Below are 114,414 nucleotides of genomic sequence, written 5' to 3' on the forward strand. Positions count from 1 at the left end.
GGAGGAGATCAACGCAGGCAGTAACGGCGGTAGGTACACGTCACGAATTTGCTGCCACCGAGAGGCACCAAAGCTTTCGGCCATCACCAGTTGGCGGCGGTCAAGCCCTTGAACCACAGGCAGCATCAGTAACACCACGCGGGGTACCAAGAAGTAGGCATACACCAACACCAATCCCTGTGGGGTATACACAAAGCGGCCAAACCATGCCGGGTCTACGCCCAGCGATGCCAGGGACAGTGTGATAAAGCCTGCCCGCCCCAACAAGAGGATAAAACCATATGCCACAATCAAGCCGCTGAAAATCAGCGGGAGAGAGATCAGCCAAAGAAGAAAAAAGCGTCGCCGTTCCGGTTGATGATAGAGAAACTCAGCAATCACGACACCAACGATGACCGACAAAAGCGCAGTGCTAATGGATAAAGCAACGCTGGTTATTAAGCTTTTAAACACCAGCCCTTCGTCGAGAAGACGAGCACCCGTGATCAAAGGTGACTCAAGCGCTGCAATAATCAGCAGTGTCAGCGGCACCATAAAAAACAGCGTGTAAATAATGCCGCTGGGTAGAACCAGCGGCAAAACGCTAAAAAAGCGCAGGCGAGGCATGGCGTGGCCTTATTGATTAAGGACGTGCTGAGTCCACTGGTGGCTGAGGTCAGCGCTAATGCTCGACGCTTTTTGCACATCCAGCGGGCGAATCTGCGGCGCCTCTACCAGCGTGTCGGGCAGCTCGATATCTCCGTTGACAGGGCGAACAAATCCTTCCGCAAAGGTACGTTGACCCTCGTCCGACATGACATAGTTGAGCCATAGGCGTCCGGCATTCGGGTTTGGCCCGTTCTTGACCAGTGAAATAGCGTACGGCGCTGCGACCGACGCCTCTTCGGGGATCACCACCGCAGCGTTGTCGCCCATGCCATCGGTAATGCTGGCTTTTAGACCGTCGTTTTCATAGCCGATCCAGATAGGAATTTCACCGCGCACGAACTGCGCATAGGGCGTGGTGCCAACCACACGGGCAACATTACCGATGCGGCTCAACTCCGCAAGATAATCGATGCCCGGCGTTAAATTATCGAGATCGCCCCCCATCGCATAATTGGCCGCCAGGGTGAGGACTTGGCCTTGCCCGGTCGAGCGCGGGTCAAGGTAGACGATACTGTTTCGGTACTGCTCATCGAGCAGGTCTTCCCAGCTTTGCGGCACTTCATCGACTAACTGCGTATTAACGATAAAAGCCACATTCAAGGAGTGGATTGTGAACCACTCACCCGCGTCTGCTTTGAAGACATCGGGAATGCTATCGAAATTGATGGGGGTAAAGGGGCTTAACAGCTCTTTCTCATGCGCATTAATGGCGGAAGAAGCGTAGTAGTAGGCGGTATCGGCCTGGGGACGGTTGCGGGCCTGCTCCAAAGCGACCACGGTGGCACCCGAGCCTAGGTCGTTAAAAACAATTTGAACACCCGGGTAGCGTTCCGTGAAACGGTTGAACTGGCTTTGCCAATTGGCCCAGGTGGGGCCGGTATCAAATGATACAACCAGCCCTTCTTCCTGGGCGGCATCGTAGAGGGCTTGCTCGCCGTCGTAGAGCTCAGCGTCAAGCGTGTTAGCCGCATACGCTGATAAAGGCAGCAGGCTAAGGGCGGAGAGTAGGCAGTAAGCAAAAGAGCGTTGCATGATAGTACCTCAGCGATTGAACAGGTGGATATGAGTGGGAGGAAGCGCCACGTGAGTGATGTGATCCGGCATTGAAGCCGACTCAAGCGACAACGTGGTAGTGCCGCAGAGAAGATACTGACGTTGCTGGGCGCCCAGAAACTGCCTCTCTATCACCGTGGCAGGTGCCTGGTTAGCGATATCGCTAGCTGGGTTGGCAATAATTGCTTCGGGACGAATCATGGCGCGCACGGTTTGCCCCACAGTAAAGGCGTGTGGTGTCACTTCCAGGATGCCCAGGTCGGCGGTTTGAATGCGCTGCGAATCAAGTACCTGAGCGTCGATAAAGTTGGTGCGACCAATGAAACGTGCCACGGCTTCACTCACAGGCTGCGTATAAAGTTGGTGGGGCGCGCTGTGTTGAAGGAGTTCGCCCTGTTCAAGCACGGCAACGTGATCGCCCAGCATCAGCGCCTCTTCTTGATCATGGGTGATCATCAGCGTGGTGACGCCGAATTGACGCTGTATATGCTTGAGCTCCTGGCGCATCGACTCCCGCCGGGAAGCGTCGAGCGCCGAAAACGGTTCGTCGAGCAGAAGGGCACGGGGCTCGAATACCAGCGCGCGTGCAATGGCCACTCGCTGCTGCTGGCCACCGGAAAGCTGGGATGGATAGCAATGTTCCAACGCCTCAAGGCCTACATCATGGAGGATCTTGCGGGCGCGTCGGTGGCGCTCTCCCAGGCGAACACCTTTAACCTTAAGCGGGTAGGCGACGTTGCCAAGCACTGTCATATGGTTGAAAAGCACATAATCCTGCAGCACGATTCCCAGCCCGCGCTCGCCGCAAGTAAGCTGAGTTACATCTTGATGATCAAGCAGAACGCGCCCTTGAAGCGGGGTGAGAAAGCCCGCGATAAGCTGTAAAAGCGTACTTTTTCCCGAGCCGCTGGCACCCACCACCACAAGAAATTCGCCCGTTTCTACCTGTAGGTTGATGTCGTGAACACCCACGCTGCTATGGGGGTAGTGGAACTGGATGTTTTCAAGCGCAATCATTGCGGTAACTCCTGGGAGGAGGGTCGGCCCAGCCGCCACTGCACCAGGGTGGAAAACAGCGAAAACAGCAGAGCGAGTGAGAGCAGAAACAGCGTTGCGGCGCAGGCGAAGCCTGTGGTGCGGTAAAACGCTTGGATCAACACCACTGGGTAGGGCTGGGTCATAAAACCTGAAATCAGGTTGCTCAGCTCAAACTCGCCAATGGACAGCGCCGCAACCGTTAAGCTGCCGGTAAATACCGAGCGGTATACCAACGGCAAATAGAGATGTACAAAACGTTGCCACTCGGCTGCCCCAAGGGACTGGGCCATGCGTTCATACGCCTTGAGTGGAGAGGCTTCGATATCGGCATATACGGTGTAGAAAAGGTAGGGAAACGTCACCACCACATGCCCTGCCACTAGCAGCCAGGGGCTGCCTAGCCAGGGCAGCATGGCCGTGCTAAAAGCCAGAATGAAAGCAAAGCCTATGACCAACTGGGGAACGGCTACCGGCAGCATGACCAGAAGACGCGTGATGCTCTGAGCCACAGCAGGGAATTTAAGCGTTACGCCATATACCAGCGGTACGACTAATAATATATTGATCAGACAGGTGGTTAAGGCCAGTTTGAGCGTCGTCAACATGGCGTTTCGATAGGTGGTTTCTTCCCATACGCTGATAAACCAACGCCAGGTTAACCCCTCAGGTAGCAGCGTATTGCTCCACTGGTCGCCGAAAGCGCCTACGAGCAGTAGGACGATAGGGGCCAACAGGTAAACCAAGTAGCAATAAGTGATCAGTCGCATATCTGGCCCCTAACTGTTAATAGAGATAAATGACCATAATGTAAGAATTTGATCGTTTGTTGATATATTCATGATGGTTGTGTGATTCCCCATAGGTGTGCGGCCGTTAGCGCTAAGGCTTCTTCCACGCTGCAGATAGGCGTAGTGCCTTCGGCATTAGGGGCATCAGGGAAGGTGAGTACAGGCTTATTAAAGTGACGGCCAAAGGCTACCTCGGTGTGCGTGCCCAAACTGCCGCCTACGGCGATCAGCACCACACTGGCTCGGGCGATAAGCACGTTGCGTGCCTCGCCCAAGCCGCTGGCAATAGGTAGGGTAACCCAAGGATTGGCAGCCTCTGCGTGGGTATCGGGAAGCAGGCCGATGACCTCGCCTCCTTGAAGTGCGGCTCCCTTGCTGGCCGCTTCCATAACGCCGCCCCGGCCACCGCATAACAGCGGAATGCTCAGCTCGGCCAGCCCCGAGCCTAAGGCATAGGCTATTTCAAGCTGGCGCTGGGTGGCCTCGCGAGGCCCAATCACGCCCACCGGAGGCCGCTGCATCGGCGTATTGCTGTGCTTCAGCGCAATCAGCGCTTCGCGGGGCTGGCAGGGGGATTGCAGTACAGCTGGCCAACTGGCCTCGCCAAGCGGACGCATTTTGGGCGACAGAGGCTCATCTGCGTGCGTCATGATACGCTGGCATTCATCAAGATAAATTTGTAATGTCTGAGTCATGTTTTGATCAAAATGTAAGAATTTGATCGTTATGGTCGCGCCCCGCTGTGTCAATTTGATGACGGACGGTCGCAAGGCCGGATTTTTTTATCAGGGGATTGTTTGTTACCGATGACTGACCTAGCGCATTTGAACCCACGCCATCGCGAGTTAATTGCTTTGGTTGAATTGCATGGGCATGCCTCGATCGAATTTCTTGCCCAGCGGCTCAACTGTTCCGCTCAAACCGTGCGGCGCGACATTCGTAAACTGTGTGACGCCAACGTACTCCAGCGTTTTCGGGGCGGGGCTCGGATCGAAAAACCCCAGGTGAGGCTTGGCTACGCCACCAAACAGGATTCGCAGCAGGTAGAGAAGGGGCGTATGGCGACCCTGGCGGTATCGCAGTTGCAGGAAGGCGAGGCGCTGTTTCTGGATACGGGCACAACCTGCGATCATGTTGCACGCGAGTTGTTGAACTACCGTAAAAGGCTGCACGTGGTCACTCATAACCTAACGGCCGCGCTGACGCTCGCTGCCCAGCATCAGTTGTTCGATATTCATGTGGTGGGCGGAAAGGTGGCGGGACGGGATGGGGCGCTGACTGGGTCGCGCACCATCAAAGAGCTGACCAGCTATCGGCTGGATGTGGCGATGGTTGCTGTTTCGGGCATAGATGAAGAGGGTTACCTGCTCGACTTCGATAGTGAAAAAATAGAAGTAAAACAAACCATGATGCGCCACGCTGGCCGTAAAGTTCTGCTGATGGGGTCAGCGAAATTATGTCAGCGCGGTATCCAGCGTGTTGCTCATCTTGATGAGTTTGATCAAGTGATTTGTGATGTACCTGCACCCGAAGAAATCCAAACGCTCATGACCTACCCTGAGCGTTGGCAAGAAGCTTTATAGGCTCGCTGACGAAACAGCGCACAGCGAATCTGCGCCCGGTCATCCTCCAACGTGAAATAGACATGCTCCGACGCCGGGCGGGAAACATTAGAGAGCTCGCCCTCCACCCACACCTCGCCCACATCGCGCTCAAGAGTCTGCTTGGCGCGCTGGTTGAGTTGGCTGACGGTGAGTGCAGTGGGCGTTGGTGCGTTCATTGCTGTCCCTTGCTTTAGGGAATCCGGGAATCTTTACGGCTAGTGGCGTAAAATGGCGTCGTTGTTACGAAATATCATTGTATTACCCAGGAGATGACGAGGAAATGCTATGGGCCACCACCCAACACCGTTGATCGCTTTTTACCGTGGCGAGGCACCGGATCATAAAGGGCGCTATATCAATGCCATTTGGGCCTTGTCGCACTTCTGGCTGGAGCACACCCATGATTATATTCAGTGGCTTTTTCCCATTCCCGAGGCTGGCCGTTTTAACGGTTTTGCCCCGCGACTGACTGATGTCGAGCGTGACATATTTCAAGACGATAGTGCGTTACGTGAGCAGCAGCGCGTGTCGCTGGATGTGTTGTTAAGTTTTTTGGGTTTAGTGCGGGATGGGCTCACCATTACTGCCCAGCCGAGCCTCAATATCCGCGAGCATATCTGGCTCAAAGCAGGTGGGCATAATCACCTGCGTATCTCGAGGATGATTCGTTCTTTGGCACTTTGTCACCAGTACGATCTGGCGCTGGGTTTACAGGAAGCGGTGATACGTATTGGTACCGAGCAGGGCATCGTTTCGGATGCCTCGATCCAGTATTGGAGCGAGGCGCATAAGGAGTAGCCTGAATTACTCAGTTGTTGCTATTGGCATGCCGCAATAATAGAAAAGCCGTAAAGCCTTACATCTGGCGTTCCTTCAACGAGGCAGCCTCTTCGGCGTGATGTGGTTACCGGGTCTGTGAGTGTCTGGAAGTAGCTGAAGTGGTAGCTCGCGGGGTCATCGTTATTCACGTCGGTATCTAACTGAGATACGATCCTTTCGTGTGTTGCAGCGCTGAGTGCTTCCCATTGATCCGTATTGCCCTTCTGTCTGTTATCCACATGCAGGTAGAGGGCGATAGGGAGCTTGATAACCTTCTTCTTTAGTGCTTTTCCCAGGCTTGTTTCATCAAGCTCGATGAGCTGATTGACGGCTTTCTGCCACGGGCGAACGAGTCGCTGTGTCGTTGTTGCGTATTCTTCACCAGGTTGACGACCGTTCACAGAAGCACGAATGACTTTCAGTTCGACGAGAAAACTGGTACTGCGATAGTCGAAAATGATATCCACTCGGCCTTTGCCGCTGGCTTCATCTGTCTGACGAGATACCTGTACTTCAGTGGCAATGTGGCCAATCTGGCTATTAAAGCCATCACTTAGCAGCGCCTTGATAAAGGTACCGTAGAGTTCCCGCTCATTGGGAATACGTGTATTGCGAATGAAATGACGCGTATCTGGATCGTCAAGCGCTTCCCCCAAAGCACTGCATAACGTCACCATCATATCGCGCGAAACACGTGCCCCCGTGATGTTATCCGGATTGCTGTAGTAGAGCTGCCTAGGTTGGTCTGCCATCCTTGTTCCCTTTTATTAATAATAAACAGCATGATACACCTCTTGGCCATACTATTCGCTTAAGGGGTTGCTTGGCGCGCTGGTTGAGTTGGCTGACGGCTACCTCTTATTTGAGCGTGTCTGAAAAGGCTTCGTCCAACCACTTAATGAAGTTCCGCTTGGCTTTAAATTCGCTACGTAGCTGCGTCAGTATTTGCGCGAAAGCAGTGTACTGAGCTGGCGTTTCCAGGCTCTTTTTCAGCTCTTTAAGCAACGCGATGCCCTGTCGATAGCCTTGGTTGTTAGTCTGTTTTACATACAGCCTTACCAAACGCAGGTACAGTGGTATACGTGCATCGGGAGAGGGCAGGGCTTTGGCTAATTGATACAGCAAGTGCGCTGATACTTTATGCTCAGCGCATAATGCTTGGGCATCGTCCAAACGTCCCTCGTACAAATAAACTTCCAATAAGGTGTCTTTTGCCCGCTGTGCTTGGTAGAAGGGCACCTTCTCCGACGGTTGGGTGATGCATTTTAATAGCCAGTCACAGGCCAACTGGCGATAATCGATGGCTAAATTATGCGCCTCCATCAGCGCCACTAGCTGCCGGTAATCCTCCAACTGTTGGGTGTGCTGATAGATCCCCCACTGTTGCTCCGCCGCCGCGTCTGTTTCACCGCGATGCAGTTTTAGGCGTATCTCAAGCCGGTTGCGTTCAAGGCGCCAGTGATAGTCGTTTTGTTTCTCGCACTTAGCGGCATAGTTTAGCCACGCTTCTACCTTATCCCAGGCTTCATACTCCATACACAGCTCAGCGGCCTCTAGGCAGTCCTTCTCGTCGCTGATGGTTTTCTGATACAACGCCAAGATAGCGGCTAGGTCACCGGCGGCTTGTGCGCGCTTAAGCAAAGGATCGCGCAGGCGAATCAATCGGTAGCGATCCTCCCATTCCATGGTGGCTGCTTGGTTCGGCAGTGCATCCAGGGCTTGTTGCAGGCGCTCATGGTAGGCGTCTTGGCTCGCTTGGCTCAGCACGTCTAAATATGCATCAGGAATGGGTGGGTATCGATCCTCTTCCCCGCCAAAAGATTTTTCATACAGATAGCCTGCTAGCTTGTCGGCAGGCCAGTCGAGCCGCTTTACGGTCTGAATGTGCAAAGTGTGTAAGAGGTGTTCGCAGTGGAAACGAAAGCCGCCGGAGTCATCAATGGTTTCCAGTGCTTTATCCATGCGCGCGAGTGCGTAGTCCACCAGTGCCAAGCTTTTTTCTGGGGGGAGTTGCGGCACCTGTTCCACCAGTTGTTCAATAACGGCTTCTGCTTTGCTGAAATAGTGGCTCACTTGCGAATAGCGGAACAACCCGCGATTAATGGGAAACGCGGCAGTGATACGTTTTTTCAGCGCCTTGTGATCCAGCACGCCCAGTGCCGCATCTGCTTTCAACGACCACTGCTGGTGCAGCACCGGGTCATTTTCAATAAGCGTTAGCAGCGTTTTGACCAGCGAGGGTTTGTCTAACGTCTCTAAGTAAGCGTGAATGCGATCTGAAGTGTCGCCCTCTGCCAGCTGTGCTTGTTTGGCATGCTCGGCGCGGTACGCTAGGGCAACGGCTACGCAGTGCTTGCAGAAATCAATGCCTTCGGAAGCGGGGCAATTACAACCGCCGCTCAAACCTTGCTTGGTTAACTTCAATGCCACATGGTAAAGCTCGCTGCCATCGACGTCAGCGTTAATGGTGGCACCGCTTTTATCCCAGTTGATCACCATGCCCTGTTGGTAATATTGAACCCCGCGGGCAAAAGCCGCATCACCCGCCAACATAACCAGCTGTGAGTCTGAAATTAACGTCTCATCCATTGTCGCCGCCTGACACTTCTGTAGAGCTAAATGACGTATAGGCTAACATTAACCGCAGGGTGCTGACTGTCACGGGGTATGCGCTAGCAGCGCGCCAAGCAGAAGCAGTAGCGAGAGTAGGGGTAGTGGCATTGCTGGGATGGCCCTCAAAACGCTATAATAGGCGATTAACCTTTCACGCCCCACTTCCTCTCAATCAGGGTGTTGCCGCTATGCTACGTATGGCCCAAGAAGCACTAACGTTCGATGACGTTCTCCTCGTTCCCGGCTTCTCCGATGTCCTACCCAAGGATGTCAGCCTCAAAACCCGCCTGACCCGCAATCTTTCGCTCAATATTCCGCTCCTCTCTGCCGCGATGGACACCGTTACCGAAGCGCGTCTAGCGATTGCGATGGCCCAGGAAGGCGGCATCGGCATCATCCATAAGAGCATGGCCATGACCCAGCAAGCCGCTGAGGTGCGCAAGGTCAAAAAGCACGAAAGCGTGATTGTGAAAGACCCGGTCACCGTTAGCCCTAAAGCCAAGCTCGAAGACCTGCTCGCCATGGCCCGTGAATACGGCTTCTCCGGTTTCCCCGTGGTAGAAGGCGAAACCCTGGTGGGTATCGTGACCGAACGCGACATGCGCTTCCAGCCCAACCATGGCGACAGCGTTGAAGCGATCATGACGCCGCGCGACCGGCTGGTTACCGTCAAAGAAGGTACCGACCTCGAAACCAGCAAAGCCAAAATGCGCGAACACCGCATCGAAAAAATGCTGATCGTTGATGACGAGTTCCACCTGCGTGGCCTAGTCACCTTCCAGGATATCGAAAAAGCCCGCACCTACCCAATGGCTGCCAAAGACAGCGACGGCCGTTTGTTAGTTGGCGCAGCGGTAGGCACCGGCCCGGAAACCCCGGATCGCGTGGCGGCACTGGCTGAAGCAGGCGTGGACGTGATCATTGTCGATACCGCCCATGGCCACTCCCAAGGCGTTCTCGACCGCGTTCGCTGGATCAAAGAGCACTTCCCGCAGATTCAAGTGATTGGCGGCAACATCGCCACTGCCGGTGCTGCACGGGCGCTGGCCGAGGCGGGTGCGGATGCCGTTAAAGTAGGCATCGGCCCTGGCTCGATCTGCACCACGCGCATTGTTGCCGGCGTTGGCGTACCGCAAATTACCGCGGTTTCCAACGTGGCCGAAGCGCTCAAAGAGTACGACATTCCGCTGATTGCCGATGGCGGCGTGCGCTACTCCGGTGATTTGGCCAAGGCGATTGCCGCTGGCGCCAGCGCCGTGATGGTCGGCGGCCTGCTGGCCGGTACCGAAGAAGCACCGGGCGAAGTCGAGCTCTACCAGGGCCGTACCTACAAAGCCTACCGTGGCATGGGCTCCATGGGTGCCATGTCGCAGAGCCAGGGCAGCGCCGACCGCTACTTCCAGGATAAGAGCGAAGGTGCCGAGAAACTGGTGCCGGAAGGCATTGAAGGCCGCGTTCCCTATAAAGGCATGATGAGCGCCATCGTTCACCAACTGATGGGTGGGCTGCGCGCTTCCATGGGCTACACCGGCTGCCGCGATATTCAGGAAATGCGCACCAAGCCGGAGTTTGTACAAATTACCGGTGCTGGCTTTAACGAATCCCACGTCCACAACGTGCAGATCACCAAAGAAGCCCCCAACTACCGGGTGAGCTAACCAGCGTAGTTAGTTAAAACGGCGGCGGGCACAACAGCTCGCCGCTTGCTTTTTGGCCTTACCAGCGGCACCCACACCGCTTAACCGAGACCCCGCCATGAGTGACATTCACGCCCATAAGATTTTGATTCTCGACTTCGGCTCGCAGTACACCCAACTGATCGCCCGTCGCGTACGCGAGATCGGCGTCTATTCCGAAGTCCGCGCGTTTGATATCACCGAAGAAGAGATCCGCGAGTACAACCCCAACGGCATTATCATGGCCGGTGGCCCGGAATCCGTGACGGAACTGGACTCCCCGCGTGCGCCCCAGTGCGTGTTTGAAATGGGCCTGCCGGTGTTTGGTATCTGCTATGGCATGCAGACCATGGCCGAGCAGTTGGGCGGTAAGGTAGAAGGCTCGAACCAGCGCGAATTCGGCTACGCGCAGATTCAGATCGACGAAGACAACGCGCTGTTTAAAGACATCAAAGACCACGTAGACGCTAAAAGCGGCAAAACCCTGCTGGACGTATGGATGAGCCACGGCGACAAGGTCGCCGAAGCGCCCGCCGAGTTCACCGTGACCGCCTCCACGCCGAGCTGCCCGATTGCCGCCATGGCCTGGGAAGAGAAGCAGTTTTACGGCGTACAGTTCCACCCGGAAGTGACCCACACCCTGCAGGGCCAGCGCATTCTTGAGCACTTCGTGCTGGATATCTGTAAAGCCGAAAAACTCTGGACGCCTGCGCAAATTATCGAAGACCAGGTACAGCGCGTGCGCGAGCAAGTGGGCGACCGCCATGTACTGCTTGGCCTCTCCGGCGGGGTGGACTCTTCCGTAGTTGCCGCGCTGCTGCACAAAGCCATTGGCACCCAGCTGACCTGCGTATTCGTCGACAACGGCCTGCTGCGTAAAGCGGAAGGCGATCAGGTCATGGAAACCTTCGCCAAGCACATGGGCGTGAAGGTGATCCGCGTAGACGCCGAAGAGCTGTTCCTCGGCAAGCTGAAAGGCGAGAAAGACCCGGAAGCCAAGCGCAAAATCATCGGCAACACCTTTATCGACGTGTTCGATGAAGAAGCCAGCAAGATCGACGGCGTCGACTTCCTGGCCCAGGGCACCATCTACCCGGACGTGATCGAATCCGCTGCCTCCAAGACCGGCAAAGCCCACGTGATCAAATCCCACCACAACGTAGGTGGCCTGCCGGAAACCATGAAGCTCAAGCTGGTCGAGCCGCTGCGCGAACTGTTTAAAGACGAAGTGCGCAAACTCGGCCTGGAACTCGGCTTGCCCTACGACATGGTCTACCGCCACCCATTCCCTGGCCCCGGCCTGGGCGTGCGTATTCTGGGCGAAGTGAAGAAAGAGTACGCCGACATCCTCCGCGATGCCGACGCCATCTTCATCGAAGAGCTGCGCGTTTCCGGCTGGTACGAAAAAACCAGCCAAGCGTTTGCCGTGTTCCTGCCAGTGAAATCCGTAGGCGTAGTCGGCGACGGCCGCCGCTACGAGTGGGTCATCGCGCTACGCGCAGTAGAAACCATCGACTTCATGACCGCCCGCTGGGCGCACCTGCCTTATGAGCTGCTGGAGAAGGTTTCCAACCGGATTATCAATGAGTTGGAAGGGGTTTCGCGAGTTACTTATGATGTCTCCAGTAAGCCGCCTGCTACTATTGAGTGGGAATGATTACACGTTAGGCACTAGCGGGTACTGACTGGTATCAAGTTTATATTAAGCTCATGTTTTCATGGGCTTTTTTGTTTTTCACTGTCTAGCAACTTTTGGCAACGGGAAGCACCGCTTGAGCGTGGTATCCAAGGTGGTGCTATTGAGTCGTGATGCCATGAGTGATAGCCGATACCATGCTGTTTGATCCTATATGTCTATGGTATCAATGTTTGGTAAATATTTGTTTTTATTGTATTTTTACCTTTTTTGGGGTGATATTGCAGCATGGTATCGAATTTGAAGAAGGATAAGGATCTTGCTGACTGATACCAAGCTGCGCAACCTCAAGCCGAGGGATAAGCTCTACAAGGTGAATGACCGAGATGGCCTATATGTGGCTGTCACTCCAGCCGATTGTATTTCGTACCGCTACAACTATTCGGTTAGTGGTAGGCAGGAGACCATCAACTTTGGCCACTACGGCGTCGGTGGCATCACCCTGGCCGAAGCCCAAGAATAAGTCACCGGCCAAGGAGAAGGTACGCGACAAGGCACGAGTGAAAGATGCAGAGACGTTTGGTGCCTATATGAAGAAGTAGTTGCGCGGGAACCACATGGCCGACTCCATCCGCAACATGAGTTGCTCAGTCTATACACGTGAGTTGAAGCCGAAGTTTACCAATCAGAAGCTGGCCGAAATTACCCATGGGGACTTGCGGGCACTGACCGATACCATCGTTAGCGTGGCGCACCGGCCACCGCCGTTCATGGGCGCGAAATCGTATTAAACGTGTATCGCTGGGCAATCGAACGCGATCAGAAGGTTGAGAATCCGGCAATATTGGTGCGTGCAGCATCCATCGTCCGGTTCGAGTCGCGTGATCGTGCGTTGACGCCAGAAGAAATCGGGCTGATTATCGGTACATGGAAAGGGTGGGTACAAGTCCAACAAATCGTGGGGAGAAGCGAAGGCATGATCTATGATTCTGAATACGCGCTGGAACTGCTCCGGATCGGCTCCGGACACGATGATGCCACTTTCCGCGAGGGCCAAGAGGATGCCATTCGTCATATCGTTGAAGGAAAAGGCCGTTTGCTGGTCGTGCAGAAGACCGGGTGGGGCAAGAGTTTTGTTTACTTCATCGCGACTAGGTTGCTGCGGGAAGCTGGGGCCGGTCCTGCGTTATTGATCTCGCCGCTGCTGGCGCTGATGCGAAACCAGGTTGCGGCGGCAGAGCGGATGGGGGTTCACGCCGCCACAATCAACTCCGACAACATGGACGACTGGAAGGTAGTTGAGGGCAAGCTGGCCAAGGGGGAGATCGACATTCTCTTGATCTCGCCGGAGCGCCTAGCGAACGAGCGCTTCCGGACACAGGTTCTGGCCAGCATCGCTGCACAGATTTCGATGCTGGTCATCGACGAGGCACATTGCATTTCCGATTGGGGGCATGACTTCCGCCCTCACTATCGCCTGTTGGAGCGAATTGTTCAAACGCTGCCGCCCAACCTACGATTGCTCGCCACAACGGCCACAGCGAACAATCGCGTGATGGAGGATCTCGCTGCCGTGCTTGGTCCGAAGCTGGACGTCTCGCGTGGCGACCTGAATCGAACCTCGCTTTCTTTGCAAACGATCCGCCTGCCCAGCCAAGCCTTGCGCCTTGCCTGGCTGGCAGAGCAACTGACCACGCTGCAGGGCCACGGCATCATCTACACGCTGACGGTTCGTGATGCCAATCAAGTGGCGCTATGGCTGAAGATCCAAGGCTTTAACGTGGAAGCCTACACCGGTGAAACTGGCGATCGTCGAGAGCAGCTCGAGCAGGCGCTGCTCAACAACCAAGTCAAAGCGCTGGTTGCCACAACAGCTCTAGGGATGGGTTACGACAAGCCGGATCTGGCATTTGTCATCCACTACCAAATGCCAGGATCCGTCGTCGCCTATTACCAGCAGGTTGGTCGCGCGGGACGTGCACTGGAGTCCGCGTATGGGGTACTCCTCAGCGGTCAGGAAGAAACTGACATCACTGACTGGTTTATCCGGAGTGCCTTCCCTACCCGAGAGGAAGTTGCTGATGTCTTGGGAGCACTTGAAGAGGAGCCCAATGGGCTGTCTGTCCCCGAGCTGTTGAGCCGAGTTAATCTAAGCAAAGGACGTGTTGAAAAGACGATTGCGTTACTTTCTCTCGAGGCGCCCGCTCCTATTGCTAAGCAGGGCTCCAAATGGCAACTTACGGCAGCAACACTGAGTGATACGTTCTGGGAGAGAGCGGAGCGCCTCACTACGCTTCGGCAGGATGAGCACCAACAAATGCAGGAGTACGTTAGCCTTCCGTATGGTGATCATATGGAGTTCCTTATTAGCGCCCTTGATGGTGATCCCATCGCTGTCAATAAACCTAGGTTGCCCCCGCTGTCTAATATGGTAGATGCTGAACTGGTCAAGGTGGCCGTAGAGTTTCTTCGTCGCACTAGCTTGCCCATTAAACCGCGTAAGAAGTGGCCAGATGGCGGGATGCCGCAGTATGGCGTTAGGGGGGGAATTGCGCGTGCATATCAAGCTAATTCAGGCAGGGCTCTCTGCGTGTGGGGGGATGCTGGCTGGGGTAGTATTGTGCGGGCTGATCGATACCAACATGGCCATTTTTCTGATCAATTAGTGCAAGCATGTGTTGATATGATTACAGAATGGCAACCAAATCCGGTTCCTGAATGGGTCACAGCTATCCCTTCGTTGAAGAATCCCAGGATTGTTCCGGATTTTGCTAAAAGGCTGGCTGACTCCTTAGGACTGCCTTTCTATCCGGTGCTCGTGAAAACGGAAGACAGACCTGAGCAGAAGACCAGGGCCAACTCCTCTCAACAAGCTCGTAACCTTGATGGCTCTCTCGATATAGCTGGTGAGCCTATTCCTAGTGGGCCTGTTTTACTGGTCGATGATATTGTGAATTCGAGATGGACTTTAACAGTTGCAGCATGGCTTCTGCGTAGGGCGGGAAGCGGTGAGGTTTGGCCAGTAGCTCTTTCACAAACTGGACACGATGATTGATGCAAGTTCTTTCACCTAATACTCAGGCGATTCTGTTGCTAACTGCGCCACTCATCGCGGGGCGCGGTACCCCTACAGCCGATTTGTTAAGTCCTGGCGAGTACAAGCGTCTCGCCCGCCATTTACTCAAGCTCCAACGTCAACCCGCAGACCTCATTTCTCCAGAAGCTACTGACGTGTTGCACGCATGCCATCCGGTGATTGATGAGGTTCGTCTGCAGCGGTTGTTGGGGCGTGGATTCCTATTAAGTCAGGTGGTTGAGCGCTGGCAAACGCGGGCAATTTGGGTTGTGAGCCGTGCTGATCCTGGGTATCCACGTCGTCTTAAAGCTCGATTACGAGAGGACGCTCCAGCGGTACTTTATGGCAGTGGTGACATCAGTTTGCTGGAAGCGGGCGGACTGGCTGTTGTCGGATCGCGAAAAGTTAGTGATGACTTGGTTGACTACTCCATGTCAATTGGTCGGTTAGCCGCTCGTGCTGGACGGACCATTATTTCGGGCGGAGCAAGAGGTGTCGATCAGGCTGCAATGCGAGGTGCATCGGAATCAGGCGGAAAGGTTATTGGTGTTCTTGCTGAGCATCTTGAAAAGACCGTTATGAGCCGTGCGGAGAGGAATCAACTACGTAACGGTAACCTGACTCTTGTTTCCGCGTACGACCCGAGCGCTGGCTTCAACATTGGTCATGCTATGCAGCGCAACAAGCTGATTTATGCCTTGGCGGATAGCTCGTTAGTGGTAAATTCTGACCTAAACAAAGGCGGTACTTGGGCTGGTGCTATTGAACAGCTCGAAAAACTCAATTTTGTTCCAGTGTTTATCCGGTCAACGGGGGAGCCCTCCGCAGGATTGGATGGTTTGCAAAAGAAAGGCGCACTGCCCTGGCCGAATCCACAGGACGTGGATTCCTTCGAGGACTTGTTCAACGTGGTGACGCCCACGTCGGCGGCTCTCTCACAGGTTGATTCAATGCTGTTTTCGAATGAAGAACTATGGTCGGCAGACGACAAACGAACGGCACCAGAGGACGGAAGCAAGCCATCTGCGCCGGGCAACGTTATTTCCGATGCACAGCCGCCCGCTCCGGTATTGGAAGAGCTGCCTCCAGCCAAGTCAGAGGCCGTACCACCATTAGATGGGGGCGCGGAAGCTCCGCAGCCAGAATCGACCCCGGCCGAAGTGCTCTTCTCTGCCGTGCGCGCAGCGATTCAGCAGCTATTGAGTGTGCCGATGAAAGACGTGGAGGTGGCTGCAGCGCTGGATGTATCAAACACGCAGGCCAAGGCTTGGTTGCAGCGGCTGGTTGAGGAGGGTGTGTTGGAAAAGGAAAAGAAGCCTGTACGCTATGTAAACAAAGCACAATGCTTATTTGATTAATTACTTGTCTGAGCCTGCTAGCAGTGTTGTTTTTTTATATGGTATATTTCATGGTCTATTTGCATTGTCGTGGTATAGGTTGTTGATTTTTAAGGTTATTATTTTCTTATTTATAATAGAGTGGGAGTAAGCGTAGGCTTATTTATATAGTTGCGTGGGCGCAAGTGATGTAGCCTAACCTTAAACTGTTCGGTATCAGGTCTATATTTAGTATTGAGAACATGCAACGGTAAAATTGTTCGCTTCGAGCGGCGGTAAGGATACTGCCGTTTTTGCTAAATGTAGGGTAGGGGCCAACTCACGCACCCTGATTTGTTCGAAATGGACGGCTGAGGTAGGAGCATGAAAACTTATAGTACATCGCAACTGTCCGCCCTGACTCGCCTCTTCTCTGCCGCTGTCTTCCGAGAATTGGCGAAAAAAGGCCAATCTGGCTTATTCTGTCGGCTACTCGGACAAACAAATTTGCTTGATAATGCCGGTTCAGATGCGACTGTTGGAGATGTTTTCGACCAAGCATTCGAAATTTTGAAGGTCGCTGGACAGCGCGATGAATATATTTATCGAGCGGCTATCAGCCAGAAGATACTGATGGGAACGCACACTCTACGCACAGCCTCAATGCTCAATGAGTTTCGTGCTGGTAGTAGTAAGGCTGATCTCGTTATCTTGAATGGCACTGCTACCGTTTATGAGATCAAATCAGAGCGGGATTCTCTTGCGCGACTCGCCACCCAAGTCGAGAATTACAAGCGCGTTTTCGCCAAGGTAAATGTAATCGCGAGTGAAGGTCATATAGACGGGATAATAGAAACGGTTCCGAAAGATGTAGGGGTAATGTGTCTTTCAAAGCGCTTCCGGATAACAACAGTGCGTGAAGCAGCGGAGTGTCCTGCGCGAATCTGCCCGGTAACTGTTTTTGAGTCATTGCGTATGGCTGAAAGCAGCACAATCTTGCAGACAATGGGCGTGGTGGTGCCTGAGGTACCTAACACTCAACGGCATGCCGTTATGCGTGACCTGTTCGCTAGGCTAGACCCGGTCGAGTTACATGTAGAGATGGTTCGCACTCTCAAGCGGACGCGTGACCTTGCACCGCTTGGTGACTTTGTCAATCGTTTGCCCAAATCTTTGCAAGCTGCGGCGCTTTCTATATCGGTGCGCCGCTCTGATCACCCGAAGCTGCTTGGCGCCATTGAGACTCCGTTGCAAACAGCCATGACTTGGAGCTGAACGTCGTATGTATTATCCCTATTTTCGCGGAAAACAATACGAGCTTATTACCATCCGAGAGATGGCGGTAGTGCTTGCCGAAAAGAATTTCGTACCTGTGATTGAGCCAGTGAGGGAATCACTTGGCGGCCTTAAAAAGGCCTTAAGTACAGTATCCGAAGCCGGGGGACGTGCAATTGTTATCGTGAATCCTTATTACGGTGATCATAAGGAAGACGGGGCGAGTATTACTGGCCTACTCCAAGAAAGTTTTAACAACATTGACAATATCTCTGCCGGCATTTTGTTGCGTAAGGACATGGACGTTAACGAAGTAATGGCTTGCTATAATCAACATGTCAATCATCACCCTGTTCTAGTCCACGCAGGCTTCACTGCTCCTAAGGAGCTGGCAGTTGCGCTGGAGAATAACATGGCTGGCCTCACCAACATCTTTATCGAAGATCATGCAAAGTTGCTCTACCGGAAGCACTTTGGACAGGGGCGACGCATCCTCGTGCGTGATGGTTTTAAGCGGCAGCGTAATGCTGATTATAAGCCAATTGAAGAATTCTCTGATCTTCATGTCACCTATGATGAACTTGGCATGATGGGATTTGGAGATTTTTTGATCGCGGGCGACGTCTATAGTGAGAGTGGAGGCCCGGCTTATGCCGTTGCGATCCACTTGACCTTCATCGATCCGGACAAGGACGATGTCATGTACATCTATCACTTCGTCTCGAATACAAATGACACTCCAACCGATCCTGCCGGAAAGTTCGCCCAAGCACTGGAAAAACTGATCGCGAAACTGGACAGTGAAAATTCTCATATTCTTGAAACTGATGCGGTACAAGAGTTTCGCTCACTGCATGCAAAGGGCCACTTTCCCGGGCTCGGGTACGTCAAGAAGCTTTCGATGAAGCATCATATCGAGACTCTTGCCGCCTATTGTGGCTGAGCTCTATGCCAAAGCGATTTTGTTGTCCAGAGTGTTTCGATGATCGTACCCTGCGTGATCAACTCTTCCCTTCTCTCAATCCTGGTCACGGAGCATGTGATTTCTGTGGAACCGCCAACACCCAGCTCGTTGAGCCATATAAGCTGGCCAATTATTTCGAGCTCCTAGTCAATGCCTATGAGCCAAGTGAGGGCGGTAAGCTGCTGGTAGAGTGGATGAAGGATGACTGGCAGCTTTTTAGCCACCCGCGGATGGATACTGCTCACGCTAAGGAATTGCTCGGTGAGATTCTGGATGATGGGGAAATCGTCAGAAAAGGCTTTTTACCCTCTTCAAGCTATGTCAGTGAGGGCATTGCGCGATGGGACGAACTGCGTGACGAAATGATGTATGCCAATCGTTGGTTTCTTGAAGTTGAAATCGACCAAGTACGTCTCCGTGAACTTCTTGGAATGCTATTAGCTCGACAGTTACCCCGGCAATGGTATCGCGCACGCATCTCGACCGAAGATGAGGCCTTCCTAATTGAGAATATGGGCGCCCCCCCGAAAAGACGCTCATCACATGGTCGAGCCAATCCGGCGGGAATTCCCTATCTTTATTTGGGATCGCTTCCAGAAACCGCTGTGGCCGAGATCAGACCCCATACCGGTGAGCTTGCTTGCGTTGCCAATTTTACTATCCCAGAAATTAAAGCTGTGGACTTGCGTAATCCGCGTAAGATCGTTTCTCCATTCATCTTTTCCGAGTCTAGCGCGATTGCTCAGCTGCGTGCCGATTTACCATTCCTTGAACGTCTGGGTGAAGAATTGACTCGACCAGTTCAGCCTATGGGCGCGGCAATTGACTACATTCCGAGCCAGTATCTTTGTGAGTTTATTAAGAAGAAAGGGTTCGACGGGGTTGTCTATCGTAGCTCAGTCAGCGATGGCAACAATCTCGCACTGTTTGATCCCGAAAAGGCTGTCGGCGGGGAAGTGGAACTCTACAGCGTGTCCAAAGTTTTGGTCGAAGTAGCTGCTGTCTGAAATAAACGCACATTGGTATAGATACGGTGCAGGTGAGCGTCAGCTTCAAGAAGTGGGATCATCGGGGTCGATATAGTCGGCGGCAGCCGTTGCTGTTCCAAAATGCTTCGATCTGCTCGTTAGTCAAGAAATGAGGTGTAAAGCTTAGCACGGAAGCTGTACTGATGAATCCACATCGGTGGACTTATTATGACGGCTACGGCAGCCTAAACGCTGCGTTTTTTAAGCTGATGTTGTTGGCTTAGAACATCAGAGATACGCAAGAATCTGAGTTTTCCAACCCTTAGCCAAGTACTGCTGATGTAAGTGCCTTGTTCAAAGCGGACAATCATTACCTAGCTAAGCTGCAATACCTTCATAACTTGAAGGTGAGCGCGACGTGCGGGATAGTATTTAATACCAACCTATAACTTTAGCCAACCAACAAGCTAATAAAAATTGCGTTGTATTTAGGGGCAAGCATGAAAGAAGAAGCTGAGAGCAATATTGATGTTCCAAAATGGAAAGAAGCTACTAATCTTCTTCTTGAGCGGCTTGCTGATTTAAACGCAGCTGGAAATGACGGCTTTGAGGGGCTGATGCGCGACATGCTGGTTGAGCTTACCGGTATGCCGTTTAGTCTTGCAAAATCAGGCCACCAAGGAGGCTCAGATGTTAGATCCGAGCCCGCGAACTTTTTTAAGATCGGACTAGAAGCAAAAAGGTATCAAAAAGGTACTAGCCTTCCAGTCGACCAATTAAAGGCAAAGATTTTGGAAGCGGCTCGCTCAGACTATCCAATCGACCTATGGATACTTGCTGCATCACGCTCGATCTCAGTTACAGACAAAGAAGCACTCAGTGCCTTGGCAGATCAAGAAGGTATCAAAGTCGTTGTACTTGACTGGGATGATAAAGGAGCCACTGCACCCATCTTTCCTTTGGCGCTAGCCTCAGCAACAAGCTCTGTTAAAGCCCACTTGGGAGAAGATGCAGCATTGGCGGGTGCTATATCTAAACTAAGAACACTATTTGAGTTTGGCACAAAAGTATCTCGGTTGATGGACGAACTTTCTGCAGCAGACGCTGGCTATGCTTCGGCCACGCGAGCGGTTAAACGTTGGCTCGAAAATTCTCAGCAAACCAAAAGTAGAGCCTTGGCTCGTTTGAAAGGTCATCACGATTTATTGAGTTCCTCCACTAAGCTAGTGGAGCGTTTAGAGCTTCATGCTTCAATTAACGACTGGTGGGCCGGGGAGGATCTGTCTCTTGTCTTACTGGGTAATGAGGGAACAGGGAAAAGTTGGGCTGCTCTGTCTTGGTGGTACAAGCTTGCCGAAAGTGAGAATGAACCACTCACTATTTTTCTACCTGCCAAAGACATTCAGGGAAATAACCCTATAGAAAATATTGCGGCTTACTTAGCCGAAGTTACCGAATTAAGGGGGCGTGAGTTTTGGAAACGTCGCCTTTCACTATGGGATAAAGCACCGGAACCATTATCAGTTTTAATCATTTTGGATGGGCTAAACCAGAATTGGAGTAAGCGAGATTGGTCTGATTTTTTGCAGCCAGTACTAGATGATACCTATCGCGGCCGGTTTAGAGTGCTGATGACCTGTTGGCCTGGCTGGTGGTCTTCCATCGGTGAGTTAAAAAACCTGGAGCCGAAAACGAAATCTTTGGAAGTCACCAATTTCACTGATTTGGAATTGAATGGTCTTCTCAGGAAACACGGCATCACAAGAGCTGAATTCAGTAGAGAGCTTATAAATCTAATACGAGTTCCGCGTTTGTTTACTTTAGCGCTAAAACATAGAGAGGAGCTTTCTGAAAGCGGTGATATTACCGCTGAACGACTTGCATATGTGGACTGGAAGCATCGTTTGAGTCGTGGTTCGGCTAGGATGGACTGGTCTGACCACGAGTTTCAGCACTTTATAGCGAATCTGGGGAGCGAGCTAGGGGCTAATTTCGAGACAGCCACTCTGACGACTAAGGAGCTGGTTGAACGGCTTGGGCGTGATAGCGGGGCTGAGGCCGCCGACCTCAGGGTTACTATACAAGATTTAGTAGCCGGTCGTTGGCTTGAGCCGTCAGGCGACCCTAACCGTTATCGTGTAAACAAAAAAATGGCGCCTTTTGTTCTCGGGATTGCTTTGGCTTCACAGCTCAGGGCAGTGGACGGGATAGAAAATGCTAACGCCCAACTGGCAGACTTTGTTGATCCATATCGAGGGCAAAGTTTGGGTGTTGCAATCTTAAGAGCAGCAGCAACTGCAGCCTTGCTTGACCCTAGAGTTGGTAATGACGCGCGAAAAGGACTTCTTCTTCGCTGGCTTTGCGAGCAAAACTTTGGAGCTGTCGACTTTGATGCTTGGTGGCGACTAGTTGGAGCAGACACCGGTCTGTTCTGTTCCTTGATCGAAGAGCAATGGCTTTATCCTGATAGGCGAAGCAGTGTTTCTGAAGATGAAGTCTTCATTAAAGGGCTTGCGAATGCATACGAATTCGATGCAGTAGCACCGAAAATTCGTTGTGTTCTTACCAAGTGGATGGGATGGGTTTGGCCTGACCCAGACGAGGGGCAGTTCATCGGTGGCTATGATTCCAACTCGGCTCGATCCCAAGAAAACCGAGCTGAAGTTCTGAAGAACGTTACGAGCTGGAAGCGTCAGAGCGATAATTCAGATTGGCCTAAAATCCAATACTTGGCGGATGGAAATGTGAGCTGGTTGAGTCATCGCGCCTTAGGTGTTCTGTCTTTCATTCCAAGGGCCCCTCTCTCCAGTGCATTCGAGGCATGGGCTATCAGTCGATTCATTCTTGGAAGGGCTCGCCATATTGATGAACTAGCTTGGGTTTTGCGTCTAAACCTGCTCGATGACCTTGAAGCACGAGAGATGCTCCTGGGAATCGTCGAGCGGCTTTTGGCTCGGAATGATAAGGGCACGGATCGTGCCGCCGCTTGGTTGCTGAATTCCTTAGGGGATCGAGAGAGCCTTGAGCGCGCTACAAAAATTGAAGCTGGCTTTGAAGTTGATGAGCGTAAAAAGAATCTATTTCCGCCAAGATGCGACCACCGTTCACCACTGGATCCTGCGTATAACGCGGTGTCAATATCTGAAAATATTCCCAAAGGTAGTGAACTCTGGCACTTCCCTCGCTCATCAGGAGAGATAGACGTAAAGTTCGAATGTGTAGAGCAATCATTGTGCCGGGCAGTTCCCGACCGGATTCGCTCAATTTTCGTTGAAGCTGCTGCAAGCGCTGTTGATCGGACAGATGATCAACTGAGAGGTTTAGCAGCACACGTGGGCAAGATCGTCATTCTTCTCAACAAAAAAGAAAGGCTTCAGCTTGCTAGCGTGTTCCGAAAAAGGGCAGACAAAGTAGATGAGGGATCAGATGTTTCAACAGACTGGAGGCGTGCAGCAGGAGTGCTTGAGCTGTGGGGACAGTCCGCATTGGAGCAATTCAAGCAATTGAACTTGTCTGGGCTCGAAGCGGAAACACTGGAGGGAATGCTTGGCGCACTTACGCCGATGCATGCTGACGAGATTTCGGAATTAAAAGGCCTTTTGCCGAAAACGATGGATGAAGATAAGGCTAATGTGGTCTTGTTTTACTTGATTGAAGCCAATGCACAGGAGGCGGCAAGGGATTGGATAGCGTTACAAGAACTGCTGCTGAACGAAAATGAGAGAATTCGAAATCGGGCGCTTAGGGTAGCTGCTGTAGGAAAATCAGTACTAGCATTACGCTGTTTCGCTGATAGTGGTTGGAATGCATCAAGCGAACAGTCACTTGAGGAGCGTGCCTATGGCTCGTTTGCACTCAGTTGTGCCGCAGATGTGTTAAATGAGCCATCTTTATTAGATCGTGTTGATCCAGAAGTATGGGGATTGAAGTTGCAACGCGAAGGGGAGAAAAGCCAAAATATCGATAAATTCCATAAGTATTTGTACGATCAAGTGATTGACCTGGATAGAAGTGGAACTCGAACTTATCCAAACCATGCATGGGAACAGAAGAAAGCCATTGCTCACTTAGTAGAGTTTCGTGAAGAGGCGCTGTTAACTTGGCTTGTTACTTGGCTTAATGACCACGAAAAACTTCCTTTTGCTTCTACGTTAGACTCATTTCCAGTGATTGATTTGGCTTGGGTTCTAATTGGAAAAGGCTTGTCGGAAGGCTTCCGCCTTTGGGAAAAACTTGTAGAGGCGGAGCGTGAGGGTATTCACAAACACAACGATTTGGTTTTTATGCCGCTCTATTCTCCTAAGCATGAGCATATCGAAACCTATAAAGACACAATATTGCGTATGCTTATTTCAGACGCGAAAATTCGAGATTTTTCTTGGCATGCAATTAAGGCTAAGCGTTCGGAGTGGCTTGCAGAAACGATTCGAGACGATGTGAAATCAGAGTCCGGATTCAGACAAGCTCGAGGTTGGAAAATTCTTGGGTACACTGATGATAGACCTATTTTCTCGAATCTTTGGATAGAGTTGGATGAATATCGTCCTCAGCTTGGCTGGCTTAGGATTGTCGCAAATGCTGCAGAAGAAGAGTTTAAGCGCAATTGTTGGGCAAAGTACTGGTATGAAAATTATATCACTTCTAGTGATGTGGTTAGTCTGTATGCAAATTTTCAACTTATGTGTCTCTGCATAGATGGTCGCGCTCGATTTTGGATAGAGTGGCCAAAGATAGAAGCTGCACCATTAAAAAATTTAGCGTCGTCATACTGGAAGCTTAATAGTGAATACTTAAATCAAGAGCATAAACGAAGGAACAAGAAAGAGAAGGATAGTCTGTTCGGTCTGGATATTATGAAACAAACTCAAGCGCCTTGGTTTTAAGGCTACATACCTAACTCTGGCCCATCATAGTTACGTTGGTTGCGCTGGCGTTTGCTGAACGTTTTCTGGCGTTCCTTATCCGGCATGCTGTGGTAGTGCTCACGGAGCCTTTTCTTTAATTCAAGTACATAGGGTTCTTCTCAATGGCGACCACATAAACATATGGGGGGGAATAACCGGTTGAGCCACCCAGAATGCTCAATGCTTCATCGAACGTATCGAATGTCTCTCCTATGTCAGACTGCGCGTTGCATAAGCCAAAACTCACAAAACTAGCCCAATCCTAGCCGCACGTCCGAACATCAAGCCGAAGGTAGTGGGCTTCAGGTGATTTTTGTATATCAAGTACACGCTGCTGCAGAAGCTCCGCTGAAATAACGGTTGGTACTGGACAAAACGGTGTAGTCGGAGACTCATGATAGAACAGGTAGTGGCCAGCGCGCGGAAGTTTGGAAAGCTTAGGAAGCTGGCCCTTAGTGCTACCTTCATTGGCGTTGACACCCGCGGTACGTCCATATGCAAGCACGATCCACTCCGCTGACTTGAAGCACCCGGTTCAGGTGAGGCCTCATGCCGGTAAGAGTCATCGGTATGCATAGAGGGGCAACGAAAGTCATGTGCGACTACACTTGGCAGTCTTGCTAGCGACGCCTGCTTCGCCCAGGCCATGGCAGTTCACCTGTAAGTTCCGGTAAACCACCATCGTCCTCGACTCGTTCGCCGAAACGGCTCACCTCAATTTCTGGCATGTCATCGCTGTCAAACCATAGCAGCGATATAGTGGTGTCAGTGAGAGCGTAGTGCCTTGAAAGTTCGCAAAGATCAAGACCCTTTTCCCAATTTTCGAACCAAACGTCCTGTGGAATTTCTCCCATATCAGTTTGATTTTTCCCGAAGGATCTTATTCGATGAGCCACCGAGCCAGCCGGGATCCCCGACCGAGGAGAGATCCAAGCCCCGGCTTGCCTCAAAGGCGTAGAGCGTGCTGCATACCGTATTGCGCCGAGCTCCATAGTAACGAAAGCGCATGGTAAATCGCTGAGGCTAGCAAACCTCGACGCAGTAGCTGGGAACGAAGTGCCAAATAAATCAGCCATGTGCTGAATAAGCTCTAGAGAAGGCTCTGTCTTGGGAACGGCAGAAAGCCACTGTCGATAGGGCATCAGGAGTTCAGCGGCGAACGTGTCACAGGCAATTTCGTTAGGGTGTCGTTTAGCATATGACCAGGACGGGATTTCCTCGTGGCTCGACTCCAGACCGAGCACGATATGAGCAATTTCATGACAGATGGTGAATCGCTGGCGCTCATCAGTTTCCAGGGAGTTCACCGTGATTATGTGCTTCCCGTTTGGCTTCGTAATGGTGTAGCCGGATTCCCCTTCACCAAGCTCATCTTTCTTGATCTTGGCATTAGCTGCGGTCACGTAGGAGGAAAGATCCTTTCGAATGTTGGAAATATCGACTTTCGCAACAAACGAGCGAGCTCTCTGCCTGACATCTGCCTCGTCCATACTCAATCGTCCTCGTCGTCATCCTCGAAGGCCCTTTTAATTCGGGCAATCAATGTTGCGGGATCAGGCCTGGCATTACCCCGATGCCTAACTCCAGCTGCAGCTGTAAATACGTCGATACTGACAGAAGAATCTTGTAGCACAAATTTAACCAGGTTCGGGTCAGTGTCTGCATGGCCAACCAACCAAGTTACCAGTTCAGCGTCCCTTTCCGGCGGCTTGAGAACTTTCAATAGCTTTTCAACTAAGTCTAAGGAGGGATTCGTTTTTTCACCCGTTTCGAGTCGGTGGACATATGCATGATCCACTGATGACAGTTGGGCAATTTCACGTAGTGAAAGTGTTCTGCGTTCACGTAGCGTCTTGATGGCGACGCCCAAGCCTGTTTGCGGCATGAGTTTTGATCCTAGCGGTTGCGTGAAAAGGCAATAGCTCTCTGTTGCACTCACCCCACATCCAGCCGAGTCCAAAGGCGATATTGCGGGGGGAGTTGCACCGACGCATCTGTCCTGATACATTGTTGTCTAGCCAGACAACAGAGCTAGGCTTAATGCTTACCTACGGTTGAATTGGTTTGGCTTGCCTGTTGTCTGTATGGGCAACGTATTGTGCTACAGCGGGCAGCCATTGACAACCTAGCTAGTGGCTGGGATTACATTGTAGGAGAATTATCATGGCCGGGAAAAATCAGCACATTGTTCCTCATCAAAATGGCTGGGCAGTCAAGGGTGCTGGCAACCAGCGGGCGACCTCTGTGCACGTCACACAGCAGCAAGCAATAGACTCAGGGCGAGATATTGCACGCAGCCAGAAGTCTGAACTTGTCATCCATCGTCCGGATGGTCGTATTCGTGACAAGGATAGCCACGGAAACGATTCCTTTCCGCCAAGGGGGTGAAGACACCATGACTGACATCCCCACCTACCATGTGCTCGCCTTATCAGGAGGCGGTTATCGAGGCCTTTACACGGCTACGGTTCTTTCTGAACTCGAGTCCACGCTGGGCCGTCCTATCGCTTCGCACTTTGATCTAATTTGCGGCACATCGGCGGGAGGGATGCTGGCTTTGGGCTTAGCTGCGGAAATTCCGGCCTATGAACTCAAAGCACTATTTGAAAACGAAGGCAGTCGAATCTTTGGTTGCCGTAGCCTTCCACGGCGCCTTCTGGGATTTTGGCTGACTGCCAAGCATAGCTCAGCGGGGTTGCGGGAAGTTCTGACTGAGCGCTTTAAAGAGACCACTATCGGCGACCTGAAGCATCGAGTTCTCGTACCAGCAGTTAACTACTCAACAGGTGCTGGGCAGTTCTTCAAGACGCCTCACCATCCGTCTTTTGAGTTGGATTATCGCATGAGAGTCGTTGATGTGGCGGTGGCGACAGCCGCCGCGCCCGTCTACTTTCCGCTGGCGCGCAACGATCGTGGTGTCTTCGCAGATGGGGGGCTGGTAGGCAATGCTCCGGGCCTATTTGGGTTACACGAAGTCAAGACTTTCTTGGCGCCGAATCAAAATGCGCTGATTCGAGTTCTTGCCATCGGCACGATGACCATTGGTGCGACCGTTCGTGGTGGAGCCAGCCTCGACCGCGGATTCGGCAAGTGGCGAGGTGGGCTCTTCGATTTGGTAATTTCCGCTCAGGAATCATCCGTGGACTACATGCTACGGCAGGCGTTGGGCAACAACTACTTTCAGATCGACGACAAGGCGACGCCAGATCAAAGCAAGGACGTCAAGGCGCTGGATCGGGTTTCCATTGGCGCCACGAATACGCTCAAGGATCGCGGCAACCATGCGGCGCAGCGTGCGCTCGGCGATCCTCTTTTCCAACCGTTTCGTGCGCACAAGGCCGGCGCTCCCATTTTCTATCACGGCCCCAACAAGAATGCTCCGGAGGCCACATGCTGAACCTAAGCCCGCTCTTCTTCACCACCCTTGATGACGAAACCTGCATGCACGACGAGTTGGATCTGACTCCTGAGCAACGCGCGCAGATCGCCTGTGCACGCAATGATGTCAGGAGCTGTCTACGTACCGGCGTTCCTCGCGTACTGAGGGCTAGCGGCTACACTGATGATGTTCCCCAGCCGCGCTTTTTCACCCAGGGGTCGTGGGCATACAAGACGCTGAACTCTCCGGCACAACGCCCTCAGCAAGCGGATGTAGATGATGGCTGCTATCTGCCAATGAGCTTCGTTTCACAGACGAAGCGTCCCAGTACTGCTGCGACGGTATTCTTTGCCGCTGTGGAAGAAGCACTAAAGCCGTTGGTCGAGGAAAAGCGGTGGTCGCTTGTCACCGATAAGCCGACGTGCATCCGCATTATTATCGCTGAGTATGCCCATATTGATATTCCTCTGTATGCCATCCCAGACGAAGAGTTTGCGGTTCTAAAGGCGTCGATGGAACAGCGTGGCTTCGATTCGATATCAGAAGCTGTAAACATGGCGGAGCAGGACATCTGGACAGCGCTTCCCGCTGACAAGGTGTTGCTTGCTCATCGTGAATGCGACTGGATGTCTTCCGACCCTAGGCCAGTGAAGGAGTGGTTCTTGGCAGAAGTGGCTGCAAAGGGTGAGCAGTTTCGGCGTGTGGTTCGCTACCTGAAAGCTTTCCGAGATTGGAGGTGGCCCAGCGGAGGCCCTGCCTCAATCCTGCTGATGGCAGCCGCAGCCCCACTCTTTGAGAAACGCGATAGGCGTGAAGACCTAGCTCTATTGGATGTTGTGTCGGCTCTGCCAGCCCGATTGCGTGGGGGAGTGAATAATCCTGTGGAAGAGTCCGAATCTCTCACTGAGCGACTTGGACAAGCGGGTGTTGAAGATGCGGCTAAGGCATTCGAAGAATTTGAGAAGGTGCTTCGAGGTGCCACCGACGCTGGCAGCCCTTCACAGGCCTGCATCTGGATGCGTGGTGAATTCGGCCCGCGCTTTCCGAATGAGCCGAATCGGGTCAAGGTGGTATCCGTTGCTGCAACTATTGCCGCAGCTCCCGCCTCCGCCGGGCCGAGCGAACTTGTTGGACGAACAAAAGCAGGATGAACAATACCGTAACGGTCGCAGACGTAATTGAGGCCTTCAAGCAACGAAGCTTCGAGTTCGTTGGCAAAACGGCTGACGGTTGGTTCAGGTTGCACGGGAATTTGGCTCTAACCCAAATCGATAAGGGCTATCGGTGTGAAGTTCAGCTCGATCCCACGTTTATCGATTTGCCTCGCATCCGACTTCTGGAAATTCCCCCAGAGCTTCCCGCAACTGTTCCTCATCTTGGCCCAGGTGGTGAGCTTTGTTATCTCGACAAGGGCACTGTCATCCTAAACATCCACGACCCTGTCGGGCAGTCACTGGCATGCCTGCAGCGAGCATCCGTCGTGTTTAGGCAAATCTTGAAGGGAGAAATGATCGAAGATCTCACTGAAGAGTTCTTTGCGTATTGGGGTGGCTGGCCTTGTCTTGTGGACATTCAGGGAGAAAACCTAGGGCAACAGCATTGTATAGTAGCGCAAGCCAATGAGACTTCTTTGTGGTTCATCACCGACAACGAAAATCGCACAACTGAGAAGATAAAGTCGCTCGGTTATCAAATTACTGATGACTCGGTTCTGACGTATCGGATAAGAACTGATGCTCAACCTCGCCCTCTGACCAGTCATTGGCCTCCTGAAACAGTTGGGGATATCCTGGCCTGGCAAAGTACCCTTGACTCTAGATGTCGGCGCAAGATTCACAAGCGTATCAAAGAGGGGAAAAGGAAGAAGGCTGGCGGCGCTCTGATCGTTATCGAGTCACCATTGATGACGTATGGTTTTGTGGTTCTCTATGACCGCCAACGTCCTGACCAAAAGAGCAAGCTCTCGGGTGGCCGGGATTCGAGCTATGGGTTGAAGGTGATGCCCATCTCAGTTGTCAGAATTGACGATCGATATCTTGCCCAACGGAACATACCGAATTCAAAGACCCTTGCAGGGAAGAACGTCGTCATCATTGGATGCGGCACGATCGGCGGCTATCTGTCAGACATGCTGGTAAAGGCCGGTGCGGGGACATGCGGCGGCAAACTTACGTTGGTGGATTTCGATTACCTTCTCCCGCAAAACATTGGGCGTCATCGCCTGGGGTTTCCGGACTTACTGTTGAACAAAGCTGAGGCCATGGCGAAAGAACTCAAGCGTTTGGCCCCAGGTGCCGAGATTCGTGCTCTGCCTGTGGATGTCAGGCAGGCTCAATTGGGAGAGCTGGACCTGCTTATAGATGCCACCGGGGAGGAAGCCCTCGGACATTGGCTGTGCGGCCGCTATCCGTCACCGACGCCCATGCTTTCGGTCTGGATCGAGGGGCCGGGAACCGCTGTTCGTGCGCTCCTAAGAATGAACGCCTCCGGCGCGTGCTACCGATGTCTATGGCATAGTAATGGAAGGGAGGAACTACGTTCCACCGTTGATCCTCTTCCTTCCATTCTGGAGGGGCATGGATGCGAGGGCTTGTATGTGCCATTCCCCGCATCGGTGTCGGTGCATGCGGCAAGTCTGGGCGCTGAAATGGCACTGGACTGGGTCAACGGAGTCTATTCTCCCGCGTTACGGACTAGGTTGATCGATAGCTCCCAGCAGCTTGCCACACCCGATTGCGATCCACTGCGGGATTGGGAGTGCCCCCTATGCAGTTCATGAGTTCTTGGAGAGCTGATGATAAGAGGATACTGCTGCATTTTTCGGAGCCTACGCTAGATATATTCTGTCAGCATGTTCAGGTCTGTGATACCGACTGCGAAGCAGGAGGGATTCTGCTTGGCTCGGTTCATGGAGCCCATATGCTCATTGAGCAAGCAACGGCGCCCACTGCATGGGACAGACGGTTTCGCTGCCTGTTCGAACGAATGCCATTTGGTCACGAAGCTATCGCCTTGTCTCAATGGACTGCTAGTCAGGGAACTGTACGCTACTTAGGCGAATGGCACACCCATCCGCAAGACCACCCTTATCCTTCTTGTCTGGACAGATCGGAATGGAACCGCTTATCAGTGAAGCGTCGGGACAAGCGACCAATGCTTGCTGTCATCGTTGGGCGAAAGTCTCTATATATTGAATTAGTGTCGAGTTCAGAATGCGGCTCGGTGTTTACTCCTTTGGAGTAGCGACCAATCAGGCTAATGCTATTCCGGCGTTCTGCCGTCGGGCCGTTGGTCTGCACCCCGCTCGTACCGAATCACGGCCATCTGGCTTTGATCTCTGACGCCTCCGGCCCATGAGGGCCTGTTTGCCGAGCGTGGCAGCGTCTGAGTCAGTGGGGGCGGCCCCTTTTTTACTGCATTATACGATAATTAGTGTTTGGCAAGGCTTACGTTGGAAACTTCTCCTGGTAAAGTTTTTGCACTGCACCAAAAGTGTCTATGCCGTGGCACGCCCTTTGAACTAAGACGAGATCTGCGAATCCTTGTGTGGGAGAGTTGGTCAGATAGTGTCCGAACAGTCGCTCCCCATCCTCAATCAACTTTAGCTCTGCCGCGCCGGTAGTCAGTTTGCGCTCGTCGGGCTTCCTGATATAGAACTCATAAATGTATCGCAGATGGATCGTATTATGTCGATCATCAACAGACAACGATTCTATCAAAGTCTGACTGTCCTGATGCTCTGTGTACGAGAGGAGGGAGTATCCTAGGTAAGTTTGTTTGATTACGAATGCAATGGGAATGGCTTTTGAGTCTCTGTCATTATTTGCACCATAGTTGGTACGAAGATGGCCGAACCAGACCCCGTGGATGATGGGGCGGCCGGTCCAACGCGCGAGCCACTTCGTTGTCCATGGACGTCGAAAGGCCCAGATAGAAACCGCAATAGCCCAGCTAACACCAGACCCAAGTCCTAGCATTAGAGCATGAATTCCATTGTCCCCAAACCCGACGTGACGCACTGATCCAACAAGACCAACAATAGCGATGGTCGTGAGGGACACGAAGAGTAGTGCCTTCTTGAACTCCTCGGTAGACAAGGCGACGTTTGCCATCTCTTAATTCTCTCCTGCGATATCTACGCCATCACAAAATAAGTGGACTTGGCCTCCCTGCGACACAAGGCCGACAAATGTAATACCGGGAAGAAGCGAGGCCAGAATAGCGGCCATTAATCTAGCGCCGGTGCCATGAAATCGTAGCGCAGCGTCGTGTGGAATAGGTGGGGAGATGAATTGTGATACGTGAGTCATCTGCCATGAGCACATATCAATGAAGTGAAAGCCATCATGGAAAGGACTGCACATTGTCGAGACTGAAGTCAGCGCAGATGCAATGTCATGGTCACCGAGCTGAGTTACGTTCGGTTCATAACACCCTGTGGTCAGCTGCAAGTGGGGCAGTTTCGACAGGTCGCTGTAAAAAACTACGCCTGTACCAGAAAAATCGCTGCAGCGATTGCTGGCGATCGACCTGAGCAGGCCCATTGCTTGATCAGTCCATTTGGTAGAGTTCGTATAGTTACTCAGGTTAATCTCCAGTAATCTCTTTTAATTCCTGGCGCACCTGCGCTAGCAACTCTTCGACCTGCTTCTCATTGCCATCACTGTAAGCCAGCGTCAGCAACGTGAGCGGATGCACCTCCATCACCTTGCACAACTCGGCCAACTTACTGAGAGTCGGGCTTTTTAGGTCACGTTCCAGGGTGCTCAGATAGGTACGGCTGGACACGTCGGAGAAGTCTTCCTGGCTTAAGCCGCGCGCCTTTCTGACTGTCTTCAATGCCTTCGCCAATGAGTACTTTTCTGCCACCAATGGTCTTCCCTCCAAAACTAAGATGACAGTCGATTGTGCACTATAGGGCTACAAACTATAGTATTCGTTTAGCGTTGCTCTGTGCGTTTGTACTAGATCGTAGCGCTATATTGGATTTGTACGATGTCAGCGCGTCTACTCAGCTATTACGCTTATGCAGACAAGAGGTTGACAACACTGAGTCCAAAGCGCGTGACAGCGTCACTGCGCCGTTGCAACTCGGTAGTGGTAAGCGAATTCTGGCGCCCGGTGTACAGACGTTTGCACCCGATTTATCAGATCACGGTACCGAGGGACTTAGATGAGCACTTGGGATAAACGCTACACTAATAATTGCTCAAAGTCTTGCTGAGGTCTGCAAGCAGTCCCATTAAGTGATCTCCATTCTTGGAGCATTCCCCTTATATCAGCCCCATCGATGTGGCCTTAAACAATGCGTGCTTAACGGTATAGACATTCATCTTTTCAACTATATTATTGGTATGGAATCTAACTGTTCGCTCAGATAAGTCCAGTATGATGCTGATTTCGTTGTATGTTTTTCCAAACTTAAGAAGGTTGGCGACTTCTAGTTCTCGTAGAGTCAGCTCTTTATAGTCAGGTGTCTCTTGGTTCTTCTCAAAAATACTTAAAAGGTTGTATAAATGCAGCTTCGCCATATCATCAAAATTTTTATTTAATTGAGATTCGGAGTTGTTAGTATAGATAGTTAAAATAGTCTTGGAGTTCCAGGTGTTTATAGAGAAAGAGATTCCGAGAGATATGTTATATGTTTTTGTAAGATAGGTAATGTCTGAGTCGTAGTACTCTTCTGGTGACCACTTGAAAGGCGTTATGTGATGCTTCGCTTCTTTAACTATGTCGCTTTTAATATACATTTTCCTATTTAGAAATTCAGTCTTCCACTCTTCTGGAAGGCTGGTTTCTAAATCAATTTCCATCCCGTTTCGGATAGTTAATAGCGAGTATCGATCCTCACCAAAATTCATTAAATACGACTTGAGCATGAGGCCTAGCCTGCTGCAACTATCTACCATGAGGTTTCACCATAGATATCTTAGCTGATTTAATGGTACCGACCATATCTTTTAATATAAGCCTAACATAAATTAATATACCGGTAACCTAGGTGTTTTTCAAGGAAGCCTAGCTACATTCTAAATTCAAGAGCGCGAGGTGAGTGATATTGCGTTCATCGAGTGCCTAAATCGTCATATCTTCGGTAATACGGGCATCAAGCCGCACGCCGACACGGCAGATGCTGGAAGCGGTAGGCCATCGAGTGTGCTTAACTCTACTGTTTGTTCCTTCAGGTAGATCTATCGGGGTTGCTCGACAGAACCGTTGAATAGCTTTGTAGAAGCACGGGTGCTTTCACCCATAGTGGATGGCTGCTTGAAATTATTTTTTTGCAGAAATGTATCGATGATAAAAGAGGTTACCATCCACCTTTTAAGCCTACCTTATAAGTCAGTTGGGTTTAATATTCGGCATGCTTTTTCCTTTCAATAATTGCCATCAGTAGAAATAGCCCTAAGCACATTGTCAAAACGCCATTCCAACTGCTAGTTGTGTATACAATCGACGAGGTGAATCCACCTACGGCACCGCCCAACATGAAAAAGGTCATATAGTTACTAGCTGCTTGTGCCTCCTTTCCATTGCTTCTAGAATATAATTTCTTTTGGTTTGATACATGAATGAGCTGTATTAATGCATCAAACAGTGCAGTGAATCCTCCTAGCCAAATTAAATTGTTTGGCAGTGCTATCGCGCATGCCAATAGTGCAATTCCAGTCATGAAAAGTCGGAGGCTTGTCTTGAATATCGATCCAGTTATAACAGGCGCGTAAATGGCAACAAGTGCTCCTAATACCCCCAGAAGAGAGAATAAGGCGATTTCTGTTGTAGAGAAGTCGAGTGACTGGTCAAGGTAAGTCGCAATATTAGTCCAGAAGGCTGTAAATGAAAACATCGTTGCAAAGCCATAGAAACAATATAGTCGGACGCTTCTATCTTCTAAAGTTGCCATAATATTTCTGCGTATGACATTCAAGTAACCAATATTCTTTTCTTTATTCTCACTATTAGGATTCATGTTTTTAAGAACAAAGCTTGCCCCCAAAAGCATAAGAAAAAAAGAAATTATATAAATGCCACGCCAACCTAAGAAATTTGATAAAATTCCCGATGCGAATCTAGATCCAATAATACCAAGAAGAACACCTCCCATAATATATCCAATGATATTCTCATGTTTTTTCTCTTTGTTATAAAAAGCAATTATCAAAGGAACAGAAGATGCGCCCACTCCTATGAGCGCATATCCTCCAAGGAGTATGTTGAAATTAGTCGAGAAATAGACCAAAAACAAGCCTGTACAGAGACATATATAGAGGGCAGCAATGATTTTTCTTCTATCTATTACATCAGCAACAGGAATAAATAAGATTAATGATAGAACATTTCCTATCAGTTGTGCTGTGAATAGATTGGTGCTTTGTACATAGGTAATTCCTAGAGATTCAGATATCATTAAAAATAAAGGCTGGATGTAATACATATTTGCGGCCGTGAGGCCACAAATAATGGGAATTGCAATAATGGTTAACTTGTCTTTTGTCATGACCAAAGCGTACCTCCAGTTAACATCTTATCGATGGAAAAGATGTGATTTTTATCTATATTTGACTACGTGCTTGACGCCAGTGCGTTGCATCCCGCAAGTTGAAAATTATGATTCATGGATGCAGGTGCGCCGATAAATCCAGAACTAATAGACTTGCAAGTCTCTGTAACACGATTAATGTCGTCAATAAAAATAACCTAACTTGGGTTGAAACAAAGAATCTCATCGATAACTTGCAACATGTCAGGTCGTTTAGCACTGATATCAATTCCCATACTACCTTCCGATCCGAAACTGGTTTTATCTGTATAGCTGAGAGCTTTTTTTGAGAATAATTTATTGACCTCTATATGTAACCTGTCAGAAGTGACAGTCAAAACTTAGCAATACTAAGCCTTAAGCGCGTAACGGGATTGCTACGCCATTGCAACAGCATAAAGGCCAAGCGGCTGTTTCTTGCCCTGGCAGATCGTTACCAGCATGCGTGGTTGCGCCGCTTATCGTTGGGTGAGGTAGAGCTCGGCAGTGGTAAACGCGTTCTGGTGCCCGGTGGACGTTTGCATTCGATTTATCAGATTACGTTACCAAGGGGTACACCTTCCTGGTTTACCTGACGTGTAGTCCAAAACCCGCCTGGGAAATTCCTGAACCGCAGATACCTAAGAACTTTGAAGGCATTTTTCAGGCGCATTTTAAGGGCGTGACGGCGGAGCCGTCACTGCGCATAAGCTACTGGAATATCGGGATTGGCTACTGATGTTTATTGCTAGATGGAGGCTGCCAACTGGCTACCAGAGCAAGTAGTCCCGGAAAGCGCGCTTCGAGGTCTTCGCTGCGTAGCCGGCTGCGTCGCTCCAGCCCATACTGCCGTTGGCGGATCACCCCCGCTTCGCGCAGTGCCTTGAAGTGGTGGGTCAGCGATGATTTGGGGCGGTCGAACCCGAACCAGCCGCATGGATGATCGTATTCCTGCGCTTCCAGCATCAGCTTGCGCACGATGGTCAGGCGCAGGGGATCGGACAGTGCGCCAAAGATGGCCTCAAGGCGCAGGTCTGCAATAGCCGGCTCCGGCAATGGGGCGGGCAGGTCGGCGGGTTCGCCGCCAACCGCAATCGATTCGGTTTTTCTGACAGTGCTCATGGATTGATTGTAGCAATTATACGAGATTTATCGAATAGGTTTGTCCCACATTCGTGCCCAGAGTCTTGATAGTGCGCTTCGGTATCGGAGGCATGGGCGTGAAGCTGTATCGGTTCACGGTCAGTCAATGGCGACCGGATTGTCGATCAGCATCAGTGGCAGCGTATCGAGGTTCGGCAGTGTTCCCACCAACGCTCTGGCCAGCAGTGCTGCCCATTGATGACGGGCAGGTATGGCAAGCGTCGCGACGGTGCTTCCGAGAGCGAACTGGGTCAGTGGGTCAATATCAGTACTAAGCTTTGTTGCTGTACGTATTTTATCGTACTATGATTTAGTTCGATAAATATCGTACAGGAGAGTGTTATGTCCATCGATGCCGTGGGCGATATCGACGACCAGCAATTGGCCGCCAGTGCCTTGAAGTATCGCGCTTATGTGCGGAAAGGTGAGAGGGCTTCCCAATGAAAGCTACACCTGCACCAACTGGCCTCTGGGCCGCCGCCTGGGTGGTGACGGCTGTATTCATGCTGTCCAATTCGCCAACGCCGCTATATGTACATTGGCAGCAGCAGCTTGGGTTTTCGTCAGGCGTGCTGACGGTCATCTTTGCGCTCTACATCGCGGGTTTGCTGGGGACGCTGCTGATCGCTGGTCAGCTATCCGATCGCTACGGGCGCAAGATCATCCTTATCCCAGGGCTGTTGGCGGCCTTGGTGGCGTGTTTGCTGTTCGCTTCAGCCACCTCGATCATGATGCTGGCGATCGGCAGGTTCTTGGCCGGGATCGCCGTGGGCGTGATCGTATCGGCGGGCATGGCTGCGGTGGTTGATGTGGGCGGCTCCGAACACAAGCGACTGGCGGCGCTCTTGGCTTCGGTTGCGATGGTGCTGGGCGCTGGGCTTGGGCCTTTGCTGTCTGGGGGGCTTGCACAAAGTCTGGCGCAGCCGGTGCTCCCGATTTTCAGCATCGAAGCACTGGTACTGCTCAGTGCATTGGGCATCGTGTGGTGGTTGCCGTTACGCCGTCCGATCACGTCTGGCCCCGCACGGCTGCGGCTGCCCACGGTGCCGCAGGCCAACCGTCGCCAGGTCGCTTGCGGCATTGTCACCTTCGGTCCCGGCATCACCGCCACGTCTTTCGTATTGGCGCTGGGGCCTTCGCTGCTGTCACATCTGCTGGACGTGCGCAGTCCACTGCTGGCCGGTGGAATGGCATGCGCGATGTTCCTGACCGCCACCGGCGTGCAGTTCGCAGTAAAGCATTGGCCGATACGCCGCACCTTCGCCGCGAGTGCAGCGGCGACGTTGCTGTCGATGGTTGGGTTGGTGTTGGCCATCCATGCCTCGCTGGTACCGGCGTTGGTCGCGTCCGCACTGCTCGCAGGCGCCGGTCAAGGGCTGGGGCAACTGGGCGGCTTGACACTAATCGGCCTGCATGTACCGGACAGCCATCGCGCGCAAGCCAACGCAGTTCTCAACATAGGTGGCTACATCCCGGCTGGCTTGCTGCCGGTAGCGACGGGCTATCTGATGGATGCGGTGGGATTGGCATCGGGGGCCACACTGTTCGCACTAGTGCTTACGGTCACTGCGCTTGTCGGCGGCATCTGGGCCACTCGGCAAGCAAGCGACTGAACCATCGGAGGAGGAAAGGCATAGGCCGGATCGCCACTGAAACAAGTATCGAGTTAACTACTTCTGCTGTTTGTACCGATTTAAGCTTGTAAGCGCAGCCAACGTAATCGGGCGTTGTGCCGAGAATCGCCGGCATAGCGGGCACAATAGGCAGATCAATGTCCATGCCGAGAGACGCGAGAATATTGAAGGGGGCCAGCAGAACCAGCGCTACCGGCAGGCTGTAAGTCCACAGCCGAGTGTTTTGAGTAGGCACGATAAAATCTCCGCGCAAATAAGGTGATTTGGCGGCGGCCTACATGTAAGGAGTTGGTTTAAGCAGGCTGCCGCAACAACGGGAAAGTAATGTTGCTGCGGCTTAGTGGTCTGACTTTTTTGAATCCATGGGTCTGCGCTTCAGTAATGTGCCTGACCCCATTAGCGTATCAGACACAAAGAGCATAAGGCCATTCGGGAGCATTTTATGGGCGGCGGAGGTTTATAAAAAATGTATTTTAGTCACTGTGAGTGATCAAAATGAGAGTAAATTAAACCTTCTGCTGATACTGGCTAGCGTAATGATTCCCATGCCTTGACGATAAAAAAACTGGCGAGGCATTGTTAGCGCTGCTCTTGGGGCAAAAGAGGCGACCCTCCCAAGCAGCAGTATGCTTTACTATCTGCATCTGTTATTCACGGAGGAAGCATCCATGGCCATAGGCGGTTTGATAGGATTACTGGATGACATTGCCGCATTGGCGAAGTTGTCCGCAGCATCATTGGACGATGTGAGTGCCGCCGCTGGGCGTGCGACGGCGAAGGCGGCCGGGGTGGTGGTTGATGATACGGCAGTGACGCCGCAATATTTGCAGGGGGTGACAGCGGAGCGTGAACTGTCGCTTGTGAAGCAGATTGCGCTGGGGTCGATCCGCAACAAGCTGATTTTTATCCTGCCGGTGGCGCTGCTACTGAACCACTTTTTGCCCGCGCTATTGCCGATCATCCTGATGGTGGGCGGCACCTACCTGGCCTTTGAGGGCGCGGAGAAGGTCTGGCACAAGCTTTCCGGTAAGCATGACGACGACAAACCAGCGGTAGAAAAGGGGCCGGAAGCCGAGAAAAAGATCGTGAGTGGTGCCATTCGCACCGACCTGATTCTGTCTGCCGAAATCATGGTGATCGCGCTGGCCACGGTCTCCCATCAAGGGTTCTTGTCACAGCTGGTGAGCCTGGTGGTGGTCGCATTTGTCATCACACTTCTGGTGTATGGCGTAGTGGCGCTGTTGATCAGGATGGATGATATCGGCCTGAGACTCGCCCAGCGGGATAGTTCGGGAATGCAGACCCTGGGCCGTGGGCTGGTGACTGCCATGCCCAAGGTACTAGCGACCATCTCTTTGGTGGGAACCGTCGCCATGCTCTGGGTGGGTGGGCATATCCTGATGGTCAATCTGGGGGCCGATGGCACGGGTTGGTTCAACGCACCCTATGAGTGGGTACACCATATTGAGCTAGGCATTAGCGAGGCAACCGGTGCCTTGGGTGGCATGCTGGGCTGGAGCTTCAATACGCTGTGCTCAGCGGTGATTGGCTTTGTGGTGGGGTCGATGGTGGTGGGTGTGCTGCACCTTATACCCATCAATAAGGCGCATGCTGAATAGGTGCGGGCATCGAAGTAGTAAGCAGAAATCACACAGGGTTTTCGTTTTCGTCCCCTTCAACAGCGGCGAGTGTAGTGGTAGGTGGTAGCGCCAATGGGCGGCTCGCCTGAAAAGATGCCAGCAGCAAATCTTTGAAAGCTATTCAGGGTGCACGCTTGGCGAGTGTTAAACACAGCGCTCTACCCTGAATGGGCCTAGCCGAGTTATCTAGACTTCATCTGCTCAACAATCCGCGCAGCATCTTTCGCCGGGGGCTGGCCGAAAGCGCGAGCGTATTCCCTTCCAAACTGCGTGGAGCTTTCGTATCCCACTGCGTGAGCTGCCTCCGTGACACTGTAACCGGTGGAAATCAGTAGTGTTCGAGCCTTAAGTAGCCGCACCTGCTTCTGATACTGCAAGGGACTGAGCGCCGTTACGGCTTTGAAATGGCGGTGGAACGCAGAGACGCTCATGGCTGCTTCCTTGGCCAGTGCCTCCATCCGTAAGGGCCGTGCATAGTCGTTACGAAGTCGCTGAATGACCTGGTGCACCCGTGCCAGGGCGGTGTCTGGTGTGGCGATGTCGCGCAGCATCCAGCCCATTGGCCCCTGAAGCACCCGGTAAAGAATCTCGCGCTCGTAGGCGGGTGCAAGCGCCGCAATGTCGGCTGGCTGCTCCATCAGGCGCAACATGCGCACCCAGGCATCGAGCAGTTCCGGCGTCACTGCTGCTACGGAAAACCCCGTTGCATGCCCGGCGCTGCTGCCAGCATTAGGCAGTTCCGAGAGCAGGCCAGCCAATAGGGTGGCGTCCAGCGTCAGGCTTACCGCAAGGTAGGGTTCTCCCGAGTTGCTACTACGTACAACCCCCGCTGCAGGCAGATCAACTGACATCACAAAATAGGTCGCGGGGTCGTAGTGCAGGGTGCGCCCGCCCACGGTCATGGATTTGCTGCCCTGCAGGATCAGGTTGACCATGGGGTCGTACACGGCGGCAAGCTCGTGTTCCGGAATGGTACCTTGCACCATCGCCACCCGGGGAATACCGGTTTCGGTACGTCGGTTATGCGCATGGGCAGCCAGTTGGCGGAGTTCGTTGAGTTGTTCTTTCATGGCGCTATTGAATGCCAGACTAGGAGCAGGGGCAAGCGAAAAGCAGGAATAGGCAGGATTGCGGTAGGAACAGGCGGGGCGTTAGGTGAGCAGGTGCCTATGATGGGGAGACTAAATCTCACTGGAGCGTCACATGAGCACTATCGTCATTACCGGAGGTAGCCGGGGTATCGGCGCAAGCACGGCACTGCGCTTGCCGGTGGCTACGCCATCTAAAGGAGTGTCTCATGCTTGATCATGTTTTCCTCACCGTGAGCGATACCGAGCGCTCCATCGTTTTTTACCAGCGGGTGCTACCCCTCCTGGGAATTACCAACCGCCACGACTTTGACGGCCATGATGGCCCGCCTGGCCACCCCGATCTGAAGGGGTTCGGTGCCAAGGGGCGTGTGTTTTTCTGGCTAAGGCAGGGAGAGGCGGCGCCCGATGCGGTGCATGTGGGCTTCGTGGCAGCGTCCGAGGCGGAGGTCAATGCCGCTTATGCCGAAGCCATGGCTGCGGGCGCCACCGAGATCCATCCACCTGGGCCTCAGCTCCACTATGACCCCCGCTATTATGCCGCGCAGGTGAGGGATCTTGACGGCTATAGCCTAGAGTTTGTCTACAAAAGCTGGCAGCACTGACCATGAAAACATTGATGATCTATGGCGCCGCCGGTTACACCGGTGGCATGGCGGCAGAGCACGCTGCATCCGCAGGTATTCACCTGGTTGTCGCAGGGCGTGCGAAGGATCGTGAGTCGCTGGACATATTGGCAGGGCGTTTAGGCGCTGATATTCGGCTCTTTTCGCTCGATGATCCGGAGGCAATCGCAAGGGGACTTGAAGGCATCTCTGTTCTGCTCAACGCCGCCGGGCCTTTTATGGACACGGCCAAGTCGCTGATGTCGGCCGCCCTTCGTGCTGGCGTGCACTACCTTGATTTCTCGGCGGAACTCGATACCTACCGGCAGGCGTTGGCGCTCGACGGGCAGGCGCGTGCTGCGGGTGTCATGCTGCTGCCGGGAAGTGGTGGTAGCGTCGCGATGCTGGGAAGCTTGGCGGGGCATGCCGTGGCGCGGGTCACCCATCCCCGCACGATCAGTATCGCCTTGCAGGTGGCGGGGGGGATGTCGAGAGGGTCGGTGACCAGCGCGAGCCAGAACATCACGACGGAGACGCTTCATCTGGTTGGCGGCGAACTCGTTGCACGCAGCCCAGAGGAGGTGCGTGATTTCGATTTTGGCGAGGGCCCGCTATCGTCGTTCCCTGTCACGCTGCCCGATCTCGTGACACTTCACCAGGCGACAGGCGTGCGTGATATCGAAACCTTCGTGCACGTGGCGGCGGGTGCGTTCCCCGATGGAGATGCCAACGAACTCCCAGCGGGGCCCAGTTCCGATGAGCGGGCGGCGAACCGCTACCATGCGGTTGTCGAAGTGACCGATGTGGACGGTTCGGTGGCGCGCTCGGTGCTTGATACGGTGAACGGTTACACCTTCACGGCCATGGCGGCGGCAGAGGCAGCCCGGCGAGTACTTGCAGGTGAGGTGCAGCCTGGCTTCCAGAGCCCTGCGGGCCTGTTCGGCAACGGCTTTGCCGAGAGCATCGCCGATACGCTAATCACTGATATTCCCATCAGTTGACCTGCTGACAGACCACTTCCACGTTGACGCCATCGGGATCCAGGACATAGGCGGCGTAGTAGTTGTCGTGATAGTGGGTGCGAATGCCTGGTGCGCCGTTATCCCCCCCACCCGCTGCCAGCGCGGCGCGATAAAACTCATCGACAATGGCTCGTTTTGCTGCGGCGAAGGCGATATGAACGCCTTCGCCCGGCTGCTCGTTGTCGTGTATCCATAGCCGTGGGTAGCCCTCCATCCCAAAGCCATGCCGTGTGCCGCCGCTGCGTGTGCGGTCTGGCCCTACGGTGATAATTCGGCTGAAGCCCAGCGGGGCTAGCGCCTGTTCGTAGAAGCATTGCGATATTTCCGCATCGCGTACGGCGAACTCGACATGGTCAAGAATACTCATGTGTCTTTGCTCTCATCGGGTGTATGAAGAAAGGTTGCGAAGGCCTGGCCAGCCAGTTCGGCTACGGCAAGCAGGCGAGCCCTTGAGCGGCCAGCGCGCGCGCCTGCTGAAAGACCTTGCAGTGTCGTCACGACGTAATCGGCAAGTTTTCGTGCTTGTTGCGGCTGACTTCTCTTGATGTAGCCCTCGATAAAGTCCGCCGCTGCGTCGCCATAGGCGTTGGCCAGTTGCCGGGCTTGAGGATCATCGGCGCGCATGCCTTCAGCCACCATGCAGCCACGCTTGGCTTTTGACTTGGTGTAGAGCCGCACGGCTTGCCGCAGTAAATCATTGATCGCTTCCGACAGAGGCCGGTCGGGCGTCAGGATCTTGTCTGCTGGCAGGTTGGCTTCTGCCACATAGATTTCTAGGCAGCGTTCGTATAGGCCCGCCTTGTTGCCATAGGCGGCGTAGAGGCTAGGCGGGTTGATGCCCAGTGCCCGGGTGAGCTCGGCAACCCCTACCGCGTCGTAGCCGCGTTCGTGAAATAGATCTTTTGCAACGGCAACGCCCGCCTCTCTGTCGAAGGGGCGTCGTGGTGAGCGTTCTGCCACACGTTCGCCAGTACCTGTATTGGATGGTTTGCTTTTCATGTTGACGATACCGATTGACTCTTTGGTTTGTAGTAGTCACTATAGCACTGCTTTAGTGACTACTACAAACTGAAAGGTGATACTGTGAAACAAGATATGAACCGTAACGTTGCTGTTGTGACCGGTGGCAGTAGTGGTATCGGGTTTGCCATCGCCAAGCGCTTGATCGATGACGGAGCCGATGTCGTGATAACGGGGAGGCGGCAGACGGTATTGGATGAAGCTGTGCAACGGTTGGGCAGCAGCGCTACGGGGATAGTGGCTGATGTCGCCAGTGCTGCGAGCTTGGCATCTTTCTATGAGTCCGTGAAAAACCGCTTTGGGCGTATCGATATTCTGGTGGCCAATGCCGGTGGCGGCAGCCACGCACCGCTTGGGCAGATCACCGAGGAACAGATCGACCAGCAGCTCTCGACCAACGTTAAAGGCGTGGTGCTGACCGTTCAGGGGGCGCTGGGATTGATGGGCTCTGGTGCCAGCATTGTGATCGTTGGTTCCTCGTCCTCAATAGACCCAGGGCCGACCATGAGCATCTATGGTGGCACCAAGGCGGCCGTGCGCAACATGGTGCGCAGTTGGGTGGCGGAGCTGAAGGGAACGGGTATTCGCATCAATATCCTGAGCCCTGGGCCCACCAACACAGCTTCATTGCGCGAGGCATTCGGCGAGCACGCCGAGGAAGGCATGGCGTTCCTGACAGCCAAAAGTCCGCTAGGGCGCATCGGTGAACCGGAGGAGATTGCCTCCGTTGCTGCCTTCCTGGCCAGCGATGCCGCCAGCTATGTTAACGGGGTGGAATTGTTTGCTGATGGTGGTGCTTCGCAGACATAGTGAGGAACCGACACCGTTGGATAGAGCTATACAGTTCCTTGCTATTCTTATCTGCCATTGACTGACCTATGAGCCGAATATAAACCATAATCGGCTCAAGATATGATCTGAATAACTGAGGTGGTAAAGGAATTTGGTGATGCTGGTTAAGCAACTACCGAAGGCTTTTCGGTAGTTCATCAAGAAATAGGCGTCAGCCCCGCCGTTGCCGTAACACCATCACTCCCGCCATTAAGATCATGCCCATACCCAGCCAGGTCATGGCATCGGGTACTTCGCTGAATAGCAGGTAGCCCCAAAGGCTGGCAAAGATGAGGTAGGCGTAATCAAAGGTGCCGATCAACGCCGAAGGGGCAATTTGATAGGCCCTTGCCACCCCGGTATTCACAATGATCAGTAGTAGGGCGTAGGCGCCCACGATCAATAACGCTGTGGCGTCTAGCGGTTGCCAACCGGCGAACAGGAAAGGCGCGCGTTCGGCGAGTGTTGCTGTGCTGTTGATTGCCACCAGCACACTGAAGAGACTGCCTGCTGCCAGGAAGGCTAGATTTAATCCCAGGGTGAGAAGTAAGGGGTGCTCTCTTTGGCAGTGGTGGCGAGTGACCAGCATGGCTAGCGCATAAAAGAGGGCGGCAAGCACGGGTAGCAGTGTCGCAGGTGTGAAGGTTTCGCCGCCAGGGCGCAACACCACCACCACGCCCAGGAAACCGCAGAAGATGCCTAGCCACGCCTGGCGTGAAAGATGCTCTCCTGCCCCAAAAGCAGCCAGCACGGCAATAAACAGCGGCGTGGTGTAGATGGCGACCGCCGCCACCGAGAGCGGAATCAGCGGCAGTGCTGCGTAGTAGGCTATCCACATCAACAGCAGAAGCAGGCTTCTTATCGCCACCCAGCGGTGTGATTTTACCTTGGGTCGGGGGCCAGAATGGCCAATGATCAATCCAAAAAGTATCGGCAGCGATAGTGTTGAGGCGATGACATAGAGTTGCCATAGCGACATACTGGCACTTAGATACTTAACCAGGGCGTCAGTCAACGCCAGCAGAAAGACAGCCCCCACGATAAGGCTTATGCCCTGTAGGATATTATCTTGTGGTTCAGCGGTGGCCTTCATTGCAGCATTCCAGAGATGAATTTCGCTCTAGAATGCCGCTGCCTCTAGCAGTGCTTCAAACGACTTCTGCGTCACAATGCATGAGCTCAGATTATGGATAACTTCATCAAGTCTCTTCCGCCGCTGGCGACGCTGCGCCCCTTTGAGGCAGCCGCCAGGCTGGAAAGCTTTTCGCGCGCGGCCGATGAACTCCACCTGACCCAGGCGGCTATCAGTCGACAGATCCGTGCTCTGGAGGAAGACCTTGGCGTGATGCTTTTCGAGCGCCGTAATCGCAGTGTGTTTCTTACCCGCGAAGGGCGTGAATTTGGCCGTACGGTCTCCCAGGCGCTGGAAAGTGTCGCCACGGGGGCTCAGGAGCTGCGCGGCGACCCAAATGATAAGCGCGTCGTGTTGTTCTGCCAGTTATGCGAAGCGTTCTATTGGCTGATGCCACAGCTGGCTGACTTCAATCGTCGCTATCCTGAGATTGAGATTCAACTGGCGACCTCGACAAGGCCGATTGCCGAATTTAGTGGCAGCTTCGACATTGCGCTGCAAACCAACGGTAGGCCTAGCGGGAGCCATCGATTGGTGTTTACCGCCGAGGACGAGATATTTCCGGTCTGCAGCCCTGCTTACCTGAAAGGTGCAACTACGCCGTTGAATCTCAATGCGTTGCTGAACCAGCGGCTACTGCACCACCACGCTGAACCGCCGGATTGGCTGGAGTGGGATGACTGGTTTCGTGCCATGGGGCACTTTGAACTCTCATCAGCGGAGAGTGCTGTGTTCGACAGTTATCCACTGCTACTGCAAGCGGCTGTCGCGGGGCACGGTATCGCCTTGGGATGGCGGCGCACGACGCAACGATTAATTGAAAATGGCGAACTGATCCGCCCGGTGGCCGAGAGCTTGCCCCAGCACGATGCTATCGCCCTATACACACGCCAGGGCGCGCCCCAGCGCGCAGGCAGCGAAGCGTTATTGGGCTGGTTGCGTGAGGTGTTGGTTGATGAGGTTTGTACGAACTCACAAAGCGCGTATTGAAGGTAAGCGCTGATCGATTACCTTCTGACCTAAGCGGCAGTCCTTGAACCTGCTCAATCTTGCCGATCTCGTTCGTATTGCTCCACGTTTGGAAATTGTGGCAACCAATGTTCGCGGCGAATGTTCCAAAGCTCATACGTCGCTTTCAGTTGATTGGGTGAATCAAGGGGGCCAAGGTGTATTGCGATTTCTTCCTCGCTTACCGAAAAAAACGACGAACCGCATGCTGAACAGAAGTAGCGCCCCTGATAACTGTGCGGTTCGCCTGCGATAATGACAGCTTGCTTGGGATAATCAGCAGCCGCATAGAAAAGCGCTCCGTGAGGAGGGCAATGGGGTTTAAGCACATTCACGTTACTGCTTAAAAGATCGTGAACAGGTTCTAAGGGGTCATTCAGAGACGCCCTCGCAGTTGTCGTGATACAGCGAGGCATCGGTGCCCAACACTAGGCGCTTGGTGGCGTGATTGTAGTAGAAGCGACCGGACTCGGTGCGTGCAAGCTCATAGTCGCCGCACACTCCATAGCCCTTGTTGACTTGCGTCAAGTGGGAGATTTCGGCCGGTGCCTGGCTGTCGAGGCGTTCAGATATAGTCGCGGCGATGTGGGCATCACGCTGGGCCTCAGAATAGGCCTGGCTACCGAATACCAGGCCAGCAACGACGAAAATGGCGACGACGGGAATCCATAGATTATGCATAGAGTGTCCAGTTAGAGGATATAAAGGTGCATGAATTCGGTAGAAAGATTATTTAGCTGGATAATAACTTTTTGCCCATCCAATTTCATTGGTTGGCGAGTAGTTGGTTTACACAAGGATCCGCGCCAACCTTACGACACTAAACTGCTCTACAAGAATGAAGGTCTTACGGAGGATCTGTTCAGCACCTTTCTAACCTACGTCACCAGCTCGCCGTGTCCTGCGCATGAGCTGTTAAATCCAAACTCGACCGGCCCTACAAAAAAGAGTTTTAGAGCATGGCCCGGGCTGCCGTCTGTAGTGATTCACTGATTCCGGACACCAATCGCCCCAGCACGATTCTATCGCCCTATACACACGCCAAGGCGCACCTCAACGCCCAGTCAGCGAGGCGTTATTGGGTTGGCTGCGTGAGGTGCTTAGTGATGAGCAGGTTGCTGAAGCGATAGGCTTGGCGCTAGGTGCAGTGGCTGAGCTGCGTGTTGAAGGTAAGCGCTGATCTGGCTTTTATTACGTATCTGGTTTCGTGCATAGCGCATCGAAAGAAAGGGCAGTCCAATTGGCTGCCCTTTCTGTATTTGGTTGCTGAGGATGGCAGACATTCCCCATGCCATGAAAGACCCCAGCGTCAGGTTAAGTGTTGCACCTACTGATATTCTTTCTTAAATTTTTATTAGGGAGTTAAAAGAGACACTTGGGTCTATCTATTTAGATGAACGTCGGCAAGCATATGAATTGCTGCTTCAATGGTTGTCAATTGACAACCATTGAAGGGGGCTTCATACTCAGAGGCAAATAATGACTCGTCCATCACATCCGAAAAAAGAGATCGAAACTGCCCTCAAACATGCGGAAGCGGAGGGCTGGCGAGTTGAAGTCGGCGGTAGTCACGCCTGGGGCAAGATTTACTGTCCCTATAATGATGATGAATGCCGCTGCGGTGAGTTTTGTATCGCGAGCGTGTGGAGTACACCGAAAAATCCCGGCAGCCACGCCCGGGCAATTCGGAGAGTGGTGGACAAGTGCTCGACCCACAAGCGTCGAGACGAAGCGGAGCCGGAGGATTGAAGAATGGAATATATTTTTACGCTGAAATACCAACTGGCTGACTGCGACAGCGACCTAGATGCACTGGTGGAGCGTTTGGGCGCCGCCGGTTGTGATGATGCTCTGGTGGGCGTAGGGCAGCCGGGCCGCTTGGCGCTGGAATTCTCTCGTGAAGCGGGCAGCGCCGAGGAAGCGGTTCGCACTGCCCTGGTTGACGTAAAAAAAGCGATCCCTTCCGCGCGGCTGATCGAGGCCTCGCCGGATCTTGTTGGCCTGACGGATGTAGCAGACGTTGTGGGCGTTTCGCGACAGGCAATGCGAAAGCTGATGCTCACCCACCGAGCGACGTTTCCTGTACCGGTTCACGAAGGCAGTGCCTCAATCTGGCACCTGGCGGAGGTGCTTGACTGGTTGATGACCCGAGGGGGTTACCAAATTGATGTTGGCGTGCTGGATATTGCGAAAGTAGCATTAGAAGTGAATATAGCCAAAGAGGCGATCCGCCATCCGGTTAGTAGCCGCGAGGAAATGGAGTTGCTGACCGCGTAGCCAACAGTTCAATAGTTTGTTGGAGAATAAAGACATGTTGGCAGAAAATTTGGAAAACTGGGCTCAGCAAGAGCGCCAGGAAGGCGAAAAGCTGGGCATTGAGAAAGGTGAGAAGCTGGGTGTTGAGAAAACAGCTCGTAATCTGCTTAAGCTGGGAGTGCTTAGCGATGAGCAGATTGCTGAAGCGACAGGCTTGGCGCTAGATGATGTGGCTGAGCTGCGTGTTGAAGGTAAGCGCTGATCTGGCTTTTATTACGTATCTGGTTTTCGTGCATAGCGCATCGAAAGAAAGGGCAGTCCAATTGGCTGCCCTTTCTGAAGCATCGCATTTCGCTATCTAAACCGTTTATTAAGGCATCCGTCGAAAAAACGTCTGCGAATACACCGGCTCTAGTTTCTACGGCATCTTGGGTTAGGCCCCACCGTAGTGCCTCCAGTTTGCTTTTGTGTTCTTGGAACACATCATGACTAGCCCTTGAGCCGAATAGGCACCGTGATAGGCGCATTTTCTGCTCTGCAGGCATGGAGCACGCTTGTCGATAAATTCTTCATGTCGGCTGCCAGCGTGACGGCCTTGCGCTCCTTCAATCCATCAAACGCCTCGCGGATAGCCCTGGCTCAAATGTGACATCAACGTATTCTGGCACGTCTGCGTACTTCACGTGGATTAAGGGAAAGCGCTGGGGATCACCTTCAAGCCTTAATTGCATAACCCAAGACAAAGGATCCGTTATGCCATACAAAAGGCTCTTTTCGGTCAGTGACAGCGGTGAATCGTATAGTCGGGAGGTAGAGAACGCATTGATGTCTTTATAACCCGCACTGCGATCAATCATGAGTTGATCCTGTTGATTTTCAAGCACCAAGCGCCATTGGCTGGGCTCACTTTCGAGCGGAATTGTTTTTGCTGTTGCCTCGCCCCTGGTTATCTCTTGGGGCGTATCGGCTAGTTCGATAAAAAGCTGCTCTTCCACCGTATAAGTACGGTAAGCAAGCGTTGCCGATACGCCGTGGATAGCACCCCAGTCGACTTCATTCCACCCCAATGGCTTCAGTCTTATCTCGATGGTCACGCCGTCGGTATTTCTTACTCCTTGGAGGACATCGGTGGTCAACAGAGGGAACTCGATTTTCTCTCCTTGAGCATCCGTCAGCGTTAGCTCGCTTAAGCTTGCGTAGCCTGGCGTTTGATGATCTTCGATATTAAAAGGCACTCTGAGTATCAGCACATTGTCTCCTTCATCGATTCTATAGATCGCTTGGTCGCGATCAGGAAAGAGTGTTTCGATATCATCAGTCGGCTGGGTATTATTTAGGGGCGCTTTAGTCTCGACCTGAGGCAGCGTGTACTCGAACTCGTAAGTTGTGGGATCGTCCTTGAGACTAGTAGGCAGTCCGGAAGAACTGAAGCGCAAAAGGTCGAGGAAGTTCTCGCCGGTAGCGGTATCGTCGGGTAGGGCCGTTACATATAGGAGTAAATGTCTTGGCACCGTCCGCTCGCTATGATGAACGGCTTGCTCAATAAAAAGCGCCAGCGACTCGAGCCAGCCGGTATCGCGGTTAATGCGTATGCGGCCATGTGTTTCGACAAGGTTGGCCGTTACTTCACTTTCATCGGCTCCAACGGGTAAAACCACCGGTTGCGTATGCTCCGACGCGCTGATATCGGCAGTGATCCATTCGTCAGTTATCTCAGTTACCGTCAGTGTCATTTCAGGAAGCGACGGCAAACCATTTAAAGCGGCCGTTGCCCCCGCCTCCAACGGTAGTGAAGTTATTAGGCCAGGAATGCTGAGTGCCTGTCCCACTTGCTCAGAAGTGAATGCGTCTTGCCGCGAATTTATTGTCTTCCAGAACGCGCTGTTTTCTGTATTGGGTGTGGCGTTACCATCGCTGGTTACTTCAAGACCAAAATCAGTTTCCATTGTACTTGCGCTGCTAAGCTCGCGCTCTTTAGACCGGTTACTTTCATACAGCACGTCACTGACACCCGAGGTGATTCGTAGAAAACGTGGCTCAATGTTTAGGGTAAGCGCATGGTTGTTTCGTGTCCTGAGGCCGTAGCGAGCGATATTTTCGATAGCTAGCTTATCGGTGATAGTATCCGAGGCCCCTGTGCCAGAGCGCATACCAATATAGTACTGGCGCTGTGAACCATCTTCCGGCTCTAAACTGGTCGCATAACTTGGTTTGCCCGCCACTAGTAGTATCACTGTGAAAGCCGCTGAAAATAACCTCGCCGTATATCTTATATGTTCTTTGTTCATAAAATTTCTTAAATTAGTGTTGGGGTTAAGGGATCACATTATTAGAGTGACGTAATATATTAGATAAATTATAATTTAGCATCTCGTGTTGACGGTGAAGAGAAGCTCATCAATCTGAAAAAGCTGAAAAACGAAAACACCACCGAACATGCTGAACAACGTCATGAGCTGGAAATGATGCTAGGGCAGGTGGGGGACTGGGGGTAATACGTGTTGGTTGGTGGAACCGCGAATGGTCGGCTCGTCTGGAAAATACGAATGGCAAACACACAGGTAGAGTATTACCCCGTAGTTAAGAGCTCGGCCTATTGGCTGTGGAGTTTAAACATTTTTAAATGCGCTCACTCATAGTGTGCTATATCGCTTTTTGATAAACCTTATGTCCACCCAACTTTTTTCTCGAAGCTAATGCCATGCAAATTGACCTGTACCAAGTAGATGCTTTTGCCTCCCAGCCCTTTGGAGGTAATCCCGCGGCCGTTTGTCCCCTGAAAGTATGGCTGGATGATGCGCTGCTGCAAGCCATTGCGTCGGAGAATAACCTTTCCGAGACCGCGTATTTTGTACCTACGGAGGCAGGCTACCATCTGCGCTGGTTTACCCCTGTGGTGGAAGTTGATTTGTGTGGCCATGCCACTTTGGCGGCGGCGTGGGTAATTTTTAATGCACTAGGTGATAGCTCAGAAACTCTGCAATTTCAGACCCGCAGTGGGCAGTTATTGGTAAAGCGTGAGGGTGACGAGCTGGCGATGGATTTTCCCGCGAAAACGCTAGAACCCTTGGCAATGCACGCTGAGGTAGCGGCGGCGTTCGGCGGTATCGACATTGAGGAACTGCTGATCTCTGACGATATCGTGGTGGTGGTTAATGATGCGCGATTGATTGAGTCGTTAGCGCCGGATATGCAGCAGCTTAAACAGCTGCCGGGGCGGGGGATGGCGGTCACCGCTAAAGGCCATGATGTGGACTTTGTTTCCCGTTGGTTTGGCCCCAAGGTGGGCGTTGAAGAAGACCCGGTGACAGGCTCGGCCCATACGTCGCTTGCACCTTACTGGTCTAAGCGGTTAGGCAAGCAAACGCTAACCGCACGCCAGGGCGGCGCCCGAAAAGGCGCGCTTAGCTGCATCGTGGAAGGCGAGCGCGTGATTATCAAAGGCCGCGTGGCCCCTTATCTACAAGGGGTTATCACCTTGCCGAAGAGTAACTGAAAAAGCTAGGTATGTTGAGGCAGTTACTCCTTTTGGCGGCGAGCCGCTTGGACGAAAGCCGTTGGAGATTGGCCGAGCACCTTGCGAAACATGCTGGAGAAAGCGGCCGGGCTATCGTAGCCGAGTTCCAGTGAGGTGCGGGTAACGGAACTGCCAGACAGCAGCCTGGGAATTGCCGCCATCAGGCAGGCCTGTTGGCGCCATCGCCCAAAGGAGAGTCCGGTCTGCTGACGGAACAGGCGATTGAAGGTGCGCTGACTGCAATGTAACTGCCGCGCCCACTCCTCCGGAAAAGTGTGAATGCTCGGCTGGCCGAGAAACTCTCTGCACAGGCGGGCGAGCGGAAGGTCATGGGGCAAAGGCGCAAATAGTGGCAGGGCCTGAGCCTGTTCCAGTTCGTATAGGAGTAATTGAGCCAGGGCACCGTCGCGGCCGTTTTCATCATAGAGCGCGGGGATGTGGGCGGAAGCCAGCAGCAGGTGATGCAGGAGAGGCGTCACGACCAGCACCTCGCAGTTGTGCGATGTGCGTGGCGCAACGTGGGGCTCGATATACAGGCTTCGGGTGCTCACCCCGTTCATGCGCACTTGGTGGCGTTTGCCCGCAGGCAGCCAGACGCCGCTGTAGGGCGGCACCATCCAGGTACCGTCATCCGTATTAACTTCCATCACGCCGGTCATGCCATAGAGAAACTGGGCACGGCGATGGGTATGAAAATCGAGGAGGGTACCGGGGCGGTAGTCAGTGCCGATGGCCACCATGGGACGTGCAACATGATCCACATCTGAAAGAGGCGTATTGAGCATTAGCGTTAACCTGGCTGAAATGCGTTGATGGTCTTTACCGCTTCCCTGTCCACATGGCGCCACCACCTACTGCAGACCGTGCAATGGCACGCGGGCGCATTCTTGATCGCATTCATACTAGGGCGTACCTGTTACTGCTGACGGTAGTGCTGGTGGTGATAGTTGTCATGCGCGATTTCAAGTAATCTCAGCTCACATGTGTACAAGAACCTTGCCTATAACGTTGGACGATTCCAATGCCTCGTGAGCTTCGACTATGTTCCGAAGAGGCATGTTTAAACCGATTTTTGGCGAGTAGTATCCGGCCTCAAGGCACGAGTTGATATCCGCTATAGCAATTTGTTTCAACTCATCGGGTACATTGTAGATATACACGAAACGGAAGACGCAACCATGCATCATGGCCTTCAATAATGGAATGGAAAGCTCATCCGTCGCATTGGCGGTTGCGTAGGCGCTTATAACCCCACCTTGGGACAAACAGGCCAAGTTGATGTCAAGATTGGGCTTCAAAGCGACATCGACAATATGGTCAACGCCGAGTCCTTCTGTTGCTTCCAAAACAATACTCGCAACATCTTCCGACTTTCGGTCGATCACTAGATCAGCGCCATTTTTTTCGGCTACGGTGGCTTGTTCAGAGCTCATCACCGTTGTTGAAACCCATGCGCCGGCCCACTTTGCCAATAGAATTGCTGCTGTTCCGACCACTCCGGCTCCGCCATGAATCAGCACTCGCCGACCTTTTAGGCTGCCATCAGAAAACAGGCAGCGGTGAGCTGTTAGCGCCGGAATCCCAAGCGAAGCACCTACTTCAAATGAGGTCGTATCCGGCAAGTGAACCGCCTGACGTGCAGGAACCACAACGAACTCTGCTGCCGTGCCTGTCGCTCGACCGTATTGCGCTTCGTATACCCAAACCCGCTCGCCAAGCCTATCCGGTGGCACGTTCGCGCCAACGGCATCAATAACCCCTGCGCCATCTTGATGGGGAATGATGCGCGGATAAGGCATTTCTGCAGAGAAACCAGTTCGCGCCTTGACATCGGTTGGGTTGAGTCCGGAAACATGGATGCGGACGCGCACCTCGTCTGACCCTGGTTCTGGTGTCGGTAATTCACCGACTTTCAGCACATCTCGAGCGCTGCCTTGGGCTTCATAGTAAGCTGCTTTCATCAGGGTGCTCCATCAAGATTTTCAGGTAAAAGAGCGCAGCACAGGACTAGCTGCTGCGGGAGAGATATTCTAGATACTAGGGGTTGAATTGAAAAGTAGGCACTGATTTGATATATAGGGATATATTTTATACTAATGGCGGGTGTATAACGGATGAAGAAGCAAGAAGCTCATGAGTATCGGTGCACTGTTGAAGCGACCGTTGCTGTTGCTGGCGGAAAATGGAAACCGCTGATCATTTACTATCTACTCAGCGGAACCAAACGATTTGGAGAGCTTCGCAAGCTTATCGGTGGCGTCACGCAACGGTCGTTGACATTGCAACTTCGAGAGCTTGAATCGCACGGTATTATCTCTCGAGAAGTGTTTGCCGAAGTTCCCCCACGTGTCGAATATTCGCTTACCGAGCTTGGGCTGACTCTGGCCCCCGTGCTCAACGCCATGAAAGAGTGGGGAGATAGCTATCTATCTTGGCAAGACACCAACGGCAATAATGCTCATATTAACTAACAGCCTCTTTTAAGCTTGGTAATTGATATGGCCAATCTGCGCTCCTTAATCAGTGCCGATGGCCACCACGGGCCTTGCTACATGATCCACATCTGAAAGAGGTGTATTGAGCATTAGCGTTAACCTGGCTGAAATGCGTTGATGGTTGTCCGAATGACGAATGTCGACCAACTCTCGCCAGCATATAGTGCCTGCTGTTTCGTTTCATCAGGAGAGTGCCGGTGTATAGCGTATTGCTTCTTTGTGGCGGGTTGGCGGGAGTGACCACCGTATTGTTCGGTTTCGGTGGTGGGTTTGTGGTGGTTCCCTTGCTGTATACCCTGCTGATTTCCGTCCATGGGCCGGATAGTGGTATCGGTCAGGCGGCCATGCATATCGCGGTAGCCACCTCGACGGCGTTGATGGTCTTTGCTGCTTCCCTATCCACATGGCGCCACCATCTAAGGCAAACCGTGCAATGGCACTTGGTGCGTCCGCTGGTGGGCTATATCGCCGTGGGCGCCGTGCTGGGCGCAGCGGCTGCCGTATCGTTGAGCGGGGAATGGGTGCGCTGGGCGTTTATCGGCTATCTGGGTATTACGATTGCGGATGCTATTCTGCGGCCTGGTTTTCTGCATCAGTCAGGGAGTGATGTGCGTCCTATGGGTCGTGGGGTAACGGCGATGACGGGGACAGTGATTGGTGCGGTGGCCGCCTTGCTGGGCGTTGGCGGCAGCGTGATGACCGTACCGCTCATGCGCCGTAGAGGCGTGAGTATGACGGCAGCCACTGCCATGGCCAATCCGTTGTCGTTGCCCATGGCGGTGAGTGGCACCGCGACGTATGTGTTGCTGTCGGCAAATCACCCAGCGTTGGGGGACTGGTATGCCGGTTATGTGGATCTGCGCGCCTTGTTGGTATTGGCAGTGGGCTCATGGCTCGGTATCCGCTTGGCGTCGACCTGGATCGGACGCTTTCCTGACCGTCTTCATGCCAGGGTGTACTTGCTATTGTTGACCATGGTGCTGGTGGTGATGGTTTTTGTTCATTGAGTGTTGCTTGCGTGGGAGATGCCTGTTTGGGAGATGTGTGGCGCTTGATATTCAGGGCGTCGCGCAGTCGAGAGAGCTTCATTTATTTTGTCAGTAGTTTCTTATGAGATCTTGTTGACATGGTTGCCAAAAGCAATTAATTATGTGCTTAAGGCAACTAATTGGAGGCCTCTTCCATGGCCGCAGAACAACGCTTGCATGAGCGAGCTGGAACGGTGCGAAGCTTTAACCGTTTCTACACGCGTCAGATCGGTGTGCTGCACGAGCATTTGCTGGAAAGCCCATTCTCGCTAACGGAGGTTCGCATTCTTTATGAGCTGGCGCATCGGCCGATGCTTACCAGCTCGGATATTTGCCGGGAGCTGGGGCTCAATGCCGGTTACGTGAGCCGGGTGCTGAAAGGCTTCGAGAAGAAGGGGCTCATCACCAGGATCCCCTTGCCCTCCGATCGCCGGGCGGCGCAACTGCAATTGACTGATCATGGGCGGGAAACTTACCTGCCGTTGAGTGATGCGTCGCAGCGCGAAGTTGTTGCCATGCTCAAGCGGCTTTCGGAGCCTGAGCAACACCAGTTGATCGAGGCTATGCATCAAATTGAGAGCCTGCTTGGCGATACCGATTCGAACTACCTGCTGCGCGACCCGCAGCCGGGCGATATGGGATGGATCGTCCATCGGCAGGCAGTTCTGTATGCCCAGGAGTACGGCTGGAACAGTGAATATGAAGCACTGACAGCAGACATCGTCGCCAAGTATCTGCGTGATTATGACCCGCAATGGGAACGGTGCTGGGTCGTCGAGAAGCAAGGAAGTGTCGTTGGTTCCGTGTTCGTCGTTAGGGAGGACGAAGCGACCGCAAAGCTGCGGTTACTCTATGTCGATCCCTGCGCCCGAGGTCTTGGAATAGGTGGCCGTCTTGTCGATGAATGCCTAAGATTCGCCCGCCAAGCTGGCTATAAAAAAATCATCTTGTGGACCAACAGCGTTCTTATTGGTGCGCGAAAAATCTATGAAAGGGCGGGTTTCGAACTGGTTGAGGAAACGCCCCATCACAGCTTCGGCAAGGATCTTGTCGGTCAGGTGTGGAGCCGTGAGCTGTAGTACCCACGTTGCGAAGCATCGCTCTGCCTAGGCAACAGTCGTGTGCCGGACAGCAGGGGGGCGAGCGCAAACCTTTAAATGATGTTGCTAATTTGCCACCGTGGCTCGGCAAGTTGTATGCGTTCAATGACCCAATCCACGAATGCCCGCACGTCAGCATATGTAAAATCTGCACGTAAAGAACGTAAATCATCTTATGCGATACGCCGATTTCCTGGACTGGCCTGGAAGGCCCCTGAATAACCAGGATTACCTCCAGAATGGACAGCACCAGTGGGAGCCAGCCGAGAAGATAAATCGTGTAGTAACGGCCTTCAGTACCATCAAAATCATAGGCAATAACAAACGGGGTGAGTCTTTTGGCTATCTAATTGCCTCTTTAATGTTGGTTTTAACGCTACGCATGACCGTCAGCCATAGCTGCATCAAGCTTTTTCTGCTACTGATTCTATTCTACCAAATTCCAATTAGTATCTGGCTATATTATGAGCCGAATATAAACCATAATCGGCTCATCCTGTGAGCTGAATGGGCGAGGTGGTAGGTCTATGTATTTCTGCTCATCTTTCCTCAAAACTAGTGCCGCTTGCTCTGCACTAGCTCGTAATCTGCTAGGCTTAGTTCCATCTAATACTAAAAAACCATAGGCTTGCACAAAAGCTAGCCAGTCTTTGCACGCCGATTTTTCATGTAAAGCGTGATGCAGTGCCATGGTCGACATTTCCCGCGTGTTCGAGAAAGGAAGGCAATCATGATCGCTCCCCAAGATGGGCGTTTGCGGCTGGATCGCCAGCGCTTGAAGCAGCACCGCAAACGGCTGGGCTTTAGTCAGGAGGCGCTGGCCGAGTACTGCTTCGACCAGCGCCTATGCGTTTCTATTGCTTCGATTAAACGGGCCGAGAGTGGGCGGGCGGTGCTTTATCGCACCGCTCGCCACTTGGCTGAGATCTACGGCGTCGAGGTTGAGGCGCTGTCAGCGAATGCGGAAGAGGCCGCCGCTGTGCCTGCCGCTGATAGCGAGGAGATGGAAAGCGCGCGTGTCTTGATCCAATTGCATGCTGTGGTGGCTGACCAGCCAACCCTGGCGACCTGGGTTCAGCATTTCGGCGGCAGCCTGGCGGAAGAAGGGACGGCCCTGTTTGGGCTGCCCCGGGCTTACCGTAGCGATGCTCAGCGGGGCCTGTTGTGCGCCGCGACCCTGGTGGAACAGGGAGTGGCGAAGGTCGTATATCTCCAGGCTGGCCAATGGCCGTCCGCTACGCCCCCTTCGATAGCGGAGGAGCGGAGTGGTGTTTGGGTTGAGCGCGGGGTGGCGGTGCAGTTGGCGGAACGCTTTATCTTCGATGATGAAGGCGGAGATTGGCTGCGCTACCGCCATCCCCGAGACGAATCTCAGGAGGCCCGCTTCGAACTGGTGGGGCGCCGGGTGCAGTTGGGGCAGCTGCAGGCCATTTTAGAGAGTACCTGTGACTATCAGGCTGGCCATCTGATCTATATTCGCGGCGTGGCGGGCATCGGCAAGACGCGTCTCAGCGCCGAGTTTGCCGAGATGGCGGCGGCGCATGCCGATCATCATCAGGCCGAGGTGTTGGACTTCGGCACGCGTGCCGATGAAGGCCCGTTGATGCAGCTGACTCGTTCGCTGCTTCAAACGTCCGATGAGACGAAAGGTGAAACGATAGACGAAGCGAGCCTACTCGCTCGCCTTTCGGCGCTGCGTTTGCCCGTGGATCATGCCATGCTGCTGCGCCCCTTGCTGGGGCTGGCTCAGCCAGAGGATGCGCAGCGTCTCTATGCGGCCATGACCCCGGAGACCCGCAGCCAGCGTTTGGTTCTGGCACTGCGCGACACTCTCCTGGCGCGGTCTATTCATCGCCCCCAATTGCTGGTGGTGGAAGACCTTCACTGGGCCGATGAGGCGCTGCTGGGAACCCTGACTGGGCTACTCCAGGAGACCCTGGAAGCGCCGGTGATCTGGCTGTTTACCTCACGCTTAGAGCAGGACCCACTAGAGACCCGTCTAAGGCCACAGTTGCCTGAGTCGCCGCTAACCTTGATCGAACTTCCTCCATTGCGCCCCCAAGAGGCCGAGGCCCTGGTAGCCAGCTTCGGAGCGGTTCCCACCGAGCATGCCTCCCGCCTTGTCACTCAGGCCCAGGGCAATCCGCTGTTTCTGACTCAACTGTTGCTGTTTCATCCCCACTGCAGCTTGCCAGCCAGCCTAGCTAATCTGGTACAGACCAAGCTGGATCAGCTCACCGACCTGGATCGTCGGGCCATGTGCGTCGCCGCCGTTATGGGGCAGCGCTTCTCGCTAGCGTTGCTGCAGGAAGTGGTGGGGCAGGCCGATTATCGACCTGAACTCCCCCAGCGCTACAGTTTGGTACGCCCGCTGGAAGAGGGGAGCTATCGCTTTGTGCATGACCTGATTCTGCAGGGCATCTACGAAGGGATTCCAAAAATACAACGCGACCGCCTGCATCTCCGGCTGGCCGAGCTCTATGGTGAAACGGAACTGGGGCTACGTGCGCGCCATCTTCACCGTGCACGTTCCCTGGAAGCACCGAATGCGTTCCTGGAGGCGGTGGCAGCGGAAATGCTGCGTTATCGGCATGAGGAAGCCATGGCGCTGCTGAGACAATGCCGAGCCATCGATTATGCGCCGAAGGATGAGTACCGGTTAGTGCTGCTGCAAGGCCAGGTGGCGATGGCGACCGGGCGCATCCAGGCGGCTCGCGAGCACTTCGAGACGGCGCGCACGTTCGCCCGAGAGGAGTGTCAGCGCATTACCGCGGATCTTTGGCTAGCCCGGGTGCTGAACATGCTCGATGCCCTAGAGGCAGAAGAAGCGATACTCGATGGGCTGTTGCCCCTGGCCGAGATGCTGAAGGACCCTTTGCCCCTAGCTGAAGTGCTTTATCTAAAAGGTAATCTCTATTTCCCCCGGGGCGATTTTGCCACCAGCCGGGCCTACCACACTCGGGCACTGGAGCAGGCCCGATTGGGTGGCGATGTGCATACCGAAATCCAGGCCCTGAGTGGGCTGGGCGATGCGCATTATGCCGAGGGGCAGATGCGCAGCACCTACGAGCTTTTCGACCACTGTGTGGCACTCTGCCGAACTCACGGCCACGCTGACCTAGAGGCCTCTAATTTGTTCATGCTGGGTACGGCTCGTCTTTATGCTAACGAGACCGAGGCGGCGTTGGCCGACTGTTTCGATGCTGCTGAGCTGGGCAAGCGTGTTGGCAATCGGCGTGCTGAAGTGGTGGCTCGGCTAACGGCGTCCTGGGTTCTGATTTCCCAGGGCAATCCCGATGCGGCCGACGAGCAGGTCACACAGGCGCTGGCAGTGGCTCGCGGCCTGGGGTCAGGGCGCTTCGAGGCCTTTCTGTTGGAGAGCCGTGCCCGTATCGAGCTGATCACCGGACGACAGGCTGAGGCGCGAGCCAGTATCGAGCGTGCCTGGCAGTTGGTGGAACAGCACCGTCTGACGGCCTTTATTGGCCCTTGGGTGCTCGGCACTCGGGCGCTGTTGGAAGAGGATCCAGAGGCTCGCTTGGAGACGCTGCAACAGGGTGAAGCGTTGCTGGATGCTGGCTGCGTGGGGCACAACGGCTACCGTTTTTTGGTCACGGCGGCGGAGGTTAGCTTGCTTGACCATCGCCCTTCCGCAGCCCGCCACTATGCTCAGCGCTTGACCCAGCTGATGGCGGCGGAGCCCTGTGCCTGGGGCGAGCATCACCGAGCGCTGATTGAGGCTCACGCTGTTTGGTTGGAGAGCTGCGAAGAGAACGGCGAGTCTAGCGCTCTGGAAGCTTTACGGGATTGCTGGCGCCAGGGCGAAGCGGCTGGTCTGCTGATGACGATGCCTTGTCTGGCTGCCAGCCGTTACTAGTCGTCGCGCGTTATCTTTACGTTGATCCGGTATCCCCCAGCAGCAGGGCGATGAGATGCTCTGACTGTTCCAGGCACTGCTCCTGAAGGCCCGCGCCGCGCGCCCAACCGCCAGCGAACAGCAGCGGGCATACGTTCTGGTTTCCCTCGTAGCGTCCTTGGGCGGTGGTTCGGTTATAGCGCTCGATTTCCGCTTGAGCTTCCAGGCAGTTGGCATCCAGTACATTGTGCTTGAACAGGGTCCAGGCTTTGGCTTCCAGAGCGCTGCCCAGTGGCGGCAAGCGGTCTCGGTAGCCAGCTTCGTTTGGATCGGTGGCTATGGAGTCGTTCAGGGGCGAAGGGCGCCGCTCGAGCATCTCGCGGTGGGGAATCTTGTTGAGATCATCCACCAGAGAGACGAAGTACTGCGGTAGGCCTGCCTGATTGTAATCACTGTTCTCTGCATCGTTCTGGTGGCGGTTGGCTACATAGTCGATACGGTAGGGGAAGAAGGTGTCTTCAGGGTTCCGTACTTCGATATTGTAGGTACGCCATAGGTTGCGATTGGGTGGCAGGCGGGCTGCAGCGGTGTGACAGACGCTGAAGCTGCGGGTGTAGCGCACCTTGCCAAGAATATGCTGAAGGCCTTGCTGGATCTCAGTCAGGCCGTCGCCAAAGGTCAGTATCGGCAGGGCATCTTCAGCATGGGTGGCCATGATTAGAATATCTGCCTGCCAGCGGCGTTCACCTGAAGCGGTACGCTCGGCTAGCGTTGCGCCTTGGGGCGAGAGCCTTGCCTCTACGTCGATGCCGCGCAGGATTTTGACTCTTGGGCCCTGAGTCTCGGGGTTGGCGATATAAGCGGCCAAGGCCTCAAGCCAGTGCTGGGAGCCATGCTCGAAGTAGCGGCGGTCCGGGGGCGAGCCACCTTCCTGAATGCGGTAATACTCGAAGGGAGCTTGGAGTGGCATACCGCCCGGGCCGCGATCGTCGGCGAAGTACATGGCCGATATGCGTGGATAGTAGATGGTGTGGCGGATGCGTTCCAGCCGAGCTGGCAGCGCCGGGTCCTGCCAGTCGATGGTGATTTTCAAATGATCCGCTGCGGCTGCCAGCATCTCGACGGGCGTGGCGACACAGCTGTCGAAGAAGTCATCTACCGTATAGCGGGGCGTAATGCGTCCACTCTCCACTAGGTCGATGGCGCTTTGATGCACCACGGTGATCAACGGCGCTAGCTTGCCCCCTTCGGCCTGATTTAGCTCGTGGGCGGGGTCGCTGACACCGCGGGCCAGGTCGCTATCATCGGTCAGGGCTATCGCTCCGTCACGGCTGAAGTAGCTCTCGGTATTCTCTAGCGGCTTCATGCGCTCTAGCTCGCCGATCTCGCTAAGCACCGTGCGCAGGCGATGATAGGTGGCCAAGTTGACATCATTGACCCCCAGGTCGGCCCAGCGCCGATAGGGCGACTCGGGCTCGCCTGGTTGCCGCCGATTGCCGAGGTCGACCCACACCGTTTCGGCGTTGCCGCCAAGCGTGGCTTTGCGCTCGAATAGGGTGATTTCTATCTGCTGGGCTGCTTTACCACCGAGCTTCTGAAGGTAGTAGGCCAGTGACAGGCCAGAGACGCCGCCGCCGATAATGGCAACCCGAAGCGTTGAAGTGTCCATCGTTATTCTCCTTATGCAGTCGTTTGCTCCAGGATCTTCCAAGAGTTCGTTGCTGCCAAGGGCGCAAGAGAAGCTGATACCGAAGTGATCCGTTGTACTTCGTGTGGCTATTGTTAGCAATATTGGTGATGCCGAGCTGATGCTGTGACTGCGCAGTATCTAAGCTGAAATGCTTAGGGCAGGTAAGCCGCGGTCGATGACCGGCCGCCGATTTCACAACATCCGCATGAGGTATCTAACCATGAATGCTCCTCAAAGCAATGTTCCTCAAAACAATGCTCCTCAAACCATTGATAAAAAACTGATCGCCCACGACTTTCGTGTTGCCATGCATGAAAAACTCGAGCCTGAGCAGATCGATGACGTTGCCGACGCTTTGATGGCTTCCGAGAAGGCCTATCCTGCTACCGGCAGCGTAGCCAGCCTGATCTTCTATCTTAGGTTTCAGGTTAACATCACCGATGGCAAGTCCTTCGATGGCAATGCTGGCGGCATCTCCTCAGCGGGCGGCGGCGCTCTCTTTGGGGATGTCTATACCAAAGATCTCGAACGGCTCTATCGTGATACGGTAAGTTTCGAATTTCAGGGTACGCCAGTCTATCTGAGCATCCTGTTCTTCGATGGCGACAGTAATCTATTGGGCCACTTCCAGTCGGGTGCCGTCTCCACCGTTACCGGCGCTGGCGGTGGCACAGGCAGCTGGAGTTGAGTCTTAGCCGTATGCTGATTCTAAACCTGGGGGCGCCCTCGGCGTTCCCAGGTAATCGCGAGCAAGAACGTCAGCATGCTCTCAATCCATTCTTCACAATCCACTCTTCTCCCCCTGATTTCCCTCCACCTATACTTCTCCATCCCAGTTAGCTTTCTGACTAACCTATGAGCCGAATATGAACTCTATTCGGCTCGTGTATCTCTGGGAGCAGCGCCAATTGCGCGAGCAGGCAACCACTAAGGATTTTTTCTTAGTAGTTCGCCAAGAGGGTAAACGCGCTATGTCATCACCCCCTATGTGATTGAGAAGGCCAGCGCAACTCAAAACAAGAGCCACCCTCATCAGAGGGGTAGCATCTGGCCTCGCCATGATGGGCTCTGGCAATAGCCGCCACTACCGCCAATCCGAGCCCACTTCCTCGCTTGTCTCCTGGCATACCACTGTCAGCGTCCCGCGCATGCCGGAATGCCGTGAAAATCTGAGAAGCATATTCCTGAGGAATACCTGGGCCGGTATCTATAACACGCAAAACACACCAGCCGTCGTCCTGGCGCGTTTGGATGATGAGTGACCCTGGTGATGCATGCTGGCGAGCGTTTTCCAGCAACGCAAGCAATGCCTGGCGAATACGGACAGGGTCGCAATACGCGGCGCCAGATTGCAGATCAAGGGTTGGATAATGATTTGATGCATTTAGGGCATGTCTACAAAATTCAACAACTGATTCAATTTCAGCAGAAAGATCACATTTCTTGATCTCAAGGTTCAGATGGCCGCTTTCGGCCAAGCTTACGGCGCGAAGGTCTTCAATCAGTTGTGCCATGCCGTCGATTTGGGTAAGGAGGCTTTGAAACTGGGGTTTTTCGGGGGGGAATACGCCTTCTGCCAAGCCTTGCAGGCGTCCGCGTAAAATAGTAACGGGCGTACGCAGCTCATGGGCAATCGCCGCATTCCAGAACGTCATTTCCTTGGACATACGCTGTAATTGGTCTGCCAGGGCATTGAAGTCGTTTGCCAAAACGGCAGCCTCGCCTAACGAGCGATCACCTGTCGTGGCGCGTGCGTCCAGGTCGCCTTGTGCGACGCGACGCATGCTTTCTGTTACGGAATTTAGCGGTACCAGAATGCGACGTGCCAAGTGAATGCCCACTATCACGGCGAACGCCAGCCCAACCAACGTAGTGCTAACGAGCCAAGCCCACTCTAGCCCCGACGGGAACATGTTTGGTTCGCTAATCGCCCCCTGCCAAAAATGGAAGGTAATGAAATAGAACACATAAGAGGTCACCACGACTAGCAGTGTTATCCCAAACGCCATCGCTGCCATTGTTAACGCGATTGTCCGGCTCAATCCAATGAGTTTCATTCTGTTCCCCATAGCCGATACCCAACGCCGCGTATGCCAACGGGTATGCCTCTCACATCGACGTCTTCCAGTTTTTTACGCAGCTTGCTGATATGGCTGTCGACAGTGCGCTCAAGCGCCTCACCTTCGGGCAGGCAGGCGGCCAATAACTCTGCGCGGGTGCAAACTTTTTTGGGCGCGCGTGCAAGGTGCGTCAACAATCTGAATTCGGTGAGCGTTAACGCAAGGCTGTGCGAGTCTCCTCCCACCTGAACAAAGGCTTCGTGTTGTTCCAAGTCGATCTCAAAAGGCGGAACCCTGAGCACAAGAGGTTGATGGCTAGCATCAGCCATGGTGCGTCTTAACACTGCCTGAGTGCGTGCGACAACCTCGGCAGGATTAAACGGCTTAACCACATAATCGTCGGCACCAAAACGCAACCCCATGAGTTTATCGATGTCCTGATCCATCGCGGTCAACATGATGACGGGCGTCTCACCACGATGGCGAACCTCTGACAGCACCTGCCAGCCATCCATTTTAGGCATCTTTACATCAAGTAAGACGAGATCGGGTTTCATCGACAAATGCATGTCCAATGCTTTGCGTCCATCTTCTGCGTAGATGGTTCGGAGGCCCGCACGTTTCAGGTAAGCCTGCAGAATATCAGCGATCTCAGGCTCGTCTTCGGCGATGAGAATCAGTGCTTGCTGACCAGAATAAGAACTTGGCGACTGTTGAGTCGTGGACATGAAAGCGCCTAATGAAACATTAATTGTGTTCTCCATCATATCTACACATACCGTCGACGTTAATACCACGCTACAGCGATATAGTCCCCTTCAATTCTATGAGTAGGCAAATGTTTGCCTATATCTGAAGGGGCGATGCATGACGATCCGACATATTTACCGTAATGGTGGCTTCTGTGCCTTGCTGATAACCGTGCTAACCGCCTGCGATCCAGTTGAGCAAGAAGTAGCGCCGCCTCCTGCCCGAGTGTCTGTTGTTACCTTGGAACCCGTTAAATTGGAGCTGACCGAAGACTTGCCGGCTCGGGTCGTTCCTTTTCAAGTGGCGGAAATTCGTCCGCAGGTCAGCGGGATTGTCCAACGTCGCCTTTTCGGACAGGGAACCGACGTGAGTGCGGGGCAGCCATTATTCGAAATCAACCCAGCGCCGTTTCGAGCTGAAGTGGAAACGGCAGAAGCTGCTTTGCAGAAAGCCGAAGCCGAGCTTGCTCATGCCCGTGCACAGTCGGCTCGTTTGGAGTCGCTGGTCAGAGGGCAGTCGGTGAGCCGCCAAGCGTATGACGATGCTGTCTCCAGCAGCCAGCAAGCTGCCGCTGAGGTAGCCCAAGCGCGTGCCACGCTGTCGCGCCGCCACCTTGACTTGGAGTTCTCCACGGTGGTGTCCCCCATTGCAGGCCGAATTGATCAGGAGTTGGTAACGGAGGGGGCGCTTGTCGGCAGCAGCGATAGCACGCCCATGGCCCGTGTTCAGCAGATCGATAAGGTCTATGTCGATGTTCGGCGTTCTGCTTCCTCGCTCGAATCGCTTCAAGATGCGATGGCGGCGCAACCTTCGCTCGACAATGGCTTACCGGTCACCATTCTCGGCAGCAACGGTACACCCTACGATGTCACCGGACGCATTCTTTTTTCGGGCATCAATGTGGATGCCAGCACGGGTGACCTTTTACTGCGTGTACTCGTGGACAATCCCAATCGGCGCCTGCTGCCCGGTATGTTTGTGCGCGCTCGCGTGCCCTATGCACGCTATGACAACGCGTTGACGGTGCCGCAACAGTCCGTGGTGCGCATCGGCGGTAAGCCCTACGTTTGGTTGATTGGTGACAGCGACAAGGCGGTGATGGTTTCAGTGGAGCTTGGTGAATTGGCGAACGGTAATTATCGGATTCAAACGGGGGTGACAGAGGGGCAGAAGGTTGTCGTCGAGGGTATAGAGCGACTTTCTGATGGTGTCGAAGTCAGCGCGACTGATTGGCATATGTCATCGCCTCTTGAGGCTTCAGTGGCATCTTCTTATTAAGCTTCCGGAGTCTCCGCAATGCCCCAGTTCTTCATCCATCGCCCAGTCTTCGCGTGGGTGGTCGCGCTGTTTATCATCCTGCTGGGCGTGATCGCCATTCCGCAGTTGCCGGTCGCTCACTACCCCTCGGTAGCGCCCCCTTCGGTGACCATCACTGCGACCTACCCCGGCGCCACACCGCAGACCATGAACGACGCCGTGCTCAGTCTCATCGAACGAGAACTGTCCAGCGTCAAGAATCTGCTGTACTTCGAATCGTCGGCGGACTCTTCAGGGTCGGCCTCTGTCACCGCCACATTCAAGCCAGGGACAAATCCGGAACTGGCCCAAGTGGATGTACAGAATAGACTCAAGGCAGTCGAACCCCGGTTACCACAGGCGGTTCGTCAGGATGGGCTGAGCGTGGAGTCAGCGTCATCCAGTTTTCTGATGATCGTAGGTCTGAATTCCGATGATGGGCGCTTTGATGAGATCGCACTGAACGATTATATGGCGCGCAATATCGTCGAGGAACTGCGCCGCATTGACGGTGTTGGTCGTGTGCAGCTGTTCGGTGCTGAGCAGGCGATGCGCATCTGGATAGAGCCGGAGAAGCTGATTGCTTTCGGCTTGTCGGTGAATGATCTATCGACCGCGATCACGGAGCAGAACGCACCGATTGTGCCGGGCAGCATCGGAGCATCTCCGGCCTTACCCGGCCAAAAGGTGTCTTCACTGTTGACCGCACAGGGGCAATTGAGCACGCCGGAAGAGTTCGCCGCTATCGTACTTCGCGCTAATGTCGACGGCTCCAAAGTGGTGTTGGGCGATGTGGCGCGAGTCGAGTTGGGCGCCCAATCCTACGGCTTCTCCAATCGTGAGAATGGCCAGCCAGCGACGGCGGCAGCCATACAGTTGGCACCCGGCGCCAATGCTGTCCGCACGTCGGAAAGTGTGCAAGCGCGTTTGGCTGAGTTAAACCAGGCGCTACCTGCGGGCATGAGCTCATCGGTTCCCTTTAATACGGCCCCGTTCGTTAAGGTTTCTATCGAGAAGGTCATCCATACCCTCATCGAGGCGATGGTACTGGTCTTCCTGGTGATGCTGCTGTTTCTACAGAACATCCGTTACACGCTGATTCCCGCACTGGTCGCGCCGATTGCGTTGTTGGGAACCTTCACGGTGATGCTGCTGGCAGGCTTCTCAATCAACGTGCTGACGATGTTTGGCATGGTGTTGGCGATTGGCATCATCGTCGATGACGCTATCGTGGTGGTCGAGAACGTTGAGCGCATCATGGCCAAAGAGGGGTTGTCGCCAAAGGACGCCACCATCAAGGCGATGAAGGAAATTACGGGCGCGGTGGTGGGCATCACCCTGGTATTGACGGTGGTGTTTATCCCGATGGCCTTCTCGAGTGGCTCGGTCGGAGTGATCTACCAGCAATTCGCGCTGGCGATGGTGGTCTCGATTCTGTTCTCGGCGTTTCTGGCGTTGACGCTGACACCGGCGCTATGCGCAACCCTTCTCAAGCCCATTAAACCGGGGCACCACGACAAAGGCGGTTTCTTCGGCATGTTCAACCGGGCGCTTAAACGTATGACCGCCCGTTACGAATCGCGTGTGGGGAGGCTGGTCGCCCGCAGTGGTCGGGTCATGCTGGTGTTTGTGGTCATCGCAGGCGTGCTGGTGTTCGCCTTCCGCCAGTTGCCTTCGGCTTTTCTGCCGGAAGAGGATCAAGGCTATTTCATGACCAGTATCCAGTTACCCGCTAATGCGACAACCGAGCGTACCTTGGATGTCGTCAAGGCGTATGAGGAGTACGTCATGGCGCGCCCTGCAGTGGACGGCAGTATGTCTATTTTGGGCTTCGGGTTCTCTGGGTCTGGCGCGAATACAGCGCTGACGTTCACCACGCTAAAGGATTGGGGGAAGCGTGACGGTGCCACGGCGGCGAGTGAAGCGGAAGGAGCTCAGGCAGCCATGAGTCAATTGAACGAAGGGACGGTGATGAGTATGTTGCCGCCGGCCATTGATGAATTGGGCACCAAGTCCGGCTTTACGATGTTCTTGCAGGATCGACGCAACCAGGGGCCGGCCGCCCTTAAGGCTGCCGAGACAACGCTGCTGGAACTGGCGGCGCAGAGCAAGGTAGTTAGTGACGTCTATTCCGACGGCCTTCCGGAAGGGGCGAGCATTCGTCTTGACATCGATCGCCAGAAAGCCGAAGCGCTCGGGGTGTCGTTCGCCAACATTAGCGAAATCCTGTCTACTGCGATGGGGTCGTCCTACATCAACGATTTCCCGAATGAAGGCCGGATGCAGCAGGTGATTATGCAAGCGGATGCGTCGGCACGCATGCAGGTCGACGACGTGCTCAAGCTGCACGTGCGTAATAGCAGGGGGGGCATGGTGTCCTTGTCAGAGGTGGTCACGCCGGTGTGGGACGAAACACCGCTACAAATGGTGCGTTACCTGGGCTATCCCGCCACTAGTATTTCTGGCGGTGCGGCGCAGGGGGCTTCCACTGGTGACGCCATGGCTGAAATGGAGCGTCTGGCGCAGCAACTTCCGCCCGGTTTCGCAGTGGCCTGGACGGGGCAGTCCCTTCAGGAGCGCCAGTCCGCTGCTCAGGCACCCATGCTGGTGGCGTTATCCATCCTGGCGGTGTTTCTGGTGTTAGCCGCTCTCTACGAGAGCTGGTCTATTCCGCTGTCGGTCATACTGGTTGTCCCGCTGGGGTTGTTGGGTGCGGTGGCCGCCATGTTGCTGCGTGACCTGCCTAACGATGTTTTCTTCAAAGTCGGTATGGTCACCGTGATCGGACTGTCTGCGAAAAACGCGATCTTGATCGTTGAGTTCGCAAAACAGTTGCGTGAGCAAGGTAAGGGGCTGATGGAGGCCGCGGTGGAAGCCGCCAGCCTGCGCCTGCGCCCGATTCTTATGACCTCACTCGCTTTCGGCTTGGGGGTGGTGCCGTTGATGGTCGCGTTTGGCGCCAGTGCCAAAACCCAGCATGCGATAGGCACGGGCGTTTTCGGCGGTATGGTCAGCGGAACGCTGCTGGTAATTCTCTTCGTCCCGGTGTTCTTCGTTTTCGTGATAGGTCTTCAGGAGCGCGTTAGTGGCTGGCGTGCGGCTCGTCGCCCTTCATCATTACAACCCGATAACGATGTAGAGCATTAATGCCATGCGCCGACTGATTCCGCCTATCGTGCTAACGCTGTCGGCGTCCCCTGTGTCAGACACCTTTTCAGTGGCAGCGTTGGAAGTGACATCATTATCTAGGAGTTAAGTGGCTAATGCTTTCTGCTATCCCACAACGTTGGCTAGTTCTGTTTGCCGTAATGCTGGCGTTCCTGCCCGTTGTCATCGACATGACAATCCTGCACGTCGCTATACCTGTACTGACGCCGGCGCTAGGTGCCGCTGGCACCGAAGTGCTGTGGATCATCGATATTTATCCGCTGCTGATGGCGGGCCTACTGGTGCCGATGGGCACCCTGGCTGACCGAGTCGGTACGCGCCGTGTGCTGCTGACCGGACTCTTGGTGTTCGGGGTGGCGTCACTACTGGCGGCATTCTCGACGACACCCGTCATGTTGATCGGTGCTCGAGTGCTGCTCGCCATTGGCGGATCGATGATTATGCCTTGTGTGCTAGGTGTTATCCGCAAAACCTTCGAAGATGAGCGCGAGCGTGCGATGGCGCTTGGCCTATGGGGAACGGTTGGGGCCGCAGGCGCGGCAGTTGGCCCATTGATTGGTGGTGTCTTGTTGGAGCATTACTGGTGGGGCTCGGTATTTCTCATCAATGTGCCCATCATGCTAGTGGTGGCGCCGGTCGCCTATGCGCTGCTGCCTCGCCGCGAGGCTACAACGCCAGGCAAATGGGCTTTCGGTCAGGCCTTGATTTTGCTTGTTGGTATTATCTCGGTGGTTTACGGCATCAAGTCTGGGGTGGGAGCGGGGCAGCCGCTGTGGCGTGCAGGGTTGGTGCTCTTCCAGGGGCTAGCGATGCTGACCTGGTTTGCACGTATCCAGTTGCGTTCGGCGGAGCCGATGCTGGACTTATCGCTATTTCGCCATCCGGCCATTGTCGCTGGCATGGTGATGGCGCTAGTGGCTTCCGGTGCACTGGCAGGTGTCGAGCTGACGCTGGCGCAAGAGCTGCAATATGTGCTGGACAAGACGCCGCTGCAGGCCGGCCTTGTTATGGTGCCGATCATGGCGGCCGCTGCAGTTGGTGGCCCCATTGCAGGCTACCTGTCCAACCGGTTTGGCTTACGGCTGGTTGCCAGCATGTCGATGGCGATCGCGGCCGCCGCTTTGGCCTATCTGGCGCATGCTGACTTCCACGCGCCTGACTGGACAGTGCCAACAGCTTTGGCCGTGCTGGGGCTCACCCTGAGCATCGGCCTGACCGCTTCCTCGATTGCCATTATGGGGGCAGTGGACGCCAGTAAAGGAGGGGCTGCAGGCTCTTTGGAAGCCACCGGCTACGAATTGGGCAGTGGGCTCGGCATCACCCTGTTTGGGGTTTTCATGGCGAGCGTCTATACCAGCACTATTGTACTGCCGCCACACTTGGAGCCAGCCCTCGGTGCACAGGCAGCGCGCTCAATGAGCGACAGCATCGTTGTGGCACAAGGACTGGCCGCAGATCAGGCGGATGCACTCATCATGGCCGCGAAGGCGGCATTCTCCACCACGCACTCGATCCTACTGACAGTCGCTGCGATTCTCATCGCTTTGCTGTCGGTGGTGGTTTTTCTGATGCTGGGTAGCCACCCAGACAAGGTGGGTGCGCGCGAGTGATATTGGTTGGGCACTGGTACATCCATGTGGTTCTAGCCCCGGTGTTAGCTGTCAAGGTAAGCGTTGCGGGTTGCCGTGGCTGCCTCATATGGGGGCATTACTGGACGCGAATTACTCCCCAAATTTAACGAGTAAAAGCGCTACCTGATTTAAGCTCAGCGCTTCCCGGCAGACTGTGATTGCATTGAGCTCGCGAGTACTTTCCATAGGTGTTCAGCGGCAGGAGTGAACCTTCTTCCTTGGCTACGGATAAGATGGCAGGTAGCGGTATGCGATAAAGAGTGCTCGACAGGGATCGCAACGATATCACCACGATCCACCAATGGGCGGGCAGACTGCCGCGTCATGAAGGCAATACCTAGCCCTGATATTGCGAGCGCAATAGCCGTTGAAAAATGATTGCACTGGTAAGCGGGCAGAGGGGCTAGGTGTTGGCTGCTGAACATTTCATTGATGTACTGTTGGATGCCGAATTGTTCTGCCATAAAGATCAATCGCTGGGAGGCCAGGGTTTCAAGCGTAATGGCTTCAAGGCCTGCCAAAGCGTGATGTGGCGGCACTATGGCGCAAATGGGGCCGCGGTTAAAACTGCGAACCATGACCGGAGGATCGCCTAATGGACCAAAGCTGATCGCCATGTCCACTTTGCCCCGCAGCATCATGTTGATTGTTTCACTCATGTTGCCAGAGTGAATATCGACAAACACATCAGGGTAATCTGCACTGAACTGTTGGAGAGGCCCTTCCACAAATTCACTGATCATACCCTGCCCGACCCGTAGGCTGACACTGCCTCGACGCAAGTGGCGCATATCCTGCAGTGTCTCGGCTAACTGACGCCGCCGATACAGCATTTCCCGGTGGTGCTCGATCAGTAGCTTTCCCGCCTGGGTCACCGTGACGTTCCTTCCCTGTTTTTCGAGCAAGGGAATTTGCAGATGGCGCTCAAGCAGTGCTATTTGCCGGCTAATGGCCGAAGGGTTAACGCCGACTGACTCGGCAGCCGCTCTAACACCTCCTTGCATGGCAACCTCGTAAAGGTAAGCCAGTCGATGCTCGGTAATTCCCTGGTCTATGCGTTGTTGCACCATTCTCTCTATCCTTCACCGGCTTCTTAACCGTTGCTTTGAACGCAACGATTCGGCTGCGCGCTTCTTATTCTTTCCTTGTTACGCCCCTCACATACTGACCGTGCGCCTAATAGCACAACGCTGTTTTGGGGTTGCTGCTGTTTAGAGGCTGTCATTCTTACTCGAGAGGCTATATGAATACCCTTCACTCTTATCTGCAAGAGCATCAGCGTTCTATTCTCGATGATATTGAAGCGTTGGTACGTGCTGAATCGCCATCCAATGATAAAGCCGCAGTGGACGCCTGTGGTCAAATGTTGCGCCAGTTATTTCAAGACCGGCTCCAATGTCAGGCGGAAACGTTCCCACAAACTGAAAAGGGCGATCATCTTGGCTTCACGCTAGGAGAGGGGGATCGTCAGATTCTTATTTTGGGGCATTTCGATACGGTTTGGGATATCGGCCGGCTCGCTATCCGCCGTGAGACGGACAAGTTTTACGGTCCCGGCATTTTGGATATGAAAGCAGGTATTGTTCAAGCCATTTGGGCTGTCAAAGCACTCGTTGAACTCGATGCGCTTCCCAATGCCCGTATTCGTTTTCTATGTACCAGTGATGAGGAGTTAGGTAGCCCTACTTCGCGACAACGAATTGAGGAGGAGTCGGTTGCGAGCGATGTGGTGCTGGTTGTTGAACCTGCCACGGCTAATGGCAGCGCTTTGAAAACGGCACGTAAAGGCTCTGGACGCTTTTACATGCATATAACGGGTAAAGCAGCTCATGCGGGCAATAACCCTGAAGAAGGGGTGAGTGCGATTGAGGAGTTGTCCCACCAGATTCAATACTTACATAGCCTGGCCGACCCCGGCCTGGGAACCACAGTGAATGTTGGGATGGTACGTGGCGGTGGCCCACTTAATGTCGTGCCGGAGGAAGCTGAGTTAGGTATTGATGTTCGGGTAACGACGCTGGAAGAAGCCGGGCGGCTCTACAATGCCATTTATCAAAGTACCCCATTTCATCCCAGCGTAACGCTAACCGTTAGCGGTGACATGACGCGCCCGCCGATGGAGCGAACACATGCTACGGCTCGTCTGTTTGAACTTGCCCAGCACGCTGCCGGTGCATTCGGCATTGAGCTTACGGAAGCCTCGGTAGGCGGAGGAAGCGACGGCAATTTCGCTGCAGCCAAAGGTATTCCCACCCTTGATGGGCTGGGTGCAACCGGCGCTGCCCCCCATGCGGAATATGAGCACATTGAAATAGCCTCAATTGTACCGCGTGCGGCGATCCTGGCGGCGTTGATACGGCAGGTCTGATACGCCATTCAGCCGTTTGTCAGTGCGTTAAATAAATAACTATATGAAAAAATATTCAGGAAATTTCAACGTGAAAACTAGATCAATACAAAGAATGGCCATGCCCGATGCCTTTGTGATTCTGTTTGGGTTATTACTGGTGGCTTGGTTATTGAGTTTCTTTATCCCCTCGGGCCAGTTTGAGCGAACCACAGAGGGGCGTCCTACGGTTATTCCCGGCAGTTTTCATCTGGTGGAGTCTAGCGGCCTTAATTTTTTCGACATTTTTCTTTCTATTCAGAACGGTTTTATCAGCTCAGCAAACCTCATTGCTTTAGTTCTGGTAATGGGCGGTGCGATTGCAGTGGTGGAGTCTACTGGTGCGATCAATGCCGGTATCAAAAGCTTGGTTGATAAAGCCCGGGGGCGTAAATATCTGCTCGCGATTGTGGTGTCTTTTGTATTTGGCGTGGTATCTGCCATTGGCGTTGGGTCGAATGCCGTTATTGCCTTTATTCCGCTGGGTATCGTGTTGGCACGAGCGCTTAAGTTAGATGCGATCGCGGGGATCGCTATTGTCTATCTGGGCTATTTTTCGGGCTCAGCGGCTGCTGTTTTCGATCCTATTACACTGGGGATTGCTCAATCCATAGCAGGGCTGCCGCTATTTTCTGGCGCGCCGCTTAGGGTAGCGCTATTTTTCGTGCTACTGGCAGTGACAATTGCTTATGTGTGTCGGTATATCAAACTCATTAGCGACGATCCAGCCCGTAGTTTGATGGGGAATCAGCCCTTTAGCACTGAAGCCATTGGATCCGATGATGAGAACTTAACGTTTACGCGTCGGCATCTGGTCATTTTAAGTTTCTTTGTTGCCTGCCTGGCGGTGTTTATTTATGGCTCTTTAGGGTTGGGGTGGGGCGTTAATGAGCTTTCTGCCATCTTTATGATCAATGGGGTAGGAAGCGCTGCACTCGCGCGTTTCTCACCTAATGAGTTTGTGCAGATGTTCATGAAGGGGGCCAAAGGTATGCTATATGGTGCCTTTATTATTGGCATTGCCAAAGGCATTACGGTGCTAATGGCCGAGGGGATGATTCTTGATACGGTAGTGAATTCAATTTTTGTGCCCTTGAGTACGCTTCCCTCCATGTTGGGTGCGCTCGCTGTCTTTGTATTCAACCTCTTTTTCAATTTTCTGGTGCCTTCTGGTAGCGGTCAGGCAGCTGTAGTGATGCCGATTTTGACGCCGCTTGCGGATATGCTCGATATCACTCGGCAAACGGCGGTGATGGCATTCAAGCTTGGCGACGGGATTACCAATATTATTACGCCGACATCGGGTGTGTTGATGTCTGTGCTCGCCGTGGGCGGAGTGCCATGGAGTAACTGGGTACGTTTCGCGTTTCCGTTGGTATGCCTCTGGACGCTAGTGGGCATCGCCTTTGTAGTTACCGCTGTGTTGATTAACTACGGGCCTTTCTAATCAAGCGTAAGAATACGCTCGGTCAGTATTGCAATACATTGGAAATAAACAGCCAAACCGCTCAAGTTGAGCGGTTTGGTTCTCCATTAATGATATTTATAAGATATCGAATGACATTTATATAGTATTTTACCCTCACGTGAGGGCACTGATAGCTTCCTGAGGTGGTTAACTCAGGAGCTAGCAACATGATTTTGAAAATTTCTGTTTCAGAAATTAAAGAAAGGCAAGAAATTTTTTTAACTAATCTTAAAAATAAGCACTGCGACGCAGCGTTGCTTTTTAGTGTTACCGATATCTTCTATCTTACGGGGTTTCACTTCCGGCCTTCAGAAAGGCCGATTGCTCTTATTGTGGATGCACAGGGCTTTTTCAGTTTATTTGTGCCCCGCATGGAGGTAGAGCATGCACAAGAATACGCCGTTATAAGTACTTCTTGCGATTACCCTGAATACCCTGGCACTACTCATCCGATGGAGTATCTCAAAAAGGTACTTCAGGATAAGAACTTTGGTTCTTTAAGTGTTGGCATTGATGCCGAGGGGTATGGGTCAGCAAAGGGCTATGCGGGGCCGGCAATTACTTCACTGATCACTTTTGCCGATAAGGTGTTTATCAAAGGGCTCGTTGAAGAGCAGCGTTATATTAAATCATCGACGGAAATAGAGCTGATTAAAGAGTCTGCCCGATGGGGTAATTTGGCGCACAACCTGCTGACTAAGTATACCCATGCGGGTGGCCGTGAAATGGAGGCGGAAAGCCGCGCTACCCAGGAAGCGACCAAGGCGATGTTCGAAACCCTGGGCGCAGGTTATCGTTCCTATGGATCGCCAGCGCATGCATTCTATCGCGGTCAGATTGGCCCGCATTCGGCTTTCCCTCATTCGCAAAACCAGAACGCCATGTTCAAGAAAGGGTTCAATGTTGTCTCGCAGGCGGCCTGCGATGTTTGGGGCTACAAGAGCGAGCTAGAACGTACCATGTTTATTGAAGAAGCAACAAAAGAACAGGAAATATTCTTCAATCATATGTATGAAGCGCAGGAAGTAGCTTTTAGAACTATTAAACCAGGTATTCCCGCTTCTAAAGTAGAGGAAGAGGTGCAACGATACTTTAAGGATAATGGCTTAACGCAATACGTTAAACATCATACCGGCCATAACATGGGACTTTTAAACCACGAGGCCCCATTTTTCGACCTGGGAGATCACACTCTGCTTGAACCAGGCATGGTCTTTTCCGTTGAGCCGGGGCTGTATGTCGATGGCCTGGGCGCTTTCCGACACTCCGACACTATCGTGGTAACGGAAAAGGGTATGGATATGATCACTTACTTTCCCAGAGACTTAGAGTCGCTAATCATTGGTTAATTAACAATAGTGTGTGGCCTTTGACCTTGCCCTTATAAGTTTTAGAGAGGTAAAAATGAAAAAAATAGACCCGAATACCTCAGCTGTTAAAAAGAAGAAAAATATACCTGACTCCTATGTCATCCTGTTCGCGATGCTAATGATTGCATCAATAGCGACGTGGTTCATTCCAGCAGGCAGCTTTGAGCGTACAACAGAAAGTGGCACTGCTATGGTGGTGCCAGGTAGCTATGAAGCGTTGCCTGCAAGTCCCACCACGCTCTATGATTTTTTTCTTTCGATACAGTCTGGGTTGATCGATTCTGCCAGCATTATCTTTCTTGTGCTGACCATTGGCGGCTCGTTCGCCATCCTGGATCACACAGGAGCCATTCAGGCTGGCATTATGAAGCTGATCAAGAAAACGCAGGATAAAAAATATGCGTTGATAGTGGCGGTGTCTATCGCTTTTTCGGCAGCGGGGTTTATTGGCGCGTTACAAACGGCTGTTATTGCATTTATTCCCATCGGCATCATTATCGCCAGAGCCTTTAAGCTAGATGCGGTAGCAGGCGTGGCGATTATTTACCTGGGAGCATATGCAGGCTACACGATTGGCGGTTTGGATCCGATTACCACCGGGTTTGGTCAGGAGATCGCGGGGCTCCCCATTTTCAGCGGCCTATGGTTTCGTTTTGCCGTCTACCTCTGCATTTTAGCGTCGACGATCGCCTATCTTTGTCATTACATTTCCAAAGTTTCAAAAGATCAAAGTAAATCTGTGCTGGGCGCTACACCTTTCCCCACAGAGGTTGAAAACGCTAACACAATCCCCGCCGAGTTTACTCGGAAACATAAGGTGATATTGGGATACTTTTCGACCTGTATGATTGGCTACGTAGTGGGCGTTTTTAACTTGGGATGGGGGTTGCATGAAATGGCCGCGCTGTTCTTGGTAATAAGCCTGGGAACGGCGGCGATTGAAAAGGTACCCGCAAACCAGTATGTGAATCTGTTCATCAGAGGTGCGCAAGGAATGCTGTACGCAGCATTAATTGTGGGCCTTGCCAGGGCAATTGTGGTCGTGCTCGAAAACGCTTACGTTCTGGACACCATTGTTAACTCGATTGCGATGGTACTTCAGCCATTACCTAATGTGTTGGCGGCACTAGGTATGTACGGGTTCAATCTGGCGTTCAATATCATCATTAGTTCTGCCAGCGGTCAGGCGGCGATTGTTGTCCCCGTGATGGCGCCATTAGCAGACACTATCGGTTTGACCCGGCAAGTTGCCGTGCTGGCTTATAACTTTGGTGATGGTTTTACTAACATTATTACCCCTACGTCGGGAATTTTAATGGCCAGTATTGCGATCGGTGGGGTTCCATGGCTTAAATGGCTTAAGTTCGTGATCCCTTTGCTATTAATCTGGATAGCCATTGGGGCTGCGGCGCTAAGCATTGCGGTGGCCATCAACCTAGGCCCTTTTTAAGAAAGCAGATAAGTTTTAGGCACGATCGGCTTTTCGATCGTGCCTTCATGTATCTTCGATTCAATGTACTGAATAAAGAAACGTGCCGTATCAGTCAATAAATTGGAATTCCACGCCATCGAGCTGACCTTTTGCACATCTGAATTAATCGACTTGTACACTACATGGTCATTTTTTATGTAGGTGGCCGAGTGGGGAAGTAGCGTAACGCCCATTTCGGCGGCCACGAGTGCCACCAGTGTTTGCTGTTCCTGAGCTGTCTGAATGACATTGGGCTTGAAACCATGTTCTTTACACAGAGCCATTATCGCATCATAGTAACCGTGCCCTGCTTCTCGGGGTGTCATCACCCAGTTTTCATTACTGAGTTTACTTACGTCGACCACCTGGTTAGTGGTCGCTAGTGAATGGCTTTTAGGAAGACAGGCAACGAAGTGCTCTTCTAGTATCGTGATATTGTCTATTCGTTTGTCTGAGACAGGAGAGACAAGAAATCCGACATCAATTGTCCCATGTATCAAGCCGACAATCTGATTGTGAGTGGTAAGTTGTTGCAAACGTATGTCGATACCTGGATGGCTTCTTTTAAAGTCTTTAACGATAGATGGAATCAAGTGAAACGACATAGTACCGCTAAATCCGATTGAAATAGATCCCTCCTTGCCTTGTGCTATTCTTTGAGTAAAGGCTATTTCCTTATCCAGCGTCGCAATGCACTTTCTTGCCGCTTCGAGAAAATGCTGACCCGCTGGCGTGATGCGGACTTCCTTGTTGTTCCTAATAAGAAGCTGAACGCCGATTTCTTCTTCAAGGTTTTTTATCTGATTACTTAGGGGTGGTTGCGATATATTAAGTAATTTAGCCGCGCGCCCGAAGTGAAGTTGTTCGGCGACGACAATGTAGTACCTTAAGTGTCTGAGTTCCATGAGCTCCCTTTAGTGCTGGTTTTGATTTATTGAAAAAGGCTGCTGTATTGGCTGAGAAACCACGATTTTATGTAGAAAAAAGTAGTATAAATGCAGAGAATAAGCCATGTTAGCAATATATGGTGCTATAGAGTACTCTTTTTCCGACGACCTATTTAATGATGTTTCACACATTACATTGGTCGTTTCCCCAAGATATTACTTACATTGTTAAAACGCCTCAGGTGAAGCGTCAGATTATGCATAAATAGTTAAAAACTGCTCCGGTTCGTCGAAAAGCTAATTAATCGTCGAGCTTGCCAATTGCCTTCCACCTGCTAAGAGCCTTCCCGCCACAGCTCCGCTAGTGAACCTCCTGCCGGGGAATCCTCGGGTAAGGCAACGGCAGCGACTCGGGCTTTTGCTGCTGCAAGTTTTGCGGGATCACCGCGCTCTATTTCCGGCTTTTGGTCTGGTGGGTAGGCGCCTACCATGCAGAAATCATCGTCCGCCTTCAGGCTTGCATGCCCAATTCCCGCTGGCAGCACCAGCGCATCGCCTGCGTAAAGCATCAGCTCCTGACCGTTAGGGCCACCTAGCCGTGCCCGGGCCTGCCCGCGGAAGATGCCCAGTGCTTCATGGGCAGTGGAGTGAAAGTGGTCAAAGTCATATAGGTGGTAGCGCCACGCAGGCGGCCAACCGTGGCGTTTGAACATACTTTCAAAGGCATCGGCCCGTTCCTCTGCATTGCTGATATCGAGAACCTGGCGATAAACCAGCACTGGTAGAGGGGAGTTGGGGTAGCCGGTCGCTGCATCGCTGTCGAGATGGAGTCGTTCTGGCTGGGGGATAGACATCCTGGTCTCCTCGTTGGGGGTGTGTTTTTAAAATAGCTTTGAGCACACTCTTTTGCATAGCCGCGCTAACCGATAACAAACTGGCTAGGTGTTTAGTCGATTACCGCCTCGCAGCCCACCCCCTCATTTTCTATTCGATTGCCTTGATGGCATCAGTCGGTATCATATCGTGGGTGTTGTCCATCATTACGCCCTTTTACCGCGAGCTTCTATGACCCAATCTAAAACGCCTTTCATTGTGGTGCTGAGTCTGGCAATGACCATGATGCTGGGCCCGTTTTCCATGGATACGTACCTGCCGGCCTTTCCGGTCATCGGTGAATCGCTGGGGATTTCTCAGCAGGCGGTATCGTTGAGCGTTTCAGTGTATGTACTCGCGTTGGCGTTTGGCCAGTTGATCGGCGGTGCGCTTTCAGACCGCTTCGGGCGCCAGCGGGTGCTGATGAGCGGGCTGGCGATTTTTGCGCTCTCAAGCATCGTCATTGGTATGGCGGATTCTTTGAACACCCTGCTCGGCGGGCGGGCAGTTCAGGCTCTTGGCGCCGGTTTTACCCTGGTATCTGTGCCGGCGCTGGTGCGCGACCGGGTGGCGGGCCGCGACGCCGCGAAACTGTTCTCGATGATGGGCTTTATCATGGTGCTGGCACCTGGAATCGCTCCGAGCGTAGGCAGCGCGATTCTGGCGCTGGGTTCCTGGCACTATATCTTTTTTGCCTTGGCGGTATACGCGGTGCTGCTGGTGCCGTTGCTGGTGCGGGTGATCTTTACCGGCACGGGCAAGGTGTCTCGCGCGAAAAGCCCTAAGATGAGCCTGCTGGCGCGTTATAAACTGGTGCTGTCGACAAAGCCGGCCCTGCCGTTCATCGTTTGGCAGGCTGCCTCTTTTTCTACCCTGATGATGTTCATCACCTATGCGTCATTTATCTATCAGGGGCATTTCGGCCAGTCGCCTTCAAGCTTTTCAATGCTATTTGCGGCGAATATCGTCGCGATGCTTATCTTCAACATTCTCAACCGAGTATTGCTTTCCCGGCTACCGTCACTGCGTATCCTACAGTTGGCAACGGGCTGTCAGGCAGTCGGTATACTATTGCTGGTGATGGCTGCCTTTATGGAGTGGCCTCTATACGCTTTCCTGCCCGCCATGATGCTGACCATCGGCTCGATAGGGGCGATCTCGCCAAATATTCAGGCCTGCTTTTTGGAGTTCTTTCCCACCAGTGGCGGGACGGCCGCAGCGCTTCTGGGCGCAGCACAGTTCGGTGTCGCCGGGCTGCTGAGCGCATTGTCCGCCATGTTGCCGCATACGCTTGAAGCGGTCATTCTGGCCATGGCCGCCTGTGGCTCGGTGGCGTATCTGATGCTTGCCCGCTCTATCATCAAAGGGCGTGCCGCTGTCGAGGCACCCTAGGTCAGGCGGCGCGCTCTTGCTAAAAGCCTCGTGTTATCCAAAACACGGGGCTTTTTTATCAAGCATCTGTTGAGCTTACTAACTGTTCAAAAAGTGCTTCTATGGCCTGCGCAGTCGGCGTTTCGTTGGCAAACAAGATGCGGTACATCAGAGGCGCCACCACTATTCGGATGACTAGGCCTGTTTCAATCGGTTGCTCGCCTCTGGCGAGGGCGCGTTCGTTTATGACTTCGATCTGCTGACGCAAGAAGCCATCACATTTCCCCGCGCAGGCGTGGCCTTCTGTACCTAGCACATCGCGGAGCATCGCCCGTCCTGGGGCTGATGACATTTCTTCGAAGTATTCAACAAGCCAAGCTAACAAGTCGCTACGCAAACTCCCTGTATCGGCTGGCGGCTGTTCCGGCTGTAGTTGCTCGACGGCAACGTCGGCCAGTAACTGGGCAAGATCACCCCAGCGACGGTAGACCGTAGAGGGGGTGACTTCTGCACGTGCGGCGATAGCGGGCACCGTAAGCCCGGCTCGCCCTTGTTCTTGTTGCAGCTCTTGAACGGCCTGATGAACAGCAGCCTGAATACGAGCGCTGCGGCCCCCTGGACGGGGAGTGGGTTTGTTGGTCATGTGTTCCTTCTGTGCTTATTCATCGGTACGGTGGAATAAACCACTAAAGCAAAATATTTGCTTTAGTGGTTTATTGGGCTTATGATCCTTAAAGCTAATATTTTGCCTTTTGAGAGGGGTCATGTCCATCAACATTTCTGATACCGCCCGCCGTTCTTCGAACTGGAAACTGTCTTCCTCCAGTGCCGTTTTCCTGCACACAGCGATAATGATTGCCTTTTTGGCAGCATCGAGTGCGCCTACCCCGCTGTACCAACTTTATCAGCAGCAATGGAGCTTTAGCGCAACACTGCTGACCGTGGTTTTTGCCACTTACGCGCTGGCTCTGCTTCTGGCGCTGCTGGTGGCGGGGAGGCTGTCAGATCATATTGGCCGACGTCCGGTTATTGCCCTGGCTTTGTCGCTACAGATCATCGCTATGGTGGGCTTTTTAGGTGCTGCCGGGCCGGGTTGGCTGATTGCTGCGCGCGCTCTGCAAGGCTTTGCCACTGGTATGGCCACTGCGGCAGTCGGAGCGGCGATACTCGATTTTAGTCGGGAGCGGGGGGCCGTGATCAACAGCATCTCACCGCTGCTTGGTATGGCAGCCGGCGCGCTAGGCAGTACCTCGTTGGTCGTGTTAGCGCCTGATCCGCTGCACATGGTGTACGTGTTGCTGCTGGCTGTTTTTCTGGTGATGTTGGCCTTGATTTGGCTGGCGCCGGAGACGGCGACATCTCGTCCGGGTGCCTGGGCAAGCCTGAAACCACGCATTACCGTGCCGTTGCAAGCGCGCAAGACGTTGTTATCTGTCACCCCTGCGAACATGGCAGTGTGGATGCTAGGTGGTTTTTATCTATCGCTTATGCCATCGCTGATCGTTGACGTTACGCATGTGAACACGCCATGGCTTGGTGGTCTTGTCGTCGCAGCGCTAACGCTCACTGGCGCCACAGCGGTTCTGGCGGCTCGCAAGCTGAGTTCTTTTACAACCCTCTTGTCTGGCGAACTTGCCTTGGTCGCAGGGCTGGTCGTCATTCTGATCGGGGCTAATCAGGGACACGCTGTCTTGCTGTTGGTCGGGTCGATTATTGCGGGTTTTGGGTTTGGCGCGAGCTTTCTTGGGGCTGTGCGCAGTGTCCTACCGTTGGCCGAGCCCCATGAACGTGCTGCGCTGATGGGCGTGTTTTATATCGAAAGTTATCTGGCCCACAGCGTGCCTACGATGGCTGTCGGCTACTTGGCCCAGAAGGCCGGTTTGCTGGCCGCGGTCAATGTCTATGGTGCGGTGGTCACAGCACTGGCCTTGCTGGCCATTACCCTGCTGCTTATGCAAGCGCGCACCTCAATGAAGAAAGGAAATCAAGCATGACTGTTCAAAATGCCACCCCTATGTCCGCCGAGGAAACCCAGGCTCTGGCTACCAGTTTGGGGCTGCCCCTGGCCTCTGAACGTGCGCCACTGATTGCTGGCGTACTGCATCACATACACACGGTAATTGCCCGGATCGACGAATTACCTATCGATGAATCATACCCTCCTTCATTTGCCTTTGATGCTAGTCAGGAGAACAACCCATGCTAAACCCATTAAACCTGACACTGGCCCAAGCTAGTGCCGCCATCGCGGCACGCGAACTGTCGCCAGTAGAGTTGGTAGATGCGGCCGTGGAGCGTATTGGTGCGCGAGAGCCAGAGATCAACGCTTTTGTATCTGTATGGGAAGTAGCCGCCCGTGAGCAGGCACTTGAGGCCGAACGAGACATTCAACATGGCCGTTACCGTGGGCCGCTGCATGGCATTCCGATCGCGCTGAAAGACCTGTTCGATGTTGCTGACCAACCCACCACGGCCAGCTCCCGTGTTCGGGACGGACATCGGGCAGAGGCCAACAGCGCGGTAACGGATGCCTTGCTGCGTGGCGGCGCCATACTCCTGGGCAAGACCCATTTGCATGAGTTCGCTTTCGGCCTGACCACACCTCAAACGCGCAATCCGCTTGATCCCCAGCGCACGTCGGGGGGCTCCAGTGGGGGTTCTGCAGCAGCGGTTGCCTATGGCGGTGCCTGGGCGGCCATGGGAACAGACACCGGTGGCTCGATTCGAGTGCCCGCAGCACTTTGTGGGTTAGTCGGGTTCAAGCCAACGTATGGCTTGGTCTCCCGCCACGGCACTGCGCCCCTGGCCTGGTCACTCGATCATGCGGGCCCTATGGCACGCACGGTAGAGGATGTTGGCCTGTTATTGCAGGCAGTGATGGGCTTTGATGCGCGCGACCCCGCTAGCCGTACTCCGCCTGCCTCTTTCGGTATCAACGCAGAGTCGGGTGTGCAAGGGCTGCGTGTTGGTATCCCGCGCAACTATTACTTTGACCACGTTGCTGAGCCAGTCGCCGCGGCTGTGAGGCGTGCGGCAGCGCATCTGGAACAGCAGGGAGCTGTGCTGGTGGAGGTGGATATTCCTCTGGCTGACTACCTCATTCCGACCCAGTGGGGCCTGATGGTGGCTGAGGCGGCATCTGTACACGCCAAGGACATACGCCAATCGGCATCGCTATACGGTGATGATGTACGTACTTTGCTCGAAGCCGGACAACTGCTTCCTGCCGGAGACTATCTGAAGGCACAGCGTGCCCGACACCTGATCGCACAGCGCTGGGGTTCCCTTTTTTCAGAGATCGACATTCTACTGGCGCCAACCGTGCCCCAGACAGCAGCGCTTATAGAGCAGGATACGTTTACCTGGGAGGACGGCAGTCAAGAGAGTGTTGCCGAGGCGTATGTGCGCTTATGTGCACCCGCCAATGTGACCGGGCTGCCCGCGCTGACCGTGCCGTTCGGTAAGGATCATCAAGGGCTACCGATAGGCGTCCAAATCATGGGAAAAGCATTTGATGATGCCAAGGTACTACAGGTCGGGCGTGCCATTGAGTGGCCTCTTTTACCCGCTTAACACGCCCCATGCCGCCCAAGCGGTATCATCATCGGTTTGCCGGTGACGGGGTCTTCGATAACCCGGCTTTCCAGGCCAAATACCTCACGCACCATCTGTTCGGTCAGAATCTCCTCTGGCGGGCCTGCCGCGTAAACCTTGCCGTTAGCCATGGCGACCAGTTGGTCGGCGTAGCGGGCGGCCAGGTTGAGTTCGTGGAGCACCATCACGATGGTGGTGCCGCGCTGCCGGTTTAGGTCAGTGAGAAGGTCGAGCACATCGATCTGGTGGTTGATATCCAAAAAGGTGGTGGGCTCATCCAGAAGCAGCACTTTGGTTTGCTGGGCCAGCGCCATGGCGATCCACACCCGCTGGCGCTGCCCGCCGGAAAGCTCGTCCACATGGCGTTCGGCCAGCTCGCTCAGGTGGGTGGCGGCCAGGGCGTCGGCGACAGCGCCCTCATCAGCTGCACTCCAGCGCTTGAACAGCCCCTGGTGTGGGTGGCGGCCCCGGCTGACCAGCTCGAGCACGCTGATACCTTCTGGGGCGATGGGGGATTGGGGTAGAAAGCCTAACTGCTGCGCTAGGCGGCGGGTGGGCAGTTGGTGAATAGCGTTGCCATCCACCAATACGCTGCCCTGTTGGGGTGTTAGCAGTCGCGAAAGCACACGCAGAAGTGTGGATTTTCCGCAGGCGTTGGCGCCCACAATGGCGGTGGTCTGGCCAGCAGGCACGTTTAGGTTAACGTCGTCCAGAATGGTGCGCTCCCCATAGCCTGCCTCCAGGCCTTGGGCGAGTAGTGAGCAAGCGCTCATAGGGTGCCTCGGGTTTTATTGTCGCGAAGTATCAGATAAACGAGATATGGCGCGCCTAATACGCCGGTCACAATTCCTACTGGGTAGCGGGCGGGGAGCAGAAACTGGCCCGGATAATCGCCTAACAGTACCAGCAGAGCGCCTACCAGCGCGGCAGGAATGAGCAGTGAGCCGTTGCCGCCCATCAGGCGTGCCGCAATGGGGCCGGAAAGGAACGCCACAAATGCCACCGGGCCGGAAACGGCAGTGGCAAACGCCACCAGTGCCACAGCGGTGATGACCACGACAACCCGCGTAACAGCCAGGCGAACACCCAGCCCGGCGGCAAGGTCGTCACCCATGCGCAGGGTTTCAAGATCGCGGCGGCGGCTCAATAGCAGCCCGCCGAACAGTAGCAGGGCAACCAACAGCGGCAGCGCTTGGTCAAGTTGAGCACCGTTGACGCTGCCGGTGAGCCAGCGCAGGGCTTCTTGCAGCGTCCAGCTTGGCGCACGCATTAATAGATAGGCGGTAATACTTTGCAGCATCGCGGCCAGGCCAATGCCGATCAGAATCAGCCGCCCGCCGGTCACGCCCTGGCGCCAGGAGAGCGTGTAGATCAACAGCGCCACGCCCAGCCCTGCAGCAATGGCTACCATCGAAACCGCCGGGCCGCTTAGTGAAAGCACCACGATGGCAAACACCGCGCCGGTGCTGGCACCGGTACTGATGCCAATAATGTCCGGGCTTGCCAGCGGGTTGCGCAGCAGGGTTTGAAAAGCGATGCCGCCTAGGCCAAAGCAGGCACCTACCAGCACTGAAACGACGGCCCTGGGCAGGCGCAGCTCGCGCACGGTGAAACCAGCGCCAGGCACTTCCGCACCGCTAAGTATGCGTAGCACCGTGGTTAACGGTGTGAAGGATTGCCCCAGCATCAGGGTTAACAGCACACCTGCCAGCAGGCAGGTGCTAAGCACTGCAATCATGCGAGTGTGTTGCTTAGCGTTCGTCCTTCTAATATGTCGGAAGTGGCTGATCGAACTGAGAGGCGGCTGGTTCATAGCGAGCCTACCTTGCGGGTGCGCACAATCCAGATAAACACCGGTGCGCCGATAAAGGCGGTCACGATGCCTACGTCCAGCTCTGAAGGATGGGCGATTAGCCGCCCGGCCACATCTGACAACGTCAGCAGTACCGCGCCACCCAGGGCAGAGAAGGGCAGCAGCCAGCGGTAATCGCCGCCCGCTAGCAGGCGGCAGGCGTGGGGTACGACCAGCCCCACAAAGCCAATCGGGCCGCACACCGCCGTAATCGGGCTGCACAGCAGTACCGCGCCCACTGCCGACATGGCCCTGGCCACGGCCACCTTTTCACCCAGCCCGGCGGCGGTGTCATCGCCCAACGCCAACATATTGAGTTTGCGTGCGGCGAGCAGGGTGATGACAAACCCCGTCCCCAGAAAGGGCAGCACCGGAAGAAGCTGCTCATAGGTCGCGCCACCCACACCACCCACTAACCAGGATTGCACCAGTCCGCCGATATCACCCCGTGGCAGTACCACGGCGGTGGCCAGTGAGCTAAGCGCGGCGGTGATGGCGGCGCCTGCCAGCGCCAGCCGCAGCGGCGTAGCGCCCCCTTGACCCAGGCTGGCAATGGCGTAAACCGCACAGGCCGAGATAGCGGCACCAGCAATGGCTGTCCAGATGTAGCTGGTCGTCTCGTCAATACCGAACCAGGCAATGCCAATCACCACCGCCAGCGCCGCCCCGGCGTTAACGCCCAGAAGGCCGGGGTCGGCCAGCGGGTTGCGGGTCAGGCCCTGCATGACCCCGCCGGAAACCCCCAGGGCGGCTCCGGCCAGCATGGCAAGCAACGTGCGCGGCAGGCGGCTGGCTACGGCAGCGTGGCCAATGGTTTCTACCTGGCCGCTCAGCGCGGCGACGATTTCCGGCCAGCCTACTTCCCGGGCGCCAAACGCCACAGAGAGCATGGCGGCAAGGCCGAGCAGAACAAGTAGCACTGCGCCGCCAGACAACCGACGGGCAGCGTTGCGTTTGATACGAAGAGCGACAGAGCGATTAACGCTTGAGCCAGACGCCGGGCCGCTACCGTTGTGACTTGCGTGCGGCTTCTGAGAGCAGGTCTGCATAATCGTCCAGTAACCATGAGATCGACATGGGGGTAGGGTTGGCCGCTGTGCCCAACGGGGTATTGCCGAGCATGACAATGGCGCCGTTTTCTACCACCGGCAGGCGGGAGGTAAGCGGGTGCGCGTTGAGCTGATCGATCAGCGGCTGACCGCCGTAGGTGACGAGAATATCCACATCGTTGAGCTCGTCGATAAGTTCAGAGCTGATCTCTCCGGCGAATTTACCGGGAGTGGAGTTCTGTTTGACGACCTCAGGCGAGACCAGCCCAAGATCGTGAAAAAACCGCACCCGCGCATCGTTGTCGGTATAGAACGAAATGCGCCCCAGGTTGGTGGGGTCAAGGTGGGTGACGAACATAGCGGTTTTGCCCGCAAGGTCAGGATGGTTGGCGGCGGTATCGGCAATCTGTGTTTCGATTTGCTCGATTAGCGCCTGGCCTTCCTCCGCCATGCCTAGCCCTGCACTGTTCAGTTGAATCATATCGCGCCAGTCGGTTGCCCAAGGGCCTTGGGGGTAGGCTACCACCGGGGCAATCTGGCTCAGGGTGGTGTAGTCCGCCTGACTAAGCCCTGAATAGGCCGCCAGAATCACATCGGGTTGGCTGGCCGCCACCGCTTCAAAATCAATCCCGTCGCCCTCATCGAACAGGGCAGGGGGCGTGGCATCAAGTTCTGCGAACCGGGCTTCCACCCAGGGCAGTAGCCCGTTGTCGTTGTCGTCACCAAAGTTGGCTGCCGCAAAGCCGACCGGTACCACGCCAAGCGCCAGCGGCACTTCGTGATTGGCCCAGGCCACGGTCGCTACCCGCTCGGGTTTTTTTGGCAGTACGGTGGAGCCCAGGGCATGTTCGATTTCAAGGGGATATTGCTGCGCGCCAACGGGCAAAGCGCCGAGGCTGCACGCAGCGATAAGCGCCACGTAAGCGCTCAGACTTCTATGGAACAGGGCCATAGCCTTCTCCAAAAGCTTAAGACGTAAATAACGGATAATCCTCACCGCATGGTAAGCACGCAGCATCTAGATATATGACGGGTAGTCCAGGTGATGCATGTCGTCACGGTGTATTGTAATTATTATCAAAAGTTCAACTAAATGATTGTGATTGACATTATCACTATTGACTCGGGGATGCTAGCTTCGGATACTCTTCCGGCCTTTCGAAAGAGAATCACAAGGCGCGAGGGTAGGTTTATTCATTTCAAGGGATCTTCAACATGACTGATAGCAATAGCACAGTCCGGCGCAACGCAAGTTGGTTACGGTGGCAGCAGACCACTACCGCCATTCTGTGCGGCACGACGCTGGTGACTATTCCCATGATCGGGAACGCCCAGGAAACCGGCGAGAGCAGTGAAGATAATGAGGGCTATCGCCTTGCTCCCATTATCGTCAATGCTCAGGCCTACGCTGATGATGATGCCAACTCGATAGTGGCCCAGGAGCTGTGGGTGGGTGGTAAGGTCGCCACCAGTATTCTCGATACGCCCGCCTCTGTGTCGGTCATCACTGAGAAAGAGATCGAGCAACGCAACGCCTCGACCACCGAGGAAGTCCTGCAATATACCCCCGGGATTCTCACCGATTATTACGGCACCGATGACCGTAACGACTATTTCAAAATCCGCGGATTCCAGGCCACCACTTACCGTGACGGGCTGACGCTAGGCTCAATGCGCGGTGTTCGCGAGGAGCCCTACGCCTACGAACGCGTTGAGGTTCTGCGTGGGGCTAACTCCACATTGTTCGGCCCGGCGGATCCAGGTGGCTCGGTCAACTTTGTAAGCAAACGGCCAAGGTTTGAACGCTTTGGCGAAGGCTATCTCTCTTATGGCTCTTTTGACCATAAAGAGGCTGGCCTTGATGTGGGCGACACCCTGAACGCTGACGAGACCGTGGCCTACCGTTTCACCGGCACTATCCGGGACAGCGATCGGGAATACGATCACTCCAAAGACAACAATGGCTTCTTGATGGGCGGTCTGGCCTGGGAGCCAACGGCGTACACTTCAGCAAGCGTTATTTTCGACTACCTGAAGCGTGACGACACCCCCAATAGCGGTGGTTACCCACTCGACCGGGAGTACGACCGCAGCGATTTCTTTGGCGAGCCTGGCTTCAATTATCATGATGTCGAGCGCACCAGCCTTACCGGGCAGCTCACCCATGATTTCAATAACGGGCTGACCCTGCGAGGCAATCTGCGCTACAGCGACCTGACGGACGACTTCGGCTACGTCTATATCACTGACTCTGCGTCGCGAGTAGGCAGCGTGGTGGATCGCGATTACTTTGGCTCCGACAGCGAAGCCCAGGAGTTGATCGGCAACGCGATCCTGCAGTACGACGCCCGCTTTGACCGAGTCGATAGCAGCACGCTGGTGGGGGTCGAGTATCGCGATGCCTCAACCGAAGACAGTTCGTTTTACGGGGATGCGACCTCAATTGATATCGCAAATCCTGTCTTTAGCGGTGCACCGAGTAGCCTCAACGTCTATAGCAGCAACAAGCAGGACTTCACTACCGAGTCGGTTTTCCTGACTCAGAATTTGTCCTTCTATGACCGATTCATTGTGACAGCGGGTGTGCGCAACGACTCGATGGATGTCTCAAGCACCAACATGGCGGGCGTTACCGATTCCGATGACTTCTCTGAGACCTCACTTCGCGGTGCGCTGACCTATCGGGTCACCGACGAAATTTCCACCTATGTCAGCATGGTGGAGTCGGTCGCACCGCCCACGATTGGCGTCGATCCCGAACGGGGCGAGCAGTACGAAATTGGTGCGAAATATTCTCCCTTTGGTACTAATGCGCTGTTTTCGGCGGCCATCTATGACTTAACCAGGGACGACGTCACCATCTCGGTTGTACAGGACAATGGCGTTATCGAGCGGGAAACCGTGGGTGAGTCCCGCGTACGGGGTCTTGATCTGGAAGCGAAGGCTGAGTTGACCGATAGCTTTAGCGTGGCCGGTGGTTACTCCTATATGGAGTCGGAAGTGGTACGCGACAGCAACGCAGCCAGAGAGGGTAAGGAGTTCACCGCAGCACCCAAACATACGGCGTCGCTGTGGGGCTACTATACCTTGCCAAGCCAGGATATGAGTGTAGGCCTCGGCGCCCGTTACATTGGCTCCTACTACTTTGATGTCGCCAATACGTCAAAGAGCAGTGCGGCAACGCTGTTTGACGCGGCCTTCAGCTACCAGCTCACTAAAGACGCCGACCTAGCCGTCAACGTCAGCAACTTGCTCGACGAGCAGCACGTGGTCGGTTCAAGCACGGCCGATTACTATAATCCGGGTCGCGAAATCAGCGCGAAAGTGAGCTATCGCTGGTGATGTAATTCCGCCTATATCCCAGAGGTAAAGCAACGGCAAAACGCCCCGACTTGAACATTAAAGGCGGGGCGTTTTGGTATTTAGGCTTCTGTTAGGCCATCAACGATAAAAACTCGGTAGTCGGCACCTTGGAAGCGGTGCTTGCGGGCTTCCTGGTAGGCGGGGCTTTGGTACCAGGCGCGGGCGGCAGCCATATCGGGGAAGCGCAAAATCACCGCACCTTCCATAGCGCTACCTTCAAGCACTTCAAAATCACCATAAAAAGCGAGCGGTTGCGGATCGTGGCCTTCGCGAGCGGCTTTTGCCTTCTCGCCGTAACGCTCCATTTCCTGGGCGTCGTGGGTATGTTCGCGGGTCATTACGACGTAAGCGGGCATTAAATTCTCCTTATTTATTGGTCACTACTTCACATCGTTACCCAGCGCCTTTAATCGCTCAGGGCTAAGGGCGATGTCCTCATTTTTGTTGACTCCGATACCTTGATCAATGATGCCTTGGGCAATGCGTTTGGCGTCGTCTAGCGAGTGCATCACGTAGGTGCCGCACTGAAACTCATTGAGCTCTGGAATCTCTTCCATACGGTTCACCGCCAGTACATCTCGCATGGCCGCTAGCCACGCTTCGCCGACGCGCTCTTCCGTTGGGCTGCCCAGTAGGCTCATATAAAACCCGGTACGGCAGCCCATTGGCGAAATATCAATAATTTCGACGCTGTCACTATTTAAATGATTGCGCATAAAGCCAGCAAATAAGTGCTCCAGCGTATGAATGCCTTTTTCACCCATCATATCCTCATTGGGCTTGTTAAAGCGCAAGTCGAACACGGTAATGGTGTCGCCGGAAGGCGAGTGCATGGTTTTGGCAACCCGCACCGCGGGGGCGTTCATGATCGTATGGTCGACGGTAAAACTATCCAGTAACGGCATGTTGGCTCCTTGCTGAGTTATACCCCTTCAGCTGGTCAACGACTCAGTGTGTGGTACTTCCCATTAGATAGCTTGGGAATTAATGGTTCAGCGGCGCGGTGATAACCTCGACTGTCTCGCGGCGGATGGCGTTGTAGAAGCAGTTGGGTCGCCCGGTGTGGCAGGTGGGACCTTGCTGGTCGACCTTTAGCAGCACTGCGTCGCCGTCACAGTCTAGGCGTGCCTCTACCAAGCGCTGGCGATTGCCGGAACTCTCGCCCTTGCGCCATAGGGTCTGCCGCGAGCGAGACCAGTAGCATACTTGCCCGCTGTTAAGCGTTTCGCGTAGCGCTTCATGGCTCATCCAAGCCAGCATCAGTACTTCGCCGCTGTCGTGCTGCTGAGCGATAGCGGTGATCAGCCCGTCAGCGTTCCAAGGAATAGATTCGATCACCGCTGCCAACGGTCGGTATTCGCCACGCTCGGCATTCTCTAGCTCTATCCAAATGTTCATCGGCGGCTCGCATTGCTAAAATATAATGTTATAACATATCATAATTGAAGCCTTGAAAATCAAGGCTTGCTAGGGGCAAAACACATTAATACCCAGTCCAACCACGGAGATGATGATGAAAACACGTGCAGCTATTGCCTGGGAGCCCAATCGGCCACTTGAAATTGAGGAGATCGATCTGGGAGGGCCGAAAGAGGGCGAGGTTCTCGTCAGGATCGTCACCACCAGCCTGTGCCACACTGATATGTTTACGCTGTCCGGAAAAGACCCTGAGGGGTTGTTTCCTTGCGTATTGGGCCATGAGGGCGTAGGCGTCGTCGAGGAGCTTGGGCGCGGGGTAACCTCGGTAAAGCCCGGCGACCATGTTATTCCACTCTATACGCCGGAGGATCCGAACTGTCCCTATATTCGTTCGGGCAAGACCAATCTCTGTCAGAGCATTCGCAAAACCCAGGGGCAGGGGCTAATGCCGGATGGTACCAGTCGCTTCTCTTATAAAGGCAAAATGCTGCACCACTATATGGGTACCAGCACCTTCAGCGAGTACACGGTGTTACCCGAGATCGCGGTGGCTAAGATCAGCCGCGAAGCGCCCCTGGCCAAGGCGAGCGTGATGGGGTGTGCGATACCTACCGGTATCGGCGCGGTGAGGAATACTGCCAAGGTGAAACAGGGCGATACGGTGGCAGTGTTTGGATTGGGCGCTGTAGGCATGGCCGTCATTCAAGGCGCCAAGCTCCAGGGAGCAGGGCGAATCATCGGTATTGATGTCAATCCAGCCAAGTTCCCACTTGCCCTGTCGTTGGGCGCAACGGAGTGTCTTGATCCGAATGACTATCCCGAGCCGCTTCACGAGGTGATCATTGAGATGACCAATGGTGGCGTCGACTTCTCTTTCGAAGCCGTAGGCAACGTTCGCTTGATGCGGGCGGCGCTTGAATGCTGCCACAAGGGCTGGGGCGAAAGTATCATCATCGGGGTTGCGGGGGCCGGGGAGGAGATATCGACACGTCCCTTCCAGCTGGTGACTGGTCGGGTCTGGCGGGGCAGCGCGTTCGGCGGCGTGCTGGGGCGCTCTGAGCTTCCGGGCATGGTTGATGAATGGCTGTCAGGGCGCTTCGACGTTGATCCCTATATCTCGCACAACATGACTCACGACCACATTAATACGGCATTTGATCTGTTACGCCGTGGTGAAGCAATTCGCTCGGTTATGCACTATCAACCCCAGGAAACGATGGCCGGGCCCCTGCCGGGCAAACTGATCGGTGAGGCGCCCAATAAGCCTCAGCCTGCTTGAGGCAATAGGCAGCTTGGCTAGCCGCCTTGTTCAGGCGCGGGCTCAATGACGATTTCGTGCTTCCTCCGCTCATTCTCCAGTGTTGCCAAGGCAATTTGGTAACAATCTTCGATATGGCGGCTGCCCATGTACTTCATCGCGCTGAAGCTAATACCACCAGCGACGGCGCTACCGACAAAAGGAACGAACTTAGCAACACCTTTGGACGCTACTTTGACGCCCATCTTGCTTAAAAGCATGACGATAAGTTTTTTCGTGATGTATTTACCGGCCATTTTGCTGCCGGTATTCGAGATGGCCGTCATCACAAAGAGCTTGGATTCTGTATCCAGGCTTTCGATTTGTTCAGGCGTTAAACCAAATTTCTGGTTAATTCTGGGAATTAGCCGCATCAATATGGCAACGTCTGAGCCTATATCCACCCCCGGAATGGGTATAACCGCCGCGCCCGCAGAGAGGCTTGAACTCTTGGTGACCATCGAATGGCACGATTTTCTAATCGCTTCGAGTTCTTCTATTGATTCAATCATGATGAGATCCTTTCATTTACTGCCTGATTGATCCAGTGCTGGCTGTACCACTTCCTGGTTCACTTCCTTCTAACATTACTGACCGCTCTTCGACGTTATTTGAGAGTCGCTTGTAGTAAAGTCGTCGGCGAAGGTAAAAGTGTCAAACGGTATTTGGAAAGGCGCAACTGAAGCGGGAGGCTTGAATGTCGAACTTGAGAACCCTATATCCACCGATCGAACCCTACGAAACAGGCATGATCAATGTGGGGGATGGTCATACGGTCTATTTTGAGCGCGTGGGCAAGCCGGGCGGTAAGCCTGCGGTATTTCTACATGGTGGCCCCGGCGGTGGGATTTCGCCTGATCATCGGCGCCTGTTTAACCCTGAGCGCTACGACGTTCTTCTCTTTGACCAGCGCGGCTGTGGTCGTTCAGAGCCTCATGCCAGTATCGAAGCCAATACGACGTGGCATTTAGTTGAAGACATCGAGAGGCTACGTGAGCATGTTGGCGTAACTCAGTGGATGGTTTTTGGCGGCTCTTGGGGTTCTACCCTGGGTCTTGCCTACGCTCAGACGCATCCAGACCGTGTCAGTGAGTTGATTTTGCGAGGCGTCTATACGGTCACCCAAGCGGAGATTGACTGGTACTATCAGTTTGGTGTGTCTGAAATGTTCCCCGATAAGTGGGCGGCGTTTCAGGCGCCTATTCCTGAAGCAGAGCGACACGATATGGTGGCCGCCTACCATCGTCGTTTGATGGGGGATGACCCTATCGCTCAGCTTGAGGCGGCGAAGGCATGGACGATATGGGAAGGTGAAACCATCACCCTGCTACCAGACCCTGCCTTATCGGCTCCCTACAGAGAGGGGCATTTTGCGCTAGCCTTTGCGCGGTTAGAGAACCATTATTTCACTCATCGCGCTTGGCTGGAGGAGGGGCAACTGCTTGCTAACGCTTCACGCCTAAAAGGCATTTCCGGCGTCATTGTCCATGGGCGGTACGATATGCCATGCCCTGTTCGTTATGCGCTGGCACTGCATAACGCTTGGCCAGAATCCGAATTCCATTTGATCGAAGGGGCAGGGCATGCCTGGAGCGAACCCGGCATTCTCGATCAGTTGATACGCGCGACAGATCGCTTTGTATCATAAATCTTAACCATGACAATACTTGCTACTGCGCGGTTAATTGAAGTGGTGCATGAGTTAACCTGGTATGAGTTGCTCATATAAAGGCTTCTTTAGAACAAACGGAAAAGGCGGCAGTACAACAGGCTGCCGCCTTTTTTTACGCGGAGGGTTAAGTGTTTACTCATCGCCATCGTAGGTCACGCGCCAAACGGCGTTCGTCAGGTCGTCAGCGATGATAAGGGCGCCCTCTGGATCGATGGTGACGCCGACTGGGCGACCGCGAGTTTTACCGTCTTCAGTAAGAAACCCGGAAACGAAATCAATTGGGTCACCGTCGGGCTCGCCATTGCGGAAAGGGATAAAGACAACCTGGTAGCCCACAGGGTCTGAGCGGTTCCAACTGCCATGTTCGCCGATAAACACGCCTTCAGCGAACTCATCTCCCATTTCCGGTATGGAGAAGGCGAGACCCAGTGGTGCTACGTGCGAGCCTAGGCTGTAGTCGGGTACCACTGCTGACTCCACTTTTTCAGGGTTCTGCGGGCGTACGCGGGGGTCAACATGCTGCCCCCAATAACTAAATGGCCAGCCATAAAAGCTGCCGTCCTGTACGGTGGTTAGGTAGTCTGGAACCAAGTCCGGGCCTAGTTCGTCACGCTCATTAACGACTGCCCAAAGTCGCTCAGTATCGGGTTGGATAGCCAACGCCGTGGGGTTGCGCAGGCCGGTGGCATAAGGCCGATGCATGCCGGTGTCGGCATCAATTTCCCATACCTCGGCTCGGCTAACCTCCGCTGCCATGCCACGTTCGGTGATGTTACTGTTGGAGCCAATGCCCACGTACAAGTAGTCTCCGTCAGCGCTCGCGGTCATCGCCTTGGTCCAGTGGTGGTTGATTTCCGAGGGTAGCAGCGTAATTACTTCTGGCGACCCACTGGCCTCGGTTTGTCCTTCCTCGTAATCGAAGCGTACAACCGCATCTTGGTTAGCGACATAGAGGTTGTTATCAACCAATGCCAGCCCATAAGGCGCGTTGAGGTTCTCGGCAAACACCGTTTGCTCTTCATAGCTGCCGTCATCGTCGCTATCGCGCAAAAGGGTCAATCGGTTACCGCTTTCAACGGAGGTGGTGCCCTGGCTTTTTATGTAGCCAGCAATAAAATCTTTTGGCTTCAGGGGCGGTGCGTTGCCGCCGCTTCCCTCTGCCACCAGAATATCGCCGTTGGGCAACACCAGCGTTTGGCGCGGCACCTTAAGATCAGTAGCAATGGCCGTAATGGTGTAACCGTCGGGAACCGTCGGTAGCTGGTCGCCCCATTCTGCGGGCTCGGGAACTGACATATCCGGCAGAAGCCCACGTTGTGGCTCAGGAAGGTCAGGGTTTGGCCCATACTTTTGAGAGTCCTGAGCGCTAGCAACACCTGCCACCAGAAGTATCGAGAGAGGAGCGGCGAAGAAATGGGAAAACTTCATGGCTTATCTCCGATACCAAAGCGGGAAAAACCGACCCACGTCGCCGTGCCTGCGAGCAAAACAACGACGATCGAAAGAGCAAAGCCAGCTGGCATCATGGCCCAGGCGTCTCGTGCATGGGCTAACGCATTGACAAGACCCAGTACCCAGGTGAGCAATAGCAGCGCTGGATACATCAGAAAAGCCAAACGACGGTCTTGGGAACGAAAAAAGCCAATAATTGCGCACAAAAGCGCAAGTCCCGCGAAAATAAGCCCACCCAAATTTAGCCAAGAAGCAAAGGTGGCCCACTGAATATGGTAGGTGGTTGAGTAGGCGTAATCACATAGCATGGTGCCAAGAAAGAGTGGCGTAGTCCCAGCAAGCATTACGGTATGAAACGGGTTTGGCCCGCTTCGATAAGTGCGATCGTTAGTGGCTGTCACGGCAAACTCCTTATGCTGTTCAAGCTGATTAATTTACCTTTGTTGGCTGGCGCTGCACGCTAGCCCCAACTCAGGCAACGACATCATGTTCGTTAGGGCGCAGTATAGTTGACGATAAACAACTTGCCCAAAGCGAAGCGGCGCTGGTCGCCGCGATTTTTGCCAGCTCGTTATAACCCTTCTGCACCGTAATAATACATCGTCGATACGTTAAACCTGCTTCTTTTAGCCACTGCACCCACGCTTAACACTCTCTTCTTTAGGCCTAATTAGCCAGTTCATCATTTATCTTGACCTCAAGTTAACCTGAGGTTTTAAAGTGAGCGCGCTTAGTACTTTAGCAATGGCCGATAAAAGGTGGGCAGTAGGTATGCGCAATAGCAATTCAAGATCAATACCGTTGGTAAGAACGATCCTTCTGATCATTCTAATTGGGCTTAACCTACGGCCATCCATGGCGGCTATTGGGCCTCTGGTTGAGGCAATCCGTCACGATGTGAGCCTTTCATTTACACAGTTATCACTGTTAACCACGCTACCGGTACTAGCCATGGGGCTGGGATGTTTTGTTAGTGCATTGCTGGCAAAGCGGATCGGCTTCAACCGTCTGATTACCTTGGCGCTTGCGTCGATTATGTTATCGGACGCCCTACACTGGTTTGGCTTCGGGTATACAGGTTTATGGGCAGCCGCACTGGGCGCTGGCATTGGCATAGCCTTTATTCAGGCCGCACTTCCAGCGGTGATAAAACGGGCTGCAGGCGAGAAAACCCCAATGGTGATGGGTTTTTACATTGCTTCCATCATGGGGGGCGCTGCTCTCGCCTCCGCCATAACACCCGTGGTGAGTGATTTTATTGGCTGGCAGAGTGCCTTGGCGTTATGGGGGCTGTTAGCGCTTGCAGGGCTCGTGGGTTGGGTGACACGCAGGCGAGTACTGCCAGCCCCTAGCCAAAAGGAGAGTGTCAGCATTGCTTTTTCAGCGATGGCTCGACAGCCTCGTTTTTGGTCGTTGGCGATTTTCTTTGGTTTAGGCACGGCGGGTTATACCTGCCTTCTTGCCTGGATTCCGCCCACTTTCATCAGTTTAGGCTGGTCTGAAACGCAAGCGGGGCTGGCGCTTAGTTGGCTAACTGCGATTGAGGTGATGGCGGGCCTAACATTTCCTATGCTGGCTCAACAAATGCAAGACCGTCGCCCGGTGTTATTGCTGGTACTGATGTTATCGGTGGGGGGCTTTTTGCTTCTTGGGCTAGTGCCTAACACAATGGCTTGGTTGGCAACTGCGCTGCTGGGGTTAGGGATTGGTGGTCTTTTTCCCTTAAGCTTGATCATCACTATGGATCACTCGGACGATCCCGTGCTTGCGGGTCAGCTTACTGCATGGGTACAGGGAATCGGCTATCTCATTGCCTCTTTAGCGCCTGTCGCGGCAGGGGGGATAAAAGACGTGCTGGGAGGTTTTGAACAGGCATGGCTGATGCTTGGGGGGATTTTTATTGGGCTGATAGTGATGAGCCTACGTTTCGATCAATCTAAAGCACCCCAGCAGCTACGCTTTAATTAGGGTAATGAGCTGTTCGGTCATCTAAATAGAAAAGGCGGGTCGCATTGCGCCATCAGTTCTTTAGCGTTTTGTCTAATCCAACCACTGCCAGGGCGGTGCGTCCAGCCACCCCTGGCCCAGGATGGTCGTCTCGCCAAACGCTTTATCCAGCGCAATAGAGTGGCAGGCCTCGTCTTGTTCCAGTGTTGCCACCAAGCGTGGCGCGTGGGAGACCACCCAAACTTGGGTGTCCCGCGAGGCACGGATAATCAGGCGACCTAAGGCGGGTAGCAAATCTGGGTGGAGACTGGTTTCTGGCTCATTTAATACCAGCAGGGAAGGCGGCCTTGGAGTGAGCAACGCCGCCACTAACAGCAGATAGCGAAGTGTGCCGTCGGATAATTCCGACTGGTTTAAAGGGCGCAATAATCCTTCCTGCAGAAACTGCAGCACAAAACGGTTACCGGCGTCGGCCTCAAAATTGATGGTGCTCCCTGGAAAGGCGTCTTCAATTGCCCCATACAGCGCCTCTCGGTCGCCAATCTCGTGAATAGTTCGCAATGCAGCCACTAGACTATGACCGTCATGATCGAGTACTGGGGTACGGGTACCAATTTGCGGTGTGCGAATGATGGATTGCGGGTCGGTTCGGAACTGATCGTAGAAGCGCCAGTTGCGGATTGTTTGTCGAACCGCATGGACTTCAGGCACGGCAACCGGGTCACTAATTTCGTTAAGAATACTTTCGTAGCTATTGAGGTGAGCATTGTATACCTCCCACTTTCGACCAGAACGAACTTTTACCACGGGGCCAACTCGGTCGATCAAGCAGCTGCTGGGACGGCAAACGTCGCCTGCCCAAATGCATTCACGCTTTATCTCGGGGTCGAACTGAAACATGGAGGGATCCCCGTGGCCCGCAAACCCCTGAGGCGCAGGCATCCCCAATGAAATGGCGTAACCAAACTCCTCTCCGACAAACCCCAGCCTAAGGCGGGTATTGCTTTTCCTGGCGGTGCCCTCAATGGGGGCAGAGCCGTCTCTCATGCTGTTGGTGAGTTTTTCCGGACCAGCCCAGAAGGTGTAATCAAGCCCGCCTTCCTGGGCAATTGAAGCGATCAGGTTGCCTTTGGCGGTGTCTGCCAGTAACCGCAGCGACTTGTACAGATTGGATTTGCCACACCCGTTGGGCCCGGTCACCACATTGAGGCCCGATAGGGGAGAGACAACGTTTTTCAGACTGCGGTAGTTGGAAACGGCAAAGGCGTTGATCATAAGCTCTAGGTAGTTGGTGGCAAGCCGCTTCGAGCAGCATGGAAATGCCAGCTTAGCGTTGAGTACACCCAGCATGGAAACGGACGCTTTACCGATGTATGGGCAGCCGACTGAAAAATACCACAAAGATAACATGCTGCGCTCAGTTCCAAAGTGACGCTAGGGAGCTGAGAGGTATTTATTCCCTTTGCAGATGTTGTCACGTACTTGAGCTCATTGTGTTTTCTCACGGTTGGCCGTGCAGGATACGCGACAGTGAAGACTTAATATGGCATTGCATCGCAGCCCTTGCCTTTGTTTCATCTGCTTGGCGAATCGCTTCTATGATCTCGTTATGCTCTTCGGTGACCTGCTTGGATTGCAATATTCTTGGAAGATCAGACGTTTTATGTCCCAGTTTAACGGAGAAGATGACTCCCGTTTGCAGGGCCAGAACAGAGCTAAGCAAAAACTTATTACCGGATGTTTTAGCGATCTGAACGTGAAAGTCGAAATCTTCCTGGGTGCCTTGCCCGCCGTTTCGATTGATTTTTCTTAAGATACGACTCTTTTCTTTAATGCGCTCAATATCGTTATCGTTGCGTTTTACGGCAGCCAGGGCCGCCGACTCAGTTTCAATTAACAGCCTGAAGTCAAACAGGGCAATCAGGTCGCTTAAATTGTTCACGAAGTTGGGCGCATCCAGTGCGGTGGTTGGACGCGCTACCACAAAAAGTCCAGATCCTTGGCGGGAAGCCACCAAGCCTTCATCTTTTAGTTGGGCAATCACTTGCCGTGTGGCGCTGCGGCTTAATTCATAGCGGCTTGCCAGCTCGGCCTCGGTGGGCAGACGCGCGCCGCGAAGATACTGCCCGCGAAGAATCCAGTTACGCATATCTTCATACAAGTCTTTAGTTTTTTCGACTTTAGTCTTTGTTGTCACGTTGCAAAACTCCTTCCTCTGGCTGTTTTTGTTTAAAAACAAGTATTTATATTATTTTTCTAAGGTTGTTTCTAAACAAATTGATAAATTTGTTTAGCCAGAGTGTACTGAGGTTGGTGATTCAAGCCCTAATAAGGAGACAACAATGCGCGCACGTCATCAACTAACAACACTGCTTTTAGCGCTATCAATAACGCCTTTCGCCCAGGCGGATAACTTTGTATTTGGCCACATCTATGAGGCGAGCCATAGCCATCATAAATGGGCCTTGTGGGCGGCCGAGGAAATCGAAAAACGTAGCGAAGGCCGACATAGCATTGAGGTTTTCCCCTCTTCCCAGTTGGGCAATGAGGTTGAACTCAATGAAGGTCTAAATCTGGGGACGGTGGATATCATCTATACCGGTAACGCGTTTGCCGGAAACGCCTACCCGCCGATTGCGCTGGGTAGCGCGCCCTTTGTGTTCCGTGACTTTGATCACTGGATTGCCTATTCGAAAAGCGACCTCTTTCAAGAGCTTACTCAAGGCTATGAAGAGGCGACAGGGCATGTGCCACTGGGTTTGATCTATTTTGGCCAGCGTCATGTGACTGCCAACAAACCGGTACTTACCCCTGAGGACATGCAGGGCATGAAAATTCGAGTACCGGATGCGCCGCTTTTGCTGATGTTCCCAAGAGCCGTTGGCGCGAACCCTACCCCCATCGCGTTCTCGGAGGTCTACCTGGCGCTTCAACAGGGCGTCGTTGACGGCCAGGAAAATCCGCTACCCATTATTCGAGCGATGAAGTTTGAAGAAGTGCAGTCAGACATTTCGCTGACAGGCCATATCTACGATAGCCAGCCAATCATTATGAGCGGTAATGCCTGGGGAGGGCTCTCTTCCGAAGACCAAGCGCTTTTTCAAGATGTTTTCCAGGAGGCTGCTGAACAGGGAAGCCTGGATATCCACCAGCAGGAGCAGGACTTGGTGCCTTGGTTCCAAGAGCAAGGAACGGAAGTACACGAAGTGGATCGTGAGGCGTTCGCTGAGAAGGTCAGGCCAAGCCTGACAGGTGAAGACGTCGGCTGGACAGCTGAACAATACCATCGACTGGAGGCGATTGAGTGATGGAAGGGGATAAAGACACGCGTCGTGGTGAAATGACGTCGATGTCGGTGCAGCCCGGCCGCGAACATGCGGCCGGAGTTGAACCCGAGCTATCACTTAACACGGCAGACGCTATACCAACGCGAAAGTGGGTCTTCGAAGACCATGTGGCGCTTGGAGTCATGATACTGCTGGGTGGTGTGGTCTTTGCTCAGTTTTTGTCGCGCTACGTGTTCAATCATTCGATTGGCTGGACCGAAGAGGGCGCCCGCATGCTGTTGGTGCTGCTGGTGTTTATCGGCGCGGCGGGCGCCGCCTCGCGGCGCGGTCATATTTACGTAGAAATTCTCGAACTTATTTTACCGGAAAAGGCGAAGCGCTGGCTGCGTGGATTCAACAATTTGATTAGCGCCATTTTCTTCGGTTACGTGGCCTGGCTTGCCTGGCAAGTCGGTCAACGGGTTTGGAATTCCAGTATGAGCACGCTGCCGATCTCAAAAGGTTGGCTTTATACCGTGGTTGCCGTGGCCTGTGCGGCAATGGCATTCCGTTTGGCTCGCCAAGGCATTGCCTATTGGCGTGGGGAGGAGGCGTCATGATTATTCTGCTTTTTGTGGCATTGGCGTGCCTGCTATTGATTGGTGCGCCGGTCGCGGTGGCATTGGCGGGATCGTCGCTGGTTTACCTGCTCGCCTCTGGCAAGATCCCCGACATTATTTTGATCCAGCGCATGGTGGGCGGGGTGGATAGCTTTCCGCTACTGGCGGTGCCGTTCTTTATTCTGGCGGGCAACCTGATGAATGTTTGCGGTGTGACCGAGCGTATCTTTCGTTTCGCTGATTCGATAGTGGGATGGGCGCGGGGTGGGCTTGGTCACGTGAATGTGGGCGCCTCGGTGATATTTGCAGGTATGTCGGGCGCGGCCATTGCCGATGCTGGCGGCCTGGGGGCCGTTGAGATTAAGGCGATGCGTGACAAAGGCTACGATGTCGATTTCGCCGTGGGAATCACCGGGGCTTCGTCGACCGTTGGGCCTATCATTCCGCCGTCCCTTCCGCTGGTGGTTTACGGGGTGGTGGCGTCTACCTCGATTGGTCAGCTATTTATTGCGGGCATTGTGCCCGGCCTGCTTATTGCCGCGATGTTAATGCTGATGGTCGCGGTTATCTCGCACCGGCGCGGCTATCCTGTGGGTGAGCGCTTCTCGGTGGCCCGCCTGCTCTCTTCATTCATGCATGCGGCACTTTCGCTCATGATCCCGGTGATCATCGTGGGTGGCATCGTTCTGGGGATATTCACCCCGACCGAGAGCGCTATTGCAGCTGTGGCTTATGTGCTGGTATTGGCAACGCTGGTTTATCGTAGCGCTGGCTGGCGTCAGATCATTACGGTCTTCCGCGAAACGGTGGAGATGACGTCGGTCGTTCTGCTGATTGTTGCCGCTTCGTCAATTTTCGCCTGGATTCTAACCCGTGAAGGGGTGCCCGCCGCGTTTGCAGAGTCGGTTATGGCGGTAGCTGATAATCCCATTGTCATTCTTCTGCTGATTAACCTGATTCTATTGGTAGTCGGTTGCTTCATGGAAACGGTAGCGGCGATCACTATCTTGACGCCCGTACTGTTGCCACTGGCCGTCCAGGCCGGTGTCGACCCCGTTCAGTTCGGCATTATCATGGTGCTTAACCTGATGATCGGGTTGCTGACTCCACCGGTTGGCTTGGTGCTGTTTATCCTGGCGCGGATTGCCGATATCTCGTTCCCGCGTGCGGTTAAGGCAACGCTGCCCTTTATCGCGGCGCTTCTGGTGTCGCTATTGTTGATCACCTTTATTCCCGCTTTGACGCTATGGCTACCTAGCCTGATTTAGTTTGGAGACTCAGTCGCATGAATTATCTGCAAAACAACCGTTCTGTTGCCCGTGAGGCGATCATCGAGGCAATTGATATGGTGCCAATCGGCAGCTATCTGCCAGCGGACGGCGGTTATGGGAGCGCGCGGGAAATTGGCCATGCGCGGATGGCAACACTCATTTTTGTACGTTTGTCGGCGGGTATTATCGGTATCGGCGAGTGCTATGGCCCGCCCAAAACTACTTTAGCTTACCTGGATATCCTGCGCGAAGCCTACGTGGGCGAAAGCGCCTTCGACCACCGGGTGATTTGGCGGCGAATGACCAATGTGCTCTACCATGTGCGCGCCCAGAGCCAGCTTGCCGCAGCGGTAAGCGGGCTGGATATTGCCCTTCACGATGGGCTTGGCAAACTACTGGGTTTGCCGATTTACCGGTTGCTGGGTGGTGAAGAGCAGGCGTCGGTACAGGTCTATGCCTCCGGTGGCTATTTTCATGAACCGGCGGCGCTACCGCTGGAAGCGCAGCTTGAGCGCGTGGCGGGGCAGTTTGATGGTTACAAGATCAAAATTGGCCACGGCATAAAGAGTGACCTTGAGCGCATGCAGAGCGCACGGCGAATTCTCGGCAACGACGTTGCCATTATGGCCGACATCAATGGCGCCTATACGGCGGATATCGCGCTGGAATCCATGGCCGCTTTAGCGCCGCTACGACCTTACTGGATTGAGGAGCCTGTGGCACCGGAAGATCTTCCCGGCTTCCGTCGCCTTGCCTCGCGCCGGGAAGGGCGCATTGCGGCGGGTGAAGCCTCTGTCAACGCCGTGGAATTTCGTGAGTTGGCCGCTACAGGCGGCGTCGATGTGCTGATGCCGGATCTCAACCTGTGTGGCGGTTATGTTGAGGCGTTGCGTATTGCAGATATGGCGCATCTTAGTGGCCTGAGAGTCTCGCCTCACGTATGGGGAAGTGCGGTGGGTATTATGGCCGCCGCCCACTTCGCCGCCGCGCTGCCGCCGCATCCTCACCCCGACCGCAACCATACGCCGACCTGGGTCGAGTATGACGTGTCGGCAGATAACCCCCTCCGTGAAGCGCTATTAACATCGCCACTGAGCCTTTCGCATGGACGTCTGGCGCTTCCCAACGCGCCGGGGCTGGGCATTGAAATCGACGAAGAGCGGCTCCAAGCGCTCAAAATTGATATTTAGATAAGCGAATCTCGCGTCACAGTCATTATTGCTTAGTGTTAACGCGGGCATCCCAGCCCATCATCGCGACCTGAGCTACGGATTCAAGCTCGGCCTGAGTTGCCCCATCGCGGGCCAAAATCGACATGCCACTCTGGATAGTCTGTATAAAGCGGGCGAGTGCATGAATGTCGGTTGAAGCCGAAATCTCCCCCTCAGCAACGGCCTGCTCAAAGCGCTTTATAAGGCGTTCAAGCCCGCCAGCTCGCGTCGAGCGCAAAAGTTCGCCAAGTTCTGAATGCCCATCGCTACCAACTGAAGAGAGCGCCATCATGCAGCCGCGGGGAGTATCTGCGAGGCATCCCGTCAGCGCGATAGCTGATTCAAGCAGTAGCGACTCGATTGCTTCGCGGGCTGTCTTTGCGGAATAAAACTTGTTCCAGAAATACCCTTCGTAGGTGTCGCTGTAATAGCGTACCGCTTCTGCATAGAGCGATTCCTTTGAACCGAACGCGGCGTACAGGCTGGGTGATCCTATCCCCATGGCCTGTGTGAGGTCGGCCATCGAAGTCGCTTCAAACCCTTTAAGCCAAAACAGACGAGTTGCTTGATCCAAAGCAGCTTGACGATCGAACGCACGGGGCCTTCCGCGACTGCGGCTGGATGTCGTTTCGTTACTTTTGGGAGTGGGTTCTGAGTTTTGCATTCGTAGAAATATAAACGTATTAACGCTTGTCAGCAATGCGAATACTTTATTTATGTGTTGATCGATATAAAAATATTGACTTGCTCATACAAGCCCTTCTAGTATTTCTGTGTCGTTCAATACATAAAGGAAGTTGTTATGAGTAAGTTGCTTGGAAAGGTCGTTCTTATTACTGGTGGGTCGCGTGGACTCGGTGCCGCTACGGCGGAAGCGTTTGCTGAACAGGGGGCAAATGTTGCGATCAGTTATGCAGCCTCCTCCGACAAGGCGCAAGCCGTCGTGGAAAAGCTCAGGGCTAAGGGTGTTCGAGCAATTGCAATAAAAAGCGACCAAGCGGATCTATCGTCCGCCAAACCTTTAATCGATTCGGTGATTGCTGAATTCGGTAAGCTAGACATTCTTGTGAACAACGCTGGGATCGCGATCCAGGGCCAGCTCGTAGATGATCCCGACCTTGATGAAGAAAAGTACAACCGACAGTGGCAAGTGAATGTCATGGGATCGATCGCGAATACCCGCGCGGCAGCACCCAAATTAACGGACGGTGGCCGAATCATCTTCATTGGTTCTTTACTGGGTTCCTACGTGCCCTTCCAGGGGGTCGCCGATTACGCTGGAACAAAGACGGCGCTCGTCGGTTACGCAAAGGGCATTGCACGCGATCTCGGCACGCGCAATATCACTGTCAATGTCGTGCAGCCGGGCATCATGCCCACGGACATGGCCTCTGACGTTGCCGGCGAGCTTCCAGATCGTGAAGCCATTTTGGATCTACATCCGATCCGACGCATTGCAACCCTTGAAGAGGTAGCGGAAACAATCTGCTTCCTCGCCGGACCGCATGCGGGTTACATCACCGGGGAGACCATCAATATCGCAGGTGGCCTCGCCACCTAAGCGCCGCTTGGCTGCGATAGGGCGCCAAATAAATTGGCGACTGTCGCGGCCTTTCTACGCAGTATTTCTATTCTCTAAATCACTGCCCAGCAACAACATCATGACCGCCTAATGCCAGTCCAAAGGAACATCTTCTATGTCATCTATCACCTATGCCGAAAACTCGCCTGCCTGGGGGGCGGTATTGTCGATGAGCTTGGGAATTTTCGGCATTGTCGCTGCCGAGTTTCTGCCCGCCAGCCTGTTAACGCCTATGGCCCAAGGTCTTCAGGTCACGGAAGGAGTGGCCGGTCAGGCTGTCTCTGTCACCGCTGTATTAGCTCTGGTCACGAGTTTGCTCGTTTCTGCTGTTAGCGGCCGAATGAACCGTCGCAAGGTGCTGATATTTTTTACTTCCCTTCTGGTTCTATCCAACCTTTTGGTTGCCGTTGCCCCGAATATGATGATGGTATTACTTGCTCGCATGCTGCTCGGCATCGCTCTCGGCGGTTTTTGGGCACTTGCAGCTGCGACAATTATGCGGTTGGTCGCTGAGAAGGATGTGCCCAAAGCACTGGGTATCCTATTCGCTGGCGTTTCTGCCGCCACTGTGTTTGCAGCTCCCTTTGGTAGTTTCTTTGGGGATTTGTTTGGCTGGCGTGCTGTGTTTCTTGCGGCGGCTGGCCTAGGAGCTGTAGCACTCGCCGCTCAATATTTCACGCTCCCATCGATGCCTTCAAAAGGAACCACGAAGCTGGCGACGCTGTTTACCCTTTTTAGTCGTCCTAACATTGGGATAGGGATGTTCTCGGTACTGCTGATATTTACCGGTCACTTCGGTTTTTTTACTTATCTACGCCCATTCCTGGAAGAGGTGACGATGGTTGATCCGGTGGGGGTCACCTTGATTCTGCTCGTCTTTGGTATTGGAGCCTTCGTAGGTAACTCCTTAAGCAGTATATTGATTGCACGCTCAATCCGAACAACGTTTATAGCGATGCCATTGATTATGGGGATGCTCGCCATTCTGCTAGCAACCCTTGGTGGCTTCGTGGCGGGCGATGCGGTGATGATTGCAATATGGGGGATTCTCTTTGGTATCGTTCCGGTGACCTGGTCGACCTGGGTCACCCGAGCGGTTCCTGACGAGGCTGAAAGTGCTGGTGGCTTGCTGGTTGCAACCGTTCAGCTTGCGATTACCTTTGGTGCAGCCGGCGGGGGCTTGGTTTTCGATAGCTATGGGGCGCGGTCAGTATTCCTCTTCTCTGCAGCTTTGCTGGCGCTCGGCTTTATTTCTGCTTCGAAGGTAAGAACCATGGATTGATTTCCCGAAGTTAATAGGTGGTAGCGATTAGCTAGCTTGCCGTAGGTGTGACCTCGTTCTTATGATTGCAAAGCGCTTGGGCATCCTGCCTGGGGGAGTGCGTAAAAAAGTCGCCGTGTCGCTCTTAGTTGAAGTGTTTTTTGATACTGCAACGTACTCTCTTAAGCGGTGGCTCTGAAGTGCTGTTTAAAGGACAGAGCACCCACGTCCGCGATTTCCGCGAGAGGTTGACCGATAGTGGTTCATCAAAAGGATCGCGTATCGGATCAATAGCGCGCCAACCTGCACACGTTTGTCTTCGTCCTGTACGCGTTGACTGAGGAGAGTGCCTTGCGGGCATCACTGCTTACCAATGTTAAGAAATACTCGAAAATATACCGAAAGATTGGATCAGGCAAGAAATGAAGAGTATCTGGCATTCTGATTTGTTCACTTTAAACCTATCATGCATGTACTGATGAAGCGACTAGTAAACCAAGCATTCTTCTCTAAAAGAGCTAATTAACTCATATGTAGGAAGTTAGAGAGGAGGCGATCCATAAGTTTCTTTTTCAGCTGAGTAGGTTGAGTAACTAGTTAAACGTAAGGAGTGAGTAATGAAACTTTTAAATGCGGCCTTAATTATTGCATTAGTGCTTTCCTCAGGTGCAGCACTCGCTGAGAGAGGCTCGGGTGAAGACAATAGGATTACTCATCCTGAATCGACATCAACAGAGTTAGACAGTGGTGCACGAAACCTTCCGCCCTCTGAAGCGCTTGTTAGTAACCCTTAGAAGACGCTAAGTGGGGCGGTTATAGCCAGTACATTCTAGAAGGATCTAAAGTCATTGAAACTACTCGGCAGCTTGTAACGTTTACATTTGAATAAACATCGCCAGTATTTTGCCGAGAGCTAAATAACTGTTTAAGCATAAGGAGTGAATGATGAGAATTTTAAATGCAGCCTTAGTAGTTACATTAACACTTATCTCAGGCGTAGCATTCGCTGAGAGAGGTTCGAATGAAGACAACAAGATTGTTTATCCTGAATCAGCGCCTTCGAAGCAAGATAGCGGTGCACGAAGTTTTTCACCGTCTGAAATGCTGGTTATAAATCCTTAAACGAAGCTACTGATTATGGTATAGATAGCAATGCCGGGCGGGCCTAGTAATTTTAGACCCGCCCGTTTATTTTCAGGCTTCCATTTGATTCAGTAAGGTTGAGATTTTACGCTACTCCTAAGGCTGCGGTCTCAACAGCCAAGCACAACATTTACCCCATTAGATGAAGTGTTGCTTTGTCCAGCCCCGCGCCTTTCATGGTGTTGAGCGTTGATCCCTGCGCGATGATACCCACCCGGCAATATGCCGGTGCCCGCTTATGGCGGCTATCATCAAACTGGGCAGGAACGTCAGGGTGATGACCGTGGAAAACGCGATGCCGAACATCACGATGGCGCCCAGGCCACGGTAGAGTTCGGTGCCCGCCCCAGGGATCAGTACCAGAGGGGCGAGACCGAAGATGGTGGTCAGGCTGGACATCAGGATCGCGCGCAGACGGATATTGACCGCATCATCAACTGCCGCGACGATGGATTCCGCTCCTTCTTCCAGCCGCTTGTAGGCTTCCTGAACGATCAGGATCGGGTTGTTGACGACGGAGCCGAGCAATACCAGAAAGCCGAGTAGCGTGATCATATCGAAAGGCTGGTGGATGCCAAACGGAGCGCCGAGGCCGTTGAGTATCGCCAGGCCAAGAATCCCGCCCGCGAGCCCCAAGGGAATTGTGGCCATGACGAATAGCGGCCGCCCCCAGTGGCGGAAAATCGCCACTAGCATCAGATAGCACAACAGCACCGCGATCATGAAATTACCCGAGACCGCTTCGCGGGTGGCTTGCAACTGGTCGCTGGCACCGGTGATATCTATCGAGACGCCGTGCGGGATCTCACCGTCACTGCGCATGGCCCCGATCAACTCGTTTTCCACGCGTTCGACGCCCGTTTCCAGCGCCACCGAGCGTGGCGGCACGATATTCAGCGTCACCGTACGGCGCCCGTCCAGCCGTCGAATGCTGTCCGTATCGACGGACTTGTTCAAATCGGCCAATGCGGAAAGTGGCAGCACGTCGCCAGACGGTGTGGCAATGGGCAGGTCACCTAGGCGCTCCGCCCGCTGATCGCTACCCGCGCTGCTGAATAGGTAGATGTCGACCCGGCGGTCATCGAGGATCATCTGGTCGGCAAACGCACCATCGCTTAGCGCCGCCACGGAATAGCCAAAGCGTTCTGCGTCGAGCCCGACTTCCACCAGACGCTCCCACCGAGGCTGGATCTCCAGCAATAATTGATCCAGGCTGAGTGAGCTGGGTTCGGAACCAATCTGCGCGTTGTTGAACAATGCTCCCGCACGGGCATAAGCAAGACTCGCAACCTGATAGATCTCGGCAAGATTAGAGCCGGAAATGTCCATGTTGATGCTGCGCGTGCCGCCATCGTTGGTAGAGATAATGGAACCCCGTGAGGCGAATGCGCGCATACCTGGCCAGGCCGTAAAGCGTGCCTCGAGTGCGCTCATCAAGGCTTCCAGATCGGCCGGGTCTTTCGGGTCGGTAATAACACGGATGCCTTGGGCATCAACGAACATGGCAAAGAACCTCAGGGCGGGAATATTCGTTTCGCCACGGTGGAAGCGTTCCGGTTCGTCAACGAGACGCTGCTGTAGCTCGGGGATTAACGCTTGTGCGATGGTTTCCATCTCCGTCAGGTTGTAGCCCGGCGGCGCGATCATGTTAGAAAAGATTCGCGCCTCTTCGCCTTCCGGCAAGTACTCCGCTGGTGGGGTTAGCCACACCACGGTCCATACCGACAAGCCAAGCGTGCCGAGCAGAATAGTCATCCGACGCTTTGGACTGTAATAGGCATTGGCGATCCATCGGCCGATTCGGTCAAATGCGCCGTCGTTTACGGAAACGCTTGGCTGTAGTGCCGGCAGCAGCCGCGCCGCCATTGCCGGGAGCACAGTTACTGCGACCGCCATCGATGCAAGGATAGAGGTCGAAATAGCAATCGCGATATCTGAGTAGAGTTGCCCGGCTTCCTCCTGGATAAAAAGCGTAGGTGCAAACACCAGAACAGACGTAAGCGTGCTTGCTATGACCGCCGTCCACACCCGGCGCACACCCGCCACCGCGGCATCGAAGGGTTTCAGGCCGCGTCGTCGCGCCTGATCGATGCTCTCGAGGACGACGATGGTGTTATCCAGCGTCATACCGATGGCAAACGCCACGCCGGCCAATGAAATAACGTTCAGGGTCCGACCTGCCAGCAACAGACCGATAAAGGCGGCGATAGTACAAACCGGGATGGCAATCACCCCTATGAAGGTACTGCGTGCCGAACGTAGAAAGGCAAACATTATAAGTGTTGCCAGCATCGTCCCGAGTAAAAGGTTATTCCAGACATTGGCGACCGAGTCTTCAACGTAGCGCGCATCCTCGTTAATCAGCGTCATTTCAAGACCTAGCGGCGCCAGAATCTCGTTGCTGACCGCCTCGACCTCCGGTAGCACGGCATACTTGGTCTGGACGACATTCGACCCCGTTTCGCGGCGCACCGCCAGAATCAGTGATGGCAGGCCGTTATAGAACGCATGGGTGCGAATTTCGTGGTGGCTGAGCTGGATATCGGCCAATTCGGATAGTCGCATCAAGGCGCCTTGGCGCTCTGCAATGATCAATTCACCCATATCGGCGGGCTCGCTAAAGCGGCCGACCGTACGTGCCATCACGCTGCGTTTGCCACTGTCCAGGTCGCCCGCCGAACTGTCGACGTTGCGTGTCTGCAGTGCATTGCGCACATCGGTCATGTCGAGCCCGCGTTCGGCCAAACGGTGCGGATCGACCTCTATGCGCACTTGCCGTGCTTCCGCGCCCCATATTTCCACGAGCGAAACACCATTGACACGCTCCAGACGGGGGCGCACCTCATCCTCCAGAAAGTTACGCATCATCTCCAGATCGAGGTTTTCCCCACTTTCCGCACGTGGCCCGATGCGGAAATACATGAAGGGTTCGTCCGAGGAAGAGACTGTCGTCAGGGCGGGGGCATCGACATTCTCGGGATAGCTGGATACTTGGCTGAGCGCGTTATTGGTGCGTATCAGCGCTTCGTTGATGTCGACGCCGAAGGGAAATTCCAACTCAATGCTGGCTTGGCCGATGTTAGCGGTCGAAACCATCCTTTGGAGATTGGGCAAGGTACGGAGGTATTGTTCCTGCTCGATCAGGATCTCTTGCTCCACGTCACGGGGAGACGCCCCAGGCCAGCTTGTCTCCACGCTGATGGTGCGCACCTCCAGGTCAGGAATCATCTGAACGGGTACACGCATTGCAGCGCTGATCCCCAGCAAACATAGGATTAGAACCGCGACGGCAATCAGGGTGCTGTGGTGAATAACGCGTCCGAAATCCATGTGTTAACGCTCCACCACTTCTACGGACTGACCGTCGGTCAAGGCCTCGTTGCCTCGGGTGACGACCTGATCACCCTGGCGCAGGGTGTCGCCTGCAACGGCGACCTGACCGCCCTGTTCATACAGAATTTGCACCTGGCGCCGGCGGGCGATGCGTTCATCGTCTGTGTTATCGACGATGTAGACGCTGTGACTACCATCCGGTTGGCGCAGCAACGCATCGCGACTGATGGCCAACGTATCGGTTGCTTGCGGGGGTAAAGAAATTTCTGCCCGGGCGGAGGTGCCAGGAAGTAATCGACCCTGTGGATCGTTTACCAGTAGGCGAAGTAGAAAGGTTCTCGCCTCGGGGTCGGTGACGGGAACCCGTGCAATGATCTGCGCTGGCAATGGGGTGTCATCCAGCGTATCGGCAAATACCTGCGCTTGTGTCTGCTCTTCTAGCTGCCCAAATCGCTCTTGGGGCACTTGCACATCCAGACGTATACGATCAATCGTGACTAACGATAACACCGGCGTTCCCCGTTGCACCCATTCGCCAACTTCGGTGAGTTTTTCGGCGACGACGCCTGGGAAGGGGGCTGGCAAACTGTGCCGTTCAACCAGTTCTTCCTGCTCTCGTGTGGCTGCTTGAGCGGAGGCTGCCGATGCCCGTGCTAGATTTAGCGCGGCAACACGCGATGCGACCTCTGTTGCGGGGATGGCCTGACGTTCAGCGAGCCGCTGTGCCTCATTTACCAAGCGTTCAGCCTCTCGCACCGAGGCGTTTGCCTCTTCCTCCTGAGCGCGAGCACGCGTGAGCGCCTGTTGTGCAAGGGCCGGGTCGAGTTCGAGGAGTAGCTGTCCGGTCTCAACATGATCACCCGCTTCAACATGCAGGCGTGCCACGAGTCCGTCCGCGCGAGGGGAGAGACGTGTCTGGCGCTCAGCGGTTAGGGTACCCGTAAGTGACAACTGCTCGCCTAACGTCGCCAGTTCCGCTGGTACCGCTGAGACAGGTACGGCAGCACGCTCATTGTCACTTATATTATCGTCAGCAGGGGTGCCACAGGCGGTCAGCAGAAAACAGGCGAATCCAGAAAGCCAGAATTTGATGGTCATAGTCATCCTCTCCGGCCATCCTCTGCTAGGAGAAAAGCCATCAGTGGGTTTCGATTACTGTGAATGGAGTAGTGCAGATGACACTCCGTCATCACACGCCGATGCGCTCACCGCTAGCGGCAGGACGAGGCTTACGTCGGACGATGCGGTAGACGGTGGCGGGAGGGACATTTACGAGTATGCGACCAATACGCGTTGCCTTAAGCCCAAGGCGGTCGAGCAGCGCTCGGGGTATAGGGCAGCTCGGGCCATAAGTGAACTGATAAAAAGATCCTTCGGGCCGCATTTTGGCAAAAGCGCCGTCCAGAATGGCGATCATCTTACGTGGAGACATTGACAGCATGGGCAACCCACTGACGACAGCACCAGCATGCGCCCCGTCGAAAAACTTAACTTCGTGTAGCCTTGAAGCATCAATACAAAACGTGTGAGCATGCCCGAAGCGATGCTGTAGCTTGGTAACGAATGCCGCGTCATTCTCGATTAATGCTATGTTTTTCTGGTCGATACCACGCTCAATGAGTGCGTGTGTAAAGACACCCGTCCCCGGCCCAAGCTCGATGATCAGACCCGTATCCGTAGATATTTCCGAGGTGATAAGGTTGGCCAGCGCTCGACCGGAAGGCATGAGCGCACCAATACTCAGTGGGTTAAAGAGCCAAGCCTTGAAGAATAAGAGTGTGTCGGACAGGTTTCTAAGTTCCATAGCTTTTCTAAACTCTTCAAAAGAATCGAAGGTGGCAGCATCTGCGAAGACTATCGATTGTTACCAAGACCCTGCCTACTACCTGAATCCGTGAGACCGGCCCCCAGGAATGCTTCTAACCTACTGAACTGCATGGCAATATAGCGAATATCGCCATTCACCCAGACAGTGCCATGCCCAACGTCAAATTCCGCGCCAGTCGCCGC

General features: G+C 53.9%; 103 protein-coding genes and 1 pseudogene (1 of these 104 running past the window's edge). 56 read left to right on the forward strand and 48 right to left on the reverse strand.

Going from position 1 to position 114,414, the window contains the following annotated elements; all coding sequences use genetic code 11:
- The 5 genes from ACW17M_RS11620 to ACW17M_RS11640 form a co-directional block, all read right to left on the reverse strand.
- Positions 1-606, reverse strand: the 5' portion of a protein-coding gene (locus ACW17M_RS11620) for an ABC transporter permease (protein ID WP_457547427.1). 219 nt of this gene lie to the left of the window's left edge; 606 of the gene's 825 nt are visible here — the first part of the coding sequence; the start codon lies at positions 604-606; its stop codon lies beyond the left edge, outside the window.
- 9 nt (positions 607-615) lie between these two features.
- Positions 616-1,680, reverse strand: coding sequence for an extracellular solute-binding protein (locus tag ACW17M_RS11625; protein WP_457547428.1), 1,065 nt, complete (start codon positions 1,678-1,680; stop codon positions 616-618).
- Between the two features lie 9 nt (positions 1,681-1,689).
- Positions 1,690-2,718, reverse strand: coding sequence for an ABC transporter ATP-binding protein (locus tag ACW17M_RS11630; protein ID WP_457547429.1), 1,029 nt, complete (start codon positions 2,716-2,718; stop codon positions 1,690-1,692).
- A complete protein-coding gene (locus tag ACW17M_RS11635) occupies positions 2,715-3,506 on the reverse strand; it encodes an ABC transporter permease (RefSeq protein WP_457547430.1) in 792 nt (263 codons plus the stop codon). Before ACW17M_RS11635 ends, ACW17M_RS11630 begins: the two co-directional genes overlap by 4 nt.
- A gap of 68 nt (positions 3,507-3,574) precedes the next feature.
- Positions 3,575-4,222, reverse strand: coding sequence for a TIGR00725 family protein (locus ACW17M_RS11640; protein ID WP_457547431.1), 648 nt, complete (start codon positions 4,220-4,222; stop codon positions 3,575-3,577).
- Between the two features lie 111 nt (positions 4,223-4,333).
- Between ACW17M_RS11640 and ACW17M_RS11645 the strand changes: the two genes are divergently transcribed.
- Positions 4,334-5,110, forward strand: a complete 777-nt coding sequence (locus ACW17M_RS11645) for a DeoR/GlpR family DNA-binding transcription regulator (RefSeq protein WP_457547432.1) — start codon at positions 4,334-4,336, stop codon at positions 5,108-5,110.
- Here the strand turns inward: ACW17M_RS11645 and ACW17M_RS11650 are convergent.
- Positions 5,110-5,307 (reverse strand): annotated as a pseudogene (locus tag ACW17M_RS11650) (exodeoxyribonuclease VII large subunit); the annotation flags it as partial. The gene ACW17M_RS11645 and the pseudogene ACW17M_RS11650 overlap by 1 nt on opposite strands.
- Positions 5,308-5,416: 109 nt before the next feature.
- On the opposite strand from ACW17M_RS11650, the gene ACW17M_RS11655 reads away from it, so the two are divergent.
- Complete coding sequence (locus ACW17M_RS11655; protein WP_457547433.1) at positions 5,417-5,929, forward strand: opioid growth factor receptor-related protein; 513 nt, start codon at positions 5,417-5,419, stop codon at positions 5,927-5,929.
- Between the two features lie 20 nt (positions 5,930-5,949).
- Here ACW17M_RS11655 and ACW17M_RS11660 read toward each other — a convergent pair whose 3' ends face one another.
- Positions 5,950-6,702: a hypothetical protein gene (locus tag ACW17M_RS11660; RefSeq protein WP_422156139.1), complete on the reverse strand. Its 753-nt coding sequence runs from the start codon at positions 6,700-6,702 to the stop codon at positions 5,950-5,952.
- Positions 6,703-6,808: 106 nt separating this feature from the next.
- On the reverse strand, positions 6,809-8,539 hold the full coding sequence (locus tag ACW17M_RS11665; protein WP_457547434.1) for an SWIM zinc finger family protein: 1,731 nt from the start codon (positions 8,537-8,539) through the stop codon (positions 6,809-6,811).
- A 212-nt stretch (positions 8,540-8,751) separates the two neighbouring features.
- On the opposite strand from ACW17M_RS11665, the gene guaB reads away from it, so the two are divergent.
- From guaB to ACW17M_RS11715, 10 genes are all read left to right on the forward strand, one after another.
- On the forward strand, positions 8,752-10,221 hold the full coding sequence (gene guaB / locus ACW17M_RS11670; protein WP_022519926.1) for an IMP dehydrogenase: 1,470 nt from the start codon (positions 8,752-8,754) through the stop codon (positions 10,219-10,221).
- Positions 10,222-10,318: 97 nt separating this feature from the next.
- Positions 10,319-11,896, forward strand: a complete 1,578-nt coding sequence (guaA, locus tag ACW17M_RS11675; RefSeq protein WP_457547435.1) for a glutamine-hydrolyzing GMP synthase — start codon at positions 10,319-10,321, stop codon at positions 11,894-11,896.
- A 298-nt stretch (positions 11,897-12,194) separates the two neighbouring features.
- Positions 12,195-12,398: an Arm DNA-binding domain-containing protein gene (locus tag ACW17M_RS11680; protein WP_457547436.1), complete on the forward strand. Its 204-nt coding sequence runs from the start codon at positions 12,195-12,197 to the stop codon at positions 12,396-12,398.
- 94 nt (positions 12,399-12,492) lie between these two features.
- On the forward strand, positions 12,493-12,666 hold the full coding sequence (locus ACW17M_RS11685) for a hypothetical protein (RefSeq protein ID WP_457547437.1): 174 nt from the start codon (positions 12,493-12,495) through the stop codon (positions 12,664-12,666).
- Positions 12,667-12,668: 2 nt separating this feature from the next.
- A complete protein-coding gene (locus ACW17M_RS11690; RefSeq protein ID WP_457547438.1) occupies positions 12,669-14,930 on the forward strand; it encodes a RecQ family ATP-dependent DNA helicase in 2,262 nt (753 codons plus the stop codon).
- Positions 14,930-16,309, forward strand: a complete 1,380-nt coding sequence (locus ACW17M_RS11695) for a DNA-processing protein DprA (RefSeq protein WP_457547439.1) — start codon at positions 14,930-14,932, stop codon at positions 16,307-16,309. The genes ACW17M_RS11690 and ACW17M_RS11695 overlap by 1 nt, the downstream gene beginning before the upstream one ends.
- Positions 16,310-16,651: 342 nt before the next feature.
- Positions 16,652-17,542 carry a sce7726 family protein gene (locus ACW17M_RS11700; RefSeq protein WP_141439908.1) on the forward strand — a complete coding sequence of 297 codons (891 nt, stop codon included), beginning with the start codon at positions 16,652-16,654 and terminating at the stop codon, positions 17,540-17,542.
- A gap of 7 nt (positions 17,543-17,549) precedes the next feature.
- Positions 17,550-18,485: a sce7725 family protein gene (locus ACW17M_RS11705; RefSeq protein WP_457547440.1), complete on the forward strand. Its 936-nt coding sequence runs from the start codon at positions 17,550-17,552 to the stop codon at positions 18,483-18,485.
- 5 nt (positions 18,486-18,490) lie between these two features.
- Entirely contained in the window at positions 18,491-19,513 is a 1,023-nt protein-coding gene (locus ACW17M_RS11710) for an RES family NAD+ phosphorylase (protein WP_457547441.1), read from the forward strand.
- 461 nt (positions 19,514-19,974) lie between these two features.
- Positions 19,975-24,357 carry a hypothetical protein gene (locus ACW17M_RS11715; RefSeq protein WP_457547442.1) on the forward strand — a complete coding sequence of 1,461 codons (4,383 nt, stop codon included), beginning with the start codon at positions 19,975-19,977 and terminating at the stop codon, positions 24,355-24,357.
- Between the two features lie 641 nt (positions 24,358-24,998).
- Here the strand turns inward: ACW17M_RS11715 and ACW17M_RS11720 are convergent.
- Both ACW17M_RS11720 and ACW17M_RS11725 read right to left on the reverse strand, forming a co-directional pair.
- Positions 24,999-25,868: an ImmA/IrrE family metallo-endopeptidase gene (locus ACW17M_RS11720; protein WP_457547443.1), complete on the reverse strand. Its 870-nt coding sequence runs from the start codon at positions 25,866-25,868 to the stop codon at positions 24,999-25,001.
- 2 nt (positions 25,869-25,870) lie between these two features.
- A complete protein-coding gene (locus ACW17M_RS11725) occupies positions 25,871-26,263 on the reverse strand; it encodes a helix-turn-helix domain-containing protein (protein WP_190373927.1) in 393 nt (130 codons plus the stop codon).
- Between the two features lie 278 nt (positions 26,264-26,541).
- Here ACW17M_RS11725 and ACW17M_RS11730 point away from each other — a divergent pair, with 278 nt between their 5' ends.
- From ACW17M_RS11730 to ACW17M_RS11750, 5 genes are read left to right on the forward strand one after another with little or no spacing between them, the layout of a single operon-like run.
- Positions 26,542-26,766: a DUF2188 domain-containing protein gene (locus tag ACW17M_RS11730; RefSeq protein ID WP_190373926.1), complete on the forward strand. Its 225-nt coding sequence runs from the start codon at positions 26,542-26,544 to the stop codon at positions 26,764-26,766.
- A gap of 7 nt (positions 26,767-26,773) precedes the next feature.
- Positions 26,774-27,775 carry a CBASS cGAMP-activated phospholipase gene (locus ACW17M_RS11735; RefSeq protein ID WP_457547444.1) on the forward strand — a complete coding sequence of 334 codons (1,002 nt, stop codon included), beginning with the start codon at positions 26,774-26,776 and terminating at the stop codon, positions 27,773-27,775.
- The gene (locus tag ACW17M_RS11740; protein WP_457547445.1) at positions 27,769-28,908 is read left to right on the forward strand and encodes a CBASS cGAMP synthase; all 1,140 of its coding nucleotides are present in this window, start codon (positions 27,769-27,771) and stop codon (positions 28,906-28,908) included. Before ACW17M_RS11735 ends, ACW17M_RS11740 begins: the two co-directional genes overlap by 7 nt.
- Entirely contained in the window at positions 28,905-30,536 is a 1,632-nt protein-coding gene (locus ACW17M_RS11745; RefSeq protein WP_457547446.1) for a ThiF family adenylyltransferase, read from the forward strand. Before ACW17M_RS11740 ends, ACW17M_RS11745 begins: the two co-directional genes overlap by 4 nt.
- Positions 30,533-31,000, forward strand: coding sequence for a Mov34/MPN/PAD-1 family protein (locus tag ACW17M_RS11750; protein WP_457547507.1), 468 nt, complete (start codon positions 30,533-30,535; stop codon positions 30,998-31,000). The genes ACW17M_RS11745 and ACW17M_RS11750 overlap by 4 nt, the downstream gene beginning before the upstream one ends.
- Positions 31,001-31,203: 203 nt before the next feature.
- On the opposite strand, the gene ACW17M_RS11755 is transcribed toward ACW17M_RS11750, so the two are convergent.
- From ACW17M_RS11755 to ACW17M_RS11770, 4 genes are all read right to left on the reverse strand, one after another.
- Positions 31,204-31,869, reverse strand: coding sequence for a hypothetical protein (locus ACW17M_RS11755; protein WP_457547447.1), 666 nt, complete (start codon positions 31,867-31,869; stop codon positions 31,204-31,206).
- Between the two features lie 475 nt (positions 31,870-32,344).
- Complete coding sequence (locus ACW17M_RS11760; protein ID WP_457547448.1) at positions 32,345-32,626, reverse strand: helix-turn-helix domain-containing protein; 282 nt, start codon at positions 32,624-32,626, stop codon at positions 32,345-32,347.
- A gap of 404 nt (positions 32,627-33,030) precedes the next feature.
- Complete coding sequence (locus ACW17M_RS11765; RefSeq protein WP_457547449.1) at positions 33,031-33,666, reverse strand: LuxR C-terminal-related transcriptional regulator; 636 nt, start codon at positions 33,664-33,666, stop codon at positions 33,031-33,033.
- A gap of 443 nt (positions 33,667-34,109) precedes the next feature.
- On the reverse strand, positions 34,110-35,255 hold the full coding sequence (locus ACW17M_RS11770) for an MFS transporter (RefSeq protein ID WP_457547450.1): 1,146 nt from the start codon (positions 35,253-35,255) through the stop codon (positions 34,110-34,112).
- A gap of 389 nt (positions 35,256-35,644) precedes the next feature.
- On the opposite strand from ACW17M_RS11770, the gene ACW17M_RS11775 reads away from it, so the two are divergent.
- A complete protein-coding gene (locus ACW17M_RS11775; RefSeq protein ID WP_457547508.1) occupies positions 35,645-35,872 on the forward strand; it encodes a type IV toxin-antitoxin system AbiEi family antitoxin domain-containing protein in 228 nt (75 codons plus the stop codon).
- Between the two features lie 136 nt (positions 35,873-36,008).
- Here the strand turns inward: ACW17M_RS11775 and ACW17M_RS11780 are convergent, their stop codons facing one another.
- Entirely contained in the window at positions 36,009-36,398 is a 390-nt protein-coding gene (locus tag ACW17M_RS11780; protein WP_457547451.1) for an ArsR/SmtB family transcription factor, read from the reverse strand.
- A gap of 461 nt (positions 36,399-36,859) precedes the next feature.
- Here ACW17M_RS11780 and ACW17M_RS11785 point away from each other — a divergent pair, with 461 nt between their 5' ends.
- Positions 36,860-38,032 (forward strand): MFS transporter, encoded by a 1,173-nt coding sequence (locus ACW17M_RS11785; RefSeq protein ID WP_457547452.1) that lies wholly within the window; start codon positions 36,860-36,862, stop codon positions 38,030-38,032.
- Here the strand turns inward: ACW17M_RS11785 and ACW17M_RS11790 are convergent.
- Positions 37,983-38,288 carry a hypothetical protein gene (locus tag ACW17M_RS11790; protein WP_457547510.1) on the reverse strand — a complete coding sequence of 102 codons (306 nt, stop codon included), beginning with the start codon at positions 38,286-38,288 and terminating at the stop codon, positions 37,983-37,985. The two genes, ACW17M_RS11785 and ACW17M_RS11790, sit on opposite strands and share 50 nt — an antisense overlap.
- Positions 38,289-38,721: 433 nt before the next feature.
- Between ACW17M_RS11790 and ACW17M_RS11795 the strand changes: the two genes are divergently transcribed.
- A complete protein-coding gene (locus tag ACW17M_RS11795; protein WP_457547453.1) occupies positions 38,722-39,672 on the forward strand; it encodes a DUF808 domain-containing protein in 951 nt (316 codons plus the stop codon).
- 203 nt (positions 39,673-39,875) lie between these two features.
- Here ACW17M_RS11795 and ACW17M_RS11800 read toward each other — a convergent pair whose 3' ends face one another.
- Positions 39,876-40,763, reverse strand: a complete 888-nt coding sequence (locus ACW17M_RS11800; RefSeq protein WP_457547454.1) for an AraC family transcriptional regulator N-terminal domain-containing protein — start codon at positions 40,761-40,763, stop codon at positions 39,876-39,878.
- Positions 40,764-40,990: 227 nt separating this feature from the next.
- Between ACW17M_RS11800 and ACW17M_RS11805 the strand changes: the two genes are divergently transcribed.
- Positions 40,991-41,386: a VOC family protein gene (locus ACW17M_RS11805; RefSeq protein WP_457547455.1), complete on the forward strand. Its 396-nt coding sequence runs from the start codon at positions 40,991-40,993 to the stop codon at positions 41,384-41,386.
- A gap of 2 nt (positions 41,387-41,388) precedes the next feature.
- Entirely contained in the window at positions 41,389-42,387 is a 999-nt protein-coding gene (locus ACW17M_RS11810) for a saccharopine dehydrogenase NADP-binding domain-containing protein (protein ID WP_457547456.1), read from the forward strand.
- On the opposite strand, the gene ACW17M_RS11815 is transcribed toward ACW17M_RS11810, so the two are convergent.
- Positions 42,380-42,775 (reverse strand): VOC family protein, encoded by a 396-nt coding sequence (locus ACW17M_RS11815; RefSeq protein WP_457547457.1) that lies wholly within the window; start codon positions 42,773-42,775, stop codon positions 42,380-42,382. The genes ACW17M_RS11810 and ACW17M_RS11815 overlap by 8 nt on opposite strands.
- Complete coding sequence (locus tag ACW17M_RS11820; protein WP_457547458.1) at positions 42,772-43,407, reverse strand: TetR/AcrR family transcriptional regulator; 636 nt, start codon at positions 43,405-43,407, stop codon at positions 42,772-42,774. Before ACW17M_RS11820 ends, ACW17M_RS11815 begins: the two co-directional genes overlap by 4 nt.
- Positions 43,408-43,491: 84 nt before the next feature.
- On the opposite strand from ACW17M_RS11820, the gene ACW17M_RS11825 reads away from it, so the two are divergent.
- Complete coding sequence (locus ACW17M_RS11825; RefSeq protein ID WP_457547459.1) at positions 43,492-44,238, forward strand: SDR family NAD(P)-dependent oxidoreductase; 747 nt, start codon at positions 43,492-43,494, stop codon at positions 44,236-44,238.
- Between the two features lie 193 nt (positions 44,239-44,431).
- Here ACW17M_RS11825 and ACW17M_RS11830 read toward each other — a convergent pair whose 3' ends face one another.
- Positions 44,432-45,352, reverse strand: coding sequence for a DMT family transporter (locus ACW17M_RS11830; RefSeq protein WP_457547460.1), 921 nt, complete (start codon positions 45,350-45,352; stop codon positions 44,432-44,434).
- Positions 45,353-45,445: 93 nt separating this feature from the next.
- Between ACW17M_RS11830 and ACW17M_RS11835 the strand changes: the two genes are divergently transcribed.
- Positions 45,446-46,381: a LysR substrate-binding domain-containing protein gene (locus ACW17M_RS11835; protein WP_457547461.1), complete on the forward strand. Its 936-nt coding sequence runs from the start codon at positions 45,446-45,448 to the stop codon at positions 46,379-46,381.
- Positions 46,382-46,434: 53 nt separating this feature from the next.
- On the opposite strand, the gene ACW17M_RS11840 is transcribed toward ACW17M_RS11835, so the two are convergent.
- Together ACW17M_RS11840 and ACW17M_RS11845 are read right to left on the reverse strand one after the other, a co-directional pair.
- Positions 46,435-46,815, reverse strand: coding sequence for a GFA family protein (locus ACW17M_RS11840; protein ID WP_457547462.1), 381 nt, complete (start codon positions 46,813-46,815; stop codon positions 46,435-46,437).
- Positions 46,772-47,080, reverse strand: coding sequence for a hypothetical protein (locus ACW17M_RS11845; RefSeq protein ID WP_457547463.1), 309 nt, complete (start codon positions 47,078-47,080; stop codon positions 46,772-46,774). The genes ACW17M_RS11840 and ACW17M_RS11845 overlap by 44 nt, the downstream gene beginning before the upstream one ends.
- A 798-nt stretch (positions 47,081-47,878) precedes the next feature.
- On the opposite strand from ACW17M_RS11845, the gene ACW17M_RS11850 reads away from it, so the two are divergent.
- From ACW17M_RS11850 to ACW17M_RS11860, 3 genes are read left to right on the forward strand one after another with little or no spacing between them, the layout of a single operon-like run.
- A complete protein-coding gene (locus ACW17M_RS11850) occupies positions 47,879-48,148 on the forward strand; it encodes a hypothetical protein (protein WP_081742660.1) in 270 nt (89 codons plus the stop codon).
- 3 nt (positions 48,149-48,151) lie between these two features.
- Positions 48,152-48,676 (forward strand): helix-turn-helix transcriptional regulator, encoded by a 525-nt coding sequence (locus ACW17M_RS11855; protein WP_457547464.1) that lies wholly within the window; start codon positions 48,152-48,154, stop codon positions 48,674-48,676.
- Positions 48,677-48,710: 34 nt separating this feature from the next.
- Positions 48,711-48,917 (forward strand): RpnC/YadD family protein, encoded by a 207-nt coding sequence (locus tag ACW17M_RS11860; protein WP_400668069.1) that lies wholly within the window; start codon positions 48,711-48,713, stop codon positions 48,915-48,917.
- Positions 48,918-49,260: 343 nt separating this feature from the next.
- On the opposite strand, the gene ACW17M_RS11865 is transcribed toward ACW17M_RS11860, so the two are convergent.
- Positions 49,261-50,877, reverse strand: coding sequence for a hypothetical protein (locus tag ACW17M_RS11865; protein WP_457547465.1), 1,617 nt, complete (start codon positions 50,875-50,877; stop codon positions 49,261-49,263).
- 479 nt (positions 50,878-51,356) lie between these two features.
- Between ACW17M_RS11865 and ACW17M_RS11870 the strand changes: the two genes are divergently transcribed.
- Positions 51,357-52,151, forward strand: a complete 795-nt coding sequence (locus ACW17M_RS11870) for a PhzF family phenazine biosynthesis protein (protein WP_400668075.1) — start codon at positions 51,357-51,359, stop codon at positions 52,149-52,151.
- Between the two features lie 23 nt (positions 52,152-52,174).
- On the opposite strand, the gene ACW17M_RS11875 is transcribed toward ACW17M_RS11870, so the two are convergent.
- Together ACW17M_RS11875 and ACW17M_RS11880 are read right to left on the reverse strand one after the other, a co-directional pair.
- The gene (locus tag ACW17M_RS11875) at positions 52,175-52,957 is read right to left on the reverse strand and encodes an AraC family transcriptional regulator (RefSeq protein ID WP_427769875.1); all 783 of its coding nucleotides are present in this window, start codon (positions 52,955-52,957) and stop codon (positions 52,175-52,177) included.
- A gap of 192 nt (positions 52,958-53,149) precedes the next feature.
- Positions 53,150-54,133 (reverse strand): NADPH:quinone reductase, encoded by a 984-nt coding sequence (locus ACW17M_RS11880; protein ID WP_027957298.1) that lies wholly within the window; start codon positions 54,131-54,133, stop codon positions 53,150-53,152.
- Between the two features lie 153 nt (positions 54,134-54,286).
- Here ACW17M_RS11880 and ACW17M_RS11885 point away from each other — a divergent pair, with 153 nt between their 5' ends.
- The 4 genes from ACW17M_RS11885 to ACW17M_RS11900 all read left to right on the forward strand — a co-directional run bounded on the left by ACW17M_RS11885 (position 54,287) and on the right by ACW17M_RS11900 (position 60,672).
- Complete coding sequence (locus ACW17M_RS11885) at positions 54,287-54,643, forward strand: winged helix-turn-helix transcriptional regulator (RefSeq protein WP_027957297.1); 357 nt, start codon at positions 54,287-54,289, stop codon at positions 54,641-54,643.
- A gap of 221 nt (positions 54,644-54,864) precedes the next feature.
- Entirely contained in the window at positions 54,865-55,674 is an 810-nt protein-coding gene (locus ACW17M_RS11890) for a sulfite exporter TauE/SafE family protein (protein WP_457547466.1), read from the forward strand.
- A gap of 176 nt (positions 55,675-55,850) precedes the next feature.
- Positions 55,851-56,774 (forward strand): bifunctional helix-turn-helix transcriptional regulator/GNAT family N-acetyltransferase, encoded by a 924-nt coding sequence (locus ACW17M_RS11895; protein ID WP_022519737.1) that lies wholly within the window; start codon positions 55,851-55,853, stop codon positions 56,772-56,774.
- 751 nt (positions 56,775-57,525) lie between these two features.
- Positions 57,526-60,672, forward strand: coding sequence for an ATP-binding protein (locus tag ACW17M_RS11900; protein WP_161575190.1), 3,147 nt, complete (start codon positions 57,526-57,528; stop codon positions 60,670-60,672).
- 16 nt (positions 60,673-60,688) lie between these two features.
- Here ACW17M_RS11900 and ACW17M_RS11905 read toward each other — a convergent pair whose 3' ends face one another.
- On the reverse strand, positions 60,689-62,320 hold the full coding sequence (locus ACW17M_RS11905; RefSeq protein ID WP_400668096.1) for an FAD-dependent oxidoreductase: 1,632 nt from the start codon (positions 62,318-62,320) through the stop codon (positions 60,689-60,691).
- A 241-nt stretch (positions 62,321-62,561) separates the two neighbouring features.
- On the opposite strand from ACW17M_RS11905, the gene ACW17M_RS11910 reads away from it, so the two are divergent.
- Positions 62,562-63,029 (forward strand): VapA/VapB family virulence-associated protein, encoded by a 468-nt coding sequence (locus ACW17M_RS11910; RefSeq protein WP_101148383.1) that lies wholly within the window; start codon positions 62,562-62,564, stop codon positions 63,027-63,029.
- A 289-nt stretch (positions 63,030-63,318) separates the two neighbouring features.
- Here ACW17M_RS11910 and ACW17M_RS11915 read toward each other — a convergent pair whose 3' ends face one another.
- Positions 63,319-64,398, reverse strand: coding sequence for an ATP-binding protein (locus ACW17M_RS11915; RefSeq protein WP_457547467.1), 1,080 nt, complete (start codon positions 64,396-64,398; stop codon positions 63,319-63,321).
- Positions 64,395-65,129, reverse strand: coding sequence for a response regulator (locus tag ACW17M_RS11920; protein WP_457547468.1), 735 nt, complete (start codon positions 65,127-65,129; stop codon positions 64,395-64,397). The genes ACW17M_RS11915 and ACW17M_RS11920 overlap by 4 nt, the downstream gene beginning before the upstream one ends.
- Before the next feature lie 139 nt (positions 65,130-65,268).
- Here ACW17M_RS11920 and ACW17M_RS11925 point away from each other — a divergent pair, with 139 nt between their 5' ends.
- The 3 genes from ACW17M_RS11925 (at position 65,269) to ACW17M_RS11935 (ending at position 71,225) form a co-directional block, all read left to right on the forward strand.
- The gene (locus ACW17M_RS11925) at positions 65,269-66,429 is read left to right on the forward strand and encodes an efflux RND transporter periplasmic adaptor subunit (protein ID WP_457547469.1); all 1,161 of its coding nucleotides are present in this window, start codon (positions 65,269-65,271) and stop codon (positions 66,427-66,429) included.
- Positions 66,430-66,447: 18 nt separating this feature from the next.
- Positions 66,448-69,594 carry a multidrug efflux RND transporter permease subunit gene (locus ACW17M_RS11930; RefSeq protein ID WP_457547470.1) on the forward strand — a complete coding sequence of 1,049 codons (3,147 nt, stop codon included), beginning with the start codon at positions 66,448-66,450 and terminating at the stop codon, positions 69,592-69,594.
- A gap of 116 nt (positions 69,595-69,710) precedes the next feature.
- A complete protein-coding gene (locus ACW17M_RS11935; protein ID WP_457547471.1) occupies positions 69,711-71,225 on the forward strand; it encodes an MFS transporter in 1,515 nt (504 codons plus the stop codon).
- A gap of 155 nt (positions 71,226-71,380) precedes the next feature.
- Here ACW17M_RS11935 and ACW17M_RS11940 read toward each other — a convergent pair whose 3' ends face one another.
- A complete protein-coding gene (locus ACW17M_RS11940) occupies positions 71,381-72,316 on the reverse strand; it encodes a LysR family transcriptional regulator (RefSeq protein ID WP_035538973.1) in 936 nt (311 codons plus the stop codon).
- 173 nt (positions 72,317-72,489) lie between these two features.
- Here ACW17M_RS11940 and ACW17M_RS11945 point away from each other — a divergent pair, with 173 nt between their 5' ends.
- The 4 genes from ACW17M_RS11945 (at position 72,490) to ACW17M_RS11960 (ending at position 77,920) form a co-directional block, all read left to right on the forward strand.
- Positions 72,490-73,614, forward strand: coding sequence for a M20 family metallopeptidase (locus ACW17M_RS11945; RefSeq protein WP_457547472.1), 1,125 nt, complete (start codon positions 72,490-72,492; stop codon positions 73,612-73,614).
- Between the two features lie 100 nt (positions 73,615-73,714).
- Positions 73,715-75,079, forward strand: a complete 1,365-nt coding sequence (locus tag ACW17M_RS11950) for a YfcC family protein (RefSeq protein ID WP_240549893.1) — start codon at positions 73,715-73,717, stop codon at positions 75,077-75,079.
- Between the two features lie 188 nt (positions 75,080-75,267).
- Positions 75,268-76,449, forward strand: coding sequence for a M24 family metallopeptidase (locus ACW17M_RS11955; protein ID WP_457547473.1), 1,182 nt, complete (start codon positions 75,268-75,270; stop codon positions 76,447-76,449).
- Between the two features lie 55 nt (positions 76,450-76,504).
- Positions 76,505-77,920 (forward strand): YfcC family protein, encoded by a 1,416-nt coding sequence (locus ACW17M_RS11960; protein WP_041157683.1) that lies wholly within the window; start codon positions 76,505-76,507, stop codon positions 77,918-77,920.
- Here ACW17M_RS11960 and ACW17M_RS11965 read toward each other — a convergent pair.
- Complete coding sequence (locus ACW17M_RS11965) at positions 77,917-78,846, reverse strand: LysR family transcriptional regulator (protein ID WP_457547474.1); 930 nt, start codon at positions 78,844-78,846, stop codon at positions 77,917-77,919. The genes ACW17M_RS11960 and ACW17M_RS11965 overlap by 4 nt on opposite strands.
- A gap of 317 nt (positions 78,847-79,163) precedes the next feature.
- Positions 79,164-79,682 carry a cupin gene (locus tag ACW17M_RS11970; RefSeq protein WP_457547475.1) on the reverse strand — a complete coding sequence of 173 codons (519 nt, stop codon included), beginning with the start codon at positions 79,680-79,682 and terminating at the stop codon, positions 79,164-79,166.
- Between the two features lie 211 nt (positions 79,683-79,893).
- Here ACW17M_RS11970 and ACW17M_RS11975 point away from each other — a divergent pair, with 211 nt between their 5' ends.
- Positions 79,894-81,093, forward strand: a complete 1,200-nt coding sequence (locus tag ACW17M_RS11975; RefSeq protein ID WP_457547476.1) for a multidrug effflux MFS transporter — start codon at positions 79,894-79,896, stop codon at positions 81,091-81,093.
- Between the two features lie 58 nt (positions 81,094-81,151).
- Here ACW17M_RS11975 and ACW17M_RS11980 read toward each other — a convergent pair whose 3' ends face one another.
- Positions 81,152-81,715, reverse strand: coding sequence for a TetR/AcrR family transcriptional regulator (locus tag ACW17M_RS11980; RefSeq protein ID WP_457547477.1), 564 nt, complete (start codon positions 81,713-81,715; stop codon positions 81,152-81,154).
- 121 nt (positions 81,716-81,836) lie between these two features.
- Here ACW17M_RS11980 and ACW17M_RS11985 point away from each other — a divergent pair, with 121 nt between their 5' ends.
- Genes ACW17M_RS11985 through ACW17M_RS11995 form a run of 3 tightly spaced genes read left to right on the forward strand, consistent with a single transcriptional unit; the run spans position 81,837 to position 84,645 of the window.
- Positions 81,837-83,066 carry an MFS transporter gene (locus ACW17M_RS11985; RefSeq protein WP_457547478.1) on the forward strand — a complete coding sequence of 410 codons (1,230 nt, stop codon included), beginning with the start codon at positions 81,837-81,839 and terminating at the stop codon, positions 83,064-83,066.
- Entirely contained in the window at positions 83,063-83,278 is a 216-nt protein-coding gene (locus tag ACW17M_RS11990; protein WP_457547479.1) for a hypothetical protein, read from the forward strand. Before ACW17M_RS11985 ends, ACW17M_RS11990 begins: the two co-directional genes overlap by 4 nt.
- The gene (locus ACW17M_RS11995; protein WP_457547480.1) at positions 83,272-84,645 is read left to right on the forward strand and encodes an amidase; all 1,374 of its coding nucleotides are present in this window, start codon (positions 83,272-83,274) and stop codon (positions 84,643-84,645) included. Before ACW17M_RS11990 ends, ACW17M_RS11995 begins: the two co-directional genes overlap by 7 nt.
- On the opposite strand, the gene ACW17M_RS12000 is transcribed toward ACW17M_RS11995, so the two are convergent.
- The 4 genes from ACW17M_RS12000 to ACW17M_RS12015 form a co-directional block, all read right to left on the reverse strand.
- Positions 84,642-85,439 (reverse strand): ABC transporter ATP-binding protein, encoded by a 798-nt coding sequence (locus tag ACW17M_RS12000; RefSeq protein WP_457547481.1) that lies wholly within the window; start codon positions 85,437-85,439, stop codon positions 84,642-84,644. The genes ACW17M_RS11995 and ACW17M_RS12000 overlap by 4 nt on opposite strands.
- Complete coding sequence (locus ACW17M_RS12005) at positions 85,436-86,404, reverse strand: FecCD family ABC transporter permease (RefSeq protein ID WP_457547482.1); 969 nt, start codon at positions 86,402-86,404, stop codon at positions 85,436-85,438. The genes ACW17M_RS12000 and ACW17M_RS12005 overlap by 4 nt, the downstream gene beginning before the upstream one ends.
- 71 nt (positions 86,405-86,475) lie before the next feature.
- On the reverse strand, positions 86,476-87,567 hold the full coding sequence (locus ACW17M_RS12010) for a FecCD family ABC transporter permease (RefSeq protein WP_457547483.1): 1,092 nt from the start codon (positions 87,565-87,567) through the stop codon (positions 86,476-86,478).
- Entirely contained in the window at positions 87,524-88,519 is a 996-nt protein-coding gene (locus ACW17M_RS12015; protein ID WP_457547484.1) for an iron-siderophore ABC transporter substrate-binding protein, read from the reverse strand. The genes ACW17M_RS12010 and ACW17M_RS12015 overlap by 44 nt, the downstream gene beginning before the upstream one ends.
- Before the next feature lie 263 nt (positions 88,520-88,782).
- Here ACW17M_RS12015 and ACW17M_RS12020 point away from each other — a divergent pair, with 263 nt between their 5' ends.
- The gene (locus ACW17M_RS12020) at positions 88,783-90,909 is read left to right on the forward strand and encodes a TonB-dependent siderophore receptor (protein ID WP_457547485.1); all 2,127 of its coding nucleotides are present in this window, start codon (positions 88,783-88,785) and stop codon (positions 90,907-90,909) included.
- An 80-nt stretch (positions 90,910-90,989) separates the two neighbouring features.
- Here ACW17M_RS12020 and ACW17M_RS12025 read toward each other — a convergent pair whose 3' ends face one another.
- From ACW17M_RS12025 to hisI, 3 genes are all read right to left on the reverse strand, one after another.
- Positions 90,990-91,286 carry a DUF1330 domain-containing protein gene (locus ACW17M_RS12025; RefSeq protein ID WP_457547486.1) on the reverse strand — a complete coding sequence of 99 codons (297 nt, stop codon included), beginning with the start codon at positions 91,284-91,286 and terminating at the stop codon, positions 90,990-90,992.
- Between the two features lie 24 nt (positions 91,287-91,310).
- Complete coding sequence (gene luxS, locus ACW17M_RS12030; protein WP_457547487.1) at positions 91,311-91,835, reverse strand: S-ribosylhomocysteine lyase; 525 nt, start codon at positions 91,833-91,835, stop codon at positions 91,311-91,313.
- A gap of 79 nt (positions 91,836-91,914) precedes the next feature.
- A complete protein-coding gene (gene hisI, locus ACW17M_RS12035) occupies positions 91,915-92,328 on the reverse strand; it encodes a phosphoribosyl-AMP cyclohydrolase (protein WP_457547488.1) in 414 nt (137 codons plus the stop codon).
- 115 nt (positions 92,329-92,443) lie between these two features.
- Between hisI and ACW17M_RS12040 the strand changes: the two genes are divergently transcribed.
- Positions 92,444-93,628 (forward strand): S-(hydroxymethyl)glutathione dehydrogenase/class III alcohol dehydrogenase, encoded by a 1,185-nt coding sequence (locus ACW17M_RS12040; RefSeq protein ID WP_457547489.1) that lies wholly within the window; start codon positions 92,444-92,446, stop codon positions 93,626-93,628.
- A 17-nt stretch (positions 93,629-93,645) separates the two neighbouring features.
- Here the strand turns inward: ACW17M_RS12040 and ACW17M_RS12045 are convergent, their stop codons facing one another.
- A complete protein-coding gene (locus ACW17M_RS12045) occupies positions 93,646-94,158 on the reverse strand; it encodes a hypothetical protein (protein WP_457547490.1) in 513 nt (170 codons plus the stop codon).
- A gap of 185 nt (positions 94,159-94,343) precedes the next feature.
- Between ACW17M_RS12045 and pip the strand changes: the two genes are divergently transcribed.
- On the forward strand, positions 94,344-95,294 hold the full coding sequence (gene pip, locus ACW17M_RS12050) for a prolyl aminopeptidase (protein ID WP_457547491.1): 951 nt from the start codon (positions 94,344-94,346) through the stop codon (positions 95,292-95,294).
- 156 nt (positions 95,295-95,450) lie between these two features.
- Here the strand turns inward: pip and ACW17M_RS12055 are convergent, their stop codons facing one another.
- Both ACW17M_RS12055 and ACW17M_RS12060 read right to left on the reverse strand, forming a co-directional pair.
- The gene (locus tag ACW17M_RS12055; RefSeq protein WP_457547492.1) at positions 95,451-96,746 is read right to left on the reverse strand and encodes a PQQ-dependent sugar dehydrogenase; all 1,296 of its coding nucleotides are present in this window, start codon (positions 96,744-96,746) and stop codon (positions 95,451-95,453) included.
- Entirely contained in the window at positions 96,743-97,171 is a 429-nt protein-coding gene (locus tag ACW17M_RS12060) for a DUF2231 domain-containing protein (protein ID WP_457547493.1), read from the reverse strand. The genes ACW17M_RS12055 and ACW17M_RS12060 overlap by 4 nt, the downstream gene beginning before the upstream one ends.
- A 454-nt stretch (positions 97,172-97,625) precedes the next feature.
- On the opposite strand from ACW17M_RS12060, the gene ACW17M_RS12065 reads away from it, so the two are divergent.
- Positions 97,626-98,738 carry an MFS transporter gene (locus ACW17M_RS12065; RefSeq protein ID WP_457547494.1) on the forward strand — a complete coding sequence of 371 codons (1,113 nt, stop codon included), beginning with the start codon at positions 97,626-97,628 and terminating at the stop codon, positions 98,736-98,738.
- A gap of 72 nt (positions 98,739-98,810) precedes the next feature.
- Here the strand turns inward: ACW17M_RS12065 and ACW17M_RS12070 are convergent, their stop codons facing one another.
- Both ACW17M_RS12070 and ACW17M_RS12075 read right to left on the reverse strand, forming a co-directional pair.
- Positions 98,811-99,992 carry an AAA family ATPase gene (locus tag ACW17M_RS12070; protein ID WP_457547509.1) on the reverse strand — a complete coding sequence of 394 codons (1,182 nt, stop codon included), beginning with the start codon at positions 99,990-99,992 and terminating at the stop codon, positions 98,811-98,813.
- A gap of 226 nt (positions 99,993-100,218) precedes the next feature.
- Complete coding sequence (locus ACW17M_RS12075; RefSeq protein ID WP_457547495.1) at positions 100,219-100,914, reverse strand: FadR/GntR family transcriptional regulator; 696 nt, start codon at positions 100,912-100,914, stop codon at positions 100,219-100,221.
- 145 nt (positions 100,915-101,059) lie between these two features.
- Between ACW17M_RS12075 and ACW17M_RS12080 the strand changes: the two genes are divergently transcribed.
- The 4 genes from ACW17M_RS12080 to ACW17M_RS12095 are packed head-to-tail and all read left to right on the forward strand — an operon-like array spanning position 101,060 to position 105,064.
- On the forward strand, positions 101,060-102,025 hold the full coding sequence (locus tag ACW17M_RS12080; protein ID WP_457547496.1) for a sialic acid TRAP transporter substrate-binding protein SiaP: 966 nt from the start codon (positions 101,060-101,062) through the stop codon (positions 102,023-102,025).
- Positions 102,025-102,603 (forward strand): TRAP transporter small permease, encoded by a 579-nt coding sequence (locus ACW17M_RS12085; protein WP_457547497.1) that lies wholly within the window; start codon positions 102,025-102,027, stop codon positions 102,601-102,603. The genes ACW17M_RS12080 and ACW17M_RS12085 overlap by 1 nt, the downstream gene beginning before the upstream one ends.
- Positions 102,600-103,871 (forward strand): TRAP transporter large permease, encoded by a 1,272-nt coding sequence (locus ACW17M_RS12090; protein WP_457547498.1) that lies wholly within the window; start codon positions 102,600-102,602, stop codon positions 103,869-103,871. Before ACW17M_RS12085 ends, ACW17M_RS12090 begins: the two co-directional genes overlap by 4 nt.
- A gap of 17 nt (positions 103,872-103,888) precedes the next feature.
- Entirely contained in the window at positions 103,889-105,064 is a 1,176-nt protein-coding gene (locus ACW17M_RS12095) for a mandelate racemase/muconate lactonizing enzyme family protein (RefSeq protein WP_457547499.1), read from the forward strand.
- A gap of 25 nt (positions 105,065-105,089) precedes the next feature.
- On the opposite strand, the gene ACW17M_RS12100 is transcribed toward ACW17M_RS12095, so the two are convergent.
- On the reverse strand, positions 105,090-105,749 hold the full coding sequence (locus ACW17M_RS12100; RefSeq protein WP_457547500.1) for a TetR/AcrR family transcriptional regulator: 660 nt from the start codon (positions 105,747-105,749) through the stop codon (positions 105,090-105,092).
- 138 nt (positions 105,750-105,887) lie between these two features.
- Between ACW17M_RS12100 and ACW17M_RS12105 the strand changes: the two genes are divergently transcribed.
- The 4 genes from ACW17M_RS12105 (at position 105,888) to ACW17M_RS12120 (ending at position 109,050) form a co-directional block, all read left to right on the forward strand.
- Positions 105,888-106,646, forward strand: coding sequence for an SDR family NAD(P)-dependent oxidoreductase (locus ACW17M_RS12105; RefSeq protein WP_457547501.1), 759 nt, complete (start codon positions 105,888-105,890; stop codon positions 106,644-106,646).
- Positions 106,647-106,782: 136 nt separating this feature from the next.
- On the forward strand, positions 106,783-107,949 hold the full coding sequence (locus ACW17M_RS12110; RefSeq protein WP_457547502.1) for an MFS transporter: 1,167 nt from the start codon (positions 106,783-106,785) through the stop codon (positions 107,947-107,949).
- Positions 107,950-108,545: 596 nt separating this feature from the next.
- On the forward strand, positions 108,546-108,722 hold the full coding sequence (locus ACW17M_RS12115) for a hypothetical protein (RefSeq protein WP_457547503.1): 177 nt from the start codon (positions 108,546-108,548) through the stop codon (positions 108,720-108,722).
- 151 nt (positions 108,723-108,873) lie between these two features.
- Positions 108,874-109,050, forward strand: a complete 177-nt coding sequence (locus ACW17M_RS12120; RefSeq protein ID WP_457547504.1) for a hypothetical protein — start codon at positions 108,874-108,876, stop codon at positions 109,048-109,050.
- Positions 109,051-109,245: 195 nt separating this feature from the next.
- Here the strand turns inward: ACW17M_RS12120 and ACW17M_RS12125 are convergent, their stop codons facing one another.
- The 3 genes from ACW17M_RS12125 to ACW17M_RS12135 all read right to left on the reverse strand — a co-directional run bounded on the left by ACW17M_RS12125 (position 109,246) and on the right by ACW17M_RS12135 (position 114,130).
- Positions 109,246-112,401: an efflux RND transporter permease subunit gene (locus tag ACW17M_RS12125; protein ID WP_457547505.1), complete on the reverse strand. Its 3,156-nt coding sequence runs from the start codon at positions 112,399-112,401 to the stop codon at positions 109,246-109,248.
- A 3-nt stretch (positions 112,402-112,404) separates the two neighbouring features.
- Positions 112,405-113,502 (reverse strand): efflux RND transporter periplasmic adaptor subunit, encoded by a 1,098-nt coding sequence (locus ACW17M_RS12130; RefSeq protein WP_457547506.1) that lies wholly within the window; start codon positions 113,500-113,502, stop codon positions 112,405-112,407.
- Positions 113,503-113,593: 91 nt separating this feature from the next.
- Positions 113,594-114,130 (reverse strand): class I SAM-dependent methyltransferase, encoded by a 537-nt coding sequence (locus tag ACW17M_RS12135; RefSeq protein ID WP_201304181.1) that lies wholly within the window; start codon positions 114,128-114,130, stop codon positions 113,594-113,596.
- Positions 114,131-114,414 lie beyond the last annotated feature (284 nt).

Source organism: Vreelandella sp. 2A-K22 (assembly GCF_054065485.1).

Bases quoted from the DNA above. Each gene is read 5' to 3' on its own strand.
- ACW17M_RS11625 (WP_457547428.1), bottom strand. From the start codon at position 1,680: ATGCAACGCTCTTTTGCTTACTGCCTACTCTCCGCCCTTAGCCTGCTG.
- ACW17M_RS11630 (WP_457547429.1), bottom strand. From the start codon at position 2,718: ATGATTGCGCTTGAAAACATCCAGTTCCACTACCCCCATAGCAGCGTG.
- ACW17M_RS11635 (WP_457547430.1), bottom strand. From the start codon at position 3,506: ATGCGACTGATCACTTATTGCTACTTGGTTTACCTGTTGGCCCCTATC.
- ACW17M_RS11640 (WP_457547431.1), bottom strand. From the start codon at position 4,222: ATGACTCAGACATTACAAATTTATCTTGATGAATGCCAGCGTATCATG.
- ACW17M_RS11645 (WP_457547432.1), top strand. From the start codon at position 4,334: ATGACTGACCTAGCGCATTTGAACCCACGCCATCGCGAGTTAATTGCT.
- ACW17M_RS11655 (WP_457547433.1), top strand. From the start codon at position 5,417: ATGGGCCACCACCCAACACCGTTGATCGCTTTTTACCGTGGCGAGGCA.
- ACW17M_RS11660 (WP_422156139.1), bottom strand. From the start codon at position 6,702: ATGGCAGACCAACCTAGGCAGCTCTACTACAGCAATCCGGATAACATC.
- ACW17M_RS11665 (WP_457547434.1), bottom strand. From the start codon at position 8,539: ATGGATGAGACGTTAATTTCAGACTCACAGCTGGTTATGTTGGCGGGT.
- guaB (WP_022519926.1), top strand. From the start codon at position 8,752: ATGCTACGTATGGCCCAAGAAGCACTAACGTTCGATGACGTTCTCCTC.
- guaA (WP_457547435.1), top strand. From the start codon at position 10,319: ATGAGTGACATTCACGCCCATAAGATTTTGATTCTCGACTTCGGCTCG.
- ACW17M_RS11685 (WP_457547437.1), top strand. From the start codon at position 12,493: ATGGCCGACTCCATCCGCAACATGAGTTGCTCAGTCTATACACGTGAG.
- ACW17M_RS11695 (WP_457547439.1), top strand. From the start codon at position 14,930: ATGCAAGTTCTTTCACCTAATACTCAGGCGATTCTGTTGCTAACTGCG.
- ACW17M_RS11700 (WP_141439908.1), top strand. From the start codon at position 16,652: ATGAAAACTTATAGTACATCGCAACTGTCCGCCCTGACTCGCCTCTTC.
- ACW17M_RS11705 (WP_457547440.1), top strand. From the start codon at position 17,550: ATGTATTATCCCTATTTTCGCGGAAAACAATACGAGCTTATTACCATC.
- ACW17M_RS11710 (WP_457547441.1), top strand. From the start codon at position 18,491: ATGCCAAAGCGATTTTGTTGTCCAGAGTGTTTCGATGATCGTACCCTG.
- ACW17M_RS11715 (WP_457547442.1), top strand. From the start codon at position 19,975: ATGAAAGAAGAAGCTGAGAGCAATATTGATGTTCCAAAATGGAAAGAA.
- ACW17M_RS11720 (WP_457547443.1), bottom strand. From the start codon at position 25,868: ATGGACGAGGCAGATGTCAGGCAGAGAGCTCGCTCGTTTGTTGCGAAA.
- ACW17M_RS11725 (WP_190373927.1), bottom strand. From the start codon at position 26,263: ATGCCGCAAACAGGCTTGGGCGTCGCCATCAAGACGCTACGTGAACGC.
- ACW17M_RS11730 (WP_190373926.1), top strand. From the start codon at position 26,542: ATGGCCGGGAAAAATCAGCACATTGTTCCTCATCAAAATGGCTGGGCA.
- ACW17M_RS11735 (WP_457547444.1), top strand. From the start codon at position 26,774: ATGACTGACATCCCCACCTACCATGTGCTCGCCTTATCAGGAGGCGGT.
- ACW17M_RS11740 (WP_457547445.1), top strand. From the start codon at position 27,769: ATGCTGAACCTAAGCCCGCTCTTCTTCACCACCCTTGATGACGAAACC.
- ACW17M_RS11745 (WP_457547446.1), top strand. From the start codon at position 28,905: ATGAACAATACCGTAACGGTCGCAGACGTAATTGAGGCCTTCAAGCAA.
- ACW17M_RS11750 (WP_457547507.1), top strand. From the start codon at position 30,533: ATGAGTTCTTGGAGAGCTGATGATAAGAGGATACTGCTGCATTTTTCG.
- ACW17M_RS11755 (WP_457547447.1), bottom strand. From the start codon at position 31,869: ATGGCAAACGTCGCCTTGTCTACCGAGGAGTTCAAGAAGGCACTACTC.
- ACW17M_RS11765 (WP_457547449.1), bottom strand. From the start codon at position 33,666: ATGGTAGATAGTTGCAGCAGGCTAGGCCTCATGCTCAAGTCGTATTTA.
- ACW17M_RS11770 (WP_457547450.1), bottom strand. From the start codon at position 35,255: ATGACAAAAGACAAGTTAACCATTATTGCAATTCCCATTATTTGTGGC.
- ACW17M_RS11780 (WP_457547451.1), bottom strand. From the start codon at position 36,398: ATGAGCACTGTCAGAAAAACCGAATCGATTGCGGTTGGCGGCGAACCC.
- ACW17M_RS11785 (WP_457547452.1), top strand. From the start codon at position 36,860: ATGAAAGCTACACCTGCACCAACTGGCCTCTGGGCCGCCGCCTGGGTG.
- ACW17M_RS11795 (WP_457547453.1), top strand. From the start codon at position 38,722: ATGGCCATAGGCGGTTTGATAGGATTACTGGATGACATTGCCGCATTG.
- ACW17M_RS11800 (WP_457547454.1), bottom strand. From the start codon at position 40,763: ATGAAAGAACAACTCAACGAACTCCGCCAACTGGCTGCCCATGCGCAT.
- ACW17M_RS11805 (WP_457547455.1), top strand. From the start codon at position 40,991: ATGCTTGATCATGTTTTCCTCACCGTGAGCGATACCGAGCGCTCCATC.
- ACW17M_RS11810 (WP_457547456.1), top strand. From the start codon at position 41,389: ATGAAAACATTGATGATCTATGGCGCCGCCGGTTACACCGGTGGCATG.
- ACW17M_RS11815 (WP_457547457.1), bottom strand. From the start codon at position 42,775: ATGAGTATTCTTGACCATGTCGAGTTCGCCGTACGCGATGCGGAAATA.
- ACW17M_RS11820 (WP_457547458.1), bottom strand. From the start codon at position 43,407: ATGAAAAGCAAACCATCCAATACAGGTACTGGCGAACGTGTGGCAGAA.
- ACW17M_RS11830 (WP_457547460.1), bottom strand. From the start codon at position 45,352: ATGAAGGCCACCGCTGAACCACAAGATAATATCCTACAGGGCATAAGC.
- ACW17M_RS11835 (WP_457547461.1), top strand. From the start codon at position 45,446: ATGGATAACTTCATCAAGTCTCTTCCGCCGCTGGCGACGCTGCGCCCC.
- ACW17M_RS11840 (WP_457547462.1), bottom strand. From the start codon at position 46,815: ATGCCTCGCTGTATCACGACAACTGCGAGGGCGTCTCTGAATGACCCC.
- ACW17M_RS11845 (WP_457547463.1), bottom strand. From the start codon at position 47,080: ATGCATAATCTATGGATTCCCGTCGTCGCCATTTTCGTCGTTGCTGGC.
- ACW17M_RS11850 (WP_081742660.1), top strand. From the start codon at position 47,879: ATGACTCGTCCATCACATCCGAAAAAAGAGATCGAAACTGCCCTCAAA.
- ACW17M_RS11855 (WP_457547464.1), top strand. From the start codon at position 48,152: ATGGAATATATTTTTACGCTGAAATACCAACTGGCTGACTGCGACAGC.
- ACW17M_RS11860 (WP_400668069.1), top strand. From the start codon at position 48,711: ATGTTGGCAGAAAATTTGGAAAACTGGGCTCAGCAAGAGCGCCAGGAA.
- ACW17M_RS11870 (WP_400668075.1), top strand. From the start codon at position 51,357: ATGCAAATTGACCTGTACCAAGTAGATGCTTTTGCCTCCCAGCCCTTT.
- ACW17M_RS11875 (WP_427769875.1), bottom strand. From the start codon at position 52,957: ATGCTCAATACGCCTCTTTCAGATGTGGATCATGTTGCACGTCCCATG.
- ACW17M_RS11880 (WP_027957298.1), bottom strand. From the start codon at position 54,133: ATGAAAGCAGCTTACTATGAAGCCCAAGGCAGCGCTCGAGATGTGCTG.
- ACW17M_RS11885 (WP_027957297.1), top strand. From the start codon at position 54,287: ATGAAGAAGCAAGAAGCTCATGAGTATCGGTGCACTGTTGAAGCGACC.
- ACW17M_RS11895 (WP_022519737.1), top strand. From the start codon at position 55,851: ATGGCCGCAGAACAACGCTTGCATGAGCGAGCTGGAACGGTGCGAAGC.
- ACW17M_RS11900 (WP_161575190.1), top strand. From the start codon at position 57,526: ATGATCGCTCCCCAAGATGGGCGTTTGCGGCTGGATCGCCAGCGCTTG.
- ACW17M_RS11905 (WP_400668096.1), bottom strand. From the start codon at position 62,320: ATGGACACTTCAACGCTTCGGGTTGCCATTATCGGCGGCGGCGTCTCT.
- ACW17M_RS11910 (WP_101148383.1), top strand. From the start codon at position 62,562: ATGAATGCTCCTCAAAGCAATGTTCCTCAAAACAATGCTCCTCAAACC.
- ACW17M_RS11915 (WP_457547467.1), bottom strand. From the start codon at position 64,398: ATGAAACTCATTGGATTGAGCCGGACAATCGCGTTAACAATGGCAGCG.
- ACW17M_RS11920 (WP_457547468.1), bottom strand. From the start codon at position 65,129: ATGTCCACGACTCAACAGTCGCCAAGTTCTTATTCTGGTCAGCAAGCA.
- ACW17M_RS11925 (WP_457547469.1), top strand. From the start codon at position 65,269: ATGACGATCCGACATATTTACCGTAATGGTGGCTTCTGTGCCTTGCTG.
- ACW17M_RS11930 (WP_457547470.1), top strand. From the start codon at position 66,448: ATGCCCCAGTTCTTCATCCATCGCCCAGTCTTCGCGTGGGTGGTCGCG.
- ACW17M_RS11935 (WP_457547471.1), top strand. From the start codon at position 69,711: ATGCTTTCTGCTATCCCACAACGTTGGCTAGTTCTGTTTGCCGTAATG.
- ACW17M_RS11940 (WP_035538973.1), bottom strand. From the start codon at position 72,316: ATGGTGCAACAACGCATAGACCAGGGAATTACCGAGCATCGACTGGCT.
- ACW17M_RS11945 (WP_457547472.1), top strand. From the start codon at position 72,490: ATGAATACCCTTCACTCTTATCTGCAAGAGCATCAGCGTTCTATTCTC.
- ACW17M_RS11950 (WP_240549893.1), top strand. From the start codon at position 73,715: ATGCCCGATGCCTTTGTGATTCTGTTTGGGTTATTACTGGTGGCTTGG.
- ACW17M_RS11955 (WP_457547473.1), top strand. From the start codon at position 75,268: ATGATTTTGAAAATTTCTGTTTCAGAAATTAAAGAAAGGCAAGAAATT.
- ACW17M_RS11960 (WP_041157683.1), top strand. From the start codon at position 76,505: ATGAAAAAAATAGACCCGAATACCTCAGCTGTTAAAAAGAAGAAAAAT.
- ACW17M_RS11965 (WP_457547474.1), bottom strand. From the start codon at position 78,846: ATGGAACTCAGACACTTAAGGTACTACATTGTCGTCGCCGAACAACTT.
- ACW17M_RS11970 (WP_457547475.1), bottom strand. From the start codon at position 79,682: ATGTCTATCCCCCAGCCAGAACGACTCCATCTCGACAGCGATGCAGCG.
- ACW17M_RS11975 (WP_457547476.1), top strand. From the start codon at position 79,894: ATGACCCAATCTAAAACGCCTTTCATTGTGGTGCTGAGTCTGGCAATG.
- ACW17M_RS11980 (WP_457547477.1), bottom strand. From the start codon at position 81,715: ATGACCAACAAACCCACTCCCCGTCCAGGGGGCCGCAGCGCTCGTATT.
- ACW17M_RS11985 (WP_457547478.1), top strand. From the start codon at position 81,837: ATGTCCATCAACATTTCTGATACCGCCCGCCGTTCTTCGAACTGGAAA.
- ACW17M_RS11990 (WP_457547479.1), top strand. From the start codon at position 83,063: ATGACTGTTCAAAATGCCACCCCTATGTCCGCCGAGGAAACCCAGGCT.
- ACW17M_RS11995 (WP_457547480.1), top strand. From the start codon at position 83,272: ATGCTAAACCCATTAAACCTGACACTGGCCCAAGCTAGTGCCGCCATC.
- ACW17M_RS12000 (WP_457547481.1), bottom strand. From the start codon at position 85,439: ATGAGCGCTTGCTCACTACTCGCCCAAGGCCTGGAGGCAGGCTATGGG.
- ACW17M_RS12005 (WP_457547482.1), bottom strand. From the start codon at position 86,404: ATGATTGCAGTGCTTAGCACCTGCCTGCTGGCAGGTGTGCTGTTAACC.
- ACW17M_RS12010 (WP_457547483.1), bottom strand. From the start codon at position 87,567: ATGCAGACCTGCTCTCAGAAGCCGCACGCAAGTCACAACGGTAGCGGC.
- ACW17M_RS12015 (WP_457547484.1), bottom strand. From the start codon at position 88,519: ATGGCCCTGTTCCATAGAAGTCTGAGCGCTTACGTGGCGCTTATCGCT.
- ACW17M_RS12020 (WP_457547485.1), top strand. From the start codon at position 88,783: ATGACTGATAGCAATAGCACAGTCCGGCGCAACGCAAGTTGGTTACGG.
- ACW17M_RS12025 (WP_457547486.1), bottom strand. From the start codon at position 91,286: ATGCCCGCTTACGTCGTAATGACCCGCGAACATACCCACGACGCCCAG.
- luxS (WP_457547487.1), bottom strand. From the start codon at position 91,835: ATGCCGTTACTGGATAGTTTTACCGTCGACCATACGATCATGAACGCC.
- hisI (WP_457547488.1), bottom strand. From the start codon at position 92,328: ATGAACATTTGGATAGAGCTAGAGAATGCCGAGCGTGGCGAATACCGA.
- ACW17M_RS12040 (WP_457547489.1), top strand. From the start codon at position 92,444: ATGAAAACACGTGCAGCTATTGCCTGGGAGCCCAATCGGCCACTTGAA.
- ACW17M_RS12045 (WP_457547490.1), bottom strand. From the start codon at position 94,158: ATGATTGAATCAATAGAAGAACTCGAAGCGATTAGAAAATCGTGCCAT.
- pip (WP_457547491.1), top strand. From the start codon at position 94,344: ATGTCGAACTTGAGAACCCTATATCCACCGATCGAACCCTACGAAACA.
- ACW17M_RS12055 (WP_457547492.1), bottom strand. From the start codon at position 96,746: ATGAAGTTTTCCCATTTCTTCGCCGCTCCTCTCTCGATACTTCTGGTG.
- ACW17M_RS12065 (WP_457547494.1), top strand. From the start codon at position 97,626: ATGGCGGCTATTGGGCCTCTGGTTGAGGCAATCCGTCACGATGTGAGC.
- ACW17M_RS12070 (WP_457547509.1), bottom strand. From the start codon at position 99,992: ATGATCAACGCCTTTGCCGTTTCCAACTACCGCAGTCTGAAAAACGTT.
- ACW17M_RS12080 (WP_457547496.1), top strand. From the start codon at position 101,060: ATGCGCGCACGTCATCAACTAACAACACTGCTTTTAGCGCTATCAATA.
- ACW17M_RS12085 (WP_457547497.1), top strand. From the start codon at position 102,025: ATGGAAGGGGATAAAGACACGCGTCGTGGTGAAATGACGTCGATGTCG.
- ACW17M_RS12090 (WP_457547498.1), top strand. From the start codon at position 102,600: ATGATTATTCTGCTTTTTGTGGCATTGGCGTGCCTGCTATTGATTGGT.
- ACW17M_RS12095 (WP_457547499.1), top strand. From the start codon at position 103,889: ATGAATTATCTGCAAAACAACCGTTCTGTTGCCCGTGAGGCGATCATC.
- ACW17M_RS12100 (WP_457547500.1), bottom strand. From the start codon at position 105,749: ATGCAAAACTCAGAACCCACTCCCAAAAGTAACGAAACGACATCCAGC.
- ACW17M_RS12105 (WP_457547501.1), top strand. From the start codon at position 105,888: ATGAGTAAGTTGCTTGGAAAGGTCGTTCTTATTACTGGTGGGTCGCGT.
- ACW17M_RS12110 (WP_457547502.1), top strand. From the start codon at position 106,783: ATGTCATCTATCACCTATGCCGAAAACTCGCCTGCCTGGGGGGCGGTA.
- ACW17M_RS12115 (WP_457547503.1), top strand. From the start codon at position 108,546: ATGAAACTTTTAAATGCGGCCTTAATTATTGCATTAGTGCTTTCCTCA.
- ACW17M_RS12120 (WP_457547504.1), top strand. From the start codon at position 108,874: ATGAGAATTTTAAATGCAGCCTTAGTAGTTACATTAACACTTATCTCA.
- ACW17M_RS12125 (WP_457547505.1), bottom strand. From the start codon at position 112,401: ATGGATTTCGGACGCGTTATTCACCACAGCACCCTGATTGCCGTCGCG.
- ACW17M_RS12130 (WP_457547506.1), bottom strand. From the start codon at position 113,502: ATGACCATCAAATTCTGGCTTTCTGGATTCGCCTGTTTTCTGCTGACC.
- ACW17M_RS12135 (WP_201304181.1), bottom strand. From the start codon at position 114,130: ATGCCTTCCGGTCGAGCGCTGGCCAACCTTATCACCTCGGAAATATCT.